The sequence below is a fragment of the Aeromonas sp. 600527 genome (assembly GCF_049175415.1).
Taxonomy (GTDB): domain Bacteria; phylum Pseudomonadota; class Gammaproteobacteria; order Enterobacterales; family Aeromonadaceae; genus Aeromonas; species Aeromonas veronii_A.
Genome location: NZ_JAAKVA010000001.1, coordinates 230687 through 346029 on the forward strand (window position 1 = coordinate 230687; position 115343 = coordinate 346029).

102 protein-coding genes (2 of these 102 running past the window's edge) are annotated in these 115343 nt (G+C 58.1%); 51 read left to right on the plus strand and 51 right to left on the minus strand.

Annotated features, from left to right (window positions below; genetic code table 11):
- The 6 genes from mltG to G5154_RS01090 all read left to right on the plus strand — a co-directional run.
- Positions 1–825 carry the 3' portion of an endolytic transglycosylase MltG gene (gene mltG / locus G5154_RS01065; RefSeq protein ID WP_162632596.1) on the plus strand. It extends 177 nt beyond the left edge of the window, so 825 of the gene's 1002 nt are visible here — the last part of the coding sequence; its start codon lies beyond the left edge, outside the window; the stop codon is at positions 823–825.
- On the plus strand, positions 825–1466 hold the full coding sequence (tmk, locus tag G5154_RS01070; protein ID WP_111901116.1) for a dTMP kinase: 642 nt from the start codon (positions 825–827) through the stop codon (positions 1464–1466). The genes mltG and tmk overlap by 1 nt, the downstream gene beginning before the upstream one ends.
- On the plus strand, positions 1451–2398 hold the full coding sequence (gene holB, locus G5154_RS01075) for a DNA polymerase III subunit delta' (RefSeq protein ID WP_421263845.1): 948 nt from the start codon (positions 1451–1453) through the stop codon (positions 2396–2398). The genes tmk and holB overlap by 16 nt, the downstream gene beginning before the upstream one ends.
- A 25-nt stretch (positions 2399–2423) precedes the next feature.
- On the plus strand, positions 2424–3203 hold the full coding sequence (locus tag G5154_RS01080; RefSeq protein ID WP_019446413.1) for a TatD family hydrolase: 780 nt from the start codon (positions 2424–2426) through the stop codon (positions 3201–3203).
- 283 nt (positions 3204–3486) lie between these two features.
- The gene (locus tag G5154_RS01085) at positions 3487–4515 is read left to right on the plus strand and encodes a site-specific integrase (protein WP_421250135.1); all 1029 of its coding nucleotides are present in this window, start codon (positions 3487–3489) and stop codon (positions 4513–4515) included.
- Positions 4516–4676: 161 nt separating this feature from the next.
- The gene (locus G5154_RS01090) at positions 4677–4961 is read left to right on the plus strand and encodes a RepB family protein (RefSeq protein WP_216978799.1); all 285 of its coding nucleotides are present in this window, start codon (positions 4677–4679) and stop codon (positions 4959–4961) included.
- A gap of 226 nt (positions 4962–5187) precedes the next feature.
- On the opposite strand, the gene rsmF is transcribed toward G5154_RS01090, so the two are convergent.
- The 4 genes from rsmF to G5154_RS01110 all read right to left on the minus strand — a co-directional run bounded on the left by rsmF (position 5188) and on the right by G5154_RS01110 (position 10583).
- On the minus strand, positions 5188–6618 hold the full coding sequence (gene rsmF / locus G5154_RS01095) for a 16S rRNA (cytosine(1407)-C(5))-methyltransferase RsmF (RefSeq protein WP_421250136.1): 1431 nt from the start codon (positions 6616–6618) through the stop codon (positions 5188–5190).
- Positions 6619–6762: 144 nt separating this feature from the next.
- Positions 6763–9315: an MlaD family protein gene (locus G5154_RS01100; protein ID WP_421250137.1), complete on the minus strand. Its 2553-nt coding sequence runs from the start codon at positions 9313–9315 to the stop codon at positions 6763–6765.
- A gap of 55 nt (positions 9316–9370) precedes the next feature.
- Positions 9371–9973, minus strand: a complete 603-nt coding sequence (locus G5154_RS01105) for a paraquat-inducible protein A (RefSeq protein ID WP_005333132.1) — start codon at positions 9971–9973, stop codon at positions 9371–9373.
- Positions 9957–10583, minus strand: coding sequence for a paraquat-inducible protein A (locus tag G5154_RS01110; protein WP_421263846.1), 627 nt, complete (start codon positions 10581–10583; stop codon positions 9957–9959). Before G5154_RS01110 ends, G5154_RS01105 begins: the two co-directional genes overlap by 17 nt.
- Positions 10584–10730: 147 nt before the next feature.
- Here G5154_RS01110 and prpB point away from each other — a divergent pair, with 147 nt between their 5' ends.
- Genes prpB through G5154_RS01125 form a run of 3 tightly spaced genes read left to right on the plus strand, consistent with a single transcriptional unit; the run spans position 10731 to position 14212 of the window.
- The gene (gene prpB / locus G5154_RS01115; protein WP_421250323.1) at positions 10731–11618 is read left to right on the plus strand and encodes a methylisocitrate lyase; all 888 of its coding nucleotides are present in this window, start codon (positions 10731–10733) and stop codon (positions 11616–11618) included.
- 10 nt (positions 11619–11628) lie between these two features.
- Positions 11629–12756, plus strand: a complete 1128-nt coding sequence (gene prpC, locus G5154_RS01120; protein ID WP_421250139.1) for a bifunctional 2-methylcitrate synthase/citrate synthase — start codon at positions 11629–11631, stop codon at positions 12754–12756.
- Between the two features lie 10 nt (positions 12757–12766).
- On the plus strand, positions 12767–14212 hold the full coding sequence (locus G5154_RS01125) for a bifunctional 2-methylcitrate dehydratase/aconitate hydratase (protein WP_421250140.1): 1446 nt from the start codon (positions 12767–12769) through the stop codon (positions 14210–14212).
- 99 nt (positions 14213–14311) lie between these two features.
- On the opposite strand, the gene G5154_RS01130 is transcribed toward G5154_RS01125, so the two are convergent.
- Positions 14312–15040: an FFLEELY motif protein gene (locus G5154_RS01130; protein WP_021230124.1), complete on the minus strand. Its 729-nt coding sequence runs from the start codon at positions 15038–15040 to the stop codon at positions 14312–14314.
- A 259-nt stretch (positions 15041–15299) separates the two neighbouring features.
- On the opposite strand from G5154_RS01130, the gene G5154_RS01135 reads away from it, so the two are divergent.
- Positions 15300–15632, plus strand: a complete 333-nt coding sequence (locus tag G5154_RS01135; RefSeq protein ID WP_421250141.1) for a polyhydroxyalkanoic acid system family protein — start codon at positions 15300–15302, stop codon at positions 15630–15632.
- 254 nt (positions 15633–15886) lie between these two features.
- On the plus strand, positions 15887–17317 hold the full coding sequence (locus tag G5154_RS01140; RefSeq protein WP_247822803.1) for a wax ester/triacylglycerol synthase family O-acyltransferase: 1431 nt from the start codon (positions 15887–15889) through the stop codon (positions 17315–17317).
- A gap of 85 nt (positions 17318–17402) precedes the next feature.
- Here the strand turns inward: G5154_RS01140 and G5154_RS01145 are convergent, their stop codons facing one another.
- The 4 genes from G5154_RS01145 to G5154_RS01160 all read right to left on the minus strand — a co-directional run bounded on the left by G5154_RS01145 (position 17403) and on the right by G5154_RS01160 (position 20714).
- Positions 17403–18191: a hypothetical protein gene (locus tag G5154_RS01145; protein ID WP_120414266.1), complete on the minus strand. Its 789-nt coding sequence runs from the start codon at positions 18189–18191 to the stop codon at positions 17403–17405.
- Between the two features lie 25 nt (positions 18192–18216).
- Entirely contained in the window at positions 18217–18858 is a 642-nt protein-coding gene (locus G5154_RS01150) for a TetR/AcrR family transcriptional regulator (protein WP_075114814.1), read from the minus strand.
- A gap of 1 nt (position 18859) precedes the next feature.
- Positions 18860–20047 carry a patatin-like phospholipase family protein gene (locus tag G5154_RS01155; RefSeq protein WP_421250142.1) on the minus strand — a complete coding sequence of 396 codons (1188 nt, stop codon included), beginning with the start codon at positions 20045–20047 and terminating at the stop codon, positions 18860–18862.
- 94 nt (positions 20048–20141) lie between these two features.
- Positions 20142–20714: a phasin family protein gene (locus G5154_RS01160; protein WP_005333118.1), complete on the minus strand. Its 573-nt coding sequence runs from the start codon at positions 20712–20714 to the stop codon at positions 20142–20144.
- 248 nt (positions 20715–20962) lie between these two features.
- Here G5154_RS01160 and G5154_RS01165 point away from each other — a divergent pair, with 248 nt between their 5' ends.
- On the plus strand, positions 20963–22936 hold the full coding sequence (locus G5154_RS01165) for an SDR family oxidoreductase (protein ID WP_206876881.1): 1974 nt from the start codon (positions 20963–20965) through the stop codon (positions 22934–22936).
- A gap of 90 nt (positions 22937–23026) precedes the next feature.
- Here G5154_RS01165 and G5154_RS01170 read toward each other — a convergent pair whose 3' ends face one another.
- Positions 23027–23902: an esterase/lipase family protein gene (locus G5154_RS01170; RefSeq protein ID WP_421250143.1), complete on the minus strand. Its 876-nt coding sequence runs from the start codon at positions 23900–23902 to the stop codon at positions 23027–23029.
- A gap of 170 nt (positions 23903–24072) precedes the next feature.
- Here G5154_RS01170 and G5154_RS01175 point away from each other — a divergent pair, with 170 nt between their 5' ends.
- From G5154_RS01175 to fabA, 5 genes are all read left to right on the plus strand, one after another.
- A complete protein-coding gene (locus G5154_RS01175; RefSeq protein WP_005333111.1) occupies positions 24073–24375 on the plus strand; it encodes a YebG family protein in 303 nt (100 codons plus the stop codon).
- A gap of 375 nt (positions 24376–24750) precedes the next feature.
- Positions 24751–25998, plus strand: a complete 1248-nt coding sequence (locus G5154_RS01180) for a tyrosine-type recombinase/integrase (protein WP_421250324.1) — start codon at positions 24751–24753, stop codon at positions 25996–25998.
- Positions 25999–26098: 100 nt separating this feature from the next.
- Entirely contained in the window at positions 26099–26407 is a 309-nt protein-coding gene (locus tag G5154_RS01185; protein WP_216978787.1) for a hypothetical protein, read from the plus strand.
- 921 nt (positions 26408–27328) lie between these two features.
- Complete coding sequence (locus tag G5154_RS01190) at positions 27329–29305, plus strand: Lon protease family protein (protein ID WP_421250144.1); 1977 nt, start codon at positions 27329–27331, stop codon at positions 29303–29305.
- Positions 29306–29403: 98 nt separating this feature from the next.
- Positions 29404–29943, plus strand: coding sequence for a 3-hydroxyacyl-[acyl-carrier-protein] dehydratase FabA (fabA, locus tag G5154_RS01195; RefSeq protein ID WP_196783564.1), 540 nt, complete (start codon positions 29404–29406; stop codon positions 29941–29943).
- Between the two features lie 84 nt (positions 29944–30027).
- Here fabA and rmf read toward each other — a convergent pair whose 3' ends face one another.
- From rmf to G5154_RS01275, 16 genes are all read right to left on the minus strand, one after another.
- On the minus strand, positions 30028–30207 hold the full coding sequence (gene rmf, locus G5154_RS01200) for a ribosome modulation factor (protein WP_005315693.1): 180 nt from the start codon (positions 30205–30207) through the stop codon (positions 30028–30030).
- Positions 30208–30363: 156 nt separating this feature from the next.
- A complete protein-coding gene (locus tag G5154_RS01205) occupies positions 30364–32277 on the minus strand; it encodes an ABC transporter ATP-binding protein (RefSeq protein ID WP_216978786.1) in 1914 nt (637 codons plus the stop codon).
- A 73-nt stretch (positions 32278–32350) separates the two neighbouring features.
- Complete coding sequence (locus G5154_RS01210) at positions 32351–32581, minus strand: glutaredoxin family protein (RefSeq protein ID WP_216978785.1); 231 nt, start codon at positions 32579–32581, stop codon at positions 32351–32353.
- Positions 32581–34776, minus strand: coding sequence for a bifunctional 23S rRNA (guanine(2069)-N(7))-methyltransferase RlmK/23S rRNA (guanine(2445)-N(2))-methyltransferase RlmL (rlmKL, locus tag G5154_RS01215; RefSeq protein WP_216978784.1), 2196 nt, complete (start codon positions 34774–34776; stop codon positions 32581–32583). Before rlmKL ends, G5154_RS01210 begins: the two co-directional genes overlap by 1 nt.
- 141 nt (positions 34777–34917) lie before the next feature.
- The gene (ykgO, locus tag G5154_RS01220; RefSeq protein ID WP_005336596.1) at positions 34918–35043 is read right to left on the minus strand and encodes a type B 50S ribosomal protein L36; all 126 of its coding nucleotides are present in this window, start codon (positions 35041–35043) and stop codon (positions 34918–34920) included.
- A complete protein-coding gene (locus tag G5154_RS01225) occupies positions 35044–35307 on the minus strand; it encodes a type B 50S ribosomal protein L31 (protein WP_005336598.1) in 264 nt (87 codons plus the stop codon).
- 372 nt (positions 35308–35679) lie between these two features.
- The gene (locus G5154_RS01230) at positions 35680–36216 is read right to left on the minus strand and encodes a cell division protein ZapC (protein WP_421211051.1); all 537 of its coding nucleotides are present in this window, start codon (positions 36214–36216) and stop codon (positions 35680–35682) included.
- Positions 36217–36306: 90 nt separating this feature from the next.
- On the minus strand, positions 36307–37317 hold the full coding sequence (pyrD, locus tag G5154_RS01235) for a quinone-dependent dihydroorotate dehydrogenase (protein WP_421263847.1): 1011 nt from the start codon (positions 37315–37317) through the stop codon (positions 36307–36309).
- A gap of 77 nt (positions 37318–37394) precedes the next feature.
- Positions 37395–42233, minus strand: a complete 4839-nt coding sequence (locus G5154_RS01240; protein ID WP_421250145.1) for an NAD-glutamate dehydrogenase — start codon at positions 42231–42233, stop codon at positions 37395–37397.
- A 278-nt stretch (positions 42234–42511) separates the two neighbouring features.
- Positions 42512–42733 carry a DUF2835 family protein gene (locus G5154_RS01245; protein ID WP_005345441.1) on the minus strand — a complete coding sequence of 74 codons (222 nt, stop codon included), beginning with the start codon at positions 42731–42733 and terminating at the stop codon, positions 42512–42514.
- Between the two features lie 68 nt (positions 42734–42801).
- Positions 42802–45426 (minus strand): aminopeptidase N, encoded by a 2625-nt coding sequence (gene pepN / locus G5154_RS01250; RefSeq protein WP_421263848.1) that lies wholly within the window; start codon positions 45424–45426, stop codon positions 42802–42804.
- Between the two features lie 143 nt (positions 45427–45569).
- The gene (gene prc, locus G5154_RS01255) at positions 45570–47585 is read right to left on the minus strand and encodes a carboxy terminal-processing peptidase (protein WP_005345439.1); all 2016 of its coding nucleotides are present in this window, start codon (positions 47583–47585) and stop codon (positions 45570–45572) included.
- A gap of 8 nt (positions 47586–47593) precedes the next feature.
- On the minus strand, positions 47594–48232 hold the full coding sequence (gene proQ, locus G5154_RS01260) for an RNA chaperone ProQ (protein ID WP_005345438.1): 639 nt from the start codon (positions 48230–48232) through the stop codon (positions 47594–47596).
- 102 nt (positions 48233–48334) lie between these two features.
- Entirely contained in the window at positions 48335–48793 is a 459-nt protein-coding gene (locus G5154_RS01265; protein ID WP_005345435.1) for a GAF domain-containing protein, read from the minus strand.
- 93 nt (positions 48794–48886) lie between these two features.
- Positions 48887–49348 (minus strand): hypothetical protein, encoded by a 462-nt coding sequence (locus G5154_RS01270; protein ID WP_421243579.1) that lies wholly within the window; start codon positions 49346–49348, stop codon positions 48887–48889.
- A gap of 111 nt (positions 49349–49459) precedes the next feature.
- A complete protein-coding gene (locus tag G5154_RS01275; protein ID WP_148344940.1) occupies positions 49460–49639 on the minus strand; it encodes a hypothetical protein in 180 nt (59 codons plus the stop codon).
- Here G5154_RS01275 and ccoN point away from each other — a divergent pair.
- The 11 genes from ccoN (at position 49631) to ttcA (ending at position 59874) form a co-directional block, all read left to right on the plus strand.
- Positions 49631–51055 (plus strand): cytochrome-c oxidase, cbb3-type subunit I, encoded by a 1425-nt coding sequence (gene ccoN / locus G5154_RS01280; protein ID WP_005336616.1) that lies wholly within the window; start codon positions 49631–49633, stop codon positions 51053–51055. The two genes, G5154_RS01275 and ccoN, sit on opposite strands and share 9 nt — an antisense overlap.
- 16 nt (positions 51056–51071) lie before the next feature.
- Positions 51072–51686 (plus strand): cytochrome-c oxidase, cbb3-type subunit II, encoded by a 615-nt coding sequence (gene ccoO / locus G5154_RS01285; protein ID WP_021230095.1) that lies wholly within the window; start codon positions 51072–51074, stop codon positions 51684–51686.
- Positions 51687–51696: 10 nt separating this feature from the next.
- Positions 51697–51876, plus strand: coding sequence for a CcoQ/FixQ family Cbb3-type cytochrome c oxidase assembly chaperone (locus tag G5154_RS01290; RefSeq protein ID WP_005336620.1), 180 nt, complete (start codon positions 51697–51699; stop codon positions 51874–51876).
- Positions 51876–52856, plus strand: a complete 981-nt coding sequence (ccoP, locus tag G5154_RS01295) for a cytochrome-c oxidase, cbb3-type subunit III (protein WP_047435046.1) — start codon at positions 51876–51878, stop codon at positions 52854–52856. Before G5154_RS01290 ends, ccoP begins: the two co-directional genes overlap by 1 nt.
- A gap of 141 nt (positions 52857–52997) precedes the next feature.
- On the plus strand, positions 52998–53498 hold the full coding sequence (locus G5154_RS01300; protein ID WP_005345427.1) for a FixH family protein: 501 nt from the start codon (positions 52998–53000) through the stop codon (positions 53496–53498).
- Positions 53499–53584: 86 nt separating this feature from the next.
- Positions 53585–55969 carry a heavy metal translocating P-type ATPase gene (locus tag G5154_RS01305; protein ID WP_421250147.1) on the plus strand — a complete coding sequence of 795 codons (2385 nt, stop codon included), beginning with the start codon at positions 53585–53587 and terminating at the stop codon, positions 55967–55969.
- Positions 55970–56107: 138 nt separating this feature from the next.
- Positions 56108–56296: a cbb3-type cytochrome oxidase assembly protein CcoS gene (gene ccoS / locus G5154_RS01310; RefSeq protein WP_005336630.1), complete on the plus strand. Its 189-nt coding sequence runs from the start codon at positions 56108–56110 to the stop codon at positions 56294–56296.
- Positions 56280–56966: a sulfite exporter TauE/SafE family protein gene (locus G5154_RS01315; protein WP_019446375.1), complete on the plus strand. Its 687-nt coding sequence runs from the start codon at positions 56280–56282 to the stop codon at positions 56964–56966. The genes ccoS and G5154_RS01315 overlap by 17 nt, the downstream gene beginning before the upstream one ends.
- A gap of 68 nt (positions 56967–57034) precedes the next feature.
- A complete protein-coding gene (locus G5154_RS01320) occupies positions 57035–57790 on the plus strand; it encodes an FNR family transcription factor (RefSeq protein WP_005336632.1) in 756 nt (251 codons plus the stop codon).
- Between the two features lie 153 nt (positions 57791–57943).
- On the plus strand, positions 57944–58891 hold the full coding sequence (gene uspE, locus G5154_RS01325; RefSeq protein ID WP_421250148.1) for a universal stress protein UspE: 948 nt from the start codon (positions 57944–57946) through the stop codon (positions 58889–58891).
- 74 nt (positions 58892–58965) lie between these two features.
- A complete protein-coding gene (ttcA, locus tag G5154_RS01330) occupies positions 58966–59874 on the plus strand; it encodes a tRNA 2-thiocytidine(32) synthetase TtcA (protein ID WP_005336634.1) in 909 nt (302 codons plus the stop codon).
- 102 nt (positions 59875–59976) lie between these two features.
- On the opposite strand, the gene G5154_RS01335 is transcribed toward ttcA, so the two are convergent.
- Together G5154_RS01335 and G5154_RS01340 are read right to left on the minus strand one after the other, a co-directional pair.
- On the minus strand, positions 59977–60663 hold the full coding sequence (locus G5154_RS01335; protein WP_421250149.1) for a DUF2987 domain-containing protein: 687 nt from the start codon (positions 60661–60663) through the stop codon (positions 59977–59979).
- A 16-nt stretch (positions 60664–60679) separates the two neighbouring features.
- Positions 60680–61417, minus strand: a complete 738-nt coding sequence (locus G5154_RS01340) for a hypothetical protein (protein ID WP_005351939.1) — start codon at positions 61415–61417, stop codon at positions 60680–60682.
- Between the two features lie 201 nt (positions 61418–61618).
- Here G5154_RS01340 and potA point away from each other — a divergent pair, with 201 nt between their 5' ends.
- The 4 genes from potA (at position 61619) to G5154_RS01360 (ending at position 65512) form a co-directional block, all read left to right on the plus strand.
- Positions 61619–62722 carry a spermidine/putrescine ABC transporter ATP-binding protein PotA gene (gene potA, locus G5154_RS01345; protein WP_421250150.1) on the plus strand — a complete coding sequence of 368 codons (1104 nt, stop codon included), beginning with the start codon at positions 61619–61621 and terminating at the stop codon, positions 62720–62722.
- Positions 62709–63596: a spermidine/putrescine ABC transporter permease PotB gene (potB, locus tag G5154_RS01350; protein ID WP_216977668.1), complete on the plus strand. Its 888-nt coding sequence runs from the start codon at positions 62709–62711 to the stop codon at positions 63594–63596. The genes potA and potB overlap by 14 nt, the downstream gene beginning before the upstream one ends.
- Positions 63593–64363, plus strand: a complete 771-nt coding sequence (gene potC / locus G5154_RS01355; protein WP_005336644.1) for a spermidine/putrescine ABC transporter permease PotC — start codon at positions 63593–63595, stop codon at positions 64361–64363. The genes potB and potC overlap by 4 nt, the downstream gene beginning before the upstream one ends.
- Before the next feature lie 81 nt (positions 64364–64444).
- On the plus strand, positions 64445–65512 hold the full coding sequence (locus tag G5154_RS01360; protein ID WP_421250151.1) for an extracellular solute-binding protein: 1068 nt from the start codon (positions 64445–64447) through the stop codon (positions 65510–65512).
- A gap of 391 nt (positions 65513–65903) precedes the next feature.
- On the opposite strand, the gene G5154_RS01365 is transcribed toward G5154_RS01360, so the two are convergent.
- Complete coding sequence (locus G5154_RS01365; RefSeq protein ID WP_421250152.1) at positions 65904–66695, minus strand: hypothetical protein; 792 nt, start codon at positions 66693–66695, stop codon at positions 65904–65906.
- Positions 66696–67348: 653 nt separating this feature from the next.
- On the opposite strand from G5154_RS01365, the gene G5154_RS01370 reads away from it, so the two are divergent.
- From G5154_RS01370 to G5154_RS01400, 7 genes are all read left to right on the plus strand, one after another.
- Positions 67349–67966: a glutathione S-transferase family protein gene (locus G5154_RS01370; RefSeq protein ID WP_421250153.1), complete on the plus strand. Its 618-nt coding sequence runs from the start codon at positions 67349–67351 to the stop codon at positions 67964–67966.
- 233 nt (positions 67967–68199) lie between these two features.
- A complete protein-coding gene (rbsD, locus tag G5154_RS01375; protein WP_103252053.1) occupies positions 68200–68619 on the plus strand; it encodes a D-ribose pyranase in 420 nt (139 codons plus the stop codon).
- A 36-nt stretch (positions 68620–68655) separates the two neighbouring features.
- Positions 68656–70185, plus strand: coding sequence for a ribose ABC transporter ATP-binding protein RbsA (rbsA, locus tag G5154_RS01380; protein ID WP_421250154.1), 1530 nt, complete (start codon positions 68656–68658; stop codon positions 70183–70185).
- Positions 70182–71150, plus strand: coding sequence for a ribose ABC transporter permease (gene rbsC / locus G5154_RS01385; protein WP_005336670.1), 969 nt, complete (start codon positions 70182–70184; stop codon positions 71148–71150). The genes rbsA and rbsC overlap by 4 nt, the downstream gene beginning before the upstream one ends.
- 30 nt (positions 71151–71180) lie before the next feature.
- A complete protein-coding gene (rbsB, locus tag G5154_RS01390; RefSeq protein ID WP_005351947.1) occupies positions 71181–72056 on the plus strand; it encodes a ribose ABC transporter substrate-binding protein RbsB in 876 nt (291 codons plus the stop codon).
- A gap of 108 nt (positions 72057–72164) precedes the next feature.
- Positions 72165–73097: a ribokinase gene (rbsK, locus tag G5154_RS01395; protein ID WP_041207820.1), complete on the plus strand. Its 933-nt coding sequence runs from the start codon at positions 72165–72167 to the stop codon at positions 73095–73097.
- Positions 73097–74101: a substrate-binding domain-containing protein gene (locus G5154_RS01400; RefSeq protein WP_421250155.1), complete on the plus strand. Its 1005-nt coding sequence runs from the start codon at positions 73097–73099 to the stop codon at positions 74099–74101. Before rbsK ends, G5154_RS01400 begins: the two co-directional genes overlap by 1 nt.
- A gap of 86 nt (positions 74102–74187) precedes the next feature.
- Here the strand turns inward: G5154_RS01400 and G5154_RS01405 are convergent, their stop codons facing one another.
- The 14 genes from G5154_RS01405 to G5154_RS01470 all read right to left on the minus strand — a co-directional run bounded on the left by G5154_RS01405 (position 74188) and on the right by G5154_RS01470 (position 91131).
- Complete coding sequence (locus G5154_RS01405; RefSeq protein ID WP_421250156.1) at positions 74188–75843, minus strand: diguanylate cyclase domain-containing protein; 1656 nt, start codon at positions 75841–75843, stop codon at positions 74188–74190.
- A complete protein-coding gene (locus tag G5154_RS01410; protein ID WP_270904907.1) occupies positions 75843–76319 on the minus strand; it encodes a hypothetical protein in 477 nt (158 codons plus the stop codon). The genes G5154_RS01405 and G5154_RS01410 overlap by 1 nt, the downstream gene beginning before the upstream one ends.
- Before the next feature lie 90 nt (positions 76320–76409).
- Positions 76410–77183, minus strand: a complete 774-nt coding sequence (gene cobB, locus G5154_RS01415; protein ID WP_005336680.1) for a Sir2 family NAD+-dependent deacetylase — start codon at positions 77181–77183, stop codon at positions 76410–76412.
- A gap of 60 nt (positions 77184–77243) precedes the next feature.
- Complete coding sequence (locus tag G5154_RS01420) at positions 77244–77885, minus strand: GNAT family N-acetyltransferase (protein WP_421250157.1); 642 nt, start codon at positions 77883–77885, stop codon at positions 77244–77246.
- A 3-nt stretch (positions 77886–77888) separates the two neighbouring features.
- The gene (locus tag G5154_RS01425; protein ID WP_335840912.1) at positions 77889–79133 is read right to left on the minus strand and encodes a response regulator; all 1245 of its coding nucleotides are present in this window, start codon (positions 79131–79133) and stop codon (positions 77889–77891) included.
- Complete coding sequence (locus G5154_RS01430; RefSeq protein WP_421250158.1) at positions 79120–83109, minus strand: response regulator; 3990 nt, start codon at positions 83107–83109, stop codon at positions 79120–79122. The genes G5154_RS01425 and G5154_RS01430 overlap by 14 nt, the downstream gene beginning before the upstream one ends.
- A 15-nt stretch (positions 83110–83124) precedes the next feature.
- Complete coding sequence (ihfA, locus tag G5154_RS01435) at positions 83125–83421, minus strand: integration host factor subunit alpha (protein ID WP_005300715.1); 297 nt, start codon at positions 83419–83421, stop codon at positions 83125–83127.
- A gap of 3 nt (positions 83422–83424) precedes the next feature.
- Positions 83425–85812 carry a phenylalanine--tRNA ligase subunit beta gene (gene pheT / locus G5154_RS01440; RefSeq protein WP_421263849.1) on the minus strand — a complete coding sequence of 796 codons (2388 nt, stop codon included), beginning with the start codon at positions 85810–85812 and terminating at the stop codon, positions 83425–83427.
- Between the two features lie 12 nt (positions 85813–85824).
- Positions 85825–86808, minus strand: coding sequence for a phenylalanine--tRNA ligase subunit alpha (pheS, locus tag G5154_RS01445; RefSeq protein WP_139459358.1), 984 nt, complete (start codon positions 86806–86808; stop codon positions 85825–85827).
- Between the two features lie 365 nt (positions 86809–87173).
- Entirely contained in the window at positions 87174–87530 is a 357-nt protein-coding gene (gene rplT, locus G5154_RS01450; RefSeq protein WP_005300683.1) for a 50S ribosomal protein L20, read from the minus strand.
- A 15-nt stretch (positions 87531–87545) separates the two neighbouring features.
- Positions 87546–87743: a 50S ribosomal protein L35 gene (rpmI, locus tag G5154_RS01455; protein ID WP_005300673.1), complete on the minus strand. Its 198-nt coding sequence runs from the start codon at positions 87741–87743 to the stop codon at positions 87546–87548.
- Positions 87744–87829: 86 nt separating this feature from the next.
- Positions 87830–88360, minus strand: coding sequence for a translation initiation factor IF-3 (gene infC, locus G5154_RS01460; RefSeq protein WP_196783562.1), 531 nt, complete (start codon positions 88358–88360; stop codon positions 87830–87832).
- A gap of 21 nt (positions 88361–88381) precedes the next feature.
- Entirely contained in the window at positions 88382–90310 is a 1929-nt protein-coding gene (gene thrS / locus G5154_RS01465) for a threonine--tRNA ligase (RefSeq protein WP_005336690.1), read from the minus strand.
- A 233-nt stretch (positions 90311–90543) separates the two neighbouring features.
- Positions 90544–91131, minus strand: coding sequence for a tetratricopeptide repeat protein (locus G5154_RS01470; protein WP_421250160.1), 588 nt, complete (start codon positions 91129–91131; stop codon positions 90544–90546).
- A 173-nt stretch (positions 91132–91304) separates the two neighbouring features.
- On the opposite strand from G5154_RS01470, the gene G5154_RS01475 reads away from it, so the two are divergent.
- The gene (locus G5154_RS01475) at positions 91305–92360 is read left to right on the plus strand and encodes a PA0069 family radical SAM protein (RefSeq protein ID WP_337072215.1); all 1056 of its coding nucleotides are present in this window, start codon (positions 91305–91307) and stop codon (positions 92358–92360) included.
- Positions 92361–92518: 158 nt separating this feature from the next.
- Here G5154_RS01475 and G5154_RS01480 read toward each other — a convergent pair whose 3' ends face one another.
- Positions 92519–92674: a hypothetical protein gene (locus tag G5154_RS01480; RefSeq protein WP_005336695.1), complete on the minus strand. Its 156-nt coding sequence runs from the start codon at positions 92672–92674 to the stop codon at positions 92519–92521.
- Between the two features lie 262 nt (positions 92675–92936).
- Here G5154_RS01480 and G5154_RS01485 point away from each other — a divergent pair, with 262 nt between their 5' ends.
- The gene (locus tag G5154_RS01485) at positions 92937–94334 is read left to right on the plus strand and encodes an alpha-amylase family protein (protein ID WP_421250161.1); all 1398 of its coding nucleotides are present in this window, start codon (positions 92937–92939) and stop codon (positions 94332–94334) included.
- A gap of 107 nt (positions 94335–94441) precedes the next feature.
- Here the strand turns inward: G5154_RS01485 and gyrA are convergent, their stop codons facing one another.
- A complete protein-coding gene (gyrA, locus tag G5154_RS01490; protein ID WP_421250162.1) occupies positions 94442–97180 on the minus strand; it encodes a DNA topoisomerase (ATP-hydrolyzing) subunit A in 2739 nt (912 codons plus the stop codon).
- Positions 97181–97378: 198 nt separating this feature from the next.
- Between gyrA and ubiG the strand changes: the two genes are divergently transcribed.
- The 5 genes from ubiG (at position 97379) to yfaE (ending at position 103213) form a co-directional block, all read left to right on the plus strand.
- Entirely contained in the window at positions 97379–98095 is a 717-nt protein-coding gene (ubiG, locus tag G5154_RS01495; protein WP_421250163.1) for a bifunctional 2-polyprenyl-6-hydroxyphenol methylase/3-demethylubiquinol 3-O-methyltransferase UbiG, read from the plus strand.
- Entirely contained in the window at positions 98095–98790 is a 696-nt protein-coding gene (locus G5154_RS01500) for an HAD family hydrolase (RefSeq protein WP_421250164.1), read from the plus strand. Before ubiG ends, G5154_RS01500 begins: the two co-directional genes overlap by 1 nt.
- Positions 98791–99411: 621 nt before the next feature.
- A complete protein-coding gene (gene nrdA, locus G5154_RS01505; protein ID WP_421250165.1) occupies positions 99412–101679 on the plus strand; it encodes a class 1a ribonucleoside-diphosphate reductase subunit alpha in 2268 nt (755 codons plus the stop codon).
- An 80-nt stretch (positions 101680–101759) separates the two neighbouring features.
- Positions 101760–102893, plus strand: a complete 1134-nt coding sequence (gene nrdB / locus G5154_RS01510) for a class Ia ribonucleoside-diphosphate reductase subunit beta (protein ID WP_421250325.1) — start codon at positions 101760–101762, stop codon at positions 102891–102893.
- Entirely contained in the window at positions 102890–103213 is a 324-nt protein-coding gene (yfaE, locus tag G5154_RS01515; protein ID WP_421250166.1) for a class I ribonucleotide reductase maintenance protein YfaE, read from the plus strand. Before nrdB ends, yfaE begins: the two co-directional genes overlap by 4 nt.
- Positions 103214–103330: 117 nt before the next feature.
- Here yfaE and mltA read toward each other — a convergent pair whose 3' ends face one another.
- The gene (gene mltA, locus G5154_RS01520; RefSeq protein WP_019445143.1) at positions 103331–104482 is read right to left on the minus strand and encodes a murein transglycosylase A; all 1152 of its coding nucleotides are present in this window, start codon (positions 104480–104482) and stop codon (positions 103331–103333) included.
- Between the two features lie 150 nt (positions 104483–104632).
- Here mltA and G5154_RS01525 point away from each other — a divergent pair, with 150 nt between their 5' ends.
- The gene (locus G5154_RS01525; protein WP_111900912.1) at positions 104633–104884 is read left to right on the plus strand and encodes a DUF1289 domain-containing protein; all 252 of its coding nucleotides are present in this window, start codon (positions 104633–104635) and stop codon (positions 104882–104884) included.
- Between the two features lie 108 nt (positions 104885–104992).
- On the opposite strand, the gene fruA is transcribed toward G5154_RS01525, so the two are convergent.
- The 3 genes from fruA to fruB are packed head-to-tail and all read right to left on the minus strand — an operon-like array spanning position 104993 to position 108830.
- Positions 104993–106729, minus strand: coding sequence for a PTS fructose transporter subunit IIBC (fruA, locus tag G5154_RS01530; RefSeq protein WP_421250167.1), 1737 nt, complete (start codon positions 106727–106729; stop codon positions 104993–104995).
- Positions 106726–107715, minus strand: coding sequence for a 1-phosphofructokinase (gene pfkB, locus G5154_RS01535; protein ID WP_421250168.1), 990 nt, complete (start codon positions 107713–107715; stop codon positions 106726–106728). The genes fruA and pfkB overlap by 4 nt, the downstream gene beginning before the upstream one ends.
- Complete coding sequence (gene fruB / locus G5154_RS01540; RefSeq protein WP_421250169.1) at positions 107715–108830, minus strand: fused PTS fructose transporter subunit IIA/HPr protein; 1116 nt, start codon at positions 108828–108830, stop codon at positions 107715–107717. Before fruB ends, pfkB begins: the two co-directional genes overlap by 1 nt.
- Before the next feature lie 307 nt (positions 108831–109137).
- Between fruB and cra the strand changes: the two genes are divergently transcribed.
- From cra to G5154_RS01555, 3 genes are all read left to right on the plus strand, one after another.
- Positions 109138–110124 (plus strand): catabolite repressor/activator, encoded by a 987-nt coding sequence (cra, locus tag G5154_RS01545; protein WP_421250170.1) that lies wholly within the window; start codon positions 109138–109140, stop codon positions 110122–110124.
- A 559-nt stretch (positions 110125–110683) separates the two neighbouring features.
- Positions 110684–111877: an aromatic amino acid transport family protein gene (locus G5154_RS01550; RefSeq protein WP_421250171.1), complete on the plus strand. Its 1194-nt coding sequence runs from the start codon at positions 110684–110686 to the stop codon at positions 111875–111877.
- Between the two features lie 220 nt (positions 111878–112097).
- Positions 112098–112484, plus strand: coding sequence for an MAPEG family protein (locus G5154_RS01555; RefSeq protein WP_421250172.1), 387 nt, complete (start codon positions 112098–112100; stop codon positions 112482–112484).
- Positions 112485–112597: 113 nt separating this feature from the next.
- Here G5154_RS01555 and G5154_RS01560 read toward each other — a convergent pair whose 3' ends face one another.
- Positions 112598–114001, minus strand: coding sequence for a DEAD/DEAH box helicase (locus tag G5154_RS01560; protein WP_421250173.1), 1404 nt, complete (start codon positions 113999–114001; stop codon positions 112598–112600).
- 348 nt (positions 114002–114349) lie between these two features.
- On the opposite strand from G5154_RS01560, the gene G5154_RS01565 reads away from it, so the two are divergent.
- Positions 114350–115177, plus strand: a complete 828-nt coding sequence (locus G5154_RS01565; RefSeq protein WP_337072206.1) for a substrate-binding periplasmic protein — start codon at positions 114350–114352, stop codon at positions 115175–115177.
- Between the two features lie 112 nt (positions 115178–115289).
- Here the strand turns inward: G5154_RS01565 and aroC are convergent, their stop codons facing one another.
- Positions 115290–115343 carry the 3' end of a chorismate synthase gene (gene aroC, locus G5154_RS01570; RefSeq protein ID WP_021230156.1) on the minus strand. It continues 1035 nt past the right edge of the window, so 54 of the gene's 1089 nt are visible here — the last part of the coding sequence; the start codon falls outside the window, past its right edge; the stop codon is at positions 115290–115292.

Sequence of the window (115343 nt, forward strand, 5' to 3'; positions counted from 1 at the left end):
GAGGGGGAAACCAGCCCCTGGGCGGTGCGGCTCTGGCTGCGCAGCCATCCCGAACTGGTGGCCATCAAATCGGGCACCTATGAAATCAAGGAAGGGGCCCCTCTCAAGGAGACCCTTTCCCTGTTCGCATCGGGCAAGGAGTTTCACTTCAGCCTCACCTTCGTCGAAGGTTCCCGTTTCGAGGATTGGCAAAAGCAACTCTCCAGCGCCCCATACCTTGAGCGGTTGACCGTCGAGCAATCCGAAGCCGACCTGGCGCAGGAACTCGGCATCGAGAATGGCAAGCTGGAGGGTTGGTTCCTGCCGGAAACCTATGCCTATACCACCCATGCCAGCGATCTCTCGATCCTGCGTCGCGCCCATCAGGATATGGAGACTTTCCTGCAGCAGAGCTGGGAGAAACGTCAGGCCAACCTGCCTTACAAGACCCCTTATGAGGCGCTGATCATGGCCTCCATCATCGAGAAAGAGACCGGCCAGCCGGACGAGCGGGCGCAGATCGCCTCCGTATTCGTCAACCGTCTGCGTCTGGGCATGAAGTTGCAAACCGATCCCACCGTCATTTACGGGGTGAAGGATCGCTTCGATGGCAACATTCGCCGCAGCGATCTGACCGACAAGAATCCCTACAACACCTATGTGATCGACGGTCTGCCGCCCACGCCTATTGCCATGCCAGGAAAGGCCTCCATCGAAGCTGCGCTTAACCCCAAGTCGACTGATTATCTCTATTTTGTCGCCAAGGGGGGCGGTGCCCACTATTTCTCCAAGACTCTCGATGAACACAATCGGGCGGTTCGTGAATACATATTGAAGAAACCCTAATGTCTAAATTTATTGTGATCGAAGGATTGGAAGGGGCAGGGAAGAGCTCGGCCGTTCGTTATGTGACCGACTATCTGCAGCGCCACGGCATCAACCGGATCGAGTGCACCCGCGAGCCGGGTGGTACGCCACTGGCCGAGCGGATGCGGGCTATCGTCAAAGAGGTGCACGACGAGCGCCTCACCATCGAGGCGGAATTGCTGCTGATGTATGCCTCCCGGGTACAACTGGTGGAGACCCGCATCAAGCCGGCACTGGCCGATGGTATCTGGGTGGTGGGGGATCGCCACGATCTCTCCTCCCAGGCCTATCAGGGGGGCGGCCGTGGTATCGATGCCCAGCTTATCGGAGCCATCAAGCAGGCGGTGCTCGGCAACTTCAAGCCGGATCTCACCCTCTATCTCGATATCGATCCTGCCCTTGGCTTGCAGCGCGCACGCCATCGCGGCGAGCTGGATCGCATCGAACTGGAGCAACTGAGCTTCTTCGAGCGTACCCGAACTCGTTATCTCGAACTGGCCGCCCAGGATGATTCCATTGTGGTGATCGATGCGGCGCAAACGCCGGAACAGGTCAAAGCGGCCATCGAGTGTGCATTGGATCACTATCTGTCGAACGAGCCGCTATGTATCCCTGGCTGATCCCTGACTGGCATGCCCTGAGCCAGACGGCCCAGTCCGGTCGTCTCGGCCACGCCTGGTTGTTGCTGGGCGATCCCGGTCTTGGCAAGGAGCAACTGGCTGAGCGGCTGGCGCGTTTGCACCTTTGCCAACAACCGGATCGTGGAGAACCGTGTGGTCAGTGCCACTCCTGCCAGCTGTTTGACAAGGGCAACCACCCGGATCTCGGCACCATAACGCGCGACAGCAAGACCATCGGGGTCGAGGCCATTCGCGAGATCTGCACCCGGCTGCAGGGCTCTGCCCATCTCGGCCGTGGCAAGGTGGTGATCATTCCTGATGCGGAGCGGATGACCGAATCGGCAGCCAATGCCCTGTTGAAAACCTTGGAAGAGCCGGCCGGCGACAGCTTGCTGTTGCTGATTGCCTCCCAGGTTTCCCGGTTGCTTCCCACCATTCTCAGTCGCTGTCACAAATATGTCTGTCAGTTGCCTGCGGAAGGGGAAACAGTACGCTGGTTGGCCGAGCAGGGTCATCAGGCCACTCTGGCTCAGGTGCGGATCTGTCAGGGGGCACCGCTGCGGGTACTCGACTATATCGAGCTGCAACAGGACGGTACTCGCCGCGAACTGCTGGAACAGTTTGTCGCCCTGAGTCAAAGTCCGGTCAAGGCGACGGCACTGTGCAGCCAGCTTGGTCAGGAGACGCAGGTCAGGTTGCACTGGTTGCAGCTCTTCTTGTGTGATGCCCTGAAAACCCAGGCCGGATGTGGTCACCATCAGCTGGCCATGCCTGATCTGGCCATCTTGAGCCAGCGGTTGGCGGAGCAGCACTCCAGCGAAAAACTGCTGGAGGCAGAACAAGATCTGGTTGCCCTGAAAGCGGCCTGTCAGCCGGGTCAGCTCTCCAATCCCACCATCCATCTGATGAACTGGCTCAGTCGCTGGTTATAAGTACCGACAAGCAGAAAGGTTTTATATGTTACTCGTTGATTCCCACTGTCATCTCGATCGCCTCAGCTATGGCAGCAAGCAGACCAGCATGTCTGATGTACTTGCCAAGGCCGCGAAACTGGACGTGGGATATTTTCTCTGTGTCAGTGTGACTCAGGCACAGTTCCCGACCATGCTCGAGGCGATCGCTCCCTATCCCCAGGTGTTTGCCTCTTGCGGTGTACACCCGCTCAATCAGGAACCCGGGGTGGATGCAGCCTTGTTGCTGACACAGGCTGCGGACGAAAGAGTGATCGCCATCGGCGAAACTGGGCTTGACTACTTTTATTCCCCTGAAAACAAAGAGGTGCAGCAAGCTTCTTTCCGCGAACATATCCGGGTTGCCCGCGCGTTGAACAAGCCGCTGATCATCCACACTCGCGATGCCCAGCAAGATACCTTGCAGATCATGCGTGAAGAGGGAGCTGATCAGGTGGGCGGTGTGCTGCACTGTTTCACCGAGTCTCTCGAGATGGCGCAAGCCGCGATGGCGATGGGGTTCTATATCTCCATCTCCGGGATCGCCACCTTCAAAAATGCGTCTGCACTGCAAGAAGTGGTCAAGGCTCTGCCCCTCGACAGATTGCTGGTCGAGACCGACTCGCCCTATCTTGCACCTGTTCCGCATCGGGGGAGGGAGAACGAACCTGCCTTTGTGCGAGACGTTGCGCAGTTTATTGCCGATCTGCGTCATATTCCGCTTAATGAATTGGCAGAAGCCACCAGCCGGAATTTCTTTGAACTGTTCAAGCTGGCGAAAAAATAACACAGAAGCCCCGTTGCTCGGGGCTTTTATATTTCAAATACCAAGCTGATTACCCACCTGAAAATCAACCTAGCACAACGTTATCTCTCACCCACCCAGTCAATTCAACTCGTTCATCCATACAAAACTGGGTGAATGATATTCCGATGTTTCGTTTTTTCACCGTGGTCAAAGGGTATTAAAACATAAGGCTATAAGTATCGATAATATTCATTATCGATACTTGATGTATGGAAAGGATCCTGTAAGATCCTATCAAACTTCATATGAATCATAGTGTTCCGTGGCATATCCATCCTTATCCAATCCGGCTCATCAGTCACTGCAGACTGTTTTCGATGCGCAGCTAAATAGTCGGGCACGCCGCTTTTTGCGCAGTGCAAAAGCGGATTCCACCCTCAATGCCTATCAGGCGGATACCCGTATTTTTGTCTTCTGGTGTCAATTGCACGGGCTGGATCCGCTACAAACGACCCATCACGACATCATGAATTTTCTCGCTGATCAGGCCGACGGCGTATTGGCCGACTGGATATGGCTGGATAAAGAGGAGGGGAAGGGAGAACTGCGTAATGGCGAGCCTCGAAAACCAGCAACCCTGGTGAGACGGCTGGCGGGGATCCGTTATGCCTTCAAGCAGAAAGGCATTCACCCCATGCCCACCGAACATCCCGAAATCAAGGAGATGATGCGCGGTATTGTCAGGTTGGGGGATAACCGTAAACGCAAAACTGGCGCCCTGACGCTGCAACCATTGACCCAGGTGCTCGATGGCATCGACACCGGTGATCTGGCTGGCTTGCGTGATCATACCCTGCTGCTCTTGATGTTCAGTGGCGCCTTGCGCCGCTCGGAAGCAGCCCGAATTGAAGTGAGCGATCTCGATTTTGTGGGGCAGGGGATCCGCCTTCGCCTCAAACCGAGCAAGCATCAGCTGCATGAAACCGAGATAGCCTTGATTCCGGGCAAACACTATTGCCCCGTGTCGGCACTGCAAAAATGGCTACACAAAAGCCGGATCAGCGAGGGGCCGCTGTTTCGACGCATGAACCGCTGGGGCCAATTGATGGCCGAACCACTCGGCCCCCAGGGCATCAATCTGATGATCAAGCGCCGAACCGGCCAAACTATTGACGCTCTCTACGTCAGTGGCCATAGCCTGCGTCGCGGGTTCATTACCTCGGCGGTGACTGCCGGTAAGCCGATGAACAAGATCATAGAAGTGACGCGCCACAAGGATATGCGGACCCTGCAGGAGTACTTCGATGACGCCCATAAGTTCTCCGATCATGCCCTTGATGGCTTGCTTTGACACAACTGCGTCACTTCGTTTTTTATGTTAAATGATATCCTGTTGATCTGATGATATATTTGCCGTGCAGCCAGCAGCCCAAGGTGGAAGGGGCATCTTCCAATGGATAATGGCATGTGATGAGAGATAACAAACTCGGAAACGTAATATCGCAAGGACATATGAGCCAAGAAATCACAGTGCGTGAAGAGCAAGAGGCGGGGCCCCAAAACAATGCCGAGCGGCAGCGCCAACATGTAAAACGCAAGCAGGAGACCCATACCCGGCTGCAATGCTGGATCAGCAATCGCCACGCCGAACGATTGGCCGCACTGGGTCTTCATCTCGAAGACAGTCAGGCATCACTCATCGAGCAGGCGATCGATCTGCTCTACCAACATGAGCTGGGTAGAGAACCTCCGTTTGAAAACAGAGTCGCCACACAGCTCGAAGAGACTGTTGAATAGACACAAAAGTGAAGTAACAGCGAAACGTGAAGAGATAAAAAAAGCCAGGTACGAATTCCTTGTACCTGGCATAGGGGAATTGGCTCCTTGCAGAGCCGTGCGCTAACTGGTGTTCGGATTGCCTTAAGCTTAGACAAGGCTCAAGGCTTTTCAAGATCCGAAGAAAAGTTCAACCAGAGTGTGGGTATTTCAGACTCGTTCAAGTGCTGATGAACCGAGCGTCCCACTACGCATTGAACAGATTGTTGTCACGCACCAGCTCGCGGGGGAGGGCATTCTTAACCCGACTCCCCACCCATTTCCCCATGCCCAGGGTATGCCCCTGATAGCGGACGATCACCTCGCCAGTGCCAGCATCCTGTTCTGGCCAGACATCCCGCCCCATCATGAATTCCCGCGCATTGGCGCTATCCAGCTCAACCACGCCCTTGCTCGCTTTATCGCCATAGGCCAGTGCCCACTCATGAGTGAGGCGATAACCTTTCTTGAAGGTTTCGGCCAACTTGATGCCGATGCGGTCGAAACGCAGCTTGCCCTGCACCTGATCAAACCGCTGGGGGAAGAGCCAGATCTCGTCATTGCGGCCAAACAGCTGACCCTGCGGTGCTACCCCAAAGTTGGCTTCAATTTTTCGCAATATGAGTTCCGCCTCTTTGGCAGGAAGCGGCGCAAAAGGGAATTTACCCAGCTTGCCCGGCTTGAACATGGTGTTGGGCACCGAGTGATGCTTGCGTAATCTGGCGACGAAAAAGCCCTCACTGTCGAAGATCTGGGGCCAAACGTGCAGGTATCCTTCGGATGTACAGGCCTGCTCTGCATGGGGGAACAGGTCTGCCAACGAGTCAAAACTCAAGGCATCGCCAAACTTGTCCAGCAGGGATTGGCAGACCGCCTGATTCTCCTGTTCACTCAAGGTACAGGTGGAGTAGACCAGTACGCCACCCGGTTTCAAGGCATGGAAGGCACTCTCCAGCAGCCCCTGCTGCACCGCCGCGATCTCGTCGATGCTCTCGATACTCCAGTTGCGCAGTGCATCTTCATCCTTGCGCACCGTACCTTCACCGGAGCAGGGGGCGTCGAGCAGGATGGCATCGAAGGTCTCCGGCAACCACTGGCCAAATACCTTGGCATCAAAATGGGTCATCCCCACATTGGTCACGCCGCAGCGCTGGATATTGGCGCTAAGCACTTTCAACCGGCTGCTGGAAAACTCGTTGGCAACCAGCATTCCCTGATTGTTCATCAGAGCCGCGATCTGGGTGGTCTTGGAGCCGGGGGCCGCCGCCGCATCCAGCAACATGCCATCCGCTTTGATCTTGTCGCTGGCAAAGAGTGCCGTCACCGGCAGCATGGAGCTCGCTTCCTGAATGTAGAAGAGCCCGCTCAAGTGCTCGGCGGTGTTGCCAAGTGGGACAGTTTCATCGCTGCGGGTCAGCCAGAAGCCGGTATCACACCAGGGCACAGGGTCGAGCTGCCAACCCAGTGGCTCCATCAGGGCGACGAAATCCGAGACGGCGATCTTCAAGGTGTTGACCCGAATGCTGCGGCGCAGCGGACGTCGACAACTGGCCACAAACTCATCCATCGAGAGATGGGCCGGCATGATGGCTGCAATGTGGCGTAAAAAGTAATCGGGAAGGAAGGTGTTGTCGTGCACTGTGCCATCTCGTTGACCGAAAAAGAGGGGCGATATCCTATCACAAGGCTAAGAATATTCTGAATCTGAACCCTATCAACAGGCACTGGAATATAAAAAAGCCCGGCACTGTACCGGGCTTGGATGAGATACAAAGGGAAGAGATCAGGGCTGGATACGCGGACTCCACTCCAGCCACTCTTTCTCGGCCTTGCCGTAGAGCGGATAGCTGTGACCAGCCTTGACGGTCGGCCCCATCTCTCTCTCCGGCGTATTGAAAGCAATGCCGCCGGCCAGCAGGCTCTGCACCGTCTCCACTTCGATGGTGCCACCAGTCAGCCCGATATCCGCCTTAACCCCGGAGACATTCCAGAAACGGGAGTTGGCCCGCACCAGATGGGCATACTCCTGATCCACGTTGACACCGATCACCACCTCGCTGCCATCCCGAGCCAGCGCCACCTTGGTGACACTGCCCACCACCATCTTGCGAAACAGTAGCGGACTGCCGACGCTCAGGCCATTGACGGAGGGGCTCTTGAGGGTCAGGGCCAGACCCACCGGGCCGACCTGACTCAAGGGGAAGCGATCTTTGCCTGCGCCTTTTCCGGGTTGTGCTTCTACAAACGCCCCCTTGATCAGGGTATCGAGGTGAGCGACACCGCCCAGCCCCAGCTTGGCCTGCACCAGAGTAAAGCGTGCGCCGGACTGCAGGAAACGCTCGGCGTGGTGGCCATCGAGTTCCGCCTTGAAGATCACCTGACCCAGTGACGGCTCCAGCTCGATCTCTTCAATTTTGCCGATATCGACACCGCGATAGCGGATCGGGCTGCCAATCCCGAGCCCCGGATTGCTCTCTGCCACCAGTGACAGCTGGCGCACCTTGGCCTTGGCTTGCTCCCTGGAATCGAACAGTTGATGACTGCTGCGGCCATTGGCCAACCGATCGAACTCGATGGCGCCACGCAGCAGGGTACCGAGGTTGCCCACCTTGACCTGCACACCATCGACCCGCACCTTGGTGTCGATGGCCGGTTTTTTCCAGAACTGGGGTTGCTGTGCGAGGAGAGGAGCATAGACCCCATCAATTTCGAGTTCGATCTCGACCCCCTCTTTGGCGGCGCGTAGCTGTTTGACCTTGCCCGCTTCCAGCCCAAGATATAGCACAGGCGAGCCAATGCCAATGCCATCGGCCTGATCTGCCTTGAGCAACCAGCGTTGGGGCTTGGCATCACGGGTACCGAGCAGTGCCAGCTCCTGACTGGGGTAGAGACGGTTAATCCGCTCGCCACTGCTGGCTTGTACCAGCTTGATCCCGCCTCCCAACCAGGCACTGGCAGGACTGGTTTCTACTTTGATGCCGCTCAGATCGGCATCGATCTGCAGCGGGGCAGCGCGATAGAAGCGGGCACGGTTGAGCAGATGACCATAGTTCGGCGCCATCACCAGCTCGACGCTGGCATTGCCGCGCGCATCCAGGGTGAGCTGGCTGATACGGCCCACCTGCAATCCTTTGTACCAGACAGGTGCATCCTGATTGAGCCCCGCCAGATCGTCAGCCTGCAGCGTCACCTTGGTGCCGCTCTGGGGCGCGCGATCGGTCAGAACCATCTTCTGTGCCGGTTTGCCCGCCACATAGTCGAGGCGAATGGCCGGACCGGAGAGCAGGCGATCTGCATGCTGCACACCGGTCGCGGAGAGGGAGACGCTCTCCCACACCAGTTGACTCTTGTCGGTAATGCGATAGGCCTGCTCCGGGTTGATCAGCGCTGTGACCACACGGCCTTTGTCGGTGAGGCGAATGGGGTCGATACGACCAATCTCGATCCCCTCATAGAGGATGGGCATCCCCTCCTTGACTGGAAGATCGCCAGCCGCAATGTCGATACGCTCGCCACGCGCCGCTTCCGCCAGCCCTTTATAGAGGACGAAAGTCTGTCCCTTCTCCGGTTCCGGTGAATCTTTGGGCGAGTCAAAGGCAATGCCGCCGCTCAGAATGGAGGTGAGGCTGCCAGCCTCCACGCTCACCCCGGCCAGACTGAAGGAGCCCTTGATGCCACTGATGTTCCAGAAGCGGGTATCAGCTTTGACCAGATGTTCGAAACGCGGCTCGATCACCAGATCCAGAATGACGTTCTGGTTGTCCTGACCCAGGCGGGTATTGATGACGCTGCCCACCTCGATACCGCGGAAATAGAGCTTGGCGCCAATCCCTACCGAACCCAGCGAATCGGCGGTCAGGTGCAGCATCCGCCCCTGAGCCTGATAGCCGGGAGGAGGGCCCTCCAGGGCATCGAAGGTCTCCTCCAGCGGATTGCTTTCACGCCCCGGTTGCAGGTTGATGTAGTTGCCGGAGACCAGGGTATCGAGGCCGGAGATTTCGGTGAGCGACGCCTTGGGGCTCACCAGCCAGAAGTCGGATCCCTTGCGGATCAGCGGCCTGGCACGGCTGTCAATCTTGGCCATCACCGCAATCTTGCGGCCATCTTCAGCCAGCTCCAGCTCTTGCACCACGCCGATGGCCACCCCCTGGTAACGAACCTGGGTTTTCCCCGGCAAGATGCCGTTGCCCTGGGCGAAGTTGATCTGGATAAGCTGGCCACGGCTCAATACCTGCTGATAGAGAAAGCCACCTGCCAGCAGCAGGGCTATCAGGGGTAACAGCCAGACCGGTGATAACCAGCGACGCTTTTCAATGACGGGTTCAGCCCCGATCATAGTGACTCCTTATTGGCTGGATTAAACAGCACATCAGACAAAAACAGAGAAATCATCAACGGGCCGCCTTGTCCCACAGTAAACGGGTATCGAGCATGCGGGCCGACATCATGGTCAGCACTACCACACCGGCAAAGGCGGTGGCCCCCGGGCCTGCGCGGACACTCAGCAGCACACCCCGATCGACCAGCGCCACCATCAGCGAAATCACGAACAAGTCCAGCATCGACCAGCGACCGATAAAATCGATCACCCGATACATCACCAGCTGGCGCTTGCGCCGCACCGGTTTGGCCCGCTGCAACTGCCAGCAGATCCAGCCCAGCCCCAATATTTTTCCCACTGGCACCAGTATGCTGGCGGTGAGGACTATGGTGGCAATCCCGCTCATTTTGCTGCGATAGAGCATCATGATACCGCTGAAGATGGTATCTGACTGCAGCAACCCCTTGTTGTAGAAATGGGTTATGGGCAACAGATTGGCAGGCAACAACATGAAGGTGGCGAGCGCCAGCAAGCCCCACGACCAGGCGAGGGAGCGGGGAATGCGCACCTGTAATTTGCTGCTGCAACGGGGGCAGACTGCCCCGGCTTGATAGCGCACCAGCAAACCGCAGGTATGGCAGCGGCAGAGCCCCATCTCACGGGCGCTGGTCATGTTCCGGCTCCTTTAACGGGATCCGCGCCCAGTAGGGGGCGGGGTCAAACAGGATCAGCAGGGTCATGTTGAGCAGCATCAAAATACCGAGGCTGAGCAAGCCGCCACCGAGGCGCACATCGGCGATGTCGATCAGTTTGAACAGGGCAACCAGCAGGCTGACGATATAGACCTCCAGCATGGCCCAGTGGCGAAACACCTCGACCAGCTTCAAGGTGACGGGAAGAATGTGCCAACGTTTGGCCAGACCCGAAGCCAGCACAAAGATCCCCGCCAATAACCCTACCGGTGCCAGTACGGCGCACCAGAGCACCAGGGAAGCAACCCAGAACTCCCCCTCGCCAAACAGCACAAAAATCCCGTGCAGCAAGTTGGCATCGGAGTTGACGCCAGCCAGCCGCAGATAGATGAGGGGCTCGAAAAAGGCGGAGGGCAGCAGCAGAAAACAGGTGATGGTCAGGGCCATCAACTGGGAAGGACGAAAGGCATAACGGCCATAGAGATGCTGATGACAACGCGGGCAGTGGGCATGACGACGCAGCGGCAGTGCTTTGCGCTGGATCAGCAAGTCGCACGCCGGACAGACAATTACGGAACCGGGCTCCATCATACAATTCAACCTGTTGAAGGAATTGGTGAAATTTACCCTAAAACCGGTTTCCTGTCTTGCCTGCGGCCGGAATGTTACGAAAGTATAATTGACGTTAACGTAAACGTGATATTAGATAGCCAGACTAGACAGGTGAAAGGAGTCATGATGTCCAGTTTGTCCCCCTCGGCAGGCTTGCGCTTTCGCACCGCCCTTGCCAATGAACATCCCCTGCAGATCGTCGGCACCATCAATGCCTATATGGCGCTGATGGCCGAGCGCAGCGGCTTTCAAGCTCTTTATCTCTCCGGCGCCGGAGTAGCCAATGCCTCCTATGGCTTGCCGGATCTCGGCATGACCTCCCTCAACGACGTGCTGATCGATGCCGAACGGATCACAGCGGCGACCCGAGTGCCGCTATTGGTCGATATCGATACTGGCTGGGGTGGGGCATTCAATATCGCCCGCACCATTCGCGCGTTCGAGCGAGCCGGAGTTGCCGCCGTCCATATGGAAGATCAGGTGGCCCAGAAGCGCTGTGGTCATCGTCCCAACAAGGCGGTGGTCCCGCTTGAGGAGATGTGCGATCGGATCAAGGCTGCAGTAGATGCCCGCGAGAATAGCGAGTTCGTCATCATGGCCCGCACCGATGCACTGGCGGTAGAGGGGATGGAATCTGCTCTTGAGCGCACCGCCGCCTATGTGGCCGCAGGGGCCGACATGATCTTCGCCGAGGCGGTGACCGAGCTTGCCCAGTACGACCAGTTCAAGCTGGCGGCCAAAGTGCCGATCCTCGCCAACATGACCGAGTTCGGCAAAACCGAGCTGTTTGACAAAGAGCAACTGGCCGCCCACGGGGTCGACATGGTGCTCTACCCGTTAAGCGCCAACCGAGCCGCCAATCAGGCCGCTCTCAACGTCTATCAACATATTCGCCAGGATGGCCATCAAAGGGCTGTCGTGGAGACCATGCAGACCCGGGAGTCGCTCTACGATTTCCTCGGATATCACCACTACGAGCAGACACTGGATCGTCTGTTTACAGCCAAGGAATAGGAGGCAGCTTATGGGACAGCAAAAACCGTTGGGCGGAGCAGGGTTGCGCGGTCAAAGTGCAGGGGAGACCAGTATCTGCACAGTAGGCAAGAGTGGCACTGGTCTTACCTATCGCGGCTATGACATCAAGGAGCTGGCCGATAGCGCCCAGTTCGAGGAGATCGCATATCTGCTGCTCAAGGGGGAGTTGCCCGGTGAGCAGCAGCTTGACGCCTACAAGCGCGAGCTGCGTCGCCTGCGCACCTTGCCCCTGCCGCTGTTGGAGGTGCTGGAGCGCATTCCCGCCGATGCCCACCCCATGGATGTGCTGCGTACTGGCTGCTCCATGCTCGGCGATCTGGAGCCGGAAGATGGTTTCGAGCATGAACACGAAGTGGCGGATCGGCTGCTGGCCGCCTTCCCGGGCATTCTGATCTACTGGTACAAGTTCAGTCACGAGGGCGTTCGCATCGCCCTCGACAGCGACGAGGAGTGTATCGGTGGCCATTTCCTCGCGCTGCTGCACCAGAAAGCGCCGAGCGAGCTGGAGCGGCGGGTGATGCATGTCTCCCTCATCCTCTACGCCGAGCATGAGTTCAACGCCTCCACCTTTGCGGCGCGGGTCTGCGCCTCGACGCTCTCTGACATGTTCTCCTGTATCACCGCCGCCATCGGCACCTTGCGCGGCCCGCTCCACGGCGGTGCCAACGAGGCGGCCATGGCGATGATCGAACACTGGCAGGATGAAGCGCAGGCAAGGCGCGAACTGCTGGCCAAGCTGGCGGCCAAGGAGAAGATAATGGGCTTTGGCCACGCCATCTACCGCACCTATGATCCGCGCAACGTCATCATCAAGGAGTGGTCGGCCAAGCTCGCCGAGGCGGTGGGGGATGATCGCCTCTATCGGGTCTCCTGTGAGGCGGAGAAAGTGATGTGGGAAGAAAAAGAGCTCTTTCCCAACGCCGATTTCTTCCATGCCAGCGCCTATCACTACATGGGGATCCCGACCAAGCTGTTCACCCCCATATTCGTCTGCTCGCGGGTCACCGGCTGGTGCGCCCACGTGATGGAGCAGCGCGAGCACAACCGGATCATCCGTCCGAGCGCCGATTATGTCGGCCCGGCCCCCCGTCACTTTGTCTCTCTACAACAACGATAAGGAAGTCACGATGTCCGCCAACGTCGACGTCAACCACAGACCAGACCCCGATCAGGTGCTGGTCGATATTGCCGATTATGTCTGCAACCACCCCATTACCAGCTCTGCTGCTCTCGACACCGCCCGCTACTGCCTGATGGACACTCTTGGCTGTGGCCTGCTGGCCCTGCGCTTTCCGGAGTGTACCAAACACCTTGGCCCCATCGTCCCCGGTACACTGGTACCCCACGGCGCCCGGGTGCCCGGTACCCAGCTCTGCCTCGATCCCGTCAAGGCGGCCTGGGATATCGGCGCCATCATCCGCTGGCTCGATTACAACGACACCTGGCTGGCCGCCGAGTGGGGTCATCCCTCCGATAATCTGGGGGGCATTCTGGCCACTGCCGACTGGCTCTCCCGTACTCGCGTGGCCGAGGGCAAGGTGCCGCTCACCATGGCCGATGTGTTGGTGGCCATGGTCAAAGCCCACGAAATTCAGGGGGTGCTGGCGCTGGAGAACGCCTTCAATCGGGTCGGTCTCGATCACGTGGTACTGGTCAAGGTTGCCAGCACCGCCGTGGTGACTCATATGCTGGGGGGCACCCGCGATCAGGTAATCGATGCGGTCTCCCAGGCCTGGGTCGATGGCCAGAGCCTGCGGACCTACCGTCATGCCCCCAATGCAGGGTCGCGCAAGAGCTGGGCGGCGGGGGATGCAACCTCCCGCGCCGTGCGCCTCGCCCTTATCACCATGAGCGGCGAGATGGGCTATCCCGGCGTACTGAGCGCACCCAAGTGGGGCTTCTACGACGTGCTGTTCAAGGGCAACCAGTTCGCCCTGCATCAGGGGTACGGCAGCTATGTGATGGAGAACGTGCTGTTCAAGATCTCCTATCCCGCCGAGTTCCACGCCCAGACTGCGGTGGAGTGCGCCATGAAGCTGCACGCTCAGGTTAAGGGGCGGCTCGACGAGATAGACCGTATCGAACTCACTACCCATGAGTCGGCCATTCGCATCATCAGCAAGGTCGGCTCCCTCAATAACCCGGCCGATCGGGATCACTGCCTGCAGTACATGGTGGCGGTGCCGCTCATCTTCGGTCGTCTGATCGCCGAGGATTACGAGGACGATGTTGCTGCCGATCCCCGCATCGACGCGCTACGCGGCAAGATGGTGGTGCAGGAGGACAAGCGTTACAGCCGCGAATATCTGGAGGCGGACAAGCGCTCCATTGCCAACGCCATCCAGATCTTCTTCAAGGACGGAACTCACACCGCCAAGGTGGAGGTGGAATACCCGGTCGGCCATCGTCGCCGTCGGGAGGAGGGGATCCCGCTGCTGGTGGAGAAATTCCAGCACAATCTGACCACCCGCTTCCCGGCCAAACGGGTCAATGACATTCTGGCCCTCTGTCAGGATGGACCTCGCCTTGCCGCCACCCCGGTACACGCCTTTATGGATCTGCTGGTGATCTGATCGCTCTTGCATTGGCCAACATATCGGCAAACAGTGATAAACGAAAAGCGGGCTCATCGGCCCGCTTTGTTATTCTGGCGGCTTATCCCTCGATAAGCCTTACCCCAGCGCACTGCTGTCGCCGTTAAAGAGCGCCGTCATGATGGCCGTCTCGCGACTGGCGATGGTCTCGAGAAACTCGTTGGCACGCCCCATCTGATGACACACCTGATAACCACGCTCGACAAAGGAGAAAAGCTCGCCAAGCCCCGCCAGATGGGCGGGACCTGACACCAGCTTGAGGGTCGCCCCCAGCAGCGGTTTTCTCGCCAGCCTGTCCAGCGTCATCCCAAGCTCGCTCACCAGCGCAATCTGATGTTCCCGGCGCGCCTGTTCACCTACGGCACGATAGGCGATGGTGTAATGATCCGGTGTGATGGGATCAATGCCATCAATGCGCCGCAGCGCCACCACCATCAGGTAGTCCAGCTCTTCGGAGAGGGCATCGAGCTCGATCGCTTGCGCCAGCACCTTGAGGCCGGACTCCGGCAACAGCCGCTCGGCGGTTGGCATCACCCGCATCACGTCCGCATCGCGGCGGGCGCAATCCCCCGGGCCATAGAGATCGGTCAAGAAAAACTCGGCCGCTGGGCCGTAGCGGTCACTCTCCAGCAGATCACGATGGGTCCGCCCCAACCGGTCGGCCTGCCACTGGCGTAGCCGATCCCGATCCTGCTGATCCTCCGGGTGAGCACGCATCTGCTCGCGCAAGGCTGCAACCCGCTTGAGCTGGCGGTAGAGCCGACCCAGGGTGCTATCGTCGTCGTGGGCATGTTCTTGATGCGTCATCTACAGCTCTCTGGCCTTGGGCCCATTGATGGGGATTCGGTGATACGAAGATACAAGTGAATGAAAAACAAGCAGCTTTTGCTGATCGTTCCGTGACAAGTGTAGCGCGCACGGGGGAGGGAATAAATGCCATGCCCCGCTGATGGCCTGCATCCCTCTCGACTCTGTTAAGTGAGTCCCATTTATGTGAACCATCCTTTCATTTGTTGTGAACATGTGTTTAATATCAATAACTAACTTATGACCCAGAGTAACGACCATGTTCTTCAACTCGCTTGCTGGCAGCAGCGCACTCTCTACCATCCAGATCAGCCGTCAGCATCCGCTGGGACTGGCCGCCGCCCGGATCGCGGCCGAAGCCATCGCTGCGGACATGAGCGCGAGCTATCAACTCGATTGCGAATGGGCGGATGAAGAGGAGACCGAGTTACGCTTTCGCGGCTCAGGGGTACATGGCACTCTCACCCTGGACGAAGATACCCTGGAACTGGAAGTGCATCTTGGTTTGATGCTGTTGCCAGTACGCAGCGTGCTGGAGCAGGAGATCCTCGATTATGTCGACAATCGCTTACCTTGCCCCAAACGTGTTTGAAACTCTTCGTTGCACTGGTTTTAAATAAACCAGCTGTAAACGATGGCTGTTTGAAATAAGTTTGCAAACCATGTGGTTTGTCAGATTTATTATCCAGCGATGTCTCGATTCTATTTGTAAGTAATCTTTCATCTTTATTTCATATTTCGAGTCGGCACTCATTAAAGTCATTCTGATTGCATCAAGCCCTCATCCGGATATGAGGGAAGGAGCAATTTGCCGCCTCGGTAAATTCATTTTGTAGGGAAACAACCATGCCACTGAGTGAATTTATCTCCTGCGTCGATACCGCCTGGTTACGCATGGACAGACCCAACAACCTGATGCAGATCATCGGTGTCCTGATGTTTGAAGGAGAGCTTGATGAAACGCGTCTGCGGGCCGGATTGCGCCATACCATTTCGGTGCAACCCCGTTTCCACCAGCGGGCCGTGCTGGAGGGGGGCTCCTACTACTGGCGCCATGATCCCGATTTCGATCTCGATCAGCACCTCAAGCGAGTGATCCTGCCGGGTGAAGCGGGCAAGCTGGAGCTGGAGAAGCTGGTGGCCGATCTCGCCTCGACGCCGCTCAACCACCAGCGCCCCCTGTGGGATATGCACCTGACCGACACGTCGCTGGGTGGGCAAGCGCTGGTGGTGCGCATTCACCACGCCATGGGCGACGGCTTCTCGCTGGTGCGAGCCATGCTGACCATGATGGATAACACACCGGAAGGGGCGCCGCGACCACCGTCACCGGAGCCACTGGATGACAGCGATGACGAGGATGAGGAGGATTGCCACCAGGGCAGCCGGCTGGTGCGGGCCGGTCTCAAGCTGACCGGTAGCCTCTGGTCCAAATATGTCGAAGTGGTCACCCATCCCACCAAGGCGGTGGATTACCTCAAGACCGGGCGCGATCTGGCGAGCGAGCTGTGCAATATCGCCACCCTCGGTGATGACTCCCCCTGCCGCCTGCGGGGTAAGACCACCAGCACCAAGCGGGTGGCCTGGTCGGAGCAAATTGATCTGCCGGATATCAAGGCAGTGGGCAAGGTACTGGGCTGCTCGGTCAACGATCTGCTGATCGCCGCCACCGCAGGGGCGTTTCGCCACTACCTGCAGGAGAAGGGGGATGATGCCAACAAGGTCAAGATCCGCGCCCTGGTGCCAGTCAATATGCGTGCACCGGACGATGAGGGGGCACTTGGCAACCGCTTCGGGCTGGTGGCCCTGGACTTGCCACTGGATGTTGAACACCCGTTGCAGCGGCTCTATACCGTACGTGACCGAATGCAGGCGCTGCGCACCTCGCTACAACCCGTGGTAGTGCTCAACTTGTTACATGCCCTTGGCATGGCCCCCAATGCGGTGCAGCAGCAGGCCGTCGAGCTGCTCACGGCCAAGGCCAGCGCGGTGATCACCAATGTGCCCGGCCCGCAGCAGACCCTCTATCTGGCTGGAGCAAAATTGCGTCAGCCGCTGTTCTGGGTGCCTCAATCGGGGGATATCGGTGTCGGCGTCTCCATCCTCTCTTACGATCACAAGGTGCAGCTGGGCCTTATCACCGACAAGAAGCTGGTACCTGACCCGGATCAGGTTGTCGACCGCTTCGCCGTGGAGTTTGAACAACTGTTACTGCTGGTGTTGCTGGAGCCTGAACTGCTGTTCGACCCGAACGGCCTTGATGCGCTGCTGGGTTGATCCGATACGTAAAAATCCCAATAAAAAGAGGCCAACCCGCGGGTTGGCCTCTTGTTTTGTTATCTATGAATAGTGGGAATAGCGGTTAATCCTCCAGCTCTTCCCGCGCCGCCTCCACATCGAGGCGCTCCATGGCATCCATGGGTTCGCACTCGGCCGCTTCGGCATAGAGGGCTTCGGCGGCTTTCAGGCGGCTCTTGCCGTGCAGCATCACCTGAGCGTTGGCGTACTCCATGCGGGCGATAGCCGAGTCGGGGATCAGCGCCAGCGCCTCCTTGAAGTGACGCTCGGACTCTTCCTTCTTGGCGCCATAGGTGAGGCCGCCGATCATGGCCCCCAACTTGTCAACGATCTCGGCGTGCCAGGCGCCAAAGGCAATATGGGCCTCGGCGTGATCTGGCGCCAGCTCCAGCGCCTTCTCCAGGCTTGCCTTGATCTTGTCGCCAATTCCTTGCGAGAGGGCCTTGGAGATGGAAATGACCTGACTGTAGCGACCGAGGGCCAGCGCGTGGAAATACCAGGCATTTGCATTCTTGGGCTGGCGTTTTTGCAGCTTCTCGGCATGGCTGGCCGCCCGCTCGAAGGCGGCGCGCTTGGCATACTTGTCTTCCAGCAGATAGCTGGCATGGATCACCAGCGCTTTGTTCGCCACATTGAGGCCCTCCTCACCGGCCGCTTCGCCAAGGGCGACGGCCCGGGCAAAATCCCCGGCATGATAGGCCCGCCAGGCATCCTGTACCTGTTCATCTTCGGGCCAGGGTTCGGCATCCCCCTGATGGAGACGATCCCAGTTGTCCGCCAGCTTCTGGCCAGCATAGTCATAAGCCGCATCCGCGTAGGGGAAGGGGACAAATTCGAGTTGTGAAGTGGTCATGCTTGTTCTCCCTGTAGCATGTGAATCAAACCTTGTCGGTGTAGTGGTGGGCGAGGGCGCCCAGATGAGCGCGGGCATCGGCCCGCAAATAGGGTGCGACCAGCTGCATCACCTGAAAGACGCCGAGGGCAATATCGGCGTCCGCCTTGGGGTGCAGTGCCCGCTGATAAGAGATCCAGAATGTGCCCACCAGCGCCACATTGGCCGCCAGCGTGCGCATCTGTTGCGCCGTGCCCTCCATCAGCCCGACCGTTTGCAGATGGTTGCAAATGGCGATGGCGGTCTGCTCCTTGCGGCGCAGCAGGGCGGAAAAGCGCTGCTCCACCTGATGATAACCACTCATCAGGGTCGCGATATCGTAGTAGAGGAAACGGTACTGCCAGATGGCTTCAAACATCAGGTGGAGAAAGAGCCAGATATCTTCTGGTTCATCGGACGGGGGGCTGACCGCCTCCAGCAGGCGATCCATCTGCTGTTCAAATTCGCAGAACAGGGCGTTGACGATCTCCTCCTTGTTGTGGAAGTGGTAGTAGAGATTGCCCTGGCTGATCTCCATCTCGGCCGCAATGGCCGAGGTGGTGACGCTGGGTTCCCCTTGTCGATTGAAGCAGGCGAGGGCAGTGGTCAGGATCCGCTCCCGGGTACGACGTTTGGGTTTGCGATCCATGCTACTCCTTTGGTGATGAACGACGCACGCCGTGGCGATAGCGTTTGGCAAGCCAGTGCTGCAACTGCTCCAGCGACTTGTCGAGGGCGGCGACCGAACCAATGCCGGGGGCCAGCAGGGTGCGATCTTCATCGGCTAGCGCGGCCAGATTGAGCTCGAGGCCATGCTTGGCCAGCACCGGCGCCAGCTCGTCACGACGCAGCCAGAGATCGCGGCGGGTATGCTGGTAAGCGTGCTCGCAGAGACGGCGGCGATCCCGGTAACTGAACACATTGGTGAAGAACATCTCGCCATCGGCAGAAGAGGGCTCAAACAGCAGGGCGTCGGCGTCGGGATATTGGTGTTTGTAGCGATCCATCCCCACATGCATGCGGGAGTGGATGATGGCGCGAAAGGTCTGGGCCAGTACCACCGGCAGACCGCTGTCCACCAGATTGGTGGGCGCGCCGGCGGCCATGTCCGCATCATAGGGCACTAGCGGATTGATGCAGAACACCAGATCCGCCCCCTCTTCCAGCGCTACCGAAGCGTGCAGAGTCTTGATCAGCGCCCCATCGACGTAGTAACGGCCATTGATCAAGGAGGGAGGAAAGAGACCAGGCAGGGCCGCAGAGGCCTGCACGGCCGCCGAGATGGGCACGTCATCGAGCCCCGGGCTACCAAAGGCAACCGGATGACCGGTGTCGAGTTCGGTAGCGACCACAAACAGTCGGCTGCGCAGCTGGCGAAAATCGTTGCTGCGGCCGGGACGAGAGAAAAACTGGGTCAGGGTACGATCCACCCCGCGGTTGTCGAACAGTCCGGTCGGAATGGCCTTGGAGAGCCCTTGCAGCGACTCAAACAGGCTCCGCTTCCAGGGCGCCGCCAGATAGTAGGTCAGGCTCTGCCACGCCAGTGGCGGGATCGAGGTCAGGCGGTCGGCATATTCACGAAAGGCGGGGCGCAGCAAGGTGGCCGGGTCAAACATCTCCCCCGAATCATCGCTGAGCAGGATCCGCACCAGCTTAGCCGGCGAGATGCCGTTGGCCAGCGCCGATGCCACCACGGCCCCCGAACTGACGCCGACATAGATATCGGCATGGTCAAGGCGCAAGCCACTGATGCTGTCAGAGAGGGCAGCACAGGCACCGATCTCGTAGATGCCGCCGAGCGGCCCGCCGCCAGCAAGGGCAATTGCGATGGTACTCATAGCGTCGCCTCTCTATCCATGACATTCACCATGACAAGACCGGCCCAGCGCAGGGCATGGGCCGGTATCAATCACCTTCCGTCACCGCGAGGGATCAGGGCAGGACGCTCTCTGCTTTGGCCTTCACCTCTTTCACCGCATCTTCCGCAGCGGAGAGGAGATCGGCGGCCTGCTCAACTACGGCCTCTTTAGCCTTGGCTACCGGTGCCTTCTTTACCGGGGGCTTGCGGGCAGCGGGCTTTTTGGCGGCAGCCGGTTTGGCTTCTGCGGCCGGGGCTTCCTCTTCCTGTGCATCCAGCAGTTGCTGGACCACGTCGGTCAGCTCGGCCATGCGCTTGGAGAGCTTGTCGATATCCTTACGGGTCGGAATGCCGAGGCTGGCCACAGCGCGGGCCACGCGATCTTCAAACACCTGCTCCAGACGGCCCCAGGTATTGGCAGTCTTGTCGGTCACAGCGGCAATCTTCTCATCTGCGCTCTGACGGGTTTTTGCTTGCAGCGCTTCACCTTCCTGCACCAGGGCTTCAAAGATCTTGCCACCCTCTTCCTGCGCCTTGGCATAGGCACCCAGACCCGCCAACCAGATCTGCTGGGTGGACTCCTTGATGGTGGAGGTGAGTTGGTTGTCGGTCACTGACCCTGCCAGCGCTTTCAATTTCTTAGCCATGATCTTCTCCTTGAATAACGACAGTTAAATGTAATGGCGACAACGAAACTGCAATCGGGTTGTGGCATTACTGATTTTTCAACTTCAGTCTAGGGACAAAAAATAGAGGGTTCTACCTAATAACGGAACAGGCACACCACCGAAATTAGGGTTTGCTCACGAACCGACAATCAAATTGCGGATTCCCATATGAATCGTGATATATCTAACAACCTAGTAACACCCTAATCAGTAGCAGGATTCTCTTTATGAACTATTTCATTACTGGCGGTAGTGGTTTTATCGGGCGTCGATTGATCAAAAAGTTATTCCAACAGCATCCCGACTGTATCGTCTATTTTCTGATGCGCGCCTCTCATCAGGATAAATTGCCGGAGTTATTTGCATTCTGGAATGTGGATGAATCGCGCGCAGTCCCGGTTTTTGGCGACATGACGCAACCGCTGCTGGGGGTATCGGTCGAGATACAGGAACAGTTGATCGGCAAGATAGACCACTTCTTCCATCTGGCTGCTATCTATGATCTGAACGCCAAGGCCGGGATCCAGCAGCAGGTCAACACCGAAGGGACCCGTCAGGCTGTTCAACTTGCCGAGCGGCTGGGGGCGGGGCAGTTCCACCACTGCAGCTCCATCGCTGCAGCGGGCCTGTTTGACGGTCTGTTTCGCGAGGACATGTTCGATGAGGCCGAACACCTCGACATGCCTTACTTCCAGACCAAGCACGAAGCGGAAGGGATTGTGCGAAACGAGTGCACTATTCCGTGGCGGGTCTACCGACCGGGGATCGTTGTAGGTGACTCCAATACCGGCGAGATGGACAAGATTGACGGCCCTTACTACTTCTTCAAGACCATCCAGAAGCTGCGTCGCCTGCTGCCGCCCTGGATGCCCGCCATCGGGGTTGAGGGCGGGCGCATCAACATAGTGCCTGTCAACTTTGTGGTCGATGCCATGGTGCATATTGCCCATCAGGAGGGCGAGGAGAACAAGACCTTCCACCTGACCGACCCCAACCCGATGCGGGTCGGCGACATGCTGAGCACCTTCTCCCGCGCCGCCCATGCGCCGGAGCCTGCGATCCGCATCAACGCCTCTCTCTTTAATTTCATTCCCCGCCACCTGACCGCCATGCTGATGACCATGGCGCCGGTGCGCCGCATCCGCGATGCCGCCATCGCCGATCTGGGTCTACCCAAGGATGTGTTCCGCCTTATCAGTTATCCCACCCGTTTCGACAGTCGCGAAACCCAACGGGTACTGAAAGGGACCGGTATCGAAGTGCCACCGCTGCACAGCTACGCCTGGCGGCTGTGGGACTACTGGGAGCGTCATCTCGACCCCGAACTCTTCATCGATCGCTCCCTGCGTGGTCGGGTCGAGGGCAAGGTAGTGCTGGTGACCGGAGCCACCTCCGGTATTGGTCGTGCAACCGCACGCAAGCTGGCGGGGGCGGGGGCCAACGTTGTTACCATCGCCCGCGACGAGCAGAAGATTGCCGAGACTAAAGCTGAGTTTGCCGAGCTGGGGCTGACCATCGAGATCTATCAGGGGGATCTCTCCAATCTGGCGCAGGCCGAGGAGATCACCGCTCGCATCGTGGCCGATCACGGCGGCGTCGATATTCTGGTCAACAATGCCGGCCGATCCATCCGCCGCTCCATCGAGGACTCCTTCGATCGCTTCCACGATCTTGAACGCACCATGCAGCTCAACTACTTTGGCGCGCTCAAGGTGATCATGGGGGTGCTGCCCACCATGATCGAGAAGAAAAAAGGGCACATCATCAACATCTCCTCCATCGGGGTGTTGACCAATGCGCCGCGCTTCTCCGCCTATGTTGCCTCCAAGTCAGCCCTCGATGCCTGGGTGCGTACCGCCGCCTCCGAGTTTGCCGATAAAGGGGTGAGCTTCTCCATCATCAATATGCCGCTGGTGAAAACGCCGATGGTCGCACCGACCAAGGTCTATGAGCAGGTACCGATGATGACGCCGGAAGAAGCGGCCGATCTGGTATGCGATACCATCATCAACAAGCACGTTCGTCTGGCCACTCGCCTCGGGGTGTTCGGTCAGGTGGTTCACGCTCTGGCGCCGCGCGTCGCCCAGGTGATCATGAACACCAGCTTCCGCACCTTTGCCGACCCCAAGGATGGCGACAAATCCAAGGCCACCGCCGATCAGGTTGCCGTCTCGACCCTGATCAAGGGTATCCACTTCTAACCGGGTGATGCGATAAAGAGATCAACAGGGGCCTGAGCAATCAGGCCCCTGTTTTATTTGGAATAGCAGTTGAAGAACGATTAAGGAGGGTCAGACTCGGGACAACAACTCAAGCAGCAGATCCGTCGTACGGCGGGAATAGAGCAGAGAGAGATGGCCAATGGCAGGCAACTCGATATCTTCCATTCCCGCCAATCGTTGCCGCTCCTGCGGCATCACCACATTGTCGTGACTGGTGCGCACCGAGATGCCGGGTACGCAAAGCGGCACCGAAGCGAAACGCTGCAACCAGCCGGAGCCTGGCTCCATCTCGCGGGCATTGGCCCCAAGCCCAAGGGCGGCCAGCTGACTGCCCTGATGGGGCGTTGCCAGCGTGATCAGGCGCTCTACTTTGTCACCACCATGGATAGCCAGATAGTCGCGGCAGACCAGTCCGCCCATGCTGTGACCGACCAGCACCAGCTTGTCAGCCCCAGTCTGCGCCAGCACGTCGTCAATCCGGGTGGCCAGCAGCGGCACCATCTCATCGATATGACCAAATGGTGGCATCAGGGTAATGGTGGCGACCACATGGCCTGCAGCCTCTAGTCGGGCGCGCTGGGTGCGCCAGATCCCGCGACTGCAACCGTAACCATGCACCAGCAATACGGGGCGCTGGCATGGACGCAGCCGATCGGGTGCCATCAGCAAAGGCTCAAACGGTAGCAACAAGGTGAAGGTGTAGAGGTAGGCCAGCATCTCCTGCGCCATCATCTTCACCCTGCGCCAAGGGCCGATAGCCGGGGAGGGGTAGAAGCGGGTAAACAGCCAGCTACCGAGCACCACCAGGCAGCGCAACCCAAGCAGGGAAAACACCACAAACAGCAGGGTCAGCAACCAAGGGAGTCCCACGACCAAGTGGGCGATACTCCCAAGGAGCAGCACCTCTACCATCAGCAGGATAAACAGGTGTCGTACGATCGTCATAAGGCCATGATCCGACCAGTCTGACGTGGAAGTCAAATGACACTTTGAGACAGCTTGATCCAGCGCGGCTTTTGTCGCTAAACCCCGGCGAACTCTTTTCCGGTGAGGCTATTTGCAATACTGTATATCCATACATATACTCTATCCATTATCACCAAGAGGAGGCCATCATGGCTGTCGAGATCAAATATGTGGTTGTTCGTGGGGGAGTGGAAAAAATGACCTTTGCCAGCAAAAAAGAGGCCGATGCCTATGACAAGCTGCTGGATACGGCCGACGAGTTGATGACTCTGTTGGCTGGCGCCCCGATCGAGCTGGCACCAGAGCAGCAAGAGAGTCTGGCATTCTACCTGGCAGAGCAGCGTGATGTGCTGCAAACCCTGCTGCGTGGCGGCAAGGTTCAGGCAGGCACGAAGGAAGAAGAGGCTCCAGCGGCCAAGCGCAAGGAGAAGCCACTCAAACAGGTTGCCTGATTGCACAGACCTGCTATTTCTCGGGATAAATAGCTCACACCATTCACTTTAATTGCATTTAAATCCATTTTTACGGCTATTTATCCCGAGAATTTTTTAACAAAGATGCATATCCCATGCATAACTGAATAGCGTACACAACTGAGCGAAACCAGCCAGATCTATGAGGAAATAATGAGCAAACAGTGGAGAGATCGTTATCCAGATCGCTCCCGGTGACCTCAATCAGCAATAACAAGAGACAGAACAAAAACTAGCAGAAGCAGCATTCATCTATCACGAGCCCTTTTTTATCATCTCGGCTCACAGGCACATATCGATTCATCATCAACAAGCAACACCATGACTCAACACCCATTATCCTTGCCGCCGGCCATGCCGCTGTTTGACAGTCTTATCTATCTGGAAACTGGCAACCCGCAGGTCAATCAGTACCTTGCCAACCTCAGCCTCAACGATGTGCCCGATGCCGGGCTGGTTTACGAGCTGACGGTCGATTGGTTGCTGGAGCAGCGCAACAGCGAAAACAACTACAAAACCTATCGCAGCGAACTGACCACCTTTTTGCACTGGTGCTTTTGCGAGGCGGCCATCAGCCCGAAAGATCTCACTCGCCGCATCATGATCCGCTATCTCGACTACTGTCAGTCGCCACCTGAAGAGTTAATCGCCTATCGCAACGTGGCGCAATTTGTCCTAGACAAGGAGTGGGGGGAGCGGTTGCCCAATCCGCAATGGCGACCGTTTTTGGGCAAGCGGGAACTGGGCCGCACCTTGCCCTACCGTCTTAGCGAGCAGGCGATGAAGACCAAGCTCGCCATCCTGTCGGCCTTCTTCCAGTTCCTGATCCAGGAGGAGTACATGGACAGGAATCCCGCTCTGCGACTGCAGCGGGTCAAACGGCCGCAACAGCAGGAGGCCGATGATCAGGTGCAGGCCTTCAGCGAGTTGCAGTGGTCATACGTGATGCAGGCCGCCGATACCCTTGCCAACGACCATCCGGAGCAGCACGAGCGCAGCCGTTTTCTCACCATTCTGATGTACGCTTGCTATCTGCGGATCTCTGAGGTTGCAGCCCGGCCGGGCTTTACCCCTGTGATGGGGCAGTTCAGGCGGGATCGCAAAACCGGCGTCTGGGGTTACTACATACCCAGTAGCAAGGGGGGCAAGCGCCGCACTGTTGCCGTTTCACAGGCGCTGCTTCAAGCACTCGAACGTTATCGCACGTTTCTGGGACTCTCGCCCTTGCCGGCACCCAACGAGCAGACTCCGCTTTTTATCCGTCATAAAGCGGCAGCCCACGGCCGGGAGCAGGGAGAACTTAATGCCAATTTAGGGATACGTCAGCTGCGTGAGCTGATACAAGCGGTGATAACCAAAGGTGCCGAGCTTGCCGAGCTGGATGGCTTTTATCAGGATGGTGCCGAAATGCGGCAACTCTCTCCCCACGCTATTCGCCACACCGGGATCACTCATGACATCAACCTCAACGGCCGACCACTTTCCCACGTACAAGCTGATGCGGGCCACGACAGTATCGACACTACCTCCAAATACCTGCACACAAGCCAAAGCGAGCGCCATGAGAGTGCACAGCAAAAACCGCTCGACAGATTGCGATAAAAGCACACTAGTGAGAGATAACGAAGAGTGAAGAAATGGAATGGCATCACCTTGAACCACGTCATTTTACAACATATCCCTGTCAATCGGAGTGAGTGCAATGGCTGCCCACTGTGAAAAGGGGAGCCCAATACACATATTGTTCAAGCATTTTAATAGTGAACGCTTGTCTCAAAATACGACATTTGTGGTTTCAGAATATCGACCAATGGGAGGGGGCGATTGCTATATCTTGTTATCTCTACAGCTCACCCCCACCATGCTCACGCAAACCAAAGGGGAGGGGCATTATCTCTCACAAGGCAAGGTTGTTATCATTGAGTTCTTTTTTCGCCAGAACCGCATCAATATCCGTATGAAGCATGGTGCTCAAACAGGGGATGCACGTGGCAAAGAATATTCGTGGTAACAAGATGGGAAGAACGGCGAAAACCAAACCTACACCATTCCTGGGCGGGGGACAGGCCCTCGTAAAGGCTTATTGAAGATATACACGAAGGAAAACATCCTGACTTTCATATTTATAAGCGTAATGGGGTCAGGGTCAGGTTCGTGAGAGCCGCTCCAGATAGCTCAGAGCAAAACAACGTTGATAAGGACTAGGATGGTGATGCCGATAAATGGGGTTATCGGCATAATTTGTGAAACCAAGGTTAAAATTGACCTTCAACATGTCTCACAGAGTAGGCCCACACCAGAAGAGAGAAAAAAATATATGGGAGAACGTTCACCATTTCGGGTCGCAACCCTCGAGGAGCTTATGGCCAAGGGGACGTGCTGAGTCTGGCCGATCTGGTGCGACGGGTCAGCCCTGGAAAAATGTCTGAAGCCTTATGGCATTCTGTGAAGGTTCATTGCTTGCTGTATTGTCATTTTGATACTGATTAAGCTAGAGCTATTAGCGTAACAAGGCGTAGTAATGCAAAGATTCCAATACTTCTCAAGTTGTGACACTTTCAGGCGGTGGCTATAGGATAACCGTCAAGCCGCTGAATGATGAGGAGAGCAATGATACCTGCTGCGTATGGTTCAATCCCGAACTGGGCGGAAAGCCCGTAGAGTGGACCTTCCCAAGTATCCTGCTGAAACTGAAAGAAAATCAGGAACTATATGGCTATGGCCGAACATTGTTTAAACTTGGTGATAATGCTCGTGGCGCTATAGACTGCCGTGATTTTGAATTGGGGGCCTTCCGGCCCCTCTGTTTTACTCTTAACCAACACTGCGCATAATGTATATTATGTTAAATTTAGTATCTTGTTTCCTGTCACCGCTTATTGAACTGTGTATAATGGCAACAATTGATCCTATCTTCGACCGGACGTCTTAAGTGGCTGAATTAACATCAGAACAATTAAAACCCGCTTTTGCGATTGAACAGTTCCCTAAGCTAAGTGAGCTTGACCCCATCCCCTTTGCCGCTCTGCAACCCAGAGCAATCTCCGGTATCAAACGCCTGGCCAGTTTTGATGGTGATTGCCCGGTTATGCTGCTCAACGGGTTCCCGGGTGCAGATTATGAAGATGTGTGCCGCACTCTGATTGCCGAATCCAATGGCAAGGATGGCGATCTATTCGACCTCTGCTATACCGAGAATCTCAACAACCCGTTCAAACCTATCTGGCTGCGACTGCAACCCGGTACTGGCGTTGAGTTCTGTGAAATGGTTGGCGAGCTGCTCAAGCTGTTGAGCCACCATCTCGACGCCGAACGCATTGTGACCAGGATCATGCGCAAGCAGAACAATGATCCGAAGATCGATGACTTTCTCTCGGATCTGGCGGCCCACGTTGCATTGGGACTGGAGTTTCAGCATCCGGTGCTCATCAACCTGCTTATTCATCATGAAGAGCAGGAAGCACCGGTAATTTACGGTCGTGATCTCAACTGGGATACTCTGTTTGGCTCCATCAACTACCAGACCGAACAAGGCTCTGTCTATGCTAACCAGCACCTTTTGGAGCCCGGCTTGCTGCGGGAAGCCAATGGCGGTTACCTCATCTTGCAACTGGATGAGCTGCTCGACCAGCCTCACCTCTGGTTCAAACTGAAAAATGCCATGCAAAAAGGCGAGCTGGACTGGAACGCCTATCAGGAAGGGAAAACTCTGACCCCCTTCTTCGCGCCTGAAGCGACCCCCATCAAGCTCAAGCTGATCCTGGTTGGTGACCGACTGGACGTGGCCGAGTTCCAGATGCTGGATCGGGATATGTCCGAACGCATCTTCCTGCGCGCGGATCTGGTGTCAGAGGTCAATATTGAAGAGGATCTGCAGGAATTTCTGCAGTACCTGGCCTGGCTGCGCCAGCGCTGGAGCCTGCTGGACTTCACGCCAGCCGCCCTCGCCGCCCTTTGTCGTCATGCCAGCCGCCTCTGTGACCATCAGGAGTGGCTGTCGCTCTCCGAAGTGCAACTCTCCGCCATCATGCGGATGGCTGACAGTCTGGCCCGGGAGCTGGAATCTGATGTGGTCACCGACGAGCATATCCGCGGCGCACTGGAGGAGCAGGATTACCGCCTCAACTATCTGGTTGAGCAGTCCGATCAGGGGGTTATCGACGGCCAGATCCTGCTGCAAACCGACGGCGAAGAGATTGGCCAGATCAACGGCCTGTCTGTCATTCAGGTCTCCGGTCACCCTTATGACTTCGGCGAGCCGGTGCGCCTCACCGCGACCGTACACCTTGGTGATGGCGATGTGGCGGATATCGAGCGCAAAGCGGAGCTGGCCGGTCATATCCACGCCAAGGCGATGATGATTATCCACGGCTATCTCTCCAACAAATTTGGTGCAGAGAACCCCTCCCCCCTGTCGGCCAATCTGGTGTTCGAGCAGTCTTACCACGAAATTGATGGCGACAGCGCCTCCCTGACCGGCTTGTGTGCCCTGCTCTCTGCCCTCGCCCGCCAGCCTATCTATCAGCACTTCGCCGTGACCGGTGCGGTCGATCAGTTTGGCAATGTGCAGGCCGTTGGTGGCGTGAACGAGAAGATTGAAGGCTTCTTCCGGGTGTGCAAAATCCACGGCATCACCGGCAAGCAAGGGATCATTTTGCCGGGCACCAACATCCAGCAGCTGAACCTCTCTGACGAGGTGATTGCAGCGGTTGAAGCAGGCCAGTTCCACATCCACCCGGTGGATCATGTGGAAGAGGCCATCGAGTTGCTGACTGGCTGTGTCGCCGGTGAGCCTGATATGCCCGATACCCTGTTTGGCCGTATTCAGGAGCGGTTGGACGAGTTGAACGGCTCCACTGCCAAAGTCGGACTGCTGCAATCCCTGCTGGGGCGCCTGTTTGGCCGCTGATGAAGTGATCGGAGTTGTTTAGCGAACAACTGTAAGCTAAATTGGCCCGGCTTTGACCCATTTGAAGGAAATACCGCGTGACCGTAGACAATACCACCATGGAAGCCCGCCTTTCCCTGTGCGAGCAGGGCAAGAACTCTTTTACCCGTGAAGAGCTGCTGGCTTGCAGCCGTGGCGAACTGTTTGGTGAGGGTAACAGTCAGCTGCCTGCCCCCAACATGTTGATGATGGACCGCATCGTCAAGATCAATGACAACGGCGGCGAACACGGCAAGGGCGAGATCCTGGCTGAGCTCGACATTACTCCGGATCTCTGGTTCTTCGATTGCCACTTCCCGGGTGACCCTGTGATGCCTGGCTGTCTCGGTCTGGACGCCATGTGGCAGCTGGTTGGCTTCTTCCTTGGCTGGAAAGGTGGCCCCGGCAAGGGTCGTGCTCTGGGCGTGGGCGAAGTGAAATTCACCGGCCAGATCCTGCCGACTGCCAAGAAAGTGACCTACAAGATCACCTTCAAGCGCGTCATCAACCGCAAGCTGGTGATGGGGATTGCTGATGGTGTGGTCGAAGTCGACGGCCGTCCGATCTACAGCGCCACCGACCTGAAAGTGGGCCTGTTCAAAGATACCACCGCATTCTGATCTCTCTGATTGGTAGTAAAACAGCATTAACGCAAAGGGGCCACAACGGCCCCTTTCCTTTTGTAATGAGTGATGAAGTAGCTGCTACTTCATGAAGAGGCCTGAGCCCCGCCCTTCCATGGCGTCACGCCAACCACCAAGCCAATGCCCTCGGGCATCCAGGCATTGATACGGACACGCTTCTTTCTGTTTGCCGACCACGCCAGCCTGATAACCACGAGCACGAGCTCTTTCCAGACGGTCCCGCTTCTGTCTCTTCATCATCTACGACCCTCTTCGTGGAAAAAAAAGCGACCAATTCTGTATCGGTCGCTTTCATCTTTACTCCTGCGAACGCACTCGGTCAAACAAAAACTTCCACCCTAACCGGGCTATGTGACACAAGGCACTGAACTGGATTAAGTTTTAATTACAGGGAACTTACTCCTGATTTTTGAGTCCTTCCAGCTCTTCCCAGCGAGCAAATGCCTGCTCCAGCGCGGCTTCAGCGGCATTGAGCGCATCCAGTTTCGGCTGGGTTTTATCTGCCGGCAGCGAGAAGAACCCTGGCTGGTTGATCTCGCTTTGCAGCGCATCCAGCTCGGCTTCCAGCTGCTCAAGACGAGCAGGCAACCCTTCCAGTTCAAGCTGCAGCTTGTAGGAGAGCTTCTTGCTCTTCTTCGGCGCTTCTGGCGCGGCGGCAACGACCGGCTCCGGGGCCTTGACCGGTGCACTCTTGGCCTGTTGTTGAGCGTTCTGCTGTTCGCGGGTCGCCATCATGTCGGCGTAACCACCCACGTAATCGCTGATGCGGCCATCCCCTTCAAACAGCCAGCAGCCGGTCACTGTGTTGTCGATGAAGCGACGATCGTGACTCACCAGCAGCAGGGTGCCGGGATAGTCGGAAAGCAGCTCTTCCAGCAGCTCCAGGGTTTCCACATCCAGATCGTTGGTCGGTTCATCTAGGATCAGTAGGTTGCTGGGTTTAAGGAACAGCTTTGCCAGCAGCAGCCGGTTCTTCTCGCCACCGGAGAGCGCCTTGACCGGGGTACGGGCCCGCTTGGGCTCGAACAGAAAGTCCTGCAGGTAACCAAGAATGTGACGGGAGCGGCCGCGCACCATCACCTCCTGCTTGCCCTCCCCGACGTTGTCCACCACCGTCTGCTCGGGATCGAGCTGCTCGCGGTACTGATCGAAGTAGGCAACCTCCAGATTGGTGCCCCCCTTGACGGTGCCACGGGTCGGCTCAAGCTGCCCCAGCAACAGCTTGATCAGGGTCGATTTGCCGCAGCCATTGGGGCCGACCAACGCAATCTTGTCGCCACGCAGCACTTGCAGATTGAGCTCCTTGAACAGGGTGCGATCGCCAAAGTCCAACCCCAGCCCTTCGGTCTCGAACACCAGCTTGCCGGAGCGATTGACCTCGTCCAGTTGCAGCTTGGCCTTGCCCTGCAGCTCGCGGCGCTGGGAGCGCTCCATCCGCATCGCTTCAAGGGCGCGCACCCGGCCTTCGTTACGGGTACGGCGAGCCTTGATACCCTGCCGAACCCAGACCTCTTCCTGGGCCAGCTTGCGGTCGAATTCGGCATTTTTCAGCTCTTCGACCCGCAGCCACTCCTCTTTCCCCTGCAGATACTCGTCGTAGTTGCCCGGCCAGGAGGTGATGGCGCCGCGATCGAGATCGATGATCCGGGTTGCCAGCTTGTGGATGAACTCCCGATCGTGAGAGATAAAGACGATGGCGCCGCGAAAATCCTTGAGGAAATCTTCCAGCCAGTTGATGGCTTCGATATCCAGGTGGTTGGTCGGCTCATCGAGCAGCAACAAGTCGGGATCGCAAGCCAGCGCACGGGCCAGCGCCACTTTGCGCAGCCAGCCACCGGAGAGGCTATCGAGGGTCACGTCAGGATCCAGCCCCAGCAGGGTCAACACCTGACTGATACGGGTCTCGAACTGCCAGCCGTTCTGATAATCGAGCTGCTCTTGCAATTCGCTCATCTTGCGAATATTGGCATCTGACGGATCGCTCGCCAGCTCCATGGAGATGTGGTGGTACTGCTTGAGCAGCTCCCCCACCCCCGCCAGCCCTTCGGCGGCATAGTCAAACACCGTCAGCTCGCTGGAAGCCGGCGGATCCTGCTCAAGGCGGGTCACTTTCAAATCTTGTTGCAGCACCAGACGCCCGTCGTCCAGCGGCAATTCGCTGGCAATGACCTTCATCAGAGTGGACTTGCCCGCCCCGTTGCGGCCAACCAGACAGAGGCGCTCGCCCCGCTCGATGGTCAATTCGGCATTGTCGAGCAGCGGGAAATCACTGAACGACAGACATGCGCCGTGCAATGTTAAAAGAGCCATGTGTGTTCCTTATTTCATATGAAAAAAACGGGCAGCAGACTGGGTCTGCCCCCGTTTTATCGTCAAATCACTCTCACCCCTGACGGGCGGCCCAGCCCTTGAGCTCCACCAGCGTGAAGGGCCAGCCGAGCTCGCGGCCCGCCTCGTCACGCAGCACCGGAATGCGCACCCGATAGGCGGCAAGCCACTGCTCATCATCCATGATGTCGCACTGGCGGGTGGTAGTGGCAAGGCCAGCCGCCTCCACCAGCGCCCACGCCTGTTCGCACAGGTGGCAACCGTCGGTATGAAACAGGGTCAGCATCACACCTCGCCTTGCTCCGGCGCATGGGTGATGATCCAGCAGTTGTGGATGTGCTGGTTACGTTCGAAATCCTTCGGTCGCGTCTTCTGGGTGATGTTCTGGGCCTTGAGACCAGTGGCCTCGAGACCGGCCAGATCCATCTTGAAGTGACGCTTGTTGTTGGAGAAGACCAGAGTGCCGTCCGCCGCCAGCAGGCGCTTCAGGTGCTGCATCAGCAGCAGGTGATCGCGCTGTACGTCGAAGCTCTCGTCCATCCGCTTGGAGTTGGAGAAGGTGGGCGGATCGATGAAGATGAGGTCGTACTGCTCATCGGCTTCAGACAACCACTTCAGGCAATCTGCCTGGACAAACTTGTGCTGACGGCCCACCAGCGAGTTGAGACGCATGTTGTCCTGCGCCCAGTTCAGGTAGGTGCGCGACATATCCACCGTGGTGGTCTCGCTGGCACCGCCAAGACCTGCGTGCACGGTGGCACTGCCGGTGTAGGCAAACAGGTTCAGGAAGCGCTTGCCCTTGGCCATCTGACCCAGCATACGGCGAGTCTGACGGTGGTCGAGGAACAGACCGGTATCCAGATAGTCATAGAGGTTGACCCACAGACGGGCACCGTACTCCTGCACTTCCATCCGGTGCTGCTCTTCGGAGAGCTTCTGATATTGCTGTTTCCCTTCCTGACGCTCACGCACCTTCAGGATCACCTTCTCGCCATCCATCCCGGTCACCTTGATGGCGGCCTGCACCATGTCGAGCAGACGCTGACGGGTCTTCTGGGCGGGGATGTCCTTGGGCGCGGCATACTCCTGCACCACAAGATAGTCCTGATAACGGTCGATGGCGGCGTTGTATTCCGGCAAGTCGGCATCGTAGATGCGATAGCAATCGATGCCCTCTTTGTTGGCCCATTTCTCGAGGGTTTTCAGATTCTTGCGCAGACGGTTGGCAAAGTCCTGTGCCACCTCTTTTTGGGAGGCCACGGAGTCCAGTGCAATCTGGTAGTTGCGCAGCTGACACTCGAGGGCACCGTTGAACAGGCGATATTGCTTGTCGGCGCGCAGGCGCAGACAGCTAAGCAGCTCGGGGGATGCGGACAGAATGGAGACTCTCCACCCCTGGAAGCTGCGACGCAGAGCATCACCGAGGGCCTGATGCACTTCCAGCAGCGCCGGGAACTCGCCAAGACGCTCGCCATAAGGCGGGTTGGAGATGAGCATACCGACCTGACGGGCCTCCCCTTGACCTTCTTCCCCTTCAACAGCGGCAGACATCGGCAGCGGGTTTTCCAGCTTGGTGACGTCGGCCTGCCTGAAGGTGATGAGATGGGCCACACCGGCTGCTTTGGCGTTATCACGGGCTTTGAGCAGCACACGCTGGTCGGCATCACAACCAAACAGTTTGACTTCGCAACGCTGCATGCCACGTTTGGCGCGTACTTGCGCTTCCATCATCAGGCTTTGCCACAGCTCGCTATCGTGCTGCAGCCAGCGATCGAACCCGAAGCGCTCGCGGCGCAGCGCCGGTGCCATGTCGGCGGCGATAAAGGCCGCTTCAATCAGCAAGGTACCGGAACCACACATGGGGTCCATCATGGGCTCACCGGCCCAGCCGCTACGGGTAATCATGGCGCAGGCCAGGTTCTCTTTGAGCGGTGCTTCACCTGTGCCCTGACGATAGAAACGCTGGTGTAGCGCCGGGCCTGACAAGTCCAGCGTGATATTGGCCTTGCCCTTGCCCAGGTGCGCCATGATGCGAATATCCGGCGACTTCTTGTCCACGTCAGGACGCACGTGACCGCGCTTGGTGAAGCGGTCGACGATGGCATCCTTGATCTTCAGCGCGCCATATTGGGTATTGCGAATGGCAGGGTTGGTACCGGTAAAGTCCACCGCGATGGTAGAGGTGCCGGAAAAGTGCTCTTCCCAGGGTATGGTGTGGGCGCCCAGATAGAGATCCAGATCGTCGTTCATCTGGAATTCGGAGAGCACCAGCACGATGCGGGAGGCAAAACGGCTCCACAGACAGGCCTTGTAGCCAATCGCCAGTTCGCCTTTGAAATGGACGCCAGCCACGGTCTCACGAACCTGCTCTGCGCCAAGATTGGTCAGCTCATCGGCCAACAGGTTTTCCAGCCCCTTGGGGCAGGTTGCAAAAAATTCTTTCATCACGCTCACGGGGAACCCATAAAAATAGTGCCGCATTATACCTCATCAGGCGGGCTGGAGCATGCAAAAGTCGGCGCAAACAGCAGGATGGAAACAGATTGATAGGTGGCGAATAAAGGTAAAAGACCCCATGACTACCCGATGGGGAGATCATGGGGCCAGACATCATTTAGCGGATCACTTCATACGAGCCTTGAAACGGGGATTGCTTTTGCAAATGACGAACAATTTGCCCCGACGGCGCACCAACTGACAATCGGGATGACGTGCCCGTGCGGATTTGAGTGAACAGACGACCTGCATTCAGGACTCCTTCTTGCTTGAAAATGCGCCAAAGCGCTTGTTGAAACGGGCCACACTCCCCTCACTCGATACCTGCTTCTGCTTGCCGGTATAGAACGAGTGCGACTGGCTGGAAACATCGAGCGACACATAGGGATACTCCTTCCCGTCTTGCCACGTATAGCGGCGATCGCTCTTGATGGTTGACCCGACCAGGAAAAAGGCATCTGCTGCCGTGTCATGGAACAGCACCAAACGATAATCCGGGTGAATATGAGGCTTCATGGCAACTCCATTTTGTTATGTTATAACAAAATGTAAGTGAGAATAGCTCTCGTTTCAAGCATAAAATGTCGTATGAAGAAAATCGCTTCAGTGAGTGATGTGTTGATACTGAGGTGGAGGCACTACGCCAGCGGAAAGAAACAAGAGGGAGGCTCCATACTTGCAGCACGGAAGGCCAAGACACTGCGTGGGTCAAAACACAAGGTGCAAGTGAGTGTAACAAGCCTCAGGAGAGGCTGAATCATAACCATCAATGAGAATAGGCAAGATGTTCGCGGTTCAATGAGATATCAGAAACGAGATGCTACAGAGGTGAAAACAGTAAAAGAGACGCGGTGTAATAACAGAGATGAAACGATTGATGAAATTATATCAACTGACCTTACGGTATTGCTCGGTCACGGTAATACGCGGTTTCATCCGGTTATTCATCACCTTGATCACCCCGAAACGCGGCAAGGTTTTACTGGTGGTCAATACCAGCTCGGCAGTGAGGTTCAAACAGACGCTGGCCTGCTCCCCAGCCTCAATGACCATAAATTCACCGTTGCCATGGGGTGTATTCATCAAGACCAGATCACCATTTTGCGGGATCACTTGCGGATGCTGTTCACTAAAAAACCAGCTTTGCGGCATCAGGGGTTTATAAAAACGACTGACCGCTATGGCATTAAGCACCAGCTGTACCTGATGGGGAATACTCCACTCGAGTTCGGCTGCTTTATCCATCAATTGATAATAGAGGGCTGCATCATCGACACAAAAAGGTTGGGTCGCAAACGAGCTGGGCACCAATTGTCGCCCTTTATACTCGGTCGCAAATAACATGTTATCAGACAGGTCCAACATCAGACGATCATTCTGGGCATCATAGTGCCATTGCCAGCTATCGGTCGGTTGAATAAACATGTTGGAGCCCTTACTTGATAATTACCAGTTGACTTTATTCCATATGCAGGAAATCAGCAACGTCAAATAAAGGGCTCCTCCATCTATTTCTTAAATATTGGTCACAATCTCTTTGACCAGCCCCGGCCCTTTATAAATAAAGCCGCTATAAATTTGTACCAGACTGGCACCGGCAGCCAACTTTTCACGGGCAGCCATGGCACTATCAATACCACCCACCCCGATAATTGGCAGAGCACCATTGAGCGCCTTGGCCAGATGACGGATCACCTCGGTACTCTTGTGCTGTAGCGGACGACCACTCAGGCCACCCGCTTCACCGGCGTGGGGCATGTCATAAATCATTTCACGCTCGAGGGTGGTATTGGTGGCGATAACCCCATCAATACCATTCCGTACCAGCGAAGCGGCCACCTGATCTATTTCTTCAAGGCTTAAATCCGGGGCAATTTTAACCGCCAGCGGCACGTACTTTTTATATTGGGCGGCCAGCTCTTGCTGACGCACCTTGAGGGCTGCCAGCAACTCATCCAGCGCCTCGCCATATTGCAGCGAACGCAACCCCGGGGTGTTGGGGGAAGAGATATTGACGGCAATATAACCGGCATGATCATAAACCTTATCCATACAGATCAGGTAATCATCCTTGCCCTGCTCGATGGGAGTGTCTTTGTTCTTGCCGATATTAATGCCGATGACCCCCTGATATTTGGCCTCTTTTACCTTGGCCACCAGATGATCCACCCCCTTGTTGTTGAATCCCATCCGGTTGATGATCCCCTCTGCCAGAATAACCCGGAACAAGCGGGGCTTGTCATTGCCACTCTGGGGTCTGGGGGTGACGGTACCGACCTCGATAAAACCAAATCCCATAGCGCCCAGCGCGTCAATGCACTCACCATCTTTATCCAGACCGGCCGCCAATCCCACCGGATTGGCAAAAGAAAGCCCCATGACAGTGACGGGGCGTTTCGGCAAATTCTGGCGGAAGAAACAATCGAGTGGCGTACCGAGAAGGCGGGGCAAATATTTCATGGAGAGATCGTGAGCCTGTTCCGGATTGAGCTTGAACAGGAAATGCCTGGCGATGGGGTACAACATCTTTGCTCCTTAGAGAAAGCCCCGGCAACTGGCCGGGGCTTTGGGTGTAATGTCGGTGTCATGCCTTAATCTGGCAATTAAAGTGCCCGACAATTCAACTGGAGCAGGTTCAACTCTCGCAAGGCCACCGAGAACTTGGCGAACTCGTGAGTGCTGGTGGTCTTGAAGTCGGCCAACATATGGGTCCAACGGGACAAGAGTTGCTCATGCTCCGAAATCCAGTCGGCCAATATGGTAGCGCATTCTCCCTGATCTTTGCACCCTTCCAGTACCACAGAAGTGAGACTGCGTTGCTGCCAGTCCAGATCTTCGCGGAAGGAGGCTCGCGCCATCGCCTGCCAGTGGTTGCCAACCGGCTGATGGTTGATCTGGTCGAGGAACCAGTGCAGATCCAGTTTGGCACCGAGGCGATAGTAGACATTGGCGGCGCGCAGGATATCGGTCTTGTGCTCCGCGGCAATCTGCGCCAGATCCAGGCTGGAGAAGAGGCTGCTCATATGGGCTACCTGACGGGCAATGGCCTCCGGCACCTGTTTCTCCATCCACTTGGCTACAGCCTGACGATGCTCGGCCACTTCGCTCTCATCCATGACCTCGTAGAGGTGTTGACCGAGGGTTTCGAACGCCGGACGGAAGAAGGCGATGTTCTCGCTGATGCTCCAGCTGCGATTGCGGGCGCGCAGGAACCAGCGGGTGGCACGGCGCACGATCCGGCGGCTGTAGAACATCAGCTCGAGCTGAGTCTGGGCATCCACCAGGTTGTCGCACCCTTCGATATCGCGCCACAGCTGGTTCATGCCAAACACTTCGCGGGCCATGGCAAAGCAGCAGGCCACTTCGGCGACCGAGGCACCGGTTTCGTCCTTCATCCGGCTGGCGAAGTTGAGCCCCATGTCGTTAACCAGCATGTTGGCAACCCGGGTAGCGATGATCTCGCCGCGTAGCGGGTGATCGGCCAGCTGGGCACCAAACTGCTGCTGTACCTTGGCCGGGAAGCTGGTGACCAGCATGTTGGCGAGGAAGGGCTCGTCGGTCACTTCCGGGCAGTTGAGCTGCTCTTTCAGTACCATCTTGCCGTACGCCACCAACACCGCCAGTTCGGGGCGGGTCAGCCCCTGCCCTGCCGCCATCCGCTCGGAGAGCTCCTCATCGGATGGCAGGAACTCCAGTGCACGATCGAGCTTGCCTTCCCGCTCCAGCCCCTGAATGAAGCGCTGCTGCTCTTTAAGTTGTTCAGAACCGCGGAAGCTGGTGACCGATATGGACTGGGACTGGCGATAGGCATTGGTGATCACGATCTGCGCCACGTCGTCGGTCATCTCGTAGAGCATCTGGTTACGTTGCTTGAGGGTCAGATCCCCTGCCGCAACCAACTGGTTCAGCAGGATCTTGATGTTCACCTCGTTGTCGGAGCAATCCACACCGCCGACGTTGTCGGTAAAATCGGTGTTGATGCGACCGCCCTGACTGGCGTACTCCACCCGACCGAGCTGGGTAAAGCCGAGGTTGCCCCCCTCACCCACGATACGGGCCCGCAGATCGCGGCCGTTGACTCGCAGTGCGTCGTTGCTGCGATCCCCAACTTCCCCATCGCTCTCGCGAGCGCTCTTCACATAGGTGCCGATGCCACCGTTCCACAGCAGATCGACGTTGAGGCAGAGCAGCGCTTTGATCAACTCGTTCGGTGCCATGCTGGCCTTGTCGGTACCGAGCAGGGTTTGTATTTCCGGGCTCAGCTTGATGGACTTGGCCGAGCGCAGGAAGATGCCGCCCCCCTGTGATATCAGCTCGCGGTTGTAGTCATCCCAGCTGGAGCCCGGCAGATCGAACAGGCGCTGGCGCTCGACAAAACTCTTGGCCGCATCCGGAGCGGGGTCAACAAAGATGTGCATGTGGTTGAACGCGCCCACTAGCCGGGTGTGCTCGGAGAGCAGCATGCCGTTGCCGAACACATCTCCCGCCATGTCGCCGATCCCGACGCAGGTAAAATCGGTGGTCTGGCAGTTGACGCCAATTTCACGAAAATGCCGTTTGACCGACTCCCAGGCGCCACGGGCGGTGATGCCCATCTTCTTGTGGTCGTAACCGACCGAGCCACCGGAGGCAAACGCGTCGCCCAGCCAATGGCCATATTCGAGGCTTATTTCGTTGGCGATGTCGGAGAAGGTAGCCGTGCCCTTGTCGGCGGCCACCACCAGGTAGTAGTCATCCTCGTCGTGACGCACCACGGATTTGGGCGGGATCACCTCGCCGCCGATGATGTTGTCAGTCACATCGAGCAGACCGCGAATAAACAGGCGATAACAGGCCTTTCCCTCCTCCTGAATGACGGCGCGGGTTGCCCCCACCGGCATCTGTTTGCAATAGAAACCGCCCTTGGCCCCCACCGGCACAATGACGGTGTTCTTGACCTGCTGGGCTTTCACCAGACCCAGTACTTCGGTGCGGAAGTCCTCTTTGCGATCTGACCAGCGCAGACCGCCACGAGCTACTTTGCCCCAGCGCAGATGTACCCCTTCCACTCGCGGCGAGTAGACGAAGATCTCGAATTTCGGCAGCGGCAGCGGCATGTCGGTGATAGTGGAGGGAGCCAGTTTGAAGGAGATGTAGGGCTTGATGTTGCCCGCCTTGTCCAGCTGGTAGTAGTTGGTACGCAGGGTAGCGTCGATCATCTCCACATAGCGGCGAATAATGCGATCGTCGTCCAGGTTGGCCACCTGATCCAGCTTGGTGGCAAGCTGCTCGTGCAACTTGGCCTGTACCTTGACGTCCTGCTTGCCGGCCGGATCCAGGCGCTGTTCAAACAAGGTGAACAGCAGCTGAGCAATCTCCGGATAACGGGTCAGGGTCTCTTCAATATAGGACTGGCTAAAAGAGACGCCGGTCTGACGCATGTATTTGGCATAGGCGCGCAGCACCGACACCTGGCGGCCGGTGAGACCCGCCCCCAATACCAGCCGGTTGAAGCCGTCATCTTCCAGCTGCTTGTTCCAGATGGCGGCAAAGGCTTGCTGGAAGCGTTGCTGACTCTGGGCCAGATCAAAGGGCTGCTCGCCGTGCAGCAACATGGAGAAGTCGAGGATCCAGAACAGATCGCCACCCGGAGTGCGTACCTGATACGGGGTCTCACCGATCACCCGCAGTCCCATGTTTTCCAGCATCGGCAGTACATCGGAGAGGTGAATGGGCTCGGTGCGATGGAACAACTTGAGCCGTACCCGACGATCGTTCTCCTCCTCCTGCGCGCGGTAGAACAGCATGCCGAGTGGCTCGGCTTCGCTCAGGTTATCGAGCGCCATGATGTCGGCCACGGCCGAGCCAGGCAACACATCCTCCTTGTAAGCACGGGGGAATGCGGTGCTGAAACGGCGGCGCAGCTCGTTGCCACGGGCCTCGCCATAGTGAGAGAGCAGCACGGAGTCGAGTCTGTCGTCCCAGCTGCGGGCCGCTTCAATCAGGTTGTTCTGTACTTCGTTCACATCCACATCCACGTTGTTGTTGTTGACCCGCACTATGTAGTGGGTCCGCGCCAGCACGCCTTCGGTGAAGTAGACGTTGAACTCCACCTCTTCATTACTGCCAAAATATTTCTGCAAAATTTGCTGGGTCTTTATCCGCAGCGCCGTGTTGTAGCGCTCCTTGGTGACATAGACCATGCAGGAGAAGAAACGGCCGTACACATCGCGGCGCACGAACAGCCGCAGCATGTCCCGCTCCTGCATCTCCAGTACGCCCAGACCGGTGGCCAGCAGCTCCTCTTCACGGGCCTGGATCAGCTCGTCACGGGGATAGGTTTCCAGCACGTTCAGCAGCGCCTTGTAGGCGTGGGAGCCCTTCTCGTGACCGGAGGCAGCCATGATGCGTTCGAGACGATGGCTGATGAGCGGGATCTGGGTCGCGCTGGTGTTGTAGATGGAAGAGGCGTAAAGACCTATGAAGCGATCTTCCCCGATCACCTTGCCATGCTCGTCAAAGCGCTTGATGCCGATGTAATCCACATAAGCCGGACGGTGCACCCGGGACTTGCTGTTGGATTTGGTGAGGATCAGCAGGTCAGAACTCAGAGCGGCGTGACGTGCGCTGGCTGGCATGTTGCCAAGGCGCTGGCCCACCTCCTTGATGGAGTTCTTCATCAGCCCCAGGCTGGAGCTGGCCTGCGGCAGGATCTCGTGATCCCCCTCCACCGCTTTGACGTCGTAGCGACGATAACCCATCAGGGTGAAGTTGTGGGCAGCTACCCATTTGAGGAAGGCAACGCAGGAGGCCACCTCCTCCTTGCTGGCCGGACTCTTGCGTTTGGGAAGCTCGTCGATGATCTCATTGAGCTTGGCTAGCATGGGCTGCCAGTCGCCGACTGCCAGCGCTACTTCACCAGCCACGGAGTTGAGCTCGGCAGCCAGCGCGGCCATCTGCTCCTCGCTGGTGAGGTGATCGATCTCGATAAGGAATGCCGTTTCAACCGAGGTCTGCCCGTCGGTGTTGTCGAGTTCCAGAATGGCATCAATCTTTCCATCCGCTCCACGAATGAGGTGCAGCGGTTGGTGCAGCATCATGTGGGCGGTGATATTGAGTCGCTTGAGCGCCATCCGGATGGAGTCCACCAGGAAGGGCGAGTCCTGCAGGATCACCTCGACGATGGTATGGGGCGATTGCCAGCCGTGACGGGTCAGCTCGGGATTGTAGACCCGGATGTAGGGATCGGTGCCGGTGCGCTGATTGAGGGCATTCCACAGGCTCAGGGCCGCGCCGTAGAGATCGCTGTCATTGCGATCGTGCAGGTCAGAGCTCGCCATGTTGCCGTAGAACTTGGCAACGAAGCGCTCGACCAGAGAGGCGCTGTTTTTGGGCAACTTCTGATGGATCAGGCTGAGAACGTTTTCGAGCAGAACTGAGGTAGGGGCGTCTTTCAATGCCATTTTTATATTCCTTATCGGACGACATTAACCACCGACGCAGAGGCAACCACCCTGGTTACCCGCTGGTGCAGAGTTGTTGCGAAGTGTAATGGCTTGGATAAGGGAAGGCGAGGAAAGGTGCTAACGAGATGTTAAAAACAAGGTACAGATCACGGCTTAAACTGTGAGAAATTTTGCAAATAACCAAAAATACAGAAATTCCCACTACCTTTGTGCCAGTTTACCGGATAGATAGTGACGCAAAGCAGATAAACAGTCGGTAATCTGTTCGATTTTTGTTAATTTATGCGTTCGAGACTGATAAAGCGGTAATCGTCCTGGGTTTTCAGCCGAAAGTAGCCATGCACACCATTGATGGCGACAAAGGGCCGTATTTTTTCTATACCAAGTTCCAGGGTCAATCCCTGTTCGCTACGCACCACCAGCCGTCTGACGTGGCCCTGATACATCAGCATCACCTCATCGCTATTCAATGAGAGCCGAAAAGTAAACTGCTTCACGCTTGCTCCTGATCACACGACAAATCACACAATGGGGCAGGAGCGTAACGCTCCTGCCCCATCGACACTTACTGCTGCAGCGCCTTGCTGACCTTCTCGAACAGATCCCGTGCCAGCCCCTCAAGGTTGGCAAGACGGGTCAGCTCGGCGCGGATCAGCGCCTTGCGCACCTCATCCAGTCGCTTGAACTGGATAAGCGGAGTGATGAGGCGGGAGGCCACCTGTGGATTGACCTCGTTGAGCTCGATCAGCAGATCGGTCAGGAAGCGGTAACCGCTGCCATCCACCGCATGGAACTGCACCTGATTGCTCATGGCGAAGCTGCCGATCAGCGCCCGCAGCCGGTTCGGGTTGCGAATGCTGAAGGTAGGATGATTCATTGCCTGCTTCACTTCGCCGAGCACATCGGCAGCCGGCTTGCTGCCAATCAGCCGCAGCCAGTTGTCCAGCACCAGTCCATCCTTGGCCCACTTGCCCTCGAAGTCGGCCAGCAGCGCAGCGCGGCATGGCAGCAGATAGCCGTTGGCCACCTGCAACGCCGCCAGGGTGTCGGTCATGTTGTCGGCGGTTGCGTACTGCTCGCGCACCAGCGCATCGGCATGCTCCGCATCCAGCGCAGCCAGATAGCCGAGCACCACCCCTTTGAGGGCCCGCTTGGCCATATCGGCGTGCACCACCTGATAGCCGCTCAGACGCAGGCTCTGATAGGTAGCCGCCAAGCGCGCGCCAAAGGCCTCGGCAAGACGGGTGTGGATCGCGTCGCGCACCTGATGGATGGCATCGATATCGGCCACCTCGAACAGCTCGGCTAGGGTCGCTTCACCTGGCAGCGCCAGGATCTCCGCCTTGAGGGCCAAATCCAGCTCGCTGTCGTCCAAAATGGCGACGAAGGCGGCCAGCAGGGTTTGGGAGAGCTCAACCCCCTGCCCGTGTTGCACCCGCGCCACCCCGTCGATGACCGCTTTGTTGATCAGCATCTGGGCGGCATCCCAGCGGGCAAACTCGTTGCGAGCAAAGCGCATCAGGAAGGCGAGCGCTTCATCGCTGTAGTCATAGTACAGCTTGACCGGCGCGGAGAAGTCCCGCAGCAGGGAGGGAACCGGCTTGACCGGCACCTGATCGAATTCGAAGGTCTGCTCCGCTTCGAGCACATCGAGCACGTTGCCGATGGCCTTGCCCTGATATTGCAGCGCGATGACGGCACCTTGCTCGTCATAGAGCTCGATATCGAAGGGGATATGCAGCGGCAGCTTCTGCGGCTGATCCTGAGTCGGCGGGGTGTGCTGGCTCACATGGAGGCGATAGATACCGCTGGCGGCATCGTACTCGTCGGTGACGGTCAACTCGGGGGTACCGGACTGGCTGTACCAGCGGCGGAAACGGCCGAGATCGACACCGGATGCATCCTCCATCGCCTGCACGAAATCATCGCAGGTGGCGGCCGAGCCGTCGTGACGCTCGAAGTAGAGGCGCATACCGGCCTGGAAGGCCTCTTCACCTAGCAGGGTGTGCATCATGCGGATCACTTCCGCCCCCTTCTCATAGACGGTCAGGGTGTAGAAGTTGTTCATCTCGATCACCACATCCGGGCGGATCGGATGCGCCATGGGGCCGGCATCTTCGGCAAACTGCGGGCCGCGCACGGTACGCACGTTGTTAATGCGGTTGACGCCGCGGGAGCCCAGATCGGAGGAGAACTCCTGATCCCGGAATACCGTCAGCCCCTCTTTCAGGCTGAGCTGGAACCAGTCGCGGCAGGTGACGCGGTTGCCGGTCCAGTTGTGGAAATATTCGTGACCGATCACCCGTTCGATACCGTGGTAGTCGCTGTCGGTGGCGGTGGCCGGGTTGGCCAGTACGAACTTGGAGTTGAAGATGTTTAGCCCCTTGTTCTCCATGGCGCCCATGTTGAAGAAGTCCACCGCGACGATCATGTAGATGTCGAGATCGTACTCGAGGCCGAAACGCTGCTCGTCCCAGCGCATGGAGTTGATGAGGCTCTCCATGGCAAAACCGGCGCGATCGAGGTTGCCCTTGTCGACGAAGATCTCGAGGGCCACCTTGCGGCCGCTCTTGGTGGTGTAGTGGCTGCGCTCCACATCGAAATCACCGGCCACCAGCGCAAACAGGTAGCTCGGTTTGGGGAAAGGATCCTGCCACTGCACGAAGTGACGGCTGCCATCCAGATCACCGCTGTCGACCTTGTTGCCATTGGAGAGCAGGAAAGGATATTTGGCTTTATCGGCGGTAATGCGGGTGCTGTAGCGTGCCTGAATGTCGGGGCGGTCCAGATAATAGGTAATGCGACGAAAGCCCTCAGCTTCACACTGGGTACAGTAGGCATCGCCAGACTTGTAAAGCCCTTCGAGTGCGGTGTTGGCGGCCGGATCCAGCAGGGTGACAATGGTCAGCACACATTCGGCAGGCAGGTTGAACAGGGTCAGACTGCTCTCGCCTTGCTCGTAGTGGTCACAGGGAATGCCATCGATGGCAATGCTCTTGAGGGTCAGCTGCTCGCCATCGAGGACCAGCGGCGCATTGTGCTCGCCGTTGCGGCGAATGCGGGTGATGGCAGTGACCTGGGTCAGTGGTTCCTGCAATTGGAAATCGAGGTCGATAGTGTCGATCCAGTAGAGCGGCGCCTGATAATCCTGGCGATATTTGGCCGTCATGGCCTGGGAGTGATCGGTCATTATTGTCTGCTTCCACGCTTGTTAAAGGCGAGAAAGAGGCTGTCACAACCAACTGGCGGGGTCAAACGATTTGCATGACATCAGATGTGCCAGATAAAAAGAAAGGGCGACCGCAGTCGCCCTTGTGCATGATGGGTTGCCTGTCAGCTGCGTTTGCTGTCCATAGCCAGATCCGCCGTGATATTGGCCGCTTCGATGAGATACTCATCGGGCGCTTCAAAATCAGCGGGCAGTTCGTCCAGGCTCTTGACTGCCGGCTTGCCAAGACGTGCCAAGCGCTCATTGGTACGTTTAAGCGCTTTCTCATCCTGTTTCGCCTGCTCTGCAACACGCTCCGCCTCGTTGAGGGAGACCGACTTCTTGTCTTTCTCCTCCTTGTAGTCAGCGATGTCCTGCATCACATAGGCAAACTCGGGATCCTTGGCGATCCGAGCATCGTGCGCCGCCTGCAACTTGGGCAGCAGACTGGTGAAATTGCCGAGTTTCTCGTAGTTGGCTGAGGCTATCTTGTCCCAAGGCAACGCATTAAACTCGCGGCTTTCGCCCGTCTCTTCCGGCGCAACCGGTGTCGGGAAGCTGATATCCGGCGCAACGCCCTTGTTCTGGGTACTGCCACCATTGATCCGGTAGAACTTGGCGATGGTGTACTGCACGTGACCCAGCGGCTGCTCGTAGAAGTCATAGACCTTGGCGAGGCTGCGATGTTGTTGCACCGTCCCCTTGCCGAACGAGTTTTCCCCCAGGATCAGGGCGCGACCATAATCCTGCATGGCGGCGGCGAAGATCTCGGAGGCAGATGCACTGTATCTGTCGATCAGCACCGACATGGGACCGCCGTAATAGACGTTGCCATCATCGTCACCGTTGACCGTGATACGACCCATATGATCCCGGATCTGAACCACAGGACCGCTGCCAAAGAAGAGACCGCTCAGGGCAGAGGCTTCGGTCAGGGCTCCGCCGCCGTTTCCGCGCAGATCGATGATCAAACCATCGATCTTCTGCTTGTTGAGGCTGGAGAGCTCCTTGATCACATCATCGTGCAGATTGACGTAGAAACTTGGAATCTCGATGACACCGATCTTCTTGCCTTCGGCGGTGATCACCTTGGACTTGGCCGCGCGATCTTCAAGGCGCACCTTGTCACGGGTCAGCTCGATCTGTTCGGTCTTGGCGGTAGCGCCCTTGCCGCGCTGAATTTCAAGCTTGACCTTGCTCCCCTTGGGTCCCTTGATGAGCTCGACCACGTCATCGAGACGCCAGCCGATCACATCAACAATCTTGCCATCTTCCTGTCCCACCCCGGTGATCTTGTCATCAGGCTTGAGGTGGTTGGATTTGGCAGCAGGACCACCGGGTACCAGGGAGCGGATGACTGTAAAGTCATCTTCCGCCTGCAACACGGCACCGATCCCTTCCAGCGAGAGGTTCATCTCGGTGTTGAAACGATCGGCACTGCGCGGTGAGAGGTAACTGGTGTGGGGTTCGATGGCGCGAGCGAAGGAGTTCATGAAGAGCTGGAAGACATCTTCGCTCTCGGTCTGGGACATTCGCTTGATGGCGTTGTTGTAACGCTTGCCAAGCAGCTCCTTGATCTCGGGCCACTCCTTGCCGCTGAGTTTGAGGCTCAGGGCATCGAACTTGACTCGCTGACGCCACAGCTCGTTGAGCTCTGCTTCATCTTTGGGCCAAGCCGCACCTTCTCTATCGAACACATAGTTGTCGGGCTGGGTGAAATCAAAGGGAGTGTCAAGCAGTTTGAGGGCGTATTCGAACCGCTCATAACGCCGTTGCTGACTCAGGTTGAACATCTCGTAGGCGGGTGCCAGACGGCCTCTTTCGAGGTCGGTGTCAAAACCGTTACGGTATTTTTCAAAACGGCTGATATCAGAGGCCAAAAACAGGTTGCGACTGTAGTCCAGATTCTCCAGATATTTATCGAAAATCACGGAGGAAAAGGCATCATCCAGCTTGAACTGTTTGTAGTGCGAGCGGGTAAACAGATTGGTAATTCGCTTGCTGGCCGTAGCATGTTGGCTCTCTTGAGCCAACACAGGCAAATCACTCTCCTTGAGCACCGGCTCGATGGCCTGTGCAAGCCCGGCAAGCGCCAGGCTACAGGCAACGAGGGAAAAACGAATTACGCCATGCTTCAACATTTGTCTCCTTAGAGAACCAAGTGCTCTGATTTGACCCGCACCATCATGCCGGTCTGCAGTTGGACCTGTACATCGTCCTTGGTCACTTCCTTGATGGTTGCCGGAACCGGGAATTTACCCATAACGACGCGCACATCCTGGCCCACTTTCAGCGTAGCGGCATCCACTTTAACAAGCGGAGCTTCAGCAGCGGGCACTTTGGCGGCAGCCTTCGGCTTGGCAGCGACATCAGCCTTCTCGGTTTTGCGCACAGCAGGGCGACGAGGCTTCTTGGCCTTCTCATCCTTCTCTTTGGTATTGGTACGACGGCTGGCGAATACACGCTCTTTGCTCTCTTTCAGAGCTTGCTTGGCGTGCTCGATGTGCTCTTCGGTCAGCAGTTCACCCGGATTACCATCCAGATCAACGCGAGCCTGGCCAGCTTTGAGTCCGTGCAGGTAGCGCCAGCTGGAGGTGTATTGACGCAGTGCGGAGCGCAGCATGGTCTTGGAGACTCTGGCATCGTCAGCAAGACGCTCGGCCAAATCCTGGAAGATGCCAATCTTGAGCGGCTTGGCCTCTCCTTCAGCAACGAAGCAGGCCGGGAATTTCTCGACCAGGTAGGCAACGATCTCTTTACTGTTCTTCAGCTTCTCAGTGTTTTCCATGTATAACCTTGGCTTTCATATAAACGCACGGGCACGTCCCGAGCACAACAAAGGCCCCATTATAGAGAGCTTGGGGCCTTTTGCGAACCATCTAGCAATGACTTAGAGCATGCTTTCCAAAATTTGCACTGTTTCTTCAAGACCAATTCGATCTTGCTGGTCGAAACGGTTAAAAACTGGACTATCGATATCGAGTACCCCGATGATCTCGTCACCGCGGCGCACCGGGATCACGATTTCCGAGTTGCTCGCGCCATCGCAAGCGATGTGACCGTCGAACTGGTGGACATCATCAATGAGCTGGGTTTTCCCCTCAGCCACTGCTGTGCCACACACCCCGCGGCCGACCGGGATCCGCACACAGGCCGGTTTGCCCTGAAACGGCCCCAATACCAGAGTCTCGCCCTGCAACAGATAAAAACCGACCCAGTTGATCTCCGTCAGCTCCTGATTCAGCAGCGCAGACAAGTTGGCCATATTGGCAATCAGATCGGTTTCGCCCTCCAGTAGTGCCTTGGCCTGCTGGTTGAGGGTGCGATAAAATGGTTGTTTTTCAATCATGATTAAATGCACTTCACTCCCTGATGGTTTGGGGAAGGTAACGCCTGCCAGGGAAATTTCAAATATTTTTTCCACTCTGCCACCATTGAACGATTATTCACGGGCAACAGAGAGGGCCAATTGCTGGCGTTGGCCATTGCTCCATTCAATATTGAGCAACCAGACCATGACCAGAGAGGTACAGCTTCCTACCAGTGTTGTACCCTGCCATCCTCCCGCGACTTGTTCAAAGTTCACCGGAATGGTCCCCATAAACATATCTCGCCCTTCCAGCCAGGCTTTTAACGGCTTGATTTCCGGGTCGCCCCCTTGGATATCTATTGCAAAGTCATGTTCGGCACGTAGCGGTAACACCTTGATGGCCACCGTTAGTGGTTTGTTACCAATCAATGCGCTGCAAGGTGTGTGGGAAAGATCACAAATCTGATCTTTTGTCTGGCCAGCAGTCATGCTGTTATCGGCCGAAAACCAGGTGCGATAGGCCACCAGCGCCAATAGCAGCGCCAATACAAGTGCAAGGTGCAGTACTTTACGTGCGGTAAGTCTCTCTTTCATCAAAAAACGTCCGTTTAAGATGCAATTAAAATGTTTTTTTGTGATCACGAACAAGGTAAAAAACGGCCAGAACGATACCGGACGGAACCAAATATATCACTGTTTATACTGTTATTTTACCTGTCGCTTCAGTATCATTCCCATGCAGTTTTCATTTAGCCATCTTTTGCTTTTCCTTTCGTTAACAGGCGTTAACAACTGGTTGGCGGTGGCTTGATGGAGCCAGTCCGGTTTTCCGGATAAAACATCAAACAACAGCAGCATCGGAAGCGGAATATAACGATGAGCCATACAACTAACCATCCTGAGTACAACTACACCGTTGTTCGCCAGTTTACCGTCATGACGATTGTCTGGGGAATTGTCGGCATGTCGGTTGGCGTACTGATCGCAGCCCAGTTGATCTGGCCTGCCCTCAACTTCGAAACCCCCTGGCTGACTTACAGTCGTCTGCGGCCCCTCCACACCAACGCAGTGATCTTCGCCTTTGGCGTCAGTGCCCTGATGGCCACCTCGTTCTACGTGGTACAGCGCACCTGTCAAACCAGACTGTTTGGTGGCCCGTTGGCAACCTTCGTATTCTGGGGCTGGCAAGCCATCATTCTCTCTGCCGCCATCTCTCTGCCGCTGGGTTACACCTCCGCCAAAGAGTATGCCGAGCTGGAGTGGCCGATTGACATCGCCATCACTGTGGTATGGGTCGCCTATGCCATCGTCTTCTTCGGCACACTGATGAAGCGCACCACCTCCCACATCTATGTGGCGAACTGGTTCTTCGGCGCCTTCATCATCACCGTTGCGGTGCTGCACATTGTCAACAACATGGAAGTACCGCTCTCCGGCATGAAGTCTTACTCCATGTACTCCGGCGCCATGGACGCCATGGTGCAGTGGTGGTATGGCCACAACGCGGTAGGCTTCCTGCTGACCGCCGGCTTCCTGGGGATGATGTACTACTTCGTGCCCAAGCAGGCCGGTCGTCCGGTTTACTCCTATCGCCTCTCCATCGTGCACTTCTGGGCGCTGATCTCCCTCTATATCTGGGCCGGTCCGCACCACCTGCACTACACCGCACTGCCTGACTGGGCTCAGTCCCTCGGGATGGTAATGTCCCTGATCCTGTTCGTCCCCTCCTGGGGCGGCATGATCAACGGCATCATGACCCTCTCCGGTGCCTGGCACAAACTGCGTTATGACCCCATCCTGCGCTTCCTGATCGTCTCCCTCTCTTTCTACGGCATGTCGACCTTCGAAGGCCCGATGATGGCGATCAAAACCGTCAACGCCCTCTCCCACTACACCGACTGGACCGTTGGTCACGTGCACTCCGGTGCGTTGGGCTGGGTTGCCATGGTCTCCATCGGTGCGGTTTACCATCTGATCCCGAACCTGTTCGGCCAGGGCCGGATGTACAGCGTCAAGCTGATCAACGTTCACTTCTGGCTGGCGACCGTGGGCACCGTGCTCTACATCGTTGCCATGTGGATTTCCGGCGTGATGCAGGGCCTGATGTGGCGTGCAGTCAACGAAGACGGCACCCTGACCTACAGCTTCGTTGAAGCGCTGCAGGCATCCTATCCCTTCTATTTCGTGCGCTTCCTGGGTGGCTGCTTCTTCGTCACCGGCATGTTGCTGATGGCTTACAACGCCTATCGCACCATCACTGCGCCCAAAGGTTCTCTGGAACCTGTCGCCCAGCCAGCATGATTGAAGAGGTCAACCCATGAGCAACAATAACCGTCACGAAATATTTGAAAAAAGCGTTCCCATGCTGGTGGTCGGCATCATCTTCGCCATCAGTCTGGGGGGCCTGGTTGAAATCACTCCGCTGTTCTTCCAGAAGCAAACCACCGAGCCGGTGGAGGGCCTCAAGCCCTACACCGCTCTGCAGATGGAAGGGCGCGACATCTTCATTCGCGAAGGCTGCACCAACTGCCACAGCCAGATGATCCGTCCGTTCCGTGCCGAAACCGAACGTTACGGTCACTACTCTGTCGCAGGTGAGAGCGTCTGGGAGCACCCCTTCCTGTGGGGCTCCAAGCGTACTGGTCCGGATCTGGCCCGTGTCGGTGGCCGCTACTCCGACGAGTGGCACAAGGTTCACCTGATCAACCCGCGCGATGTGGTACCGGAATCCAACATGCCCGCCTACCCCTGGCTTGATACCAACGTGCTGACTGGCGAGATGACCGGCAAAAAACTGGCGCTGTTCCGCGATCACTTCGGTGTGCCCTATACCGACGCCGACATTCAGGGTGCTGGCGAAGCCGTGAAGGGTAAAACCGAGCTGGATGCGCTGGTGGCCTATCTGCAATCACTGGGTCATGCCCTGAAATAAGGAGGCGAAAATGGACTACGGCACATTTCGCGGTCTGTATACCTTGCTGTTGATGGCCATCATGATTGGCATCATCGTCTGGGCCTACAGCAAACGCCGCAAGACCTCTTTCGACGAGGCTGCCAATCTGGTTTTTGCCGATGATGAGCAACCCGGTGCTGATAAAAAGAACGCAGGAGCGAAACAATAATGAGCACTCTGTTTAGCATTTTTGTGACTGTCATCAGTCTGGGAACCATCCTCGGCTGCTTCTTGCTGCTGATGTGGTGCCGCAAGGACAAGATGGGTGTTGAAGAAGGCAAATCGATGGGTCACTCCTTCGATGGCATCGAGGAGATCAACAACCCGCTGCCGAAGTGGTGGACTTACATGTTCCTCTTCTTCATCGTCACCGGTCTGGTCTATCTGATCGCCTTCCCGGGGCTTGGCAACTTCAAAGGCCTTCTGGGCTGGCAAAGTTCCAACCAGGACGTGCGCTCGCTGGCAGAGTCCAAGGCTGCAACCGAATCGGCTAAGGCCGAAGGTCGCGCAGTGGAGTATGACCGCGAGGTCGCCAAGGCTGACGAGATCTACGGCGCCAAGTTCCGTGAACTCACCTACGAAGCGGATGGCAAAACCTATCGAGCCATCACCGAGATCGCCAAGGATCCGGAAGCCCTGAAAGTGGGTCAGCGTCTGTTCCTGCAGAACTGCTCCCAGTGCCACGGCTCCGATGCCCGTGGTGGCCGCGGCTTCCCGAACCTGACCGACAGCGAATGGCAATGGGGCGGCCAGCCTGATCAAATCAAGACCACCATCATGGGCGGTCGTCAGGGGATCATGGCTGCCTGGGGTGAAATCCTCGGCAAAGATGGCGTTCAGGAAGTGGCCTCCTATGTGCTGAGCCTCTCCGGTCGCAAGGTTGACCTGGTGGAAGCGAAGAAAGGTGAAGCCCGCTTCGCCATCTGCGCAGCTTGCCACGGTGCCGATGCCAAGGGCGGTATTGCCGTCGGGGCGCCAGATCTGACCAACAACACCTGGCTCTACGGTGGCTCCCGCGAAGTGGTGGTACAAACCATCACCCACGGTCGTCACGGCGTGATGCCAGCCTGGAAAGATATTCTGGGTGAGGACAAGGTTCACCTGCTGGCCTCCTACGTTTACAGCCTGTCCCATCAGCCTGCTAAATAAAGGTCGCTCACATAAGTCGTAACATGTGATAAACACGTGATTACACAGCAAAAAGCCTCGACTCCTCGAGGCTTTTTGTTATCTTGTGTTACGTAAAAACCATCTTCCACGTTAATCATTCGTTTCATGGCAGTAGCAATCATGACCCAACCTCTATCCAAACCGTGGTATCGCCAATTCTGGCCCTGGTTTATCATCGCCCTCCCCACTGCCGCCGTTGTTGGCAGCATAGCCACCGCCATCATCGCCAGCAAGGATGGGGTCAATCTGGTGGCCGAGGACTATTACAAACAAGGGAAAGAGATCAATCAGGACTTGAGCAAGTTTGACCGCTCCGAAGCGCTCAATATCCGCTTTGGGCTGGAGGTTGACGGCAACGAGCTGACCCTCAAACCCATCAGCGGTGACATTCCTGCCGGGCAAGCTCTCTATCTCTCATTGTTCCACCCGACCTTGGCCGGTCAGGACAGTGAACACATGATCACCGCCGATGCGAGCGGTACCTATCGCCTCCATTTCGACAAGCCGCTGGTCGGCAAGTGGCACATTCGGGTCGATGCCTTTGATCACCAATGGCGATTGCAAGAGACCGTCCAGCTGCCCACCCTGGCCCCTGTCGAACTCGACCCGAAAGGACGCTAAGCCATGACCGGCAGTTCTCACTGTGGCGAGCCGGTGCTCGCCAGTGCCCCTGCTGCTTGCATTCTGCATTCAGGGAGGCATAACGCATGACCCCCTGCTTTCACTGTGGCGAGCCGGTACCCACCAATAGTGGCTATTCCCTCGAGATAAAGGGGATTGTTCGCCCCATGTGCTGCCCCGGCTGTCAGGCTGTGGCAGAAACCATCATGGAGTGCGGCCTCGCCAGTTACTACGATCACCGCACCGCTCCCGGCACCAAGGGCGATCTGGTGCCCGAGGAGCTGGCCGCCCTCACCCACTACGATCTGGCAGAAGTACAACAGGATTTTGTCACCGACAACGGTACCCTTCGCGAAATCCAGCTGACAGTTGAAGGGCTCACCTGCGCCGCCTGTGCCTGGCTTATCGAACGTCACCTAATGACCCTTGGCGGCCTGCGCTACATCAACGTCAACACCACCACCCACCGGGCCCGCATCAAGTGGGATCCGGGCCAGCTCTCCCTGAGTGACATCCTCAAGGGATTTGCCCAGATCGGCTATCGCGCCTATCCGTTCCAGACCCATCAACAGGAGGCGCTCTACGCCAAAGAGGTGCGCAGCTATATGTTCCGGCTGGCACTGGCAGGGCTTGGCTCGATGCAGGTGATGATGTGCGCCGTGGCTCTCTATATGGACCTCTTCATCAGTGTTGAAGATGAGTTCATGGTCTACTTCAAGTGGATAAGCCTGTTGCTCTCCACCCCCATCATGATCTATTCAGCCCAACCCTTTTACGTGGGTGCCTGGCGCAGCCTGAAACAGGGCCATCTGTCGATGGATGTGTCGGTGTCGCTGGCGCTGATCGGGGCTTTTATCGCCTCCATGTGGGCCACCGTGTTCAATACCGGTGAGGTCTATTACGACTCCATCACCATGTTCGTCTTCTTCCTGCTGCTGGGGCGCTTTCTCGAGTTGCGGGCCCGGCGCAAGGCGTCGGAATCGAGCTCCAACCTGGCACGACTGGTGCCCATCATGGCGACCCGCATCGATGATGAAGGGGAGCATGAGGTAGCGGCCAAGACCTTGCAGGTCGGCGATCGGGTACGGGTGCTGGCCGGAGCAACCTTGCCGGCGGACGGCATCATTGTCGAAGGGCAAGCCAGCCTCAACGAATCCATGCTGACCGGTGAACAGCTGCCCCTGCTCAAACAGCCCGGTGAGCAGGTCTATGCCGGTACCATCAACACCGATGCCCCGCTGCAGATCCGGGTCAGCCACCGTATCGAAGAGTCGCGGATCGCCCAGATCATGCGGCTGCAGGATCACGCCCTCGACGACAAACCGGCCATCGCCCAGATGGCGGATCAGCTGTCGCGCCACTTTATTCTGGTGCTGCTGATCATTGCCGCCGCGGTCTGGACCTTCTGGCACTTCCATCAACCGGATCAGGCGTTCTGGGTCACCCTCGCCGTGCTGGTTGCCACCTGCCCCTGTGCCCTGTCGCTGGCCACCCCGACGGCGCTGACCTCGGCCACCGCCAATCTGACCCGTAACGGCATTCTGCTGCGCCGTGGTCATGTGCTGGACGTGCTGACCAAGGCCAACCGGATCGTGATGGACAAGACCGGTACCCTGACTACTGGCGAGATCAGTCTGACGCAGACTCAAGCGTTGGCCGACCTTGACGTGGCCCACTGCCTCGCCATCGCTCGGGCCATGGAGGCGCAATCCGAACATCCCATTGCCCGCGCCTTCCGACTGCCCGCCGACAGCATCGCCGTGTTGCCATCCGTTCGCGAGATCACCCCGGTCATCGGTCACGGCATCACGGCGCTGGTGAATGGCGTACGCTACCGCATCGGCAGTGCCCGCTGGCTTGGGCTGGATCCGGCGCAAGAACGCGGCCGCGGTCTGGCTATCTATCTGGCCGACGAGCAGAAGGTCTTGGCCCGCTTCAATCTGGAAGATACCCTGCGCCCCGATGCCAGGGCGCTGATCGCGGCATTCAAGGCGGCCGGTCTGCAAACTACCGTGCTGACTGGCGACAGCTCTTTGCAGGCAGACGAGATTGCCCGCGAGCTAGGAGTGGATGAGCTGGTCAAGGGGGTCTCGCCCGATGGCAAGCTGGCCTACCTCAAGGCCCGGGAAGCCCAAGGGGATATCAGCATCATGGTGGGCGATGGCATCAACGACGCCCCGGTACTGGCTGGCGCTCACGCCTCGTTTGCCATGGCTGGTGGCACCGATCTGGCGAAAAACAGCGCCGATGCCATCCTGCTGGCCGATGACCTGAGCCGACTGCTCGAGGCCAGAGTGCTGGCAATGCGTACCCGCAAGATCATCATCGAGAACTTCGCCTGGTCCATCGGTTACAACCTGCTGGTGCTGCCGCTGGCGGCCTGCGGCTGGCTGCCCCCCTATCTGGCGGCGGCGGGCATGTCGCTCAGTTCACTCATCGTGGTAACCAACTCGATGCGCCTCAACCGATGAGACCGGTGGCGGAAAATAGCTGAAAATGTGGCCTGCCTCCAATGCAGGCCACATTTCTCACTGATAGCGGCTGGCCCCCTGCCCGAACAGGGTTACCATAGGGGACACTTGCCAAGGATGAACGCCAAGGTACCTCTCATGAATATAATTTTTGTCCTGATCCCCATCGCCATCCTGTTTGTGATCATCGCCGGGGTCGTCTTCTTCTGGGCCATTCGCTCCGAACAGTTTGAAGATCTCGACCGGCAGGGTTCCAACATCCTGTTTGACGAAGAGCAACCTGCCCACAAACCCGTAAAGCCTGCTGACCATGACCCACAACCTTGATCTGGCCGGCGCCCTGCTGGTCGGACTGGCAGGCTCTGCCCACTGTATCGGCATGTGCGGTGGCGTCTCCGCCGCGCTCTCCATGGCGATCCCCGCCAACAAGCAGCACTTCTGGGGGCGGCTTGCCTATCTGCTCAACTACAACCTCGGCCGGATCCTGAGCTATGTGATTGCAGGTGCACTGGTGGGCGGCCTGCTCGCCACCACCAGCGAGCTGGGCGCAGGCAAACACGCTATTGCCGGCTTACGCCTGGTGGCGGCGTTATTGATGATTGCGCTTGGTCTCTATCTGGCGGGCTGGTGGCAAGGGATCTTGCTGCTGGAGCGGCTCGGCGCAAGACTTTGGCCCCGTATCAAACCGCTGGCGGGCAAGTTTCTCCCCTTCACCTCACCTGTGCAGGCACTGCCCTTTGGCATGGTGTGGGGTTGGCTCCCCTGCGGGCTGGTCTACTCCATGCTGACCTGGAGCGCAGCGGCCGGTTCGGCCAGTGGCGGGGCGCTGATCATGCTCTTTTTTGGTCTCGGCACCCTGCCCACCCTGTTCGCGTTGGGCGGGCTTGCCGATCGCCTGAGATACTGGCTCACCCTGCGCAGTTTGCGCCTTGGCGGTGCCCTGCTGCTCATTTTGTTCGGGGTGCATACCTTCTGGATTGGCATTGCTTCCTTTTGAAACCCTATCCAAAACGGATGAGTTGATGGTAAACTTGTTTGATATAAATCAATTATTCGTATGAGCCTATGATCCCGGAAAAGAAACCTGGCAGACGTATCCAGAGCGGTGGCTGTGCAATTCATTGCCAGGATTGCAGCATCAGTCAGCTCTGTATTCCCTTCACTCTGAACGACAACGAGCTTGATCAGCTGGACAGCATCATCGAGCGCAAGAAGCCGATCCAGAAGGGTGAAGAGCTGTTCAAGGCTGGCGATGAGTTCAAATCGCTCTATGCCATCCGTTCCGGGACCATCAAGTCTTACACAATCACCGAGCAAGGGGATGAGCAGATCACCGCGTTCCACCTCGCTGGCGATCTGGTCGGTTTTGACGCCATCCACAAACAGGCCCACCCCTCCTTCGCCCAGGCGCTGGAAACGGCCATGGTGTGCGAGATCCCGTTTGAAGTGCTGGATGATCTCTCCGGCAAGATGCCCAAGCTGCGCCAGCAGATCATGCGTCTGATGAGCAACGAAATCATGGGCGATCAGGAGATGATCCTGCTGCTCTCCAAGAAGAATGCCGAAGAGCGCCTCGCCGCCTTCCTGCACAATCTGTCGGTACGCTTCTCCGAACGCGGCTTCTCCGCCAAGGAGTTCCGTCTATCCATGACCCGTGGTGACATTGGTAACTATCTGGGGCTGACCGTCGAGACTATCAGTCGTCTGCTCGGCCGTTTCCAGAAGTCCGGTCTCATCAGCGTCAAAGGCAAATACATTACCGTACTGGATCAGGTCGCGCTGGGCATGATGGCCGGTGCAACTCGCCCGCCCTGCGGCTGATATTTTTCCGCTTACCCTCTCGCTTGTCTCCTGCTTTCCCTGCCGGATCCTTTCCTCTGGAATGTGATCCGGTACGTTCCCCATACCCTCCTCCTGCGCTAAGCTGTAATGGCTAAGATTCTGCTGTCATTGGACTTTTCCAAGGAGGAGAAGATGGTCAAATATCAGAATATTCTGGTGGTTATCAATCCAGAAGAGGAGCGTCAAATCGCCCTCGAACGGGCAGTCAAAGTCGCCGAGCTGGACGAAAGCGCCCATCTGACCCTGCTGCTCACCATCTATGACTTCTCGTATGAAATGACTGCCATGCTCTCGGTGGACGAGCGGCAAGAGATGCGTGATGGCGTCATTTCACAGCGACGTGAGTGGCTGGACGAGATCCTGACCCCCTATCGGGCACAGGGGATCGAATGCGAAGTGAAGGTAGTCTGGCACAATCGCCCCTTCGAGTGTGTCATTCAGGAAGTGCTGGAGCAGCGCCACGATCTGGTGGTCAAAGCCACTCACCATCACAGCTTCCTGCAAACCTTCATCTTTACCCCCACCGACTGGCACCTGCTGCGCAAATGCCCCTGTCCGGTGCTGCTGGTCAAGGAGGGTCACTGGAAACGGGGCGGCAACATCATCGCCGCCATCAACTGCTCAAGCGACGATCCGGATCAGAAAGTGCTCAACGAACGGATCACCCAGGAGGGAAGCGACATCGCCGAGCTGCTGGGCTCCAATCTCTATCTGGTCAACACCTACCCGGGCACCCCGGTCAACGTGGCCATCGAGCTGCCAGAGTTTGATCCCAACGCCTACAACGAAGCGATCCGCAAGCACCACGAAAGCCTGCTGCTAAGCCATGCCGACAAGTTCGGGATCGGTCATCTCTGGACTCGGGTAGCAGAGGGGCTACCGGAAGAGGTGTTGCCGGATATGGCCGAAGAGCTCAAGGCGACCCTGATGATCATGGGCTGCGTCGGCCGTACCGGGCTTTCTGCAGCTTTGCTCGGCAATACCGCCGAACATGTGATTGACCGCCTCTCCTGCGACATCCTGATCCTCAAACCGGCGGACTACAGCTGCCCGGTCGACAGTCGTCGCAATCAATCATAAGGTGCCTGGCACCTTGCCCTCCCCCGGGACATGGCTATAATAACGCGCTTATTTGTGTCCCGGGTTTTACGAGCATGCTAGAAGAGCTGAACGCCAAAGAAAAATACAGTTTTAACAAACTGCAGAAGCGCCTGCGGCGCAACGTGGGTCAGGCCATTGCCGACTTCAACATGATTGAAGAGGGCGACAAGGTCATGGTCTGCCTCTCAGGCGGCAAGGACAGCTTCGGTATGCTCGACATACTGATGAGCCTCAAAGCCAGCGCCCCCATCCATTTCGATCTGGTTGCCGTCAACCTGGATCAGAAGCAGCCCGGTTTCCCCGAGCATGTGCTGCCCGAGTATCTGGATTCCCTCGGCATCGAGTACAAGATTGTTGAAGAGGATACCTACTCCATCGTCAAGGAGAAGGTACCGGAAGGCAAAACTACCTGCTCTCTTTGCTCACGGCTGCGCCGCGGTATTCTCTACCGCACCGCCCAAGAGCTGGGTTGCACCAAGATTGCCCTTGGCCACCACCGCGACGACATCCTCGAGACCCTGTTCCTCAACATGTTCTACGGTGGCAAGCTCAAGTCCATGCCGCCCAAGCTGGTGAGCGACGATGGCAAGAACGTGGTGATCCGCCCGCTGGCCTACTGCAAAGAGAAGGATCTGATCCGCTACGCCGACGTCAAAGCCTTCCCCATCATTCCGTGCAACCTGTGCGGCTCGCAGGAGAACCTGCAGCGTCAGGCCATCAAACAGATGATGCAGGATTGGGATCGCCGCTTCCCCGGTCGTATCGAAACCATGTTCACCGCCATTCAGGACGTGATCCCGAGCCACCTGCTCGACCACAAGCTGTTTGACTTCAAGAGCATCAACCGCGACTCCGGCATCATCGATGGTGGCGACAAGGCGTTTGATCCGCCCGAGATGCCAAAGGCGCCGCTGCTGGACATCGACGAGATGGACATGCTGGATGTGATTGAAGTGCGCTAAGCCGCGCTCACAGGGCAAACGCCACGCAATAAAAAAGGAGCGATGATCGCTCCTTTTTGCTTTCTGGATTGGCCTTTCACTGCGGTGACAGCGCGACCGATCTCACCCTTTATGCAGCCAGGGGGTCAGCCGCAACACGTCACCCTGCAGGCGCAGTTGCCCGGTCGCGAACGCGGCCAGTTGCTCATTGCTCAGCAGCAGGTGGCCTTCCTGCCAGAGCAGCGCCTCCTGACGGGCACCATCAATCAGATAAGCAGTGCCGCTCTGCTGCACCAGGGTAATGCGTACCCCTGCCATCTTCGGCAGGAAGTGCTTGCCGACCATGCCTGCCATCTTGTCGAGCAGCGACTGCATCTGCTGTTGACGGGCAGCCAGCTCGGCCAGCGGCAGCTCGGGCCCTTTCGGCGCATCTGCCATCACCTGTACCGTCATATCGCAAGTGGCGTGCTCTTCTTTCAGGCCGACGGTCACGATCCCCTTGTCGAGGTTGAGATCCTCATCAAAAGGCAGGCGCAGTTCGCTATCGACCGTTACCTCACCCGCCACTTCCTTGCTGTCGGTTGCAACCCGGGCAAAGGTGAGGCCGCAGCGCTGACCATTTTGCGGATCGGTCAGATAAAACCCCAGTCTGGCGTGACCAAACTCCCCTTTGGCAAAGGTCTTCATCTGGCTGTAGAAGGTGCTGTATTGCAGATCCAGCACCGGCTCAGCCAGCGCCAGCCCTGGCAGCAAGAGCGTGGCCAGCAGGCTCTGGCGCACAGCCTTGGTCACTCCATATCGACGGGTCATTCAACGTCCTTTTGCATCATGCATTGAAATGGTTGGGGCCTTCTGTCACCTCGTTAACCTCTACCCCCACCCCGCAGAGATCCCGATAGAGGATCCCCTTGCAGTTGAAATAGAGCGGTGCCACCCAGATAAGCCCCAACCCCATGGGGATCAGAGCCAGGAAGAAGAGCGCGGTCATCACGCCGTGGAACAGCACAATGCTGGGCCAGCCGCGCGCAAAGAGCTTGAGAGAGACCAGAATGGCCTGGGGTGGCGTCAGGCCGCGCTCCAGCACCAGAGGTACGGTAAAGAGCAGCCCCATACCGATCAGAGCCGAGGGAATGAAAGAGAGTACGGCGGGCAATCCCAGCAGATCGAATAGCGGGCCAAACAGGCTGGTGAGCAGACTGCCAAGCAGGCTCAGCATGCCGAGGCGTACAAAGTGGCGGAAGAAATCGAACACCTGGTTGGCGCGGGCGCGCACCCCGACAGACTGCTGCAACCCCAGCATATCGAGGGAGCTGGTCATGGGGGCCATTACCACCGTCATCAGCAGGCTCAGCACCATGGCCACATTCATCTGGCTGTCATCCCCCAGATAGGGCAACAGCAGCACATTACTGAGCAGGATCCAGATCGCCGTCACCCCGACAATCGCCAGCAGCAGGCCAAATCCGGTACGGCGGGTCTGTTGCCATCCCTCCTGGATGACCCCTTTCAGATCAAGGCGGTAGCCCTGGTTCAGAGACTGCTCAAGGGAGCCGCCAATACGCATTTTATTACTCAATTGACTATCCAATATCGAAAACGACCAAATCAGGTGGCACATTATAGCGATTTGGTCTGCTATTCGTAGCCGTTTTTCCTGCGCACTTGCGGCTAATTCGGACCAAAAAGCCTTTAATTTCATGTGTCGGCTGCATAGAATGCGGCCCTCTTTCAACACGATGGCCACTGGCTGGGGTGAGACTGGCGGATGATGAACAATCCACAGGTAATTGTCGCGCTGAACAAGATCAGCAAAAAATACGATGGCAAGGTGATCCTGAGTGACCTTGACCTTGAAATCTATGACGGTGAATTTCTTACCCTGTTGGGCCCTTCCGGCTGTGGCAAGACCACCCTGCTGCGCCTGCTGGCCGGGCTCGAATCGGTCGATGGTGGCACCATCCATCTGGCCGGTGACGAGATCACCCATATCCCCGCCGAACACAGGCACATCAACACCGTGTTCCAGAGCTATGCGCTCTTCCCCCATATGACGGTGTTTGAAAACGTCGCCTTTGGCCTCGAGATGCAGAAAGTACCGGCCAGCGAGATCCGCCAGCGGGTCGAGGAGACCCTCGCCATGGTGCAGCTCACCGAGCTGGCCAACCGCCGCCCGGATCAGCTCTCCGGCGGCCAGCAGCAACGGGTCGCCATCGCCCGCGCCGTGGTCAACAAGCCCCGCCTGCTGCTGCTCGACGAATCCCTCTCGGCGCTCGACTACAGGCTGCGCAAGCAGATGCAGAGCGAGCTCAAGGCGCTGCAACGTCGCCTTGGTATCACCTTTGTCTTCGTTACCCATGATCAGGAAGAGGCACTCACCATGTCTGATCGCATCCTGGTGATGGAGGGCGGCAAGATCATCCAGCGCGGCACCCCGCGCGATATCTACGAATCGCCAGCAAACCTGTTCGTGGCCCGCTTTATCGGCGAGATCAACGTGATGGATGGCAAGCTGATCAGCCAGCGCGAGCTCGGTATCTGGCAAGCGGAGGTAGAGGGGCGCGAATGCCTGCTCCATACCACCTTGCCATTCCAGCCAGACGACAAGGTACTGGTGCTGCTGCGCCCGGAAGATCTGCGCATTCTCGATCAGGATGACGATCAGATCGGTGCGCTGCGGGGCAATATCCGCGAGCGCAACTACAAGGGGGCAACGCTGGATTCGGTGATCGAGCTCGAAAGTGGCAAACTGCTGCTTATCTCCGAGTTCTTCGACGAGGATGACCCCGATTTTGACTACCGTCTGGGTCAGGAGGTGGCGATCCACTGGGTCGACAGCTGGGAGGTGGTGCTGCCCTATGAGCCTCACTAATCTGCGGGTACCGCACAGCTTTGCCCACAACGGCTTTCGCAACGGGGCCATCGCGCTGATCCTCGGCTGGCTGACGCTGTTTGTCTTCCTGCCCAACCTGATGATCGTCGGCGTCAGCTTCCTGACTCGTGACGAGTCCGAGCTTATCGCACCGCTCTTTACCCTGAGCAACTATGGCCGCCTGCTGGACCCCCTCTATTTCGAGGTACTGCTCCACTCTCTCTGGCTGGCGCTGCTCGCCACCGCCATCTGCCTGCTGGTGGGCTACCCCTTTGCCTGGCTGCTGGCCCATCTGCCAGCGCGTATCCGCCCGCTGCTGCTGTTTCTGGTGGTGGTGCCGTTCTGGACCAACTCCCTGATCCGCACCTATGCGCTGAAAGTGCTGCTCGGCACTCGGGGGCTGATCAACGGCTGGCTGCTGGATCTGGGGCTTATCGAGCGACCGCTGCAGATGATGTATACCGAGGTGGCCGTCATCATCGGGCTGGTCTATGTGCTGCTCCCCTTTATGGTGCTGCCGCTCTACTCCAGCATCGAGAAGCTGGATGGCCGTTTGCTGGAGGCGGCGCGTGATCTTGGCGCCAATGGCTGGCAGCGGCTGGTGCGGATCATTCTGCCGCTCACCCTACCCGGCATCATCGCCGGTTGTCTGCTGGTGTTCCTGCCCGCCATGGGGATGTTCTATGTCTCCGACTTGCTGGGTGGCGCCAAGCACCTGCTGATCGGCAACCTGATCAAGACCCAGTTCCTCAACAGCCGTGACTGGCCCTTTGGCGCCGCCATCAGCGTGATGCTGACGGTGCTGATGGCGCTCTTGGTCTACTGCTACTGGCGGGCGGGCAAGCTGCTCAGCAAGAAGGGGGAGCTGGCATGATGCGCGCACTGAAAGCTCTGTTCCTGCTGCTGGTGTTTGGCTATCTCTATGTGCCCATCGGGGTGCTGATCGCCAACTCCTTCAACCTGTCGAAATATGGCATCGACTGGCGCGGCTTTACCCTTGGCTGGTATGAGAAGCTGTTTGCCAGCGCCAGCCTGATGCAGGCGGCCCAGCACTCCCTGACCATCGCCGCCCTCACCGCCACCGCGGCCACCCTGATCGGCACCCTCACCGCCGTAGCGCTGTTTCGCTACCGCTTTCGCGGCAAGCAATACGTGAGCGGCATGCTGTTCGTGGTGATGATGTCCCCCGATATCGTCATGGCCATCTCCCTGCTGACCCTGTTTGTGGTGACCGGCATTGCGCTGGGCTTCTGGTCGCTGCTGATCGCCCACATCACCTTCTGCCTGCCGTTCGTGGTGATCACCGTCTACTCGCGGCTGTGCGGTTTTGATGTGCGGATGCTGGAGGCAGCGCGAGATCTGGGGGCTGGCGAGTGGATCATCCTGCGCCGCATCATACTGCCGCTGGCCCTGCCGGCGGTGATGGCGGGCTGGCTGCTCTCCTTTACCCTGTCGCTGGACGACGTGGTGGTGAGCTCCTTTGTTACCGGCCCGGCCTACGAGATCCTGCCGCTCAAGATCTACTCCATGGTCAAGGTGGGGGTCTCCCCCGAGGTCAACGCCCTGGCCACCCTGATGCTGGTCGCCTCCCTCGGGATGGTGCTGCTGGCGCAACTGTTACTGCGTAAACGGCAGGGTTGACCCTGCCCGTTTCGTCCCCGCCATCTTTGGCGAACTCTGTCACGGTGGGCCGCAAGGCCCCATAACCCCAAGGAGTTGTTGATGACAATCCAACACAAGGCCGGCGCCCTGCTGGCAGCCGCCCTCACCCTCACCACCCCGCTGCTGAGCCAGAACGCTCACGCGGCCGACGACAAGGTGGTCTACTTCTACAACTGGTCGGAATATGTGCCGGACGGCCTGCTGGAGCAGTTCCAGCAAGAGACCGGTATCAAGGTGATCTACTCCACCTACGAATCCAACGAGACCCTCTACGCCAAGCTGAAAACCCATGGCGACGGCTATGACGTGGTGGTGCCCAGCACCTATTTCATCTCGAAAATGGCCAAAGAGGGGATGCTGCAGCCGCTGGATCGCGCCCAGCTGCCCAACTTCAAGCACCTCGACCCTACCCTGCTCAACCATGAGTACGACCCGGACAACAGCTACTCCATCCCCTATATCTGGGGCGCAACCGGCATCGGCACCAACACTGACATCATCGAGCAGCCGGTCACCAGCTGGAAACAGCTCTGGGCACCGGAGTGGAAAGAGAGCCTGCTGCTGATGGACGATGCCCGCGAGGTGTTCCATATCGCGCTGGTGCAGCTGGGTTACAGCCCCAACACTCAAGACAAGGCGCAAATTTCTGAAGCCTTCGAATACCTGAAAAAGCTGATGCCCAACGTCAAGGCGTTCAACTCCGACAACCCGGCCGACCCCTTTATCGCCGGTGAGGTCAATATCGGCATGCTGTGGAACGGCTCGGCCTACGGCGCCCAGCGCGAATATCCCTCCATCCAGATGACCTACCCCGAAGAAGGCGCCGTGCTCTGGATGGACAACCTCGCCATCCCGGCCAAAGCCAAACATGTGAAAGAGGCCCACGCCCTGATCAACTTCCTGATGCGCCCCGATGTGGCCGCCAAGGTGGCCGAGGCGATTGGCTACCCCACCCCGGTCAAGGATGCTATTCCACTGCTCACCCCGGCGTTTCGCAATAACCCCATGGTCTTCCCGAGCGACGAGATCAAGCGCAAGGGCGAATTCCAGTCCGATGTGGGTGATGTCTCCCGCCTCTACGAGCAGTACTTCCTGCAGCTGAAAGCCATGGTGGCCAAGGCCGGTTAAATCGGCGGTTAATCGGTCCTCACGGGCTTAATGGATAAAGGGGGCAATATTTGCCCCCTTCTCTTTTTAACCACCAGCTCAATTTTTAAGTACGACAGTCATAGACACAGAGAGGCACAGGCGCGCATCGATTAACAGCAAAATATATAGATAGTCATCTTTAAGCCAGACAGACCACAATTTTTGTAAGTGCTCCACTGCAGCCGGCTTCAGATCAAATTTGTAGGGAAATATGAGGGGGGCGATGTATTTCTCCATTTAGAAGGGAGGAACTCATAGCGACCCCACTGTGGAGATATAGGCAAAATGGATGTGTTTATGGGGAATAACTGTGCAATTTTATCGAAACAGCTAACGTCCGATTACGATTCGCTAATCTAACTAACAGTCTTTATACCCCCTTTTCATAGGACAAATTATTATTTAGTGGATCGCCATATGCACTCTCTAAAACAGTATTTTGTCTATAGCTTGACATTTTTTCCTCCATAACGAATTTAAAATTAACTATCGATGGTAGCGGTTTATTATGAACTTTATAGTTACGTCTATATGTGTTTACTTCACTTTGATTCAGTCGCTTACAAACAACACCACCTTTTGATTTGTTAAGACCAACATCTGGTCGGCATGAAATATTTACACTCCCCAGTTTTAACTCACTCCAATTGCTGTATGCTGAAGATAAAAAATACCCTTGACGATTATGTTGATCTGAAGGGTTAGCTTTCAAATTAGCCTCCAACTCGGAACCTGCCTTCACTATAAAATAGCCAACAGAATCTAACACCCAATTACATCGGCCAGGCAATAAATAGTCTTTTGACACTTTTACACTGAATCTGTTTGATTGATATTTCTTAATGGGGTTATCTATTTGCCATCCCCTGAGTCTAGTATTTGCAGGTATAACTCCGAACGCATAAAAAGTTTTGCTGCAAGTAGAGTCAGTTTTATTAGATGCAATGAAAGTACTATTAACAGCTAATTGATACCCCTTATCAAAAGGAAACTCGCCCTGAATAGTAAACAATTCTGTTGGGGTGGGATTAATCTCTGGCTCAATATAGGGCTCTTTAAGCCACCAGTACCACCCTCCGCATATCACTGCCAAAGCTACAAAACCCGATATCAGTTTGGTTTTATTTTTGATATTGCTTGACTTTCCCTTGTCATCATCCATTGATCACCTCTTTATTTTCCTTAACCTACTTCCTACCTTTCCTTAAAACTCTCAATTTCGCTGAGTTTCACTCCCCTTCTCTTAGTAAACAACATGGCTACTGCATATATATTTTCAACTCCCTACATGCTATTTTATAACCGGATTAAAGCATGATAAAACATTACAGCCACCATGACAGCAGTGGAAAGTTTGTAGAAGAACATGGTATCAAACGCAAACGATTACAGTCATCAAAAAGTTATCTAAAAAGGCCGTTTTCTGTTTGATGATCTAAATGAAGATCAATCTTGTTAGATAGGATTCATTGTAACGACCCAAACATTAGAATATCTGATGACGATCAGATCGTGCAAGAGCGGGAGAACAACCAAGGACGCTACTGTGCCCCAGTCCTTTCAGTACCAACCACCCATCCTCAGGTATCAACTATCCCATCAAGTTCAACACCATCTGATTTGCACCCTTAGCCGAGGAATTTATGAAATGGGCAAACAAACCGATTAATTCTGCGCTTTTTCATCGCCCCTTAGGGGTGTAGATTGGTTGGGGGCAAACGTTGCCCCCTCTCTTTTTTCATGACCCCTCGAGATATCACGGAAAACACGCTTTTCGCCGATATCGCGGGTGGCCTGAGCCAATCAGGAGTATTCATGTCCGATCTGACCCTCTATTTCGCTCCCGGCACCTGTGCCATGGCCGTGCAGATTGCCCTGCTGGAAGCAAATGCCCCGTTCCAACCCCGTCTCGTCAACCTCGCCGCAGGGGAACAGCGTGATCCTGCGTATCTTGCCATCAACCCCAAAGGGCGGGTGCCAGCCCTTGTCACCGAGCAGGGCACCCTGACCGAGACCCCGGCCCTGCTGCTCTATGTGGCGCAGCGCTTCCCCGCAGCCAAGCTGGCGCCGCTGGATAGCCCGTTCCTGCTGGCCCGCATGCAGGAGGTCAACAGCTTCCTCGCCTCCACCGTGCATGTCTCCCATGCCCACGGTCGCCGTGGCAGCCGCTGGGCCGATGACGAGCAGGCCATTGCCGCCATGCAGCAGAAAGTCGCCAGTAATATGCGCGATGGCTTTGCCCAGATTGAGCAGCACTATCTGGCAGGCTCCTGGGTGCTGGGCGAGCAGTTCAGCGTGGCGGACATCTATCTGTTCGTGGTCGCGGGCTGGCTGAAAAGCGATGGGGTCGAGATCAGTGAATTCCCCAAAGTGGCCGATCATTATCAACGCATGCTGAGCCGTCCGGCGGTCGCCAAGGCACTGGCCAACTAACCATAAAATCAATAGCTCGATAAATAACAAGGGTGTCAGGGCTCTGCTGACACCCTTCCTGCCTCCTCCCCTGCACTTCTTCTCCCGCCTTTGAGATCGTTTTCACATTTCCGTGGTTTTGCCGTGGCCCTTCCTTAGTAAAAAGCCTATCTTTGCGTCATGACGCAACCGGTTGCGTAACCGGTTGCCTAGCGGTTCACAGATTGACGGGCCAAGGCCTGATGAGGTGCTGTATGAAACGAGGCGTACTGCTCAATGCTCCCCTGAGTGCTCTGGTGGCACAGATGGGCCACACCGACGAGATCACCGTCTGCGATGCAGGCTTGCCCATTCCGGCAGGTCCGGAGCGGATCGATCTGGCGCTGATGGCGGGGACACCCAGCCTTGAAACCGTACTGACCGCCCTGCTCACCGATCTGGTGGTGGAGAAAGCGATCATGGCAAGCGAGATCAAGCAGATCAGCCCCGCCGCCCATCAGGCGCTGGTCGATCAGCTTGAGGCGCACGCAGCCGCCCAGGGCAAACCCATCGCCATCGAATACTGCCTGCACGAGGAGTTCAAGACCCGCTCCCGCCAGAGCAAGGCGATCGTGCGCAGCGGCGAGGTGACTCCCTACGCCAACCTGATCCTCTGCGCCGGTGTGGCGTTCTGACATTCTTCAAAGAAGGCCTCTTCAAGGAAGCTGCAAATGAGCACAACCTCCCCCCTCTCACCCATTCTGGAGCTGACCGGGATCGTCAAGACCTTCCCCGGTGTGCGCGCCCTCGACGAAGCGGGTCTGCGGGTCTATCCGGGCCAGGTGATGGCCCTGCTCGGTGAAAATGGCGCCGGTAAATCCACCCTGATGAAGGTGCTGACCGGCATCTATCAGGCCGATGCGGGCAGCGTCAGCTATCGCGGTCAACCGGTTCATTTCAAGGGGCCGCGCGACTCTCAGGATCAGGGGATCAGCATCATCCACCAGGAGCTGAACCTGCTGCCGGAGTTGTCGATTGCCGCCAACATCTTCCTCGGTCGCGAACCGCGCACCCGTTTTGGCAGCATCGACCACAAACAGCTGCGCGAGCGGGCAAGCACCCTGCTGGCACGACTTGGCGTCAAACACGGGCCGGATACCCGACTCGGGGATCTCTCCATCGGCGAACAGCAGATGGTAGAGATTGCCAAGGCGCTGTCGTTCGATGCCAGCGTCATCATCATGGATGAACCCACCGATGCGCTGACCGATACCGAGACCGAGCAGCTGTTCAAGGTGATCCGCGAGCTGCGTGAGCAGGGTTGCGGCATCGTCTATATCTCCCACCGCCTCAAGGAGATCTTCGAGATCTGCGATCGGGTCACTGTGCTGCGCGATGGCAAGTGGATTGGCGAGAAGGCGGTGAGCGATCTGGATGAAGACAAGATCATCGAGATGATGGTAGGTCGCCGACTGGAAGAGCAGTACCCGCGTCTTGAGCGCGAGCTCGGCCCCGTCAACCTGCAGGTGAAAGATCTGGCCGGTCCCGGTGTGCGCGGGGTGAGTTTTTCCCTGCGTCAGGGGGAAATTCTGGGCTTTAGCGGCCTGATGGGCTCCGGCCGCACCGAGCTGATGAAGCTTATCTATGGCGCAAGTCCCATCAGCGCCGGTGAAGTGGCAGTGGACGGTCATGCTCTGGTGCCCAAAAGCCCGGCCGACGGGTTGGCCGCAGGCATCGCCTATATCTCCGAAGATCGCAAGGGGGATGGCCTGGTGCTGGAGCTGTCGGTGCGCGAAAACATGAGTCTCTGCGCCCTCGACGAGTTCATCAGCAACGGCAAGATCGACGGCAAGGCCGAGCGGCAGGCGGTGAGCGACTATGTGCGCCTGTTCAACATCAAGACCCCGAGTCAGGATCAGCTGATAAAGCTGCTCTCCGGCGGCAACCAGCAGAAGGTGGCCATCGCCAAAGGGCTGCTGACAAGGCCCAAGGTGCTGATCCTCGACGAGCCGACCCGCGGCGTCGACGTGGGGGCGAAGAAGGAAATTTATCAGCTGATCAACCAGTTCAAGAAGGAGGGGATGAGCATCATTCTGGTCTCCTCCGAAATGCCGGAAGTGCTCGGCATGAGTGATCGCATCATGGTGATGCATGAAGGGCGCATCAGCGCAGAGTTCAACACCCGCGATGCCAATCAGGAGAAGCTGATGGCGGCGGCAGTCGGTAAACAGTGGCAAGCAGAGCAAGAGGCATCCCAATGACAACCCAAACCCTTTCCCGCCGTGGCGTCATGAGCAAGGCGTGGTGGATCGAGAACAAATCCCTGGTCGCGCTGCTGGTCCTGATTGGTGTGGTCTCCTTTCTGAGCCCCAACTTCTTCACCGCCGACAACCTCCTCAACATCCTGCGCCAAACCTCGGTCAACGCCATCATGGCGGTCGGCATGACGCTGGTTATCCTCACCGCCGGTATCGATCTGTCGGTCGGCTCGGTACTGGCTCTGTGCGGTGCGCTGGCGGCGACCATGGTCGCCATGGAGCTACCGATCTGGCTGGTGGTGCCCCTCACTCTGGGTGCCGGTGCCCTGCTGGGCGGCGTCAGCGGCCTCATCATTGCCAAGGGCAAGGTGCAGGCATTTATCGCTACCCTGGTCACCATGACTGCCCTGCGCGGTATCACCATGGTCTATACCGAGGGTCGCCCCATCTCCACCGGTTTCAGTGACGGCGCCGATCACTTCGCTTGGCTCGGTACCGGTTACCTGTTCGGTCTGCCGGTGCCCATCTGGCTGATGGCCATCGTCTTCCTGCTCGCCTGGTTCATGCTCAACCACACTCGTCTGGGTCGCTACATCTACGCGCTGGGCGGCAATGAATCGGCTACCCGCCTCTCCGGCATCAATGTGGATCGGGTGAAGCTGGCGGTGTATGGTCTGTGCGGCGCGCTGTCGGCACTGGCGGGTCTTATCGTCACCTCCCGCCTCTCCTCTGCCCAACCGACCGCCGGCATGGGTTACGAGCTGGACGCCATCGCCGCCGTGGTGCTGGGTGGTACCAGCCTGATGGGCGGCAAGGGCCGCATCATGGGGACCCTGATCGGTGCCTTGATCATCGGCTTCCTCAACAACGCCCTCAACCTGCTCGACGTATCCTCCTATTACCAGATGATCGCCAAGGCCAGCGTGATCTTGCTTGCCGTGATGATCGATAACAAAAGCAATCGTTGATAAGACAAGCCACACACAAGGAATGAAATGATGAAAAAGCTCAATACCCTGCTCGCTGCCGCCATCATGTCCGTGCTGGGCACCGCCCATGCCGCCGATCAAACCCTGGCGATGGTGGTCTCCACCCTCAATAACCCCTTCTTCGTCACCATGAAGGAGGGTGCCGAAGCCAAGGCCAAGGAGCTTGGCTACGAGCTGGTGGTGCTGGATTCCCAGAATGACCCGGCCAAAGAGCTCTCCAACATGGAAGATCTCACCGTGCGCAAGGTCGGCGCCATCCTGATCAACCCGACTGACTCCGAAGCGGTGGGCAACGCCATCCGTCTGGCCAACCGCGCCAACATCCCGGTACTGACTCTGGACCGCGGCGCCGCGCAGGGTGAGGTCAAGGCTCACATTGCCTCTGACAACGTGGCGGGCGGCAAGCTGGCTGGTGACTTTATCACCGAGAAACTGGGTACCGGTGCCAAGGTCATTCAGCTGGAAGGGATTGCCGGCACCTCCGCCGCCCGTGACCGTGGCGAAGGCTTTGCCCTGGCCGTAGCAGCCAACAAGCTGCAGGTGCTGGCTTCCCAGCCTGCCGACTTTGACCGCACCAAGGGTCTGAACGTCATGGAAAACCTGCTGGCTGCCCATCCGACCGTACAGGCTGTGTTCGCCCAGAACGACGAGATGGCGCTGGGTGCTATCCGCGCCGTGCAGGCTGCCGGCAAAGAGGTAATGATCGTCGGCTTCGACGGCACTGACGATGGCAAAGCCGCCGTTGCCAAGGGTAAACTGGCCGCCACCGTGGCCCAGCAGCCTGCCCTGATCGGTGCCATCGGCGTCGAGACTGCCGACAAGGTGCTGAAAGGTCAGCCGGTCGAGAAATCCATTCCGGTACCGCTGCAAGTGGTCAGCAAGTAAGTGCTCGAAGGGAGGTTCGCCTCCCCTTTTCCCTTTCGTTCAGGTGCCTCCCGGCTTGGGCTCACTCAGTCACAGTGTTCAAGCCAAGATGCATCAGGAGTAGTCAACATGAATCGTCTCGTCGTTCTGGGCAGTGTCAATGCAGACCACGTGCTGCGCGTTCCCCACTTTCCTCGCCCGGGTGAAACCCTGACCGGCCACAGCTATCAGGTGGTGCCCGGTGGTAAGGGGGCTAATCAGGCAGTCGCTGCCGCCCGCCTCGGCGCTCCCGTCTCCTTTATCGCCCGCATCGGTGATGACGCCATCGGCCACCAGATGAAGAGCGGTTTTGCCAAAGACGGTATCGACGTCAGTGCTGTCGAACTCGATCCCAAGCTCCCGACCGGTATCGCCATCATCTATGTGAGCGATGAGGGGGAGAACAGCATAGGTATCTCCGCCGAGGCCAACGGTGCCATCACCCCTGCCGTGGTGAAAAACCACGAAGCGATGATCGCCGACGCCCACACCCTGCTGTTGCAGCTGGAAGTGCCGCTGGAGAGCGTCCATGAAGCTGCACGGCTGGCCCGCGCCCATGGTACCCGGGTGGTGCTCAACCCCGCCCCCGCCCGTCCGCTCTCAAGCGAGCTGCTGGCGCTGGTCGACCTTATCACCCCCAACCAGACCGAAGCAGAGCTGTTGACCGGCGTAAAAGTCACCGACGAAGCGAGCGCCCGCGAGGCGGCAGCCCGCTTCCACCAGATGGGCATTGCGGACGTGATGATCACCCTGGGCGCGCAAGGGGTTTACTGCAGCAACGCACAGCAGCAACAGCTGATCCCGGGCTTTCGGGTCAAGGCGGTGGATACCACAGCCGCGGGCGATACCTTCAACGGCGCCCTGTTGGCGGCGGAACTGGCCGGTGCTGATTTCCACAGCGCGGTGCGCTTTGCCCACGGGGCGGCGGCGCTCTCCGTCACCCGCTTCGGTGCCCAGAGCTCCATCCCGAGCAAGCAGGAGGTCGACACCTTCCTGCTTGAGCAGACTGCACAGGGGCACTGATGGCCAATATCAAGGAGGTGGCGGCGCTGGCGGGGGTGTCGACCACCACCGTCTCCCATGTCATCAACGAGACCCGCTTTGTGGCCGAGGAGACCCGCGAGCGGGTCTTTGCGGCCATGCGCGATCTCAACTATGCCCCAAGTCTGGTGGCCCGCAGCCTCAAGGTGAAGGAGACCAACAGTATCGGCATGCTGGTCACCACCTCCAGTAACCCCTTCTTTGCCGAGGTGGTGCGCGGGGTGGAGCGTTACTGCTTCGAGCAAGGCTACAACCTGATGCTGGGCAACACCGAGGGGCAAGCCGAGACGGCCCTCTCCTACCTCAAGATGATGCTGCGCAAGCGGGTCGATGGCCTGCTGATCATGTGTAGCGAAGGCCAACAAGAGGTGTTCAACCAGCTCGACTGGCTCAAGAGCCTGCCGGTGGTGGTGATGGATTGGGGGCTGGTCAGTGAGGATGTGGATCTGATCGCCGACAACTCCTTCCACGGCGGTTATCTCGCAACCCGCCATCTGATTGAGCTGGGCCACACCGCCATCGGTTGCATCACAGGCCCCCACAGCCGCGCCCCCGCCAACCAGCGCCAAGCTGGCTTCGAGCAGGCGTTACAGGAGGCAGGTCTTACGCTCAATCAATGGTGGATCCAGGAGGGTGATTTTGACTGCGCCAGCGGCCATCAGGCGATGACCCGTCTGCTGGCATTGCCCGAGCGCCCCACCGCCCTCTTTGTCTGCAACGACATGATGGCGATGGGGGCCATCAGTGCCGCCCATCAGGCCGGGCTGGTGATCCCGCGGGATATCTCCATCGTCGGCTATGACAATGTGGCGCTGGCCGAATTTATGTCGCCGCCGCTCACCACCGTCAACCAGCCCAAAGAGGAGCTGGGGCGCCTCGCCGTCACCCGCCTGCTGGCGCGGATCAACGGCGAAGCGGTGGAGAATCACCTGATCACCGTCGACCCTGACCTGGTGATCAGGCAATCTTGCGCGCCCTGCCCCTGACGTTCAGGGGCAATAAACAAACAAGGCGGCCCCGAGGTCGCCTTGTTTCGTTTTGTCTCTTGCCAGTGCAATACCGCTTTTTGCCCTCAGGGCAGCGACCGGGTCTCCCTGGCAGCCAGCACTTGCAGTAGCACCAGCCCCAATCGTCTGGCCAGAGGCTGCAACAACTCGCCATCGCCATCATCATCACCCTGCGGCAACCAGTAGCGGACAGGCCAGCCGGCTGCCAGCTGCGCCGCGGTGGTGCTGCCAATCTCTCTGAGCGCCAGAGTACAACCCTGCTGCCGCAATCCTGCCAGCAAGGCACTATCCTGCTGCAGCGTCGGTATCAACAACACCAGCGGCGTACGGGAAGCCTCCTGCAGATAGGCCAGTAGATGGGTCAGCTGGGCCTGGTTGTCGAGCGGGACCAGCAGTGCCCGACCATCTGCATACTGCGCCTCGTGCGCTTGCAGCACACGGGCCAGCACGGGCCCCAGCACACCGCACTCCTGCAGCCAGCGCATGTGGCAGGGCGCCCCCTGCTCACGCCACTCAAGTGCCAATTGCCACATCTCGTTGCACTGTCTGTCCGTCAGCGCCTGCAATGCTACTCGCAGCGGTGCAGGCTCGCGCCCCGCCAACCACTCTCGCAGCTGATGAAGCTGCTGCTGACTCAACTGCAGCTGCTGCAGCATGGCAGGCTCAAACCAGCTGATCGCTCCCTCCTGGCTACGCTTGGCCTGGTTGAGGGCCAGGATGGCCTGATCCAGCAACCGGGCGGCATCCTGTTGCTGCGCCTTGGCAACCCCGAGCCGACAGGCCAGATCGAAGCTGCACTCCCGGGTCACGAACTCGAAATGGAGCAGATCCACCAGCTCATGAATGGCGGTTTCCAGCGCATCATCCGCCTTGGTCAGCACCACGGCAAATTCATCTCCGCCGAGCCGGTAAGCGTGGCAGCCATGGACCTGCAGCAGCTTGTTGGCCACCATCTGCAACAGCCGATCACCGACCTGATAACCCAGCAGATCATTGACCTGCTTGAAGCGCTTGAGATCGAGCACCACCAAAGCGCTCACCTCGCCAGCATGCAGAGCGCGAGAGAGCTGTTCCTGCAGGGCACGGCGGTTGCCCAGCTGGGTCAGGGGATCGAGCAGAGCAAGCCGGCGGTTCGCCAGATTGGCGCGAATTAGGGCTGCGACCAGAGCCCCCCCGGTCAGCAACAGGATCAGTTGCCAGACCTGCAGCCAGAACAGGCTGTTGCGGATCTGGCTGACCGAATGCTCCCGCTCCTGGCCCGAGAGGATCTGATCCCCTATCTGTTCGATGAGACGGGTCTGGCTGGCGATCGCCTCCTGCAAGCGGGCAAGCTCAGCCCCCTCGCGCAGCGCACCGGCCTCCATCTGGGGTTCGAGCTGCTTGATCTGCTCGAACAGGGTGGCCAGCACTTTGCCGAGCCCGTGCCGCTGGCGCATCTCGGCGGTTTCACTGCTGATGAGGAAGATGTCGAGCCGGTTCCACAGCAGATCGTAATCGAGGCTCAGGGTCTCCATCGACAGTCTGCCAGCCCGATAGAGCTGCAGGTCGTAGAGAAAACGCTGGGATTCGAGCATCACCTGGCTGATGTTCCAGTGAACATTGCGGTAGAAGGTATCGACCAACTGCTCCTGCCGATGCTGCAGATAGAGGCTGCTGCCCGACGAGAGCAGAAACAGCAGCGACACCGCAACCAACAGCAGTTTGTGGCGGGACAACCCCATCAGTCGACGATCTCGATGCGGGTCACCTGCCACACCATGCAGTTATGGATGGCGGGCACGTCCAGCTTGGGATAGGTGGTGAACGGGATGAGCAGCCAGAGCGGCCCCTTGTTGCGCCGGGTCAGCGGTTTGCCGTCCTCCTGACGCACCAGGGTCAGCGGCACGCCGTCGAACAGGGCCAGATCCACCACCTGCTGATAACCGTTGAGGGCCGAGACTGCGATCTTGCGGGCATCCGGGATCCCTTGCGCCACCAGCACGGCTGACAGGGTCGGCCCGCGATAGTGGTGGGCGCCCTGAGTCCAGGGGGTAGTCGTGGTGAATTCGGTCTGTGGCAAGGCGGAGAGGGCCGCCTCATCGAGGCTCACCTGCTGGCCATCTGGCAGTACCAGGGTCATCAGGGGGATGGAGGCAGATGCGCTGGCACTGGCCAGCATCAGGAGAAAAAAAGCGATCCATTGCTTTACTGCGGTCATGGTAATTTGCGCCAACTGCGTCCCATTTTTTAATGGTTGCCAGTGTGGCGATTTCACCGAACCATTGCAACTGTCCCGTCGCACAGTAGCTCAGGGACCGCGCATCTCCATCCAGTTGTGCCCCTCGACTTGCCTCGGTTGATGAATGCCGCACGCCTCCAGCAACTCATCGACATAGGCGGGCACCAGCAGGGATGCTGGGCCATAGCGTTTTTCGTCAAACTGGCTACCTACCTCGCTCGGTTCGAGATTGAGCTCGATGGTGTGCGCCCCGTTGAGGCCCGCCTCATGGACAAACCCGGCGGCCGGATAGACAGCGCCAGAGGTGCCGATGGAGATAAAGAGATCGCACTGGGCCAGCGCACTATAGATGCGATCCAGCCCGAGCGGCATTTCGCCAAACCAGACCACATGGGGACGCATCGGCTGAGGGAACTGGCAGCAGGAGCAGAGCTCGTCCTGATGGAGATCACCGCGCCACTCGATCACCTGACCGGACTCGGGGCAGCGGGCCTTGAGCAGCTCCCCGTGCATATGGATAAGGTTCTTGCTGCCTGCACTCTCGTGCAGATTGTCGATGTTCTGGGTGACAAGGGTGACCGAACCGGGCAGCAGTCGCTCGAGGCGGGCCAGCGCATAGTGGGCCGGATTGGGGTGAACCTGGGGCTGTTGCAGCTGTTTGCGGCGGGAGTTGTAAAAGCGCAGCACCAGTTCGGGATCCCGGGCATACCCCTCGGGGGTCGCCACATCCTCGACCTTGTGCTCTTCCCACAAACCGTCGCAGGCACGAAAAGTCTTGATGCCGGATTCGGCAGAGATCCCCGCGCCGGTCAGGATCACGATATGTTTATATGACTGCGCCATAAGCTGCTCCGTCTATCCCTGCACAATAAATGTGACCTTAGCACAGGGAAAAAAGTGTCACTATTCGCCCTTGGTCTTAAGCGGCGCCGCTGGCGGCACGGGTAACCAGGCATCCAGTACCGACAGATCCAGCCTGACAAAGACCATCTCCCGTCCGGTCACCAGAGTCAGCGGCAAGCCAAGGTGCTTGAGCAGAGTCAGCATGGGCCGGTTCTGGGCCAGCACTTCCGCCGTCCACTCCCGGATCCCGTCCGCTCTGGCCAGCAGTGCCAGCGCCAGCAGAATGCGCCTCCCCGCCCCCTTGTGCTGAAAGTGATCCGCCACGATGCAAGAAAACTCCGCCCGATCGGGATGAAGGCGGCGGCGGATTGATTGCGCCTGAGCCAGCGGCTCACCGGCCAGATCGGTCAGCAACAGCGAGATCTGTTGTTCGGGATGGTAATTGAGAAATTGGGCCACCTGTTCCGGTGGCGGTGTCCGTTTCGGACGCATAAAGCGCAGATAGATGCTCTCTTCACTCAATGCATCGTAAGCGGCCAGCATGCGGGCAGGCGCCACCCCATGCAGCTCGCGCAGCAGGCAAGGCACCCCGGATACCTGCATCGCCAGTGGCAGCGCAGCTCGGGAAACCGGATGGGGCCAGCCCTCCAGTCCTTTGCCAAGGCGCTCCCGGTGCATGGGCCAGCAGAGGTAGCGCGGCATGGCTTACCAGCGCCCCGTCATACCGCGCTCTCGCCACACCTCGACGTCGAGCAGGTTGTAAGGATCATCCAGATAGACGGCGATCCCCAGCTCCCGAACCCGGGCCATAAAGCGTCCCAGCAGGGAGTCACCGGTCAAGGACTCCATCTCCGGCAAGATCCCCTGCCCCAGCAGCAAGGCTTGCAGCGGCAAACGCTCCAGCAGATCGAATGGCAGATGCTGGCTGTTATCGAGCAGCAGCGCCAGCTTGCTCCCCGCCAGACTGGCTTGCAGCACCAGCGCGAAGCGATCGGCATTGCCGAGCAGGTGGTCACGACGGTGGATCAGCAGGGTCAGTTCGGCTGGGGTACGCGACTGCTCCGTCAGCCAATCTTTGAGCGCCTCCCAGCGGCTGGGTAAACCCGTTACCGCCAGCCAGACCGGATGAGGGGTCGCGGGACTGGAGAGCAGCCCAAGCTGACCCTGCACATCCCCCTGCCACCGGCGGATGGAGCGGCGCTGGCCGCTCAAGCGCTGCTGACGCAGCGGGCCCAGATAGAGTCGACGCAGCAACCTGAGCAGCTCGTCGCAATCAAGCGGCTTGGCCAGCGCCGCCAGAATATTGAAACCGGCATCGTGCAGCAGGCGGCGGGCACCGTCGATCAGCGTCTGCTCATGGGCCGAAAGCAGCACAATGGGCAGCCCGGCCTCCTGCAACTGGGGCTGGTTCATCAGCAGACTGATGGCATCTTGCTCCACTAGGCTGAGATCGCACACCAGCAGGCTGATGTCGCCCGCCGACAATGCCGCAAGACAGGCCGATTCATCCTGTACCCACTGACAGGAGAGCCCCAACCCGGCGATGGTCTGTTGCAGTTGCATCCCCTGAAACGGGTGATCCTCGAGCAGCAGCACCTTGTTAGCGGCCAGCCAGTTGCACCAGTTACGGTAACTGGCGGCAAGCCCCCCCAGCCAATCCTCGCCAATAGCGTAAATTCCCTCATGCTGCTGCAACTGGGGGAAGTAATCCGCCTGCTGATGAGCGGCGGGGTCGTAAAGGGCAATGGCACCTGCCGCAAACAGCCCTTCCCACTGCCAGCAGGCATCCGGTCGGGTACGGTGCAGCGTGACATAGGAGGGCAATGTCATGGTGCTGGCCAACTCATGGGCGGTGCTGTCGAGGGCATAGAGCACAATGGGGCAAAATCCTGCCGCCTCATGCTCTTCCGAATCGAGCAACGCCAGTAATTCTTCATCAGTGATGATCATCTTGAGCCCTCTTTGAAAACTGCTGGCTGAACTCATCCAGTGCCCGGTTCAATCTGGCTTGCAGCATCGGATGGGGCGCCTGTTGCCACTCTTCAATGGCCGCCACCAACGCAGTCGCCCCTACCATTCTGGCGGCCCCCTTCAACTTGTGTAAAGCAGCATTCACGCCAACTTCATCTTCTTCTGTGCTGCAGCGCTCAAGTTCGGCCAAATCATCACGGGTAGCCTTCAGATAAAGGGCGGCCAGTTCATCGGTCAGCAGCGAGGCAACCGGTGTCGGGGCGACAACATTGCTCCCCTCTTTGGCAATATGGCGCAGCAAGGTCGCCAGCTCCTTGAGGGCGACCGGCTTGTCCAGATGGCCATCGCAACCGCAGGATTGCAGCTCCCTTGCCGCCTGATCACTGAGATCTGCGGTGATCACATAGACCGGCAGACGGGCCCAACGGGCGGATTGGCGCAATTGCCTGCACAGCTCGGCCCCGTTCATCACCGGCATCTGCAGATCGGTCAGCACAAAATCCACCTCCTGTTGTGCCAACATCTCCAGCGCCAGCTGCCCGTTGGCGGCAGTGATAACGCTGGCACCAAGTTGCCCCAGTTGCAGGCTGATCAGCTCGCGATTGACATCGTGATCTTCAACCAGCAGCACCCGCATGCCGAGCCCGGGCTGGGTGCCAGCGACCGGTTGATCCGGGGTCAGCCGTGGCTGCAGCAGGTTGATGATGGTCCCTGGCACCCAGGACTCCCCTTGCCAGGCCCAATAGTAGAGCCCCTTCTCGTCCACCTCCGCTTGCAGCGTATCAACGGCGTTGCTGACGGTGGCGATCCCCAATCGACTGAGCCAGGGCGAGAGAGCTTGCGCCTCATCGTGGGGTAAAGAGAGTGCCAGCTGCCGCACATTGGGCTGCCAGTCCGGCTCCTGCTGCACCCGCTTCAGGGGCAACTCGCAATAGAAGCGGCTACCGCCACCGACACGCCCCTCGACATCGATAAGCCCCCCCATCTGATCGACCAGCTGCTTGCAGATCGCCAGACCAAGACCGGTGCCCGGCGCCCGCAGCTGCCCTTCAACGGCAAACTGCTCGAACGGCATAAAGAGCGTGGTGCGCATCTTGGCGGTGATTCCCGGTCCCTGATCATCCACACCGAAGCGCAAGGTCGATGCGACCACCTCAGCCCACAGCACCACTTCCCCACGCAGGCTGAACTTGATGGCATTGGAGAGCAGGTTGTGGAGCACTTGCCGTACCCGGTGAGGGTCGAGGGTCTGCAGGGCTGGCAGAGCCGGGTCCAACTTAAGGCGCAGTTGCAATCCCTTGGCCCGCGCCTTGGTCCAGTGCACTGCCGCCACGTGCTCGCACAGTTCGGCAAAATCGGTGGGTTGCGGCGAGAGGGAGAGTTTGCTGTTTTCGTTGCGGCTAAAGTCGAGCACATCGTTGAGCAGGCCGAGCAGCTCATCCCCCGCCTGACGCACCCGCGCCAGCGCAGAGTCTTGCTCTCTCGACAAAGGAGTACTGGCCAGCCACTCCAGCAAGCCGAGCATGGCGTTCATCGGCGTGCGGATCTCGTGGCTGATGGCGGCCAAAAAGCGCCCCTTGGCCAGAACGGCCTGTTGCGCCTGCTCATGGGAGTGCTGCAATGCCTGATCCTGCTCGACCCTGGTAGTGGCATCCTGCATCACCGCATAAATTCGCCAACCCTGCGGTTGACTGCGGCCACGGCCATAGAGCTGCAACCAGCGCAGACCCTTGGTCGGATGGTAATAGCGCATGGTGAACGCGAAGGGTTTGCCAGCCTGCAACATGGCGAACATCTCACGGCTTACCCGACGGCGATCCTCGCGCTCCAGCATAATGAGCACACGTTTGGGCTCACGACGGATCTGCTGACTCGCCAGCCCCAGCAGCTCGTAACAGCCCCGGCTGATAAACTCGATCCCCCCTACCCGTCCCTGCTCGAACATAAACTGCAGCACCACGCCGGGCACGGTATTGGTCAGGGCGCGCAGGCGGCGCTCTGCCTGACGCAGGAAACGGGCCTGCTCACGCAGCACACTGATATCCGACAGGGCGATGAGATCGGTGGCAGGTGCCTGCTTGTCCAGCCGCAGCGGATGCTGGGCATAGGCGAAGACCTGATCCCCCAGCACCAGCTCCCCTTCGCTCTTTTGCGGCTGTACCGGCGGCAGCATCAACTGCTGCGAATAGCGCAGGGCCAGACGTCGCCCCTGTTTATTGGATTTGATCACCTTGCCCTGGCTATTGCGCAGATAGACGGGCACCGGCAACGCCTGAAACATGGTTTCCCGCAGCTCGCTCTCGATGGCCAGCGCCTTCTCGGCGGCGTGACGCTGGGCCACCTCCCGTGCCAGTTGCTGACGAGACCGCCAGATCCCGCCAATGACAATGCCGCTGATCAGCAGTGCCATGGCGATGGAGCCAAACCAGGCGGCGTAGCTCACGCCGGGCTGCTGCACGACGAGCAAGCGGCGCCAGCGCTGGTTAAGTTCGTCGATCTGGGTGCTGGTCAGGGCCATCAGGTTGCGATCCATCACCCCTGCCAGTTCGGTCTGACTCTTGTTGATGGCAAAGCCAAGACTGAAGCGATCTTCCAGCTCCTCGATATCGAGCCCTTCCAGCAAGTTGGTACGCTGGGGATATTGCAGCTGATATAGCTCGCTCAGCATGGCGTCAGCCTTGCCCTGTTTGATCGCTGCAAGCCCCTGTTCGATGCCGTCGGTGCGAACCCACTCCTGATCACCGAGCAGGGCGAGCAAGGAGGGATCGTAGAGGGATTCCAGCACCAGAATACGCTGCCGCTTGAGCTGCGCCATGCGATCGGCAGCCTGCTTGCGCTTGCTGATCAAGGCAAACCGGTTGGTGGAGATCGTCCGACTGAAAATGAACTGATCCGTCAATGCCGGGGATTCCGGCAAGCCGGCCATCATATCCGCCTCACCACGGCGCAGCTTTTCTACAGCCTCCGCCTTGCTGGCGGCAGGCACCAGCTGGTATTTCAGACCCGTTTCCTGGGTAACCCAACGCAGCACGTCTGCACTCCACCCTTTCGCCTCCCCCAGCTCATTGACGCCGCTATAGGGCATCAGATCGGGATTGACCACCAAACGCACGGTACGACCACGACCAGATAACCAGGCCTGCTCGGTATCACTGAAGTGGGGCTGGTTGACGTAGAGCGACCCCTGATCGAGATAACGGGCCAGATCGGTATAGATAGTACCGGCTGGCATATGACGGATCAGGGTGTCCACCAGGTTGGCCAACTCAGGCTGATCACGCATCATCAGGCGATAGCTGATGATCCGATCCTCACCAAACAGGCGGCGCAGGCGCAACCCATCGGCAGGAAACTCGCGCATCAGATAGCGCAGTTGCAGATAGTCTCCCAGATAGGCATCACCCTTGCCGCTCTGCAACGCGTCATAGACCTTCTCTCCGCTCTTTAGGGAAATAATGCGCGCCTGGGGATATAGCTCGTGCAGCAGGCGGGCAGAGTCTACCACCGAGTAGACCAGAAAGCGGGCCTGTTTGAGATTTTCACCCTTGTAGAGGATGGCGGCATCGGTCTCCATCATCGGACGACTTAACCGCATGCCCTCCACGGCCTTCTTGCGGGTTCCGACATAGGGAATGATGTCACAGTCACCCTCTGTGAGCCCGTTGCGCAATGTCTGCCAATCGGGCAACTCTTTGAGCACGAGGGGAACCGGGAATAGCTCCTGCAACCGGGCGAGACGATCCTTGAGCAGTCCCCCCTCGGCCATCAGGTATGGTGGAGGAAGCGTCGCAGGATAGCAGAGCGAAAGCTGACTCAGTGAATTTACATAAGCCTGGGTCGCCGGCGCCAACGGCAGCACTGTGGTCTGCAAAGGCTTGGCGTGCAATGGCAGTGCCAGTACGGCACCCAGAAGAAAAACGGGGAATTTGGTCATCTGAAAACAAAAGCCAGGCATCTGCCTGGCTTTTTATCACTCGTTGGGTTCAACATTTTCTACCCTGGCCTTGAGCTTCTGGCCAGGCCGGAAGGTCACCACGCGGCGGGCGCTGATAGGAATATCCTCGCCCGTCTTGGGGTTGCGTCCGGGACGCTGATTCTTCTCACGAAGGTCAAAGTTACCGAAGCCTGAAATCTTGACTTGTTCACCACGCTCAAGCGCCTGTCGGATTTCCTCAAAGAAGGCTTCCACCATATCTTTGGCTTCACGCTTGCTCATCCCGAGCTGGGTGAACAGGTGCTCTGCAATGTCGGCTTTGGTAAGCGCCATAGATCAATCCCTCAAGGATGCATTCAACTCTTCACCAAGGGCCCGCACGACATTGTCTACGGTCTCGGCAATCTCTTTCTCCTCCAGGGTGCGCTGGGTGTCTTGCAATACAAGACTGATGGCCAGGCTCTTCTTGTCCTCTGCCATACAAGCACCCTGGTATACGTCAAACAAGTTTATTCCAACTACCTGATTTCCGCCAACTTTTTTAATTACCGCAAGCACATCACCTGCCAGAACCTGACGATCGACCACGACGGCGATGTCGCGACGGTTCGCTGGGAACTTGGAAACTTCGGCTGCCACAGGCACCTTGGCCGGGGTCAGCTTGTCCAGCTCCAGCTCAAACATCACCGCGCGGCTCTTGAGGCCCAGCTTCTTCTCGAGGCTCGGGTGGATCACGCCGATGTGGCCGATGATCTCGCCATTGCGCAGGATGGCTGCGCTCTGGCCCGGGTGCAGGGCGCTGTGCTCGGTGCGCTCGAAGGTAAAGGTGGCCCCTTCGGCGGTCAATTCCAGCACCGCTTCCAGATCCCCTTTCAAATCAAAGAAGTCGGCGGCGCGGGTTTTGATATCCCAGTGCTCGTCGCTCTGGTTGCCAGTGATGATACCGGCCAGCATCGGCTCCTGACGGATGCCGTTCTCGGCGCTTTCATCCTTGATGAAACGCAGACCCTGCTCGAACAGACGCACGCGCGGCTGCTGACGGTTCTGGTTGTAAACGACGGCCTGCACCAGACCCGGGAACAGAGAGACGCGCATGGCGGACATCTCGACCGAGATCGGGTTCGGCAGTACGATGGCATCGCTCTGCGGGAACAGGGTTTGCTGGGTCTTGGGATCGACGAAGCTGTAGGTGATCGCTTCCTGGAAACCGCGGTCAACCAGCAGATCGCGTACGCGCTTCAGGGTCACCTGCCCTTCTGCCTGCTCCACCATCGCCAGAGAGGCGGTGGGTTTCAGGTTCGGGATATTGTTGTAGCCGTAGATGCGGGCCACTTCCTCGATGAGATCTTCCTCGATGGCGATATCGAAACGCCAGGAGGGTGCCAGAGCCGTCCAACCGTCAGCATCCACAGTGACTTGCATGCCGAGGCGGGTCAGGATCTCGACCACCTGAGCATCCGCCACGCTGATACCGATCACCTTGTCGAGCTTGGCGCGACGCAGCTTGATGGGGGCAGCTTTCGGCAGATGGGCATCGGATTTGACCTCGATGACCGGACCCGCTTCACCGCCGCAGATGTCCAACAGCAGACGGGTGGCTCTGTCCATCACCTTGGCTTGCAGCTCGGGATCAACCCCACGCTCGAAGCGATGGGAAGAGTCGGTGTGCAGACCGTAAGCACGGGCACGACCTGTGATGGAGAGCGGCGCGAAGAAGGCGCACTCCAGCAAGATGTCGGTAGTGGTCTCGGATACACCGGTGCGGTTGCCGCCGAAGATACCGGCCATGCAGGCAGGACCTTTGGCATCGGCAATCACCAAGGTGGTCTCTTTGAGCTTCACTTCGTTACCGTCGAGCAGGGTCATCGGCTCGTCAGCGTGGGCGCGACGTACCACCAGTTCCCCTTCCAGGGTAGCCAGATCGAAGGCGTGCATCGGCTGACCGTATTCCAGCAGCAGATAGTTGGTGATGTCGACGATGGCGTCGATGGAGCGAATGCCGCCACGGCGCAGCTTCTCTTGCATCCAGAGCGGGCTCTGGGCCTGCAAGTTCAGCCCCTTGATGACGCGGCCCAGATAACGGGGGCAATCAGCTGGTGCTTCAACCCGGATCGGGAAAGTTGCATCAATGGTGGCAACAGCTGGTGCCCAGGTCGGCTCGACCACGTCCACGCTGTTAAGCACGCCAATTTCACGGGCCAGACCGGCGATACCGAGGCAATCGGCACGGTTCGGAGTCAGATCCACATCGATGGAGACGTCGTTCAGATTGAGGTAGTCGCGAATATCGGTACCGATGGGGGCATCGGCCGGCAGCTCAATGATGCCATCGGCTTCAACGTCGATACCCAGCTCGCCGAAGGAACAGAGCATGCCGTGGGACGGCTGGCCGCGCAGCTTGGCTTTCTTGATGGTGAAATCACCCGGCAGGGTCGCCCCTACTTTGGCCACACACACTTTCAAGCCCTGACGGCAGTTCGGTGCACCGCAGACAATGTCCAGCAGCTCGGCCTCGCCCACGTTGACCTTGGTCACCCGCAGCTTGTCGGCGTCCGGATGCTGGGCGCACTCGACCACTTCACCCACCACCACATTGTTGAACTGGCCGGCAACCGCTTCCACGGCGTCCACTTCCAGACCGGCCATGGTGATCTGCTCGGCCAGTGCGTTGTCACTCAACTCGGTGCGGACCCACTCCATCACCCAGGATTTACTGAATTTCATGTTCTCTCGCCCTTACTTGAACTGCTTGAGGAAGCGCAGGTCGTTTTCGAAGAAGGCACGCAGGTCGTTGACCCCGTAACGCAGCATGGTCAGGCGCTCAACGCCCATGCCGAAGGCAAAGCCGGAGTATTTTTCCGGATCGATGCCAACCGAACGCAGTACATTCGGGTGCACCATGCCGCAGCCCAGCACTTCCAGCCACTTGCCGTTCTTGCCCATCACGTCGACTTCGGCGCTAGGCTCGGTGAACGGGAAGTAGGAAGGACGAAAGCGAATGGTCAGATCTTCCTCGAAGTAGTTGCGCAGGAAGTCGTGCAGAATGCCCTTCAGTTCGGTAAAGCTGGCATGTTCGTCGACCAGCAGGCCTTCGACTTGGTGGAACATCGGGGTATGGGTCATGTCGTAGTCGTTACGATAGACGCGGCCCGGCGCGATGATGCGGATCGGCGGCTGCTGATGCTCCATGGTGCGGATCTGCACACCGGAGGTGTGGGTACGCAACATCAGATCAGGATTGAAGTAGAAGGTATCGTGATCGGTACGCGCCGGGTGATGAGCCGGAATGTTCAGCGCATCGAAGTTGTGGAAGCCATCTTCAATCTCGGGACCACGGGCAACCTTGAAGCCCATCTCGCCAAACAGGCGCTCGATGCGCTCGATGGTGCGGGTTACAGGATGAAGACCGCCATTCTCGATGCGGCGACCCGGCAGGCTGACGTCGATGGTCTCGGCGGCCAGCTTCTGATTCAGCACGGCGATTTCGAGCGCTTCACGACGCTCGTTCAGCGCATCCTGAACCTGCTGTTTGGCCTGGTTGATCACGGCGCCCGCGGCGGGACGCTCTTCGGCAGACAAGGCACCCAGGCCCTTCATCTGCTCGGTAAAAAAGCCCTTTTTACCCAGATATTTGACCCGGATCTCGTCGAGGGTAGCGATATCGCTCACGCCCTCAATTTCGGCTCTGGCTTGGCCGACTACTTCTTCAAGCTGTTGCATGTCTTCCTCGTCACCACTCCCGGTACAGGAGCCTTTAGGCTAAATAAGGTCAAGAGGGGAATAATACAAAAAAAGCCCCTTCGCTGACCATAGTTAAGGTGGGCTTTTCTCCCTACAAATCATTTTGTTATATCAAGTGAGTCTCACCAGCTCACCTACACTCTCAAATAATGGAATAAAAAATTAGTTTGTTGGCATATCTGATGTTTGTATAACTAGACATCTCTCACATATCACCTTCTGTGGAGAATGTGTTAACCGGCTGACAGATGTAGCAAGAGAAAGGACTATGTGATGTAGCGCTGCGGATTACAGATACAAAAAAGGAGGCCTGAGCCTCCTTTATTTTTTATAACAGAGCTGGATTAGACCAGAGCTGCTTTAGCTTTTTCAACCAGGGCGGTGAAAGCCAGCTTGTCGTGAACGGCGATATCGGAGAGGATCTTGCGATCGATCTCGATAGAAGCCTTCTTCAGACCGTTGATCAGACGGCTGTAGGACAGACCGTTCTGACGGGCTGCAGCGTTGATACGTGCAATCCACAGCTGACGGAACTGACGCTTTTTCTGGCGACGGTCACGGTAGGCATACTGACCAGCTTTGGTTACCGCTTGTACCGCTACGCGGTAGACACGGGAACGGGCGCCGTAGTAACCCTTGGCGGCTTTCATTACTTTCTTGTGACGAGCACGAGCAGTCACACCACGTTTAACTCTTGGCATTTTTCACATCCCCCCTTATGCGTACGGCAGACAAGCGACAACACGTTTGTGGTCGGCAGCGGAAACAAAGAACTTCGGTCCCAGCTGACGCTTACGCTTACTGCTCTTCTTGGTCAGGATGTGACGCAGGTGGTTGTGCTTGCACTTGAAGCGACCTGAGCCAGTCTTCTTGAAGCGCTTTGCGGCGCCCCGGTTGGTTTTCATCTTCGGCATTTCATACTCCGCATTGTGAGTGACAACAAAATCGCAAGGCGAACCGACTCATGGGGATAGCCCCATGAGTCAATTTCTTGTGGGCCTTAAGATTTCTTCTTAGGTGCGAGGACCATCACAGCTTGACGGCCTTCGACTTTCGGGAACGACTCGACTACGGCCAACTCTTCCAGATCGTTCTTGACACGCTCCAAAACCTTGATACCAAGATCCTGGTGGGCCATTTCACGACCACGGAAGCGCAGAGTGACCTTAGCCTTGTCCCCGTCTTCCAGAAAGCGAACCAGGTTGCGTAGTTTTACCTGATAGTCGCCTTCGTCAGTGCCAGGACGGAATTTGATTTCCTTGACCTGGACGACTTTCTGCTTTTTCTTCTGTTCTTTGGTTGTTTTGCTCTTTTCGTAGAGGAATTTGCCGTAATCCATGATCCGGCAAACGGGCGGCTCAGCATTTGGACTGATCTCGACCAGATCAACTCCGGCCTCTGCGGCCAAGTTCAGAGCATCCTGAATGGAGGTGATGCCAATGGCTTCACCATCCAGACCAGTCAGACGAACTTCTTTCAGACGGATCTCTTCATTGATCCGGTGAGCGCGGGCTTGCGGTTGCTTACCCAGTTTTTTTCCGCCTTTTATAGCTTATTCCTCCACTTTCTTTTGTCCGCGGGTCTGAACTTCCTGGGTCAACAGAGCGATGAACTCTTCAACAGGATAAGTGCCCAGGTCAGCCCCTTTACGAGTACGTACTGCAATCTTACCGGCTTCAACTTCTTTATCGCCGCAGACCAGCATGAAAGGTACTCGCTTCAAAGTATGCTCGCGGATTTTAAAGCCAATCTTCTCATTTCTCAAGTCCGCTTTTGCGCGAAGACCCGCATCATTCAATGCTTTGGCTACTTTCACAGCATAATCGGCCTGATTATCCGTGATATTCATGACCACAGCCTGAGTCGGTGCCAACCAGGTCGGGAACAGACCGGCGTACTCTTCAGTCAGAATACCGATGAAACGCTCGATAGAACCCAGGATGGCCCGGTGGATCATCACAGGTACGTGGCGATCGTTGTTTTCGCCCACATAAGTGGCACCCAGACGACCAGGCAGGGCAAAGTCGAGCTGCACGGTACCACATTGCCACGCACGATCAAGGCAATCGTGCAGAGTAAATTCAATTTTGGGACCGTAGAACGCCCCTTCACCCGGCTGCAAATCGTACTTCAGACCGTTGAGCTCCAGCGCTTCGGCCAGGGCTTTCTCGGCGCGATCCCACATCTCGTCGGAGCCGATACGCTGCTCGGGACGAGTGGAGAGCTTGACCACGATGTTCTCGAAGCCAAAGGTGCCGTACACGTCGTAGACCATACGAATACAACCGGAGACCTCTTCCATGATCTGCTCTTCGGTACAGAAGATGTGAGCGTCATCCTGAGTAAAGCCGCGCACCCGCATCAGACCGTGCAGGGAACCGGACGGCTCGTTGCGGTGGCAGGAACCAAACTCGGCCATACGCAGCGGCAAATCACGGTAGGACTTCAGCCCCTGGTTGAAGATCTGGACGTGACCCGGGCAGTTCATCGGCTTGATGGCGTACTCGCGGTTTTCGGACTGGGTGGTGAACATGGCCTGGGCATACTTCTCCCAGTGGCCTGAACGCTCCCACAGAACGCGGTCCATCATGAACGGACCTTTCACTTCCTGATAGTCGTACTCTTTGAGCTTGCCGCGGATAAAGGTTTCCAGCTCACGGAAGATGGTCCAGCCATCGTTGTGCCAGAACACCATACCGGGCGCTTCTTCCTGCATGTGATACAGGTCGAGCTGCTTGCCGATCTTGCGGTGGTCGCGCTTGGCGGCCTCTTCCAGACGCTGGAGATAGGCCTTGAGCTGCTTCTTGTCAGCCCAGGCGGTACCGTAGATACGCTGCAGCATCTTGTTGTTGGAGTCACCGCGCCAGTAGGCGCCGGACATCTTCAGCAACTTGAAGTGGTGGCAGTGACGCATGTTGGGCACGTGCGGGCCGCGACACATGTCGATGTACTCTTCGTGATGATAGAGACCTGGCTGGTCATCACGGGCGATATTCTGATCCAGGATTTCGACTTTGTAAGACTCGCCGCGCGCTTCGAATACATCACGCGCTTCTTGCCAGGAGACTTTCTTCTTGATGACGTCGTAATCCTTGGCTACCAGCGCCAGCATGCGCTCTTCCAGGGCAGCCAGATCTTCATCGGTCAGGGTGCGGTCAAGATCAACGTCATAGTAGAAGCCGTTGTCGATTACAGGACCGATGGCCATCTTGGTCTGGGGCCAGAGTTGCTTGATAGCATGACCCAGCAAGTGGGCGCAGGAGTGGCGCAGGATGTCCAGACCTTCTTCGTCTTTGGCGGTGATGATGGCCAGCGCAGCATCGGCTTCGATCAGCTCGCACGCATCCACCAGTTCACCGTTTACCCGACCGGCAATGCACGCCTTGGCGAGACCGGGACCGATGTCCGCAGCCACATCCATGACGGAAACAGAGTGGGCAAATTGACGTTGGCTGCCGTCAGGCAGAGTAATGATTGGCATTATGTGTTTCCTTATACAGTGGTGACCCCTACCAAAGGTCACATGCGGGATGGAAAAGAGATTCAAATAAGGTGATGTTCTGGTTCTCCACAGCACTTTGCGAAGACGGCCTGACACGTAAACCACATGTCTAACGTGACAAACCAAGCCAAAACGGCCCCATGCTACCAGAAGTCGGGCGTGCTGTATCGGATTTGCAGATATTTTCTACAGTCAAATGAGTCGCCTACCGACTATTCACCAAGCAGGGATTGCCAGTTGAAGTCAAAGTCACTGCTCCCCTCCTCGGCCAGCGCCAGCTCTTGCAGCACCTGAAGCGCCAGCTTGTTACCCTTTTGTGCCGCCTGATAGAGCCACTGTTTCGCCTGAGGCAAATCGACCCTGCCGCTGACCCCCGTCAGATGAAGGACGCCGACTTTCAGCATGGCCGGGACATCACCATTACGGGCAGCCTGATCCATCCAGTGAAAGGCTTGGCGCAGATCACGCTTGACCCCGACACCGCGCAGATAGAGCTCTGCCAGCCGGTATTGGCCGAAGGGATCACCTGCCTGCGCCGACTGGCGATAGAGGCTGATGGCCTGATGGATATCCTGCTCGCTCCCCTGCCCTACCTCATGGCTCCAGCCCATCAAGGCTTGCGCCCTAGGTTGCCCTTGCGCCGCCAGTGGCGACCAGATCCGGGTCGCCTCATCGAAGTGACCGGTGCGCCAGGCACGGTTGGCGGCAGCCATCTCCTGCTCGGTGGAGAGCGGAAGCAGACGCCAGATAACCAGCGCAAGCAGACAGATAAACAGCCAACGGGAAGTGGTGGGGCTCATGATGATTTCCGTGATCCAATTCTCATTTCGTCTATGTAAACGAAATGTAGCGCCGCGATCAAGCAAGAGATCCCAGCGACAACCCTTTTTGCACTCGGTCGATCAGCAGTTGTTGTCATTTATCCGGGGCACCGGCAAAATAACTGTATGTATGAACAGTGTCGGTGCACACCATGGCAGGACGAGGCAGCCCCTACAATATCGATCACCGTTTTAGCGGTCCCCTTGTCGAGGCGGTCGATGACGGCTGGCAATCGTCCGATTGGGATGCCGCCTTCACCCCCTCTGTGCCTGGCACCGAGGTGCGGGAGATCGGTGCACGCAGCATCATCAGCTACAACAGCTCACCGGATGTCCCCTTTGGTCGCTCCATCAACCCCTATCAGGGATGCGAACACGGCTGCATCTACTGCTATGCCAGACCCAGCCATGCCTATCTGGAGCTCTCCCCCGGCCTCGATTTCGAGAGCAAGCTGTTTGCCAAACGCAATGCAGCCGACCTGCTGCGCCGGGAGTTTGCCAAACCTGCCTATCAGCCACAGACCATCGTCATTGGCGCCAATACCGATCCCTATCAACCCATCGAACAGCGCTATCGCCTGACCCGGCAGTTGCTGGAAGTGATGCTGGCCCACCGCCACCCGGTCGGGCTCATTACCAAGAGCGCCATGATCTTGCGCGACCTCGATCTGTTGACCGAGCTGGCCAGAGAGGGACTGTGTCAGGTGATGGTGTCGGTGACGACCTTGAACGAAACCCTGCGCCGACAGCTGGAGCCCCGCGCCAGCACGGGCGCCGGCCGCTTGAAAGTGATCGAGAAGCTGGCCAACGCTGGCGTACAGGTGGGGGTATTGGCCGCCCCCATGATCCCGCGGCTCAATGAGCCGGAGCTGGAGCAGATCATCAAATCGGCGGCCGAGGCGGGCGCCAGCTGCGCCGATTACATCCTGCTGCGGCTGCCCCACGAGTTGGCGCCGCTATTTGGGGACTGGCTCGATACCCACTATCCGGGCCAGAAGGAGGCTATTTTGAATCAGTTGCGAGCCAGCCGCGGTGGCGGGCTCAACAGTACCGCCTTCGGTACCCGCATGCGCGGTGAGGGGCATTTTGCCGATCTGCTGGCCCAGCGCTTTCGCCTCATCAGCAAGCGCCTCGATCTGGGCAAACGTCATATTCAGCTCAGGCTGGATGGGTTTATCCGCCCCGGGGAGCAGCTGTCGCTCTTCTAATCCCCCTGCTCACGCCCTTCACACATCAGGCGTGCCAAGAGCTTGAGAGGAAGATATGGCGCAACACATCCCGTGGAAATCCCGCTTTTCAGAATTTTCCAACGAAGTAGCCATGTCACGACAAGAAAGCGCTATCCGGTAAAGAGAGGGCTAACGCCTTAGCCTGCGCGCTGATCCCGCCCCTGTTGCACCATTTCAACCGGTAGTCGCGAGGGTTCATGAGCCACTTCGTGCTCATCCTCTTCATATTGCGGCACCTCTGACTCGCCCCATACCCGGCTCCACCAAATTTCCCACGTGATCCAACTGGTCATATGCAGCTCCTGAGGGTGAAGGTGATGGCAACAACGCACCACTCGCCCGGCAGGATAGCGACTGGGAATGACAGGGAAATGACAAAAAAATCACTTGTAAAAAGGCAACTGGCGGTGGCGAGGAAAAGCCGAAACAGTTCACATATTCGGCGAAATCATCCTGAAAGCGGTCACAAATCTGCAGGTTGTGAATTGCAGCACATCCTGTTCCCGCCAAAGCTGGGTTGCCCATTCAGGCATCTATAAAAACAGGGACACAATAATGAAACACACAGCGGGAATATGGGCGATCACAGGCATGCTGATCGCCCCCTTGGCGCACGCCGACGTCATACTGCACGCCTTCAACTGGAAGTACAGTGAAGTGACCGCCAAAGCCGACCTTATCAAGTCAGCCGGTTACAAACAGGTACTCATCTCGCCACCTCTCAAGTCCTCCGGCAACGAATGGTGGGCCCGTTACCAGCCGCAGGATCTGCGTCTTGTCGACTCACCCCTTGGCAACAAACAGGATCTCGAGCAGCTGATCGCCGCCATGAAAGCGCGGGGCATCGCCGTCTATGCCGATGTGGTGCTCAACCACATGGCCAACGAAAGCTGGAAACGCAGCGATCTCAACTATCCCGGCAACGACCTGCTGCAAAGCTACGCCAGCAACCCGGCCTATTTCGAGCGCCAGAAACTGTTTGGCGATCTCGGGCAAAACTTCCTCTCCGGTCAGGATTTTCATCCCGAAGGGTGCATCAGCGACTGGAGCGATCCGGGTCATGTCCAGTATTGGCGACTCTGTGGCGGTGCCGGTGACAAGGGGCTGCCGGACTTGGATCCCAACAACTGGGTAGTCAGCCAGCAACAGGCTTATCTCAAGGCGCTCAAGGGGATGGGGATCAAGGGTTTTCGGGTCGATGCGGTCAAACACATGAGCGATTACCAGATCAATGCCATCTTCACCCCCGAGATCAAACAGGGGATGCACGTATTTGGCGAGGTGATCACCACAGGGGGCGCAGGTAGCACCGATTACGAGCGCTTCCTCAAACCCTACCTCGACAACAGCGGTCAGGGGGCCTATGACTTTCCGCTGTTTGCCTCCTTGCGCGGCGCGTTCAGTTACGGTGGCAGCATGAACCTGCTGGCGGATCCGGGCGCCTATGGTCAGGCGCTACCGGGCAGTCGCGCCGTCACCTTTGCCGTGACCCACGACATCCCCACCAACGACGGCTTCCGCTATCAGATCTTAAGCCAGACTGACGAGAAGCTGGCCTATGCCTACCTGCTCGGCCGCGATGGTGGCTCGCCGCTGGTCTACTCCGATCATGGCGAAACCCGAGACAAGGATGGCTTGCGTTGGCAGGATTACTACCAGCGCGCCGATCTCAAGGGAATGATCCGCTTCCACAATGCGGTGCAGGGCCAACCCATGCAGCTAGTCGGCAGCGGTGACTGCTTCGTGTTGTTCAAACGAGGCAAACAGGGGCTGGTCGGCATCAACAAGTGCGACTATGAGCAGGAGTACTGGCTCGATACCGCCAGGTTCGAGATGAACTGGTATCGCAACTATCGTGACGTGCTCGACCAAGGCGCCGTGGTCAACGTGCAGAGCCAGTGGGTACGGGTCGCCATTCCCGCCCGCAGCGCCAGAATGTGGCTGCAGGAGTGATCCAGCCGTAAGATCAGCGGAGAGTCATAAAAAGCAGACAAATAAAAAGAGCGACCACCAGGGTCGCTCTTTTTGCTCAGAGACGTTGCTCGGGTAACAGGTGACGATTACTCGTCGCCCGCATCGACCGCATCAGTGCCGGTCGCGGTATCGGTACCTTCAGATACCTCACCGTCAACGGCCAAAGCGTCGTTTTCGTCTTCGTCGCTCTCGGCGATACGCTGCAGGCCAACCACGGTCTCGTCTTCACCGGTACGGATCAGACGGACACCGCCGGTGTTACGGCCAATGACGCTCACCTCGGCAACACGGGTACGCACCAGGGTACCGCCGTTGGTGATCAGCATGATCTGGTCGGTATCTTCGACCTGGATCGCATCGATCACCTTGCCATTACGCTCATCCACCTTGATGGAGATAACGCCCTGGGTACCACGGCTCTTGGTCGGGTATTCGGCCAACGCAGTCCGCTTGCCGTAACCGTTCTCGGTGGCGGTGAGGATGGCACCTTCGCCTCGCGGAACGATGAGGGAAACCACCTTGTCACCGGTGCCCAGCTTGATGCCACGGACACCGGCTGCGGTACGACCCATGGGACGCACACCCTTGAAGGTACCCTTGCTTTCGGTGCCTTCGCCGTTGTCGCTACCATCATCGTCGTTGCCGGCATCGTCGTCGGTTTCAACGTCATCGCTGACATCGGCATCAGCGCGACCGCTGCCTTCCGCGAAGCGAACGACTTTGCCCGCGTCGGAGAAGAGCATGATCTCGTTGCTGCCGTCGGTGATATCCACCCCGATCAGCTCATCGCCCTCTTTGAGGTTGATGGCGCGGATACCGGAGGAGAGCGGACGGCTGAAGTCGGAGAGACTGGTCTTCTTCACGGTACCGTTGGCGGTGGCGAAGAAGACATACTTCTCGGCGTCATATTCCTTCACCGGCAGGATAGCGGTGATACGCTCACCCTCTTCCAGCGGCAGCAAGTTGATGATCGGACGACCACGGGCGCCACGGGACGCTTCCGGCAGCTGGTAAACCTTGAGCCAGTAGACCTTGCCACGGGTGGAGAAGCACAAAATGGTGTCGTGGGTGTTGGCCACCAGCAGACGCTCCACAAAGTCCTCTTCCTTGATCCGGGTGGCCGACTTGCCACGACCACCGCGGCGCTGGGCCTCATAGTCGGAGAGCGGCTGATACTTCACATAGCCCTGGTGAGACAGGGTAACCACCACGTCTTCCGGGGTGATCAGATCTTCGATGTTGATCTCGGCACTGGACATGCTGATCTCGGTGCGACGCTCGTCGCCATACTGCTCACGCACAGCCAGCAGTTCATCGCGGATCACTTCCATCAGACGAGCCGGGCTCGCCAGGATGTGCAGCAGCTCGGCAATGAGATCCAAAAGAGATTGGTACTCTTCCAGGATCTTCTCGTGCTCGAGGCCAGTCAGCTTGTGCAGACGCAGGTCAAGGATGGCCTGGGCTTGCTGTTCGGTCAGGAAGTATTGACCTTCACGGATACCGAACTCGGGCTCGAGCCACTCGGGCCGTGCTGCGTCGTCGCCCGCTTTTTCCAGCATGGCGGCCACGTTGCCGAGTTCCCAGCCCTTGGCAACCAGGCCCGCTTTCGCGTCGGCCGGGGTCGCGCTGTGGCGGATCAGCTCAATGATGGGATCGATATTGGCCAGCGCAACCGCCAAACCTTCCAAAATGTGTGCCCGATCCCGCGCCTTGCGCAGTTCGAACACGGTCCGGCGAGTCACCACTTCACGGCGGTGCAGCAGGAACGCATCCAGGATCTCTTTAAGGTTCATCACCTTGGGCTGGTTGTTATCGAGCGCCACCATGTTGATGCCGAACGTGGTCTGCATCTGGGTGTGCTTGTAGAGATTGTTCAGCACAATCTCGCCGGACTCGCCGCGCTTGATCTCGATAACGATGCGCATGCCGTCTTTGTCAGACTCATCGCGCAGGGCACTGATGCCCTCGATCTTCTTCTCTTTGACCAGCTCGGCGATCTTCTCGATCAACCGCGCCTTGTTCACCTGATAGGGGATCTCGTGAACGATGATGGTCTCGCGACTGGTCTTCTCGTCCACTTCCACTTCAGCTTTGGCCCGCACATAGATGGAGCCACGACCGGTACGGTACGCCTGCACGATGCCGGAACGACCGTTGATAATGCCGCCGGTGGGGAAATCAGGGCCGGTGATGTAGGTCATCAGCTCGTCAATGGTGAGGTCGCCGTTTTCGATCAGCGCCAGGCAGCCATTGACAATCTCGGTGAGGTTGTGAGGTGGAATGTTGGTCGCCATGCCCACCGCGATACCGGAGGAGCCGTTGACCAGCAGGTTGGGAACCTTGGTAGGCATGACCGCCGGGATCATCTCGGTACCGTCGTAGTTCGGCACCCAGTCCACGGTCTCTTTGTCCAGATCAGCCAGCAGCTCGTGGGAGATGCGGGCCATCCGCACTTCGGTATAACGCATCGCCGCGGCGCTGTCGCCGTCGACTGAACCGAAGTTGCCCTGACCATCGACCAGCATGTAACGCATGGAGAAATCCTGCGCCATCCGGACAATGGTGTCATACACAGCGCTATCGCCGTGCGGGTGATATTTACCGATTACGTCACCGACCACACGGGCCGATTTTTTATAGGGCTTGTTCCAGTCGTTCCCCAACTCGTTCATAGCAAACAGAACGCGGCGGTGAACCGGTTTCAAGCCATCACGCACATCCGGCAGAGCTCGTCCTACGATCACGCTCATGGCGTAATCAAGATAGGAACTCTTGAGCTCTTCTTCGATGTTGACCGGCGTGATCTCTCTGGCCAGATCGCTCATAGAAAGCCTTATCCCTAATTAGTTGTTCTTTGGCTTAAACAGCGCGACATGGTAACACACTGAGCCAAATACCTTAAGCCACAAATCGGGTATCAGATCGGGCTGGTGTGACAAAGTCCGTCCGTTATAATGCCCGCCAGGACAATAGATTGCGCCCATGACTCAGAAGCGGGCGCCCTGCCACAGGATCTTCGAAAAATGAACAGTGATGCCAATGTCGATCTGACAGAAATCGCCAAGTTTGAAGCCATCGCCTCCCGCTGGTGGGACATGGAGGGTGAATTCAAACCCCTGCATCAAATCAATCCGGTACGCCTTGACTGGATCACCGACAAAAGTGGTGGTCTGTTTGGCAAGCGCATTCTCGATATCGGGTGTGGTGGCGGTATTCTCTCCGAGAGCATGGCCCGTCGTGGGGCACAGGTTACCGGTATCGATATGGGCAAGGAGCCCCTTGGCGTCGCCCGCCTGCACGCACTGGAGCAGGGGATCGAGCTAGAGTACCGCCAGATCACTGCCGAAGCTCACGCTGAAGAAGCGCCCGGCCAGTATGACGTAGTCACCTGCATGGAGATGCTGGAGCATGTGCCGGACCCCGCCTCCGTGCTGCGCGCCATCGCTACCCTGGTGCGCCCGGGTGGCCGGGTGTTCGTCTCCACCATCAACCGCAACCCCAAATCCTATCTGATGATGATCATCGGGGCCGAATACCTGATGAAGATGGTGCCCAAGGGTACCCACGATCACAAAAAATTCATCGCCCCGGCCGAACTGTGTCGCATGGGTGAAGCTGCTGGCCTGCTGGTGCGGGACATGAGCGGCGTCCACTACGCCCCCCTCACCAACCAGTTCAAGCTCGGCAAGAATGTCGACGTCAACTATATGGTGGAGTTTGTCCGCCCGGAGCAAGGTTGATGAGCGCCTCTCATCTGCAGCCTCTTCGTTGCGTGCTGTTCGATCTGGATGGCACCCTGCTCGACACAGCCCCGGATCTGGGTGCCGCCGTCAACCACGTACTGATCAGCGAAGGCTTTGCGCCGCTCTCTGACGACATCATTCGTCAGACCACCTCCCATGGGGCGCTCGGGCTGCTGAAAGCGGGTCTTGGCGACGAACTGCTTGAAGAGCTGGGGGCCACGCGTCTGCGCAATGCCCTGCTCGACTACTACGCAGCCAATCTCTGCGTCGGTACCCGCCCCTATGAAGGAATGGTGGATCTTATCGAGTGGCTGGATGAAAAACAGCTCCCCTGGGGCATAGTCACCAACAAGCCGGGCTTTCTCACCGAGCCGCTGCTGGCAGCCCTGCCACAGCTCGCCAACTGCGGCGTAACGGTCAGCGCCGACACCCTGCCGGTACGCAAGCCCGACCCCGCCCCCATGTATTTTGCCAGCGAGAAGCTGGGAGTCGAGGCGGCTCACTGCCTCTATGTGGGGGATCATGTGCGGGATATCGAAGCGGGCCGCAATGCTGGGATGCGCACGGCCGTCGCTGGTTGGGGGTATCTCAATGATGAGGAAGACCCCGCCCAGTGGGGCGCTGATCTGCAGTTTGATACCGTGCAAGCCCTGCACCACTGGCTGCGCTATGAGTTGACGGCCAAGGTGTAACGGCAGCCTTACCGGCTGACATGTGATAACGGGGTGGAGAGACTCTCCGCCCCCTGAATCTCTTCCTTTACGCTCCCGCGTCCTGCGCCACCGTCACTCCTCTATTGATGGATAATAAAGGCAACTTACCGCCTATTGGATACCCATTTGACAAGCTCATAGCCGTCACAAAGCGGCCACAACACCCCATCGTCTGATGCAAAGCCCTTGCCACGCTGAGCCCGCGGCTAGAACAACTGGACAGCTTTTGACCCTTATTGCATAAGGGATAATCAGCCGCCGTTTGCTAGTAAAAAGCACCCTGTTCCGCAAGCAAAAAAAGTTATTTAAATTTTCCATCTTCGATCGGGAGACTTGCATTTAGCGGAGCGGACGAATGAAAACCCGCTCACTGTGAGCGGTCACTAACTGAGGTGGCAAGACTCACAATTTATCCACAGCTCGTCACTTATCCACACATTGCAATGGCGGGCTGACCTCACTATCTTGTAGCTCGAACTTAAAATAACACTACATCTTGTGATTCATCGCACAATCTCTACCCAATACCTGCACATCGCCGGGCAAGGGTGGTGTCATTGTGCGATGGTTTTTCGGGAATCAACTAAAGGTCATCAGCCAATGAACTTGTTTGTGACGAAGCGTAACGGACACAAAGAACCCATCGATCTGGATAAAATTCACCGCGTGCTGGACTGGGCCGCCGAGGGTCTGGACAACGTGTCGGTCTCTCAGGTGGAACTCAAGTCCCACATCCAGTTCTATGACGGTATCCGTACCGCAGACATTCACGAAACCATCATCAAGGCGACGGCTGACCTCATCTCCGAGCAGACCCCGGACTACCAGTACATGGCCGCCCGTCTGGCCATCTTCCACCTGCGCAAGAAGGCCTACGGCCAGTTCGAACCGCCCCACCTCTACCAGCACGTGGCTCGTCTGGTGGACATGGGCAAGTACGACAAACACCTGCTGGAAGACTACACCCAGGCTGAATTCGAAGAGCTGAACGCGCACATGGATCACTGGCGCGACATGAACTTCTCCTACGCGGCGGTCAAGCAGCTGGAAGGCAAGTATCTGGTACAAAACCGTGTCACCGGCGAGATCTACGAGAGCCCGCAGTTCCTCTACATCCTGGTAGCGGCCTGCCTCTTCTCCAAGTACCCGAAAGATACCCGTCTGGACTACATCAAGCGCTTCTATGATGCGGTCTCTACCTTCAAGATCTCCCTGCCGACCCCGATCATGAGCGGCGTGCGCACCCCGACCCGTCAGTTCAGCTCCTGCGTACTGATCGAGTGCGACGACAGCCTGGACTCCATCAACGCCACCGCCAGCTCCATCGTGCGTTACGTCTCCCAGCGCGCCGGTATCGGCATCAACGCTGGTCGCATCCGCGGTCTGGGCAGCCCGATCCGTGGCGGCGAGGCGTTCCACACCGGTTGCATCCCCTTCTACAAATACTTCCAGACTGCCGTGAAGTGCTGCTCCCAGGGCGGCGTGCGCGGCGGTGCGGCCACCCTGTTCTACCCACTGTGGCACACCGAAGTGGAAAGCCTGCTGGTTTTGAAGAACAACCGCGGCGTGGAAGAGAACCGTGTCCGTCACATGGACTACGGCGTGCAGATCAACAAGCTGATGTACCAGCGCCTCATCAAGGGCGGTGACATCACACTGTTCTCCCCGTCCGATGCGCCGGGTCTGTACGATGCGTTCTTCGCGGATCAGGACAAGTTCGAAGAGCTCTACGTCAAGTACGAGCAGGATCCGGCCATTCGCAAGAAGACCCTCAAGGCAGTCGATCTCTTCTCCCTGATGATGCAGGAGCGTGCCGGTACCGGTCGCATCTATATCCAGAACGTCGATCACTGCAACACCCACAGCCCGTTTGATCCGAGCGTGGCGCCAGTGCGCCAGTCCAACCTCTGCCTCGAGATTGCGCTGCCGACCAAGCCGCTCAACAACATCGACGACGAGAACGGCGAGATCGCCCTGTGCACCCTCTCCGCCTTCAACCTGGGTGCCATCGAGAAGCTGGAAGATCTGGAAGAGATGGCCGATCTGGCCGTACGCGCCCTCGATGCCCTGCTCGACTATCAGGACTACCCGATTGCCGCCGCCAAGAAGGGCAGCATGGGTCGTCGTACTCTGGGGATCGGCGTCATCAACTACGCCTACTACCTTGCCAAGAACGGTGCCCGCTACTCTGACGGCTCAGGTCTGGCCCTGACTCACCGCACCTTCGAGGCGATCCAGTACTACCTGCTGAAAGCCTCCGTGCAGCTGGCCCGCGAGTTCGGCCCCTGCCCGCTGTTTGGTGAGACCACCTATGCCCAGGGCATCCTGCCCATCGACACCTACAAGAAGGATCTGGATGCGCTGTGCAACGAGCCGCTGCATCTGGATTGGGAAAGTCTGCGCGAAGAGATCAAGTCAGTGGGCTTGCGCAACTCCACCCTGACCGCCCTGATGCCGAGCGAGACCTCCAGCCAGATCTCCAACGCCACCAACGGCATCGAGCCGCCGCGTGGTCTGGTGTCGGTCAAGGCCTCCAAAGACGGCATTCTCAAACAGGTGGTGCCCGAGTATGATCGCCTGAAAGATCAATACGAATTGCTCTGGAAGCAACCGAGCGTTGACGGCTACCTGCAGCTGGTCGGTATCATGCAGAAGTTTGTGGATCAGGCGATCTCCGCCAACACCAACTACGATCCAGCCCGTTTCGAAGGCAACAAGGTCCCGATGAAACAGCTGCTCAAGGACTTGCTGACCGCCTACAAATACGGCCTCAAGACCCTGTACTATCACAACACCCGTGATGGTGCAGACGATGCCCAGACCGATCTGCAAGATGACGGTTGCGCTGGCGGGGCTTGCAAAATCTAAGTCACGGCAAGAACTGATAACCGGGCGGGAGCATGAAGCTCCCGCTCTCCTGTTTTCTCTATTCACATATTCTGGTAACCATGGCCTATTCAACTTTCTGCCAAACCCAAAACGACCAGCTCAAAGAGCCGATGTTTTTTGGCCAATCGGTCAACGTAGCCCGTTATGATCAACAAAAGCACGAAGTGTTCGAGCGGCTGATCGAGAAGCAGCTCTCCTTCTTCTGGCGCCCGGAAGAGGTGGATGTCTCCCGTGATCGCATCGACTATCAGGCCCTGCCGCCCCACGAGCAGCACATCTTCATCTCCAACCTGAAGTACCAGACCCTGCTGGACTCCATTCAGGGCCGCAGCCCCAACGTGGCGCTGCTGCCGCTGGTCTCCATTCCGGAGCTGGAAACCTGGATTGAGACCTGGGCCTTCTCGGAGACCATCCACTCTCGCTCCTACACCCATATCATCCGCAATATCGTCAACACCCCCGCTCAGGTGTTCGACGACATCGTGACCAACGAGCAGATCTTGAAGCGCGCTGGCTCCATCAGCCACTTCTACGACGACCTGATCGAAGCGACCGCCCTCTACAACCTGCATGGTGAAGGGACCCACACCGTCGCGGGCCGCGAGGTGACCATCACATTGCGCGAGCTCAAGAAGAAGCTCTATCTGTGCTTGATGAGCGTCAACGCGCTGGAGGCAATTCGCTTCTACGTCAGCTTCGCCTGCTCCTTTGCCTTCGCCGAGCGTGAACTGATGGAAGGCAACGCCAAGATCATCAAGATGATCGCCCGCGACGAAGCGCTGCACCTCACCGGCACCCAGCACATGCTGAACCTGATGCGCAGCGGCCAGGATGACCCGGAGATGGCCGAGATCGCCGCCGAGTGCGAACAGGCCTGCTTCGAGATCTTCAAGGAAGCGGCCATTCAGGAGAAAGATTGGGCCGAGTACCTGTTCCAGGACGGCTCCATGATCGGCCTGAACAAGGACATCCTCTGCCAGTATGTGGAGTACATCACCAACCTGCGCATGAGCGCAGTCGGCCTGCAGCCAGCCTTTGCCGGCACCAAGCAGAACCCGATCCCCTGGATCAACACCTGGCTGTCATCCGACAACGTACAGGTCGCCCCGCAAGAGGTAGAGGTCAGCTCCTATCTGGTCGGTCAGATCGACAGCGAAGTCAATGCCGACGACCTGGGTGATTTCGAGCTGTGAGTGACGCCACCAACACGCTGACCCCTGCCCCGCACGCGCCTGCTGAACAGCAGGCGGACGTGGCACCACGGGTACATACCCGGGATGGTGCCGTGCTGCACGCCCATCCCGGCGAAAGCGTGTTGGAGACCCTGGAGCGCCACGGTCATCATGTGGAATTCCAGTGTCGCAGCGGCTATTGCGGCGCCTGCCGCACTCCGCTGATGGCTGGCAAAGTACACTATCCTGCGGTGCCGCTGGCATTCGTCGCCCAAGGGGAGTGCCTCCCCTGCTGTTGCAAACCGGTCGGCGCCATCCGGCTGGATATCCAGAAGAGCTGACGCAGCCACCAGCTGTAACTCACACAAAATAGAAAGCCGCCGGAGCAATCCGGCGGCTTTTTTGTCTCTTCATCTTTGCTCGGGCGCCCGATGGCAGACGCCCAACCCCTCAGAGGATTACAACCAGGGGGCAGCGGTCGGCCCATGGTGCAGGCCCAGCTTCCAGACCCGGCCAAAGTGCTTGTAGTGACCGGCCGCGACACCGGCCTTCTCACCCATACCGTGGTAGAGATCGAGGTGCCCCTTCTTCACCGCCCCGCCCACATCCAGCGCAATCAACAAGCGCAGCTGGTGCTTGCCGGTCCAGTTGCCCTCTTTATCGAGCAGGGGGACTTCGGCGAGGATCGGGGTCCCCATCGGCAACAGGGTCTTGTCGGCAGCAACGGCCGCCAGCGGCAGCAGCGGGATACCGGCGGCACCGATCACATCATTGGTCGGGCGGCGCTCGAAGAAGACATAGGAGGGGTTCTGCTCCACCAGCTCCTTGACGCTCTCCTCCGGCTGTCGGTTGGCCCACTCCTTGATGGCCTTCATCGACATCTGCTCTTTGGGCACTTCACCGCGGTCGATCAGTACCCGGCCGATACTGACGTAACCGTGGCCGTTCTTGCCGCTGTAGCCCAGATATTGCAGCCGATCGTCATCTCCGTAATGGACAAAGCCGGAGCCCTGCACATCCATCAGGAAGTTGTCGATAAGGGATTTGCTGTAACCCAGCTCCAGCCCGCGGTTGGCCAGGGCCCCCTGATGGATCTCGGCCCGGGTCGGACAACGACCGCCACATTTGGGCATGGCATAGATGGGGTATTTGTACTTGGCATCCGGGCGGTGGCGCACTTCCAGCACTGGCGAGTAGTAACCGGTAAAGAGCACGTTACCCATGCGATCCGCGCCGCCCAGCTGAGCCAGGCTGATGCCGTAACGGGTGATGTCGGCAGGATTGCCGCCGCCCGCCACCCAGCGGGAGAGCTGGTGATAGAGCTCGCCATAACGGCGGGTCATCTTGCCGGAGCGCTCCAATACCAGTCTGCTTTGCGGGCCAAACTTGCTGTAGTCGGCACGCGCACGGCTATTGACCCGCTCCACCCTCACCAGATCCTCTGGCAAAGTCCCGTCCAGATACTGCTTGCCCAGATTTTCCGGCACCTCGCAGTTAAGAAAGCATCTGTTGTCGGTCTGTTTTTTGGGCACTTCTGCTTTGTCAGAGTTGCCCGCACAACCGGCCAGTCCCAGCACTGCGGCGGTCAGCCAGTACGCGTGTTTGTTCATATGTCCTCATATAACGCCAAGAGCCATGCTCGGCGGGGAAGATGCCAAATTTGCAGGGGGAAAGCAAACGACATCAATTACTTGAAGCAGGATTTCTCCAAAGGGGATCCGCTGGGTTATAACAAGGTGACAGGATGTGCGAGGTGATGGATGGAACAGCTCGAAATCTTCCCGCTGCAGAGCCCCTGCATCGGGGTCTGCGAAGTGAACAACAAAGGCTACTGCAAGGGGTGCCTGCGCAATCGCGAAGAGCGTTTCAACTGGCTCACCATGACCCCTGCCCAGCAACAAGAGGTGATGCGCCTGTGCCGGGATCGCAAACGCCGGGTCGAGGCTGCGCGGCGCAAGGCACTGGAAGGAGCCCAAAGCGAGCCGCAAGCACAACCAGGCTGGGATTTTTAAACTCAGCCTACCTGCAATCCCCACCTCACAACTCACCTATATCACCGGCAAAACAAAAAGCGGCACGCAGGCCGCTCTTGGTTATGACGTGTTGCCGGGTGGCAAGGCTTATGCCGTGGCCAGCTTGGCCTGCTCTTCACCTCGTTTGAGCATGGCGTAGGAAACACCGGTCAGCAGCGAGCCTGCCGCAATCGCCACGATATACATCATGACGTTGCTGATGGCGTGGGGGATAAAGAGCACGAACAGACCGCCGTGGGGTGCCATCAGCTCACAGCCAAACAGCATGGAGAGCGCGCCGGTCAGGGCGCCGCCGACCATACAGGCCGGGATGACGCGCATCGGATCCTTGGCGGCAAACGGGATGGCTCCCTCGGAGATAAAGCACAGACCCAGCACGAAGGAGGCCTTGCCCGCTTCCTGCTCCGCCTTGATGAACTTGGTGCGAGCCAGGAAGGTGGCAATCCCCATCCCCAGTGCCGGCACCATACCGGCGGCCATTACCGCAGCCATCGGGGCGTAGGTTTTGGAGGCCAGCAGGCCGACCCCGAAGGCGTAGGCTGCCTTGTTGACCGGGCCACCCATGTCGAAGCACATCATGGCGCCAATGATGACCCCCAGCAGCACGGCGTTGGCAGAGCCCATGTTGTTGAGGAAGGTGGTCATGGCATTCATGATGCCGGCCACTGGGCCACCCACCACGTAGATCATCACCAGGCCGGTAAAGAGGCTGGCAAAGAGCGGAATGATCAGGATGGGCTTGAGCGCTTCCAGAGTCACCGGCAGGCGCACCTTGTCACTCAGGTACTTGGCGCTGTAACCGGCCAGGAAACCGGCCACGATGCCGCCAAGGAAACCGGCGCCCAGCGAGCTTGCCAGCATGCCGCCGATCATGCCGGGAGCCAGACCCGGGCGGTCAGCGATGGAGTAGGCAATGTAGCCGGCCAGCACCGGGATCATCAGGGCAAAGGCGGAGCCGCCACCGATCTTCATCAGAGCCGCGGCCAGGGTGCCTTCCACCTTGAACGCCTCGATACCGAATACGAACGAGAGCGCGATGATAAGGCCGCCCGCCACCACCATCGGCAACATGAAGGAGACACCGGTCAGCAAATGTTTGTAGGGGCCAGCTTTTTCCTCTTTCTTGGGTTGGCTGGCGCCGCTATGGCGATAGGTTTTCGCTTCACTCCACGCCTTGTCGAGCTCGGCACGGGTTTTCTTGAGCGCCGCACCGGTGCTGGTGCGATAGACCGCCTTTCCGTCGAAACGGGCCATGTCCACCTCGATATCGGTGGCGAGGAACACCAGATCGGCGGATGCAATCTCCTCGGCGGTCAGGGCGTTCTGGGCACCGACCGAGCCTTGAGTCTCGACGCGGATCTGATAACCCAGCTGTTTGGCCATGGTCTCCAGCGCTTCTGCCGACATAAAGGTGTGGGCCACCCCGGTCGGGCAGGCAGTCACCGCCACGATGCGCTTGCCAGCGGCGGCCGGTTTGGCGACAGCATTGGCAACGGCGGAGGCGGCTTGATGGCGATAGACACTGGCGCCGCTGGCGGCTGCCTCCAGCAAGGCGGCCGGATCCTGCAGGGCGAGATCCATGCTGCCCTGATAGACCCGCTTGCCATCATAGGCAGCGAGATCAACCGGAGCACTGGCGACAACCAGCACCAGATCGGCGGCGGCAATCTGCTCTTTTGAGGGGATCTGGCGCGGTTGCACGCTGGAGCCGACGTCGAGGGTGAGCTCCCAGCCAGCCAGTTTGGCCTGCTGTTCTATCCGTTTTGCAGCGAGAAAGCTGGTGGCAATGCCCGCCGGGCAAGCCGTAACCAAGATTGCTTTCATTGGGCATCTCCTGAGTTTTCCATTGAGGGGGTATGGCACTGAACCGGTGCCAGCGCATCCAGACGCTCTACGCGCACATGTTCAAGTAAGGGGTTGAGCACATTGATATCGTCAAAGCCGACCGCGACCTGACTGACCGCCAAGGCCGAGACGGCGGTGGCCAGCCGCAGGGTCTGCTCCGGCGTCCAGCCGAGGCTGAGACCATGGGCGAGGCCGGCCACCAGCGAATCGCCGGCACCCACCGTGCTGACCACCTGCATCCGCGGCGGAATGGCTTGCCAGACGGCATCCGGAGCAAACCAGATGAGGCCATCGGCGCCGTTGGAGATCACCACGTTGGGGATACCGCTGGCCTGCAACGCGCGGGCACACTCGGCCTGCTCGCTCAGCGTCTTGATGGGGCGGCCCGCCCACTGGCTCAGCTCCTCCAGATTGGGTTTGACCAGGGTCGGCGCCGCCTTGATCCCTTCGCTTAACGCCGCGCCGCTGCAATCGAAGATCACCTGCTTGCCCTTGGCCTTGAGCAGACGGATCAGATGGGCGCAGTAATCGGGGGCTACCCCTTTGGGCAAGCTGCCCGCCAGCACAAACCAGTCGGCGTGAGGGGCCAATTGGTCGATGGCCTGCTCCAGCGCGCTCACCTCCCCTTGCTGGATGGTGAGCCCCGGCAGGTTGAGATCGGTGACCCGACCGGATTGCTCGGATATCTTGACGTTGATGCGGGTGCTGCCCGCGACACGGACAAAGTGATCATCCAGCGCCCGCTCTGCAAACAGGGAGACAAAGCTCTGTTCATTGTCAGCGCCCAGCCAGCCGGTGACGCCTACCTCGCGGCCCAAATCCTTGAGCACCATGGCGACGTTGATCCCCTTGCCCGCCGCACGCAGGTTGGCCTCGCTCACCAGATTGACCTCGCCAAGGCTCATCGCCTCGAGACGGGTGGTGAGATCAAGGGCGGGGTTGAGGGTAATAGTGACAATCTTCATCAATGCGCCCCCTCGCCGAGACCTGCGGCGATGGCCTCACCGATCCCCTTGAGAGCGGCTTCGGCATCCGCCCCTTCGGCGCGAAATGCCAGACGATGACCGCACTTGACCCCAAGGCCGATCACCTTCATCAGGCTCTTGGCGGAGACCGCCTCGCCGCTGCCATCCAGATTGGCAACCCGGATGTCGGATGCAAACTCTTTGGCCACCTTGACCAGCATGGCGCCCGGACGGGCATGCAGGCCGTGGGGGTTGATGATGGTGAAGGTTTCGGAAAGACCACTCGCGGGGCCTGCCTGCAACATGGCCAGCCCCTCGCCGCCTGCCAGCGTCGCCAGCTGACCAGCGGCCGCCAGTTTGGCCAAATTCTCCAGTTGCGGCAGATGGCCGCTATCTGCGGCGCAAAGCAGCAGCATGGCGTTGACCGGCAGCTCCCCTGCGCGAAGTTCGCTGCTCGGGGTGGCCAACACCCAGCCAGTCTGGGCCGATGCTGTTTGCTGAACATGGGCACGGGCCAGCCAGATGCCCTCGCCCAGATAGGCAGGTTCGCTTGCCAGCAGCGCGCTCACCATGGCGGCATCGCCCCAACCGGCGGACTTGGCGCGGGCAGCCGCACCCAGCAGCAGCTGGTCGCGATCATCGGCCGGGAAGTCGGCCAGGGTCAGGTATTGCACCTCTTTGGCGGCAGTGGCACCGGTCAGGATATTGATGATGGTGTCGGCGTCGGTGGCTTCTTTCAATTGCGCTGCCGCCTGCTCGTCACCCAGCACATGGGTGAGCTGGCGCAAGATGCCCAGATGCTCGTCTGACTTGGCGGCGATACCGATGGCGACGTAGGCGATCTGCCCCTCGTCCCACTCGATGCCATGAGGGAACTGGGCCACCATGACGCCGGTGCTCTTCACCAGATGCCGGGTGTCGGTGGTGCCGTGGGGAATGGCGATGCCGCTGCCAAGGTAGGTGGCATGCTGCGCTTCACGGGCCAGCATGCCATCGACATAGCCCGCCTCCACCAGACCGGCCTCGGTCAGTTTGCCTGCCAACAGGGCAATCGCCTCGGCCTTGGTCGCCACCGACTGCCCCAGCAAGATCTGCTCTCGCACCAACTTCAACATAGCCACTCTCCATCAGATCCCGGCATTGCCGGGTCAACACAATTGAACATTCGGTTTGCCTGCCAGCTGACGATAGTCGGGATACCTCGAAATGTGATCCTGACCGGGTTTTACCACCCTACTCTGCATCTCTGCGAAGCGGTGCTGCTGACAAGCTGAATCGTTTCACTTACACTCAGACTGAATCGTTTCAGCGAATTGATCAAGTACCCACAAAGAGCGGTTTTCAATGATATGATCCCGCGCACACTTTTCGGTGCCCTTACCAGGCAGTGCCCGTGGGCCTAGCAACTCAAACAGAGCCAATATGATGAAACTGGATGAAATCGCCGCCCTCGCCGGTGTCTCACGCACCACGGCCAGCTATGTGATCAACGGCAAGGCCGACCAATACCGCATCAGTCAGGCCACCCGCGACAAGGTGATGGCCGTCGTCACCGCCCACAACTACCAACCGGACAGCCGCGCCGCCTCCCTGCGCGGCGGCCAGACCAAAACCCTCGGCTTTATCCTGCCCGACCTTGAGAACGCCAGTTACGCCAAGCTGGCCAAACGGCTGGAACAGGGGGCGCGGGCGCAGGGCTATCAGCTGCTCATCGTCTGCTCGGAAGATGATCCCGCCACCGAAAAAGAGCTGGCCCAGATGCTGGTGAGCCGCCATGTGGATGCCCTGCTGGTGGCCAGCTGCCTGCCGCCGGACGATCCCTTCTATGGCAACCAGCAGGCACAAGGGGTGCAGATCCTCGCCATCGACCGGAGTATGGCGGCCGATCGCTTCGTCACCGTCGCCAGTGAAAATGAGAAGGCAAGCTTTGATCTCACCAGCTCCCTGCTCACCCCGGCCATCTGCCATATCGCCTTGATCACCGCGCTGCCAGCACTCACGATCAGTCAGGAGCGAAAAGCGGGCTTCGAGCAGGCCATCGCCAGCCACAGTGCGACCTGCCACCTCTGTGAAGGGGCCCACTTCTCGCGCACCGAGGGGTATCGCCTGATCAAACATCTGCACCAGCAGCTGGGCCAGTTGCCCGAGGCGCTGATCACCACCTCCTACATCCTGATGGAGGGGGTACTGGACTACCTGCTGGAACAAGAGACCGATATGAGCCAGCTCGCCATGGCCACCTTCGGCGACGATCGGCTGCTCGACTTCCTCCCCTTTGGCATCAACTCCCTGCCCCAGCAGCACGACGCGCTGGCGAGCCAGGCGCTGGAGCTGGCACTCAAGGCGGTCAATGGCGACTACCAGAGCGGGCTGCACTATGTAAGCCGCACCCTCAAGCGCCGCCGCTAACCTGCTCGAAGCAGACCCGATTTGCTATCAATGGGTGGGTAAAGAATGCAGATGACAATAAGGCTGCCAGGATTGGCAGCCTTATTGTTTTTCCCCACAACCCTACCCGCCCGCTTTGCTTTCTCTACCGTCTGCCCGACTAAACAACCGGCCTCCACACTCCTTTCACCCCGCAACTAAACGCCAACGCCACGACAAGGCACTCTCCCATCCGTGCTGCAACCACTTGGCTGACCTGTATCAATGAGCCCCTGCCAGTCATTTTTTCGGTGCTTTTTTCTGCAATTAGCTACCGCTGTCATCATTTATTTCCACTTATTGCCACAAGCCAGCACAAGATCCGTATAAAAGGGGTTGTTTCCGCTATTTTGATCCGCTAACGTGGCAACCATCTTTTACAACTGACAGGTTTTAGGTACAGATGTTCCCGTTCCGATATTGCTAGCCTCCGGCCCTATCACCGGAGGCACCTTCTGATAACGCCAATCGGCCCCCTTTTGTTGACGTTAATGCTGACATCGTCTGTTTGCACTGACACCGCTACGTTCGGATGGATAACATGAATACCAAAACTCTGGGTTGTACCCTGTTGATTGCCGGCACCACCATAGGTGCCGGCATGCTGGCCCTGCCGCTGGCCTCCTCCTCCCTCGGCGGCCCCGCTACCCTGATGTTGATGGTCGGCCTCTGGGCCCTGATGGCCTTCACCGCCATGCTGCAAGTAGAGGCAAGCCTCAACACAGGCAAGTGGTACCTGCACCAGCTGGCGGATCATCTGCTCGGTCCCTGGGGCAAGCGCGTCGCCTCCTTCTGTATCCTGATGCTGTTCTACTCGCTGGCCTCCGCCTACATCAGCGGCGGCAGCAGCCTGCTGGCACAGGCGCTTGCCGATGCGGGCATGACCCTCAGCCAGGAGCAGGCCGCCTGGGCCTTTACCCTGCTGTTTGGCGGCATGGTCTGTGTCGGCACCCGCTCGGTGGATTACCTCAACCGGCTGATGTTCACTGTCAAACTGGTGATCATGGTGGTGGTGCTGGCGTTGCTGCTGCCCCGCACCGAAGGACAGCATCTGCTCTCAATGCCTCTGGCTCAGGGCCTGTTACTGGCGGGCCTGCCGGTCATCTTCACCTCGTTCGGCTTTCACGGCTCCATTCCGAGCGTGATGCTTTACCTCGGTGACTGCCCCAAGCAGCTGCGCCGGGTCTTTGTCTGGGGCTCTGCCCTGCCGCTGATCCTCTACGTGCTGTGGCAGGTGGCGATCCTCGGTCTGCTCGGCCAGCAAGCCCTGCTGCAAACCGGCGGCGCGCTGGACAGCCTGCTGGCCAACGTCGGCAAGCTGGTGAGCTGGCCGGCCTTCAATCAGGCTATGCACCTGTTTGCCGATCTGGCGCTCGCCACCTCCTTCCTCGGGGTGACGCTGGGGCTGTTCGACTTTATGGCCAAGGTAACCCGCCGCAAGGACAACTGGCAGGGACGCAGCCAGACCGGTCTTATCACCTTCGTGCCACCATTGCTGTTTGCCCTCTACTTCCCGCAGGGCTTTATCATGGCGCTTGGCTACGCTGCCATTGCGCTGGCGATCCTCGCGGTACTGCTGCCGGTAGCGCTGGTATGGCAGAGCCGCAAGCAAGCTCCCGCCCACCACTACCGCGCCCCGGGTGGCGTGGTGGCGCTGGGAGTGGCTGCCGCCATGGGCGCATTGATTGTCGGCGTCCAGATCAGCGTCAGCCTTGGAATGCTGCCCGCGCTGTAATCTTTGCTGTAATTCAATACGCCAGATAGGCAAAAGCCCCGCCAATCAGATTGGCGGGGCTTTTGCTATTGGGGTCTGCATAACGTGCGCCATATCGCAATATGACGGCTCAATCTGGTACTAATGGCTGCTACCCTCAAGGCAAGACCTTGAGATGCCGAGCAATGTGGCGTCTCTCAACACCAGCCACCCGATATCATCACACCGGGAGCCAGATACCATGACCATACTGCCTGTTTACGCGGCCCTGCTCGCTCTGCTGTTTGTGTTGCTGAGCATTCGTACCATTCGCACCCGTCACCGCCAGAAAGTGGCGCTCGGCCATGGCGATGATCCCGCCATGCTGCGGGCCATGCAGGTGCACGCCAACTTTGCCGAGTATGTCCCCCTCGCTCTGCTACTGATCTATTTCGTCGAAACCGGCAGCCATGCCCCCTGGGTGGTTCATCTGCTGGGGAGTGCCTTGCTGCTGGGTCGCCTCTGTCACGCCTTTGGCATGAGTCGCACACCGGAGAATTTCCGCTATCGGGTGATGGGAATGGGGCTGACCTTCACGGTGATCCTGGTGAGCGCGGCCTGTCTCCTGCTCACCGCCCTGCTCTCCTGACCAGAGCAGGTCAGCCAAACGCGGAGCCGCCGAAACAGAAATAGAAAAGCCCTGCCGATATGGCAGGGCTTTTCGTTTAACCGTTCAGAGCGGGAGAGTGACTCTCCTTGCCCTTACTGGTTGTGGCTGGCGCGACGGGGACGACGGGCCTGAGCCGGCTTGGCGGCGCCATCAGCCGAACGCTGACCACCCTGGGGCTTGGGCTTGCCGCCGTTGCCGGAGCGGTTAGCGCCTGAGTTGCCACCGTTGTTGCCGGAGCGAGCGGCCCCCTGACGCTGGCCTTGACCTTGCGGACGCGGCGCACGGCGCTGCTCGCTCGGGTCACGGGGCTCTTTGCGCAGCGGCGCGCCGATACCACGGGCGATGTTGTCGAGGGTCTCACGGGATGCTTCGAAGCCGGGCACCTGCTCGCAGGGGATGTTCTGCTTGGTCAGCCGCTCGATGGCCTTGATCAGTTTGCCTTCATCGGCAGCAACCAGCGAGATGGCGTGACCGGCAGCGCCAGCACGGCCGGTACGACCGATGCGGTGAACATAATCTTCCGCCACGTTCGGCAGCTCGAAGTTCACTACCTGCGGCAGCTTGTCGATATCGAGGCCACGGGCCGCGATGTCGGTCGCCACCATCACACGCACGCTGCCATCCTTGAAACCGGCCAGCGCGCGGGTACGGGCACCCTGGCTCTTGTTGCCGTGAATGGCGGCGGCACTGATGCCATCTTTTTCAAGCTTCTCGGCAACCCGGTTGGCGATGTGCTTGGTACGGGTAAAGACCAGCACCTGCTGCCAGTTGTTGCTGGAGATCAGGTGGCTCAGCAGCGCGATCTTGTTGGCCTTGTCGCACGGGTGCACCAGCTGTTCGATACGCTCGGCGGTGCTGTTGCGCGGGGCGACTTCAATGACAGCCGGGTTATCCAGCAGACCAGTGGCCAGCTCGCGAATTTCGTCGGCGAAGGTGGCGGAGAAGAGCAGGTTCTGGCGCTTCTTCGGCAGCAGGGTCAGGATGCGGCGGATGTCGCGGATAAAGCCCATGTCGAGCATGCGATCCGCTTCGTCCAGCACCAGGATCTCCACCTCGTCAAACTTGACGGCATTCTGGTTGTAGAGATCGATCAGACGGCCCGGACAGGCCACCAGCACGTCCAGACCACGGCGAGTCGCCATCATCTGCGGGTTGATGCTCACGCCACCAAATACCACGTGGCTGCGCAGGGGCAGATGCTTGCCGTAGTTGCGCACGCTCTCGCCCACCTGGGCGGCCAGCTCGCGCGTCGGGGTCAGTACCAGCGCACGGACGCGGTTCGGAGAGACCTTGCGCTTGCTCTCCATCAGACGTTGCAGCATCGGCAGGGTAAAGCCTGCGGTCTTGCCGGTCCCTGTTTGGGCCGCCGCCATCAGATCGCGGCCAGCCAGAACGGCGGGGATCGCTTGCTGCTGAATGGGAGACGGGGTGTCGTAGCCTTGTTCGGCAACGGCACGCAACAAGGGTTCGGCCAGACCGAGGGAAGTAAAACTCATAGTTACCTGCTAGGGATAGGGGCGCCGGGGATTTGTGGTGGGGCTCCTCTGCTGAGCCGATGCCATCTCACAAGATCTGGGCCTATTGAGAAAACAACGATTTCCCCGGGGAGCAGAGCAAAGGGGAAAGAATAGGGGCGCAGTCTAACGGAGTTGTGCCGGATAAACGAGAAAAATGTGATGCTCCTCCCAGCACGTACAGAAAAGCCCCCTCCTCTGCCTCGAATAATCACGCTGACAGATGACGCACGCACCACACTATTAACTGACTACTTATTACCTGCCCCTTCATCGGGCCGCGGGTACTCGGGATAGAAGAACAAAAAGCAGAATAACGAGGTTCACGCTATGAGCACGCAATATCGTCCCCACGGCAACTGGCAGGCCTGGTTCTGCCTACTGCTTCTGCTGACACCTTCCCTGCAGGCCAGTCAGCCCCTGACCGTTGCCTGGAGCCACTGGCCTCCCTTCAGCCAGCTCAATAACAAGGGGCAGTTGGCCGGGCTGGATGTCAGCCTGACCCGCCAGATCCTTACCCAGGCAGGATTCACCCCCAAGTTTCGCGAGATCCCCTGGGCACGGGCACTGCATCTGGTAGAACACGATCAGCTGGATGTAGCGATGGCCGCGCTACCACTACCAGAGCGGCAAAAGTATGCCCGCTTCTCTGCCCCCTATCGCCAGAGTGCCTATGTGCTGTTGAGTAATAACCCTATCCCCGGCCATCAGGATCGCTGGGGAAAGCTCGATACCTTGTCCAAACTGTGCCACAACAAGGAGCTCAAAATTGGCAAACTACGCGGTACTCGCCCCATTCATCAAATTGAGGGATGTCCTGCCCTCAAAGTGGCGACCGAGTACAATGCAGATGATCGGCTGATCGATCTGCTGCTAGCCCGCCGCCTCGATGGCATCATCATGGAGTGGCAGTATGCTCGCTATCGGCTCTCCCAATTGGGTGCCGAGGGATTTATCAGCTGCCAGCTATTACTGCACCACCAGCCGGTCAGCCTGATGTTTGCCAAAAATAGCGTGAGTGACGCGCAGCTCCTCAAAATCAACAAGGCCATCGAGGCCTTGCCCAAGCACCACAGCAAGTTCTCTCCACCCAGTTGCCGCCTCGATGCCGATCCGGGGGCAGCGGATCTGCTGACTCGCACCCTCCGCACGCATTGACGGATTAAGCAATGACCAGAAATAACAAAGGCGACCCGGAGGTCGCCTTTGATGTGTTTGTAGAGCCAGCCCCCTGAACAGGGCGCGCTCAGTCGATAGGCTACAGCGCAGATCAGCGCAGCTGCGGGGTATGGGTCAACACCCCCTGATTCTGGGCACGATGGCG

Coding starts and splice junctions, on each gene's coding strand:
- ccoS (WP_005336630.1), top strand. CDS start 56,108: ATGAATATAATTTTTGTCCTGATCCCCATCGCCATCCTGTTTGTGATC.
- G5154_RS01275 (WP_148344940.1), bottom strand. CDS start 49,639: ATGGCTCATCGTTATATTCCGCTTCCGATGCTGCTGTTGTTTGATGTT.
- rbsD (WP_103252053.1), top strand. CDS start 68,200: ATGAAACGAGGCGTACTGCTCAATGCTCCCCTGAGTGCTCTGGTGGCA.
- G5154_RS01485 (WP_421250161.1), top strand. CDS start 92,937: ATGAAACACACAGCGGGAATATGGGCGATCACAGGCATGCTGATCGCC.
- G5154_RS01405 (WP_421250156.1), bottom strand. CDS start 75,843: ATGGGGTTGTCCCGCCACAAACTGCTGTTGGTTGCGGTGTCGCTGCTG.
- G5154_RS01230 (WP_421211051.1), bottom strand. CDS start 36,216: ATGTTTATTCAACCGACCGATAGCTGGCAATGGCACTATGATGCCCAG.
- ccoP (WP_047435046.1), top strand. CDS start 51,876: ATGAGCACTCTGTTTAGCATTTTTGTGACTGTCATCAGTCTGGGAACC.
- ykgO (WP_005336596.1), bottom strand. CDS start 35,043: ATGCAGGTCGTCTGTTCACTCAAATCCGCACGGGCACGTCATCCCGAT.
- prpC (WP_421250139.1), top strand. CDS start 11,629: ATGGGACAGCAAAAACCGTTGGGCGGAGCAGGGTTGCGCGGTCAAAGT.
- pfkB (WP_421250168.1), bottom strand. CDS start 107,715: ATGAAGATTGTCACTATTACCCTCAACCCCGCCCTTGATCTCACCACC.
- G5154_RS01100 (WP_421250137.1), bottom strand. CDS start 9,315: ATGATCGGGGCTGAACCCGTCATTGAAAAGCGTCGCTGGTTATCACCG.
- G5154_RS01105 (WP_005333132.1), bottom strand. CDS start 9,973: ATGACCAGCGCCCGTGAGATGGGGCTCTGCCGCTGCCATACCTGCGGT.
- G5154_RS01475 (WP_337072215.1), top strand. CDS start 91,305: ATGGCAGGACGAGGCAGCCCCTACAATATCGATCACCGTTTTAGCGGT.
- cobB (WP_005336680.1), bottom strand. CDS start 77,183: ATGGCGCAGTCATATAAACATATCGTGATCCTGACCGGCGCGGGGATC.
- fabA (WP_196783564.1), top strand. CDS start 29,404: ATGGAAGCCCGCCTTTCCCTGTGCGAGCAGGGCAAGAACTCTTTTACC.
- pheS (WP_139459358.1), bottom strand. CDS start 86,808: ATGCAACAGCTTGAAGAAGTAGTCGGCCAAGCCAGAGCCGAAATTGAG.
- G5154_RS01080 (WP_019446413.1), top strand. CDS start 2,424: ATGTTACTCGTTGATTCCCACTGTCATCTCGATCGCCTCAGCTATGGC.
- G5154_RS01155 (WP_421250142.1), bottom strand. CDS start 20,047: ATGAGTACCATCGCAATTGCCCTTGCTGGCGGCGGGCCGCTCGGCGGC.
- G5154_RS01110 (WP_421263846.1), bottom strand. CDS start 10,583: ATGATGGAGCCCGGTTCCGTAATTGTCTGTCCGGCGTGCGACTTGCTG.
- G5154_RS01305 (WP_421250147.1), top strand. CDS start 53,585: ATGACCCCCTGCTTTCACTGTGGCGAGCCGGTACCCACCAATAGTGGC.
- G5154_RS01420 (WP_421250157.1), bottom strand. CDS start 77,885: ATGCCGCGCTACCTCTGCTGGCCCATGCACCGGGAGCGCCTTGGCAAA.
- G5154_RS01210 (WP_216978785.1), bottom strand. CDS start 32,581: ATGCTGACCCTGTTTCATACCGACGGTTGCCACCTGTGCGAACAGGCG.
- G5154_RS01265 (WP_005345435.1), bottom strand. CDS start 48,793: ATGATTGAAAAACAACCATTTTATCGCACCCTCAACCAGCAGGCCAAG.
- G5154_RS01150 (WP_075114814.1), bottom strand. CDS start 18,858: ATGGATCGCAAACCCAAACGTCGTACCCGGGAGCGGATCCTGACCACT.
- prc (WP_005345439.1), bottom strand. CDS start 47,585: ATGTTGAAGCATGGCGTAATTCGTTTTTCCCTCGTTGCCTGTAGCCTG.
- G5154_RS01400 (WP_421250155.1), top strand. CDS start 73,097: ATGGCCAATATCAAGGAGGTGGCGGCGCTGGCGGGGGTGTCGACCACC.
- G5154_RS01290 (WP_005336620.1), top strand. CDS start 51,697: ATGGACTACGGCACATTTCGCGGTCTGTATACCTTGCTGTTGATGGCC.
- ubiG (WP_421250163.1), top strand. CDS start 97,379: ATGAACAGTGATGCCAATGTCGATCTGACAGAAATCGCCAAGTTTGAA.
- G5154_RS01125 (WP_421250140.1), top strand. CDS start 12,767: ATGTCCGCCAACGTCGACGTCAACCACAGACCAGACCCCGATCAGGTG.
- pyrD (WP_421263847.1), bottom strand. CDS start 37,317: ATGTTGTACCCCATCGCCAGGCATTTCCTGTTCAAGCTCAATCCGGAA.
- G5154_RS01090 (WP_216978799.1), top strand. CDS start 4,677: ATGAGCCAAGAAATCACAGTGCGTGAAGAGCAAGAGGCGGGGCCCCAA.
- G5154_RS01300 (WP_005345427.1), top strand. CDS start 52,998: ATGACCCAACCTCTATCCAAACCGTGGTATCGCCAATTCTGGCCCTGG.
- fruB (WP_421250169.1), bottom strand. CDS start 108,830: ATGTTGAAGTTGGTGCGAGAGCAGATCTTGCTGGGGCAGTCGGTGGCG.
- G5154_RS01425 (WP_335840912.1), bottom strand. CDS start 79,133: ATGATCATCACTGATGAAGAATTACTGGCGTTGCTCGATTCGGAAGAG.
- fruA (WP_421250167.1), bottom strand. CDS start 106,729: ATGAAAGCAATCTTGGTTACGGCTTGCCCGGCGGGCATTGCCACCAGC.
- G5154_RS01135 (WP_421250141.1), top strand. CDS start 15,300: ATGTTCTTCAACTCGCTTGCTGGCAGCAGCGCACTCTCTACCATCCAG.
- G5154_RS01550 (WP_421250171.1), top strand. CDS start 110,684: ATGAATACCAAAACTCTGGGTTGTACCCTGTTGATTGCCGGCACCACC.
- G5154_RS01270 (WP_421243579.1), bottom strand. CDS start 49,348: ATGAAAGAGAGACTTACCGCACGTAAAGTACTGCACCTTGCACTTGTA.
- ihfA (WP_005300715.1), bottom strand. CDS start 83,421: ATGGCGCTTACCAAAGCCGACATTGCAGAGCACCTGTTCACCCAGCTC.
- nrdA (WP_421250165.1), top strand. CDS start 99,412: ATGAACTTGTTTGTGACGAAGCGTAACGGACACAAAGAACCCATCGAT.
- G5154_RS01130 (WP_021230124.1), bottom strand. CDS start 15,040: ATGACGCATCAAGAACATGCCCACGACGACGATAGCACCCTGGGTCGG.
- cra (WP_421250170.1), top strand. CDS start 109,138: ATGATGAAACTGGATGAAATCGCCGCCCTCGCCGGTGTCTCACGCACC.
- potB (WP_216977668.1), top strand. CDS start 62,709: ATGAGCCTCACTAATCTGCGGGTACCGCACAGCTTTGCCCACAACGGC.
- rpmI (WP_005300673.1), bottom strand. CDS start 87,743: ATGCCGAAGATGAAAACCAACCGGGGCGCCGCAAAGCGCTTCAAGAAG.
- ccoO (WP_021230095.1), top strand. CDS start 51,072: ATGAGCAACAATAACCGTCACGAAATATTTGAAAAAAGCGTTCCCATG.
- prpB (WP_421250323.1), top strand. CDS start 10,731: ATGTCCAGTTTGTCCCCCTCGGCAGGCTTGCGCTTTCGCACCGCCCTT.
- G5154_RS01500 (WP_421250164.1), top strand. CDS start 98,095: ATGAGCGCCTCTCATCTGCAGCCTCTTCGTTGCGTGCTGTTCGATCTG.
- rbsK (WP_041207820.1), top strand. CDS start 72,165: ATGAATCGTCTCGTCGTTCTGGGCAGTGTCAATGCAGACCACGTGCTG.
- potC (WP_005336644.1), top strand. CDS start 63,593: ATGATGCGCGCACTGAAAGCTCTGTTCCTGCTGCTGGTGTTTGGCTAT.
- G5154_RS01525 (WP_111900912.1), top strand. CDS start 104,633: ATGGAACAGCTCGAAATCTTCCCGCTGCAGAGCCCCTGCATCGGGGTC.
- rbsB (WP_005351947.1), top strand. CDS start 71,181: ATGAAAAAGCTCAATACCCTGCTCGCTGCCGCCATCATGTCCGTGCTG.
- G5154_RS01340 (WP_005351939.1), bottom strand. CDS start 61,417: ATGCGTATTGGCGGCTCCCTTGAGCAGTCTCTGAACCAGGGCTACCGC.
- rlmKL (WP_216978784.1), bottom strand. CDS start 34,776: ATGCGGCACTATTTTTATGGGTTCCCCGTGAGCGTGATGAAAGAATTT.
- G5154_RS01165 (WP_206876881.1), top strand. CDS start 20,963: ATGAACTATTTCATTACTGGCGGTAGTGGTTTTATCGGGCGTCGATTG.
- pepN (WP_421263848.1), bottom strand. CDS start 45,426: ATGACCGATCACTCCCAGGCCATGACGGCCAAATATCGCCAGGATTAT.
- holB (WP_421263845.1), top strand. CDS start 1,451: ATGTATCCCTGGCTGATCCCTGACTGGCATGCCCTGAGCCAGACGGCC.
- rplT (WP_005300683.1), bottom strand. CDS start 87,530: ATGCCAAGAGTTAAACGTGGTGTGACTGCTCGTGCTCGTCACAAGAAA.
- G5154_RS01480 (WP_005336695.1), bottom strand. CDS start 92,674: ATGACCAGTTGGATCACGTGGGAAATTTGGTGGAGCCGGGTATGGGGC.
- rbsC (WP_005336670.1), top strand. CDS start 70,182: ATGACAACCCAAACCCTTTCCCGCCGTGGCGTCATGAGCAAGGCGTGG.
- G5154_RS01185 (WP_216978787.1), top strand. CDS start 26,099: ATGGCTGCCCACTGTGAAAAGGGGAGCCCAATACACATATTGTTCAAG.
- G5154_RS01470 (WP_421250160.1), bottom strand. CDS start 91,131: ATGAGCCCCACCACTTCCCGTTGGCTGTTTATCTGTCTGCTTGCGCTG.
- potA (WP_421250150.1), top strand. CDS start 61,619: ATGATGAACAATCCACAGGTAATTGTCGCGCTGAACAAGATCAGCAAA.
- G5154_RS01360 (WP_421250151.1), top strand. CDS start 64,445: ATGACAATCCAACACAAGGCCGGCGCCCTGCTGGCAGCCGCCCTCACC.
- tmk (WP_111901116.1), top strand. CDS start 825: ATGTCTAAATTTATTGTGATCGAAGGATTGGAAGGGGCAGGGAAGAGC.
- thrS (WP_005336690.1), bottom strand. CDS start 90,310: ATGCCAATCATTACTCTGCCTGACGGCAGCCAACGTCAATTTGCCCAC.
- G5154_RS01320 (WP_005336632.1), top strand. CDS start 57,035: ATGATCCCGGAAAAGAAACCTGGCAGACGTATCCAGAGCGGTGGCTGT.
- G5154_RS01315 (WP_019446375.1), top strand. CDS start 56,280: ATGACCCACAACCTTGATCTGGCCGGCGCCCTGCTGGTCGGACTGGCA.
- rmf (WP_005315693.1), bottom strand. CDS start 30,207: ATGATGAAGAGACAGAAGCGGGACCGTCTGGAAAGAGCTCGTGCTCGT.
- G5154_RS01140 (WP_247822803.1), top strand. CDS start 15,887: ATGCCACTGAGTGAATTTATCTCCTGCGTCGATACCGCCTGGTTACGC.
- pheT (WP_421263849.1), bottom strand. CDS start 85,812: ATGAAATTCAGTAAATCCTGGGTGATGGAGTGGGTCCGCACCGAGTTG.
- proQ (WP_005345438.1), bottom strand. CDS start 48,232: ATGGAAAACACTGAGAAGCTGAAGAACAGTAAAGAGATCGTTGCCTAC.
- mltA (WP_019445143.1), bottom strand. CDS start 104,482: ATGAACAAACACGCGTACTGGCTGACCGCCGCAGTGCTGGGACTGGCC.
- G5154_RS01410 (WP_270904907.1), bottom strand. CDS start 76,319: ATGACCGCAGTAAAGCAATGGATCGCTTTTTTTCTCCTGATGCTGGCC.
- ccoN (WP_005336616.1), top strand. CDS start 49,631: ATGAGCCATACAACTAACCATCCTGAGTACAACTACACCGTTGTTCGC.
- G5154_RS01180 (WP_421250324.1), top strand. CDS start 24,751: ATGCCGCTGTTTGACAGTCTTATCTATCTGGAAACTGGCAACCCGCAG.
- G5154_RS01205 (WP_216978786.1), bottom strand. CDS start 32,277: ATGGCTCTTTTAACATTGCACGGCGCATGTCTGTCGTTCAGTGATTTC.
- G5154_RS01555 (WP_421250172.1), top strand. CDS start 112,098: ATGACCATACTGCCTGTTTACGCGGCCCTGCTCGCTCTGCTGTTTGTG.
- G5154_RS01225 (WP_005336598.1), bottom strand. CDS start 35,307: ATGAAGCCTCATATTCACCCGGATTATCGTTTGGTGCTGTTCCATGAC.
- nrdB (WP_421250325.1), top strand. CDS start 101,760: ATGGCCTATTCAACTTTCTGCCAAACCCAAAACGACCAGCTCAAAGAG.
- G5154_RS01370 (WP_421250153.1), top strand. CDS start 67,349: ATGTCCGATCTGACCCTCTATTTCGCTCCCGGCACCTGTGCCATGGCC.
- gyrA (WP_421250162.1), bottom strand. CDS start 97,180: ATGAGCGATCTGGCCAGAGAGATCACGCCGGTCAACATCGAAGAAGAG.
- G5154_RS01365 (WP_421250152.1), bottom strand. CDS start 66,695: ATGGATGATGACAAGGGAAAGTCAAGCAATATCAAAAATAAAACCAAA.
- G5154_RS01565 (WP_337072206.1), top strand. CDS start 114,350: ATGAGCACGCAATATCGTCCCCACGGCAACTGGCAGGCCTGGTTCTGC.
- ttcA (WP_005336634.1), top strand. CDS start 58,966: ATGCTAGAAGAGCTGAACGCCAAAGAAAAATACAGTTTTAACAAACTG.
- G5154_RS01175 (WP_005333111.1), top strand. CDS start 24,073: ATGGCTGTCGAGATCAAATATGTGGTTGTTCGTGGGGGAGTGGAAAAA.
- rbsA (WP_421250154.1), top strand. CDS start 68,656: ATGAGCACAACCTCCCCCCTCTCACCCATTCTGGAGCTGACCGGGATC.
- G5154_RS01160 (WP_005333118.1), bottom strand. CDS start 20,714: ATGGCTAAGAAATTGAAAGCGCTGGCAGGGTCAGTGACCGACAACCAA.
- G5154_RS01240 (WP_421250145.1), bottom strand. CDS start 42,233: ATGGCATTGAAAGACGCCCCTACCTCAGTTCTGCTCGAAAACGTTCTC.
- G5154_RS01170 (WP_421250143.1), bottom strand. CDS start 23,902: ATGACGATCGTACGACACCTGTTTATCCTGCTGATGGTAGAGGTGCTG.
- G5154_RS01145 (WP_120414266.1), bottom strand. CDS start 18,191: ATGACCACTTCACAACTCGAATTTGTCCCCTTCCCCTACGCGGATGCG.
- G5154_RS01560 (WP_421250173.1), bottom strand. CDS start 114,001: ATGAGTTTTACTTCCCTCGGTCTGGCCGAACCCTTGTTGCGTGCCGTT.
- G5154_RS01430 (WP_421250158.1), bottom strand. CDS start 83,109: ATGCCTGGCTTTTGTTTTCAGATGACCAAATTCCCCGTTTTTCTTCTG.
- uspE (WP_421250148.1), top strand. CDS start 57,944: ATGGTCAAATATCAGAATATTCTGGTGGTTATCAATCCAGAAGAGGAG.
- G5154_RS01335 (WP_421250149.1), bottom strand. CDS start 60,663: ATGACCCGTCGATATGGAGTGACCAAGGCTGTGCGCCAGAGCCTGCTG.